We start from the raw sequence: 112703 nt of genomic DNA, 5'->3' as shown, positions 1-112703 counted from the left end.
ATTCCGCGCGCCCGCCGCCCGGATTTGCCCTATCGTTCAATCCTCGCCACTTCCCATAATCGAGATAAAAATGAAGCAGACGATCAAACATACCGCGCTGGTTTCCGCCCTGATGGTGGCATCCCTGGCCAGCGTCGCCGCCCGGGCCGACAGCAAGCAGGACGACACCATCGGCACCGAAACCCGCACCGTAGCGGCCTTCAGCAGCATCGCCATCAGCGGCCCGTTCCGCGTGATCGTCACTTCGCAGCCGGGCAACAGCATCGAACTGTCCGGCCTGCGCCGCAAGTTTGCCGAAATTGAGACGTCGGTCAGCGGCGACACCCTCACCGTGCGCCAGCCGCGCAACAAAACCAAGGGCTGGAACTTCGTCTTCAACTGGGGCAAGGACAGCAAGCCGCCGATGACCATCCGCATCAGCGCGGCCGGCCTGAAGAGCCTGCGCAACTCCGGCAGCGGTGATGTTGATCTGCAACAGTTCCAGGGCCAGCAGCTGTCCTTGACCTCGGAAGGACCGGGCGACGTGCACGCCAGCGGCAGCGTGCGCGACCTGACGGTCACCGCCTCCGGCAGCGGCGACGTCGACCTGCGCACATTGAAAGCAGCCAGCCTGAACCTGGTGATGAGCGGCCCCGGCGACGTCAACGCCGGCGGCATGACGCAGGATGTGAACCTGGCCGTCAGCGGCTCGGGCGACCTCGACATCGACGACCTGCACGCCGGCAAGATCAACGCCGCCGTGCGCGGGCCGGGTTCGGTGTCGCTGCACGGCAGCAGCAAGGAAATCCGCGCCGAAGTATCGGGCTCGGGCGACCTGGAAGCGTGCTCGCTGAACACCGAAGCGGCCAGCGCCATGCTGCGCGGCCCGGGCGAAGCCTGCCTGGCCGGCGCCATCAAGAAATTCGATGCGGAAGTGCACGGCTCGGGCGACCTGACGGTGCGCGGCCTGCAAGCGCCGACCGCGCGCGCCCTGCTCAGCGGGCCGGGCAATATGAATCTGTCCGGCAGCGTGGGCGTGCTCAGCGCGGAAGTCAGTGGTTCGGGGGACCTGGAAGGGCAAGCGCTGCAGGTGGAGCGTGCCGTCACGCGCAGCCGGGGGCCGGGCAACATCTTCCTGAACAAGATCAGCGACGCGCTTGATGCCGAGCTCAGCGGCTCGGGCGATTTGAACGCCACGGCGGCGTGCAAGAACGTCAAGCTGAACATGCACGGCCCTGGCGAGGTCAAGCTCGAAGGCAAGACTGACAGCCTGGTCGCACAGCTGAGCGGATCCGGCAACCTGAACGCGCGCCAGCTGTGGACCAGCCAGGCCGACGTCAAGGTGAGCGGCCCCGGCAACGCCACCGTGAACGTCGCCAACAAAGCCATCACCTACGACCGCAAAGGCATGAACCAGCGCAACTAAGCCGGCGTCCTTCCCGCGCAGGCGGGAATCCATACTTCGCGTCCGTAACCGGCTCGGTATGGGTTCCCGCCTGCGCGGGAACGACAACGTTTAATCGAAGCAGAGGCGCTTCTTGGTGGCGGCGATCAGTTTCTCGTCGTACGGATGCAGGTTTTCGACAAACAGCAATTCCGTCTCATCCGGCTCTTCCAGACACATCGCCAGCATCATCGGACCATCCTCCATCCGCCCGATGAAATGCTTGGGCCAGCGGTTCTTGCGGTTCGCCTTCATCACTTCCATCCCCAGCTTGGCCAGCGGCGCCTTCACGCCGGCAGCCAACGCCTCCTTCTGCCAGTCGTCCCAGTAATCGTTCATCATCTTGCTTTCAAAAGTGCACTAAAGCCATAGTGTACTCCCTCGACCACGTTCCCTACCAAATGCAGACCAAAGTGGCATGCAAATACGACACCCGACCACTTCCCGCAAAATTCATCAATCAGCAATAAAAACAACAACTTACAAATACATTCCAAGTCGACAACGCCAGTCCACTTCAATATTTTATAATACCAGTTAAATACCTGTTGACAAGCTGGTTTGCCAAACATATAGTGCCCCTCAACACGGGGTATCCCGGCACGGAATTCTCAGATAATCATGATCGAATTTTTAATCGGCGTTGACGGCGGCGGCACTGGCACCCGAGTACGCCTGGCCCGCACCGACGGCGTAGAACTGGCCGAAGGCGTCAGCGGCCCATCGGGCCTGATGCACGGCATCGCCAACGCCTGGGCCTCCGTCGAGGACGCCACAGCCATGGCCTTCCGCGCCGCCGACCTGGAACTGCCCGGCAAGGACAAGATCGCCATCGGCCTCGGCCTGGCGGGCGTGCACAACCGCGCCTGGGCGGCCGAATTCGTCGCCGCCAATCCCGGCTACGCCCGCGTGGCGCTGGAAACCGACGGCCACACCACCGTGCTCGGCGCCCATCGCGGCCAGCCGGGCTCCATCATCGCCCTCGGCACCGGCAGCGTCGGCGAAATCAAACGCGCCGACGGCGTCCACGTCGAAGTCGGCGGCTGGGGCTTCCCCGCCGGCGACGAAGCCGGCGGCGCCTGGATCGGCCTGCGCGCCGTCAACCACGTGCAGCAGGTGCTGGACGGCCGCATGCCGGCCTCCCCCTTCAGCGCCGACCTGGCGCAAGCCTGCGGCGGTGGCCGCGACGCGCTGCAGAACTGGCTGGCCAAGGCCACGCAAACGCAATATGCGCAACTGGCGCGCATCGTGCTGCAGCACGGCGAATCGAACGACACCGCGCGCGCCATCCTGCTCGAAGCGGGCCGCCAGGTGGAATTGATGGGCAACGCGCTCGACGCCGGCGGCAAGCTGCCGATCGCGCTGTGCGGCGGACTGGCGGCGCCGTTGCGCCCCTACCTGCCGGTCTCGATGTTGAAGCGGATCGTCACGCCGCAAGGCGATTCCGCAGCTGGTGCCTTGCGGCTGATCCAACAACGTCTGAAGGAGTAAGCCTGTGCTAGCCCAGTTGAGCGATTTCAAGCCGGACGCCGATAGCGACACCCCTCTCTACATGCAGCTGGCGAACAAGCTGTCCGACGGGATCGCCGCCGGCGACTGGCGAGCCAACGAGGCCCTGCCGTCCGAGCGCGTGCTGTCGGACATGCTCAACATCTCGCGCGTCACCGCGCGCAAGGCGATCGACATGCTGTGCGAGCGCGGCATGCTGACCCGCAAGCGCGGCTCCGGCACCTACATCACGCCGAAACTGGAGCAGCCCTTATCCCGCCTGACCAGCTTTTCCGAAGAGCTGCGCGAACGCGGCTTCACCGCCGGCTCGCGCTGGCTGCAGCGCGACATCGGCATCGCCTCGCCGGTCGAGCTGCTGTCGCTCGGCCTGTCGCCCAACATGCCGGTGGCGCGCCTGAAGCGCCTGCGCACCGCCGACGACGTGGTGATGGCGATCGAGACCACCACCATCCCGGCCCAGTACATGCCCAACCCTCACAGCGTGACCGATTCGCTGTACGGCTACCTGGAAGCCAACGGCACCATCCCGATGCGCGCGCTGCAGCACATCCGCGCCGTCAACGCCAGCGTCGAGCAAGCGCGCCTGGCCAACATACCTGCGGGTGCGGCGATGCTACACATCACCCGCGTCAGTTATCTCGACAACGGCGCAGCGGTGGAACTGACCCACTCGTATTGCCGCAGTGATTATTATGAATTCGTAGCGGAGTCGCGCAGATGAGCAGTGCAATCCAAGGCAATATCCTGACATCGGCGGGCTGGGTCCGCGGTGAGATCTCGTTCAGCGACCGCATCGCCGCCATCCACGGCAGCAGCACCGACCCGTCGAAAAACGAAGACGTCTATATCCTGCCTGGCTTTATCGACCTGCACGTGCACGGCGGCGGCGGCAAGGATGTGATGGAAGGCGGCGACGCCGTCCACACCATCGCCGCCATCCACGCGAAGCACGGCACCACCAGCATGCTGGCCACGACGATGACCGCGCCGCCGGAAGACATCGACCTGGCGCTGCAAGGCATAGGCAAGGCCGCCGCCCAGCGCGGCAAAGGCGAAGCACGCGTGCTGGGCGTGCACCTGGAAGGCCCGTTCATCAACTCCGGCAAGCTGGGAGCGCAGCCGCCGTACGCGCGCACCGCCAAGCTGGCCGATGTCGAGCGCCTGGAAGCGATCGCGCCGATCAAACTGATCACCGTGGCGCCGGAAATCGGCGGCCACCTGGAGCTGGTGCGCGAACTGTCGGACGCCGGCATGCGCGTGCAGATCGGCCACACCCTCGGCACCTACGAGGACGGCGTGGCCGCGCTGGAGCACGGCGCGCACGGCTTCACCCATTTGTTCAACGCCATGACCGGCCTGCACCACCGCGAGCCCGGCATGGTCGGCGCCGCGCTGGCCCATGCGCAGTATGCCGAATTCATACCCGACCTGCTGCACGTGCATCCCGGCGCCATCCGCACCGCGCTGCGCTGCATCCCGCATCTGTACTGCGTGACCGATTCGACCGCCGCCACCGGCATGCCGGACGGCGAGTACATGCTGGGCCGCCACACCGTCATGAAGTGCATGGGCGGCGTGCGCCTGCCCGACGGCACGCTGGCCGGCAGCACCCTCACCATGGACCAGGCGCTGCGCAACCTGGTCGGACTCGGCCTCGATCTGGCGGACGCCTCGGCACGGGTCTCAACGTATGCGGCCGACTATCTCGGCCTGCAAGAGCGGGGCCGCCTGGCCCCCGGCGCCTACGCCGACTTTGTAGTGCTCGACCGTGACCTGAATCTCAAAGCCGTCTATATCGAAGGAGAATTGTTGTGACCTCAATGATGTTGAAAGAAGCCCTGTCCGCAGCCGATTGCGTAGCCCTCCAGCTGGCCAGCGATGGTGACCGTTACGCGGAGCTGGGCCGCAAATTGAGGAGCACGTCCTTCTCGACCGCGCTGACCATCGCGCGCGGCAGCTCCGACCACGCCTGCGCCTACGCCGCCTACCTGATCATGGCCCGCCTGGGCCGCGTGGTGGCTTCGCTGCCGATGTCGCTGGTCACGCTGAACAAATCGCCGCTGATCACCCGCGACACGCTGGCGATCTCGATCTCGCAATCGGGCCAGAGCCCGGACGTGGTCGAGCCGATCAAATACTTCCGCGACGGCGGCGCCACCACCATCGCGCTGGTCAACGATATCGACTCGCCGCTTGCGCATGCCGCCGAGTGGTCGATTCCGCTGCGCGCCGGTAAAGAGCAAAGCGTAGCCGCGACCAAGAGCTTCATCACCAGCCTGGTCGCCGGTGCCCGCCTGGTCGCCGCATGGCAGAACGATCCTGAGCTGCTGGCCGGCCTGGAAGCCCTGCCCGACTCGCTGCGCGCAGCGGCCAAGGAAGACTGGTCGCCGGCGCTGGAAGTGCTGGCCCCGGCCCGCAACATCATGGTGGTCGGCCGCGGCATCAGCTTCCCTGTAGCGTTGGAAGCGTCGTTGAAATTCAAGGAAACCTCGGCACTGCAGGCGGAAGCCTTCAGCGGCGCGGAGATCAAGCACGGCCCGATGGCGCTGATCGAAGAAGGCTACCCACTGGTGATCTTCGCCACCCGTGGCCCGACGCAAGCGAGCCTGCTGCAACTGGCGACCGAGATGCGCGGCCGTGGCGCGCGCGTGCTGCTGGCTGCACCGGCCGACGTGGCCGACCGCGACCTGACCTTGCCGGTAGCGGCGACGCCGGATCTCGATCCTATCGTGGCGATCCAGGCCTTCTACGTGATGGCGGCCCAGCTGTCGGCGGCACGCGGCATGGACCCGGACGCCCCGCGCCACCTGAGCAAAGTCACCAAGACCAACTAAGCAATGCTGCCAGTAACCCCGTCATTCCCGCGAAAGCGGGAATCCATACTGAAGCAGCGTTCACGCTCAGCATGGATCCCCGCCTTCGCGGGGATGACGGCGGCGGCGCTGGTTATGTCTGCTGCCCTCGCGGCGCCTGAAAAAATCGAATTCTGGACCTTCAGCATGAAGCCCAAATTCACTCCCTACTTCGAGACGCTGGTGAAGAACTACGAAGCCGGCAATCCGAATGTGAAAGTCGAGTGGGTCGATTTTCCATGGGACGTGATCCAGACCAAACTGGTGACGCGCATCGTCGCCGGCACCCCGCCCGCATTGGTCAACCTGAACGTGCCCTGGGCCGACGAATTCGCCCGCGACGGCCTGCTCGCGCCGGTCGACGCCCTGCTCGGCGAAGCCCGCCCGCGCTACCTGCCCAGCACACTGGAAGACCTGACCTTCGGCGGCAAGACCTACGGCTTCCCGATGTACAGCAACGTCGCCGTCATCGCCTACAACACCCAGATATTCAAAGCCGCCGCCATTCCGCACGCGCCGCGCGATCTCGACGAACAGCTGCTGTTCGCGCGCCAGATCGCCGCCCGCACCGGCAAGGCCGGCCTGTGTCCCGCGCTGTCCAAGATCGACGGCCTGATGATGCAGCAAGGCCTCGCCGTCATCAAGGACGGCAAGGCGGTGTTCAACTCGCCCGCCCACATCGCGCTGATCAAAAAACTCGCCGACACCTACAAGGCCGGCGGCCTGTTGAAAGACGCGCTGTTCGCCGAAGATAACTTCCCCGCCGCAATCGACGCCTACAAGGGCGGCCGCCTCGGCATGCTGCTGGCGCCACCGACGGCCGTCAAGCGCATCCAGAGCGACGCAAAAGACATCTACGCCATCACCGACGTCGCCCCCGCGCCGCTGGGCCCCACCGGCATCGCCGACGGCGGTTGGCTGATCCACTTCGCCGTGCCGAAAAACGTCGACGCCAGGCTGCTGCCTGCGGTCGGCAAGTTCGCCCGCTACCTGACCAACGACGCCAACCAGCTGGCCTTCGCCAAACAGGCCAGCGTGTATCCGGCGATGGCGCAGGCGGCCAACGATCCCTTCTTCATGACCGCCCCGCCGGGCGCCGGTGCGGCCGAGAAGGCTGTATCTGCGGGCGCCGTTTCGATGCCGCACTCGCACACGCTGTACGTGGCCGGCATCACCGACTACGATGAACTGCGCCGCTATCTGGTGAAGGCCGTCGAAGCCGGCGTCACCGGCAAGCAGGACGTCAAGCAGGCGCTGGACCAGGCGGTCGCGATCTGGAACAAAAAACTCGCCGCACAGCGGAGCCACTAAGATGAGCCGCGTGAACCTCTCCGCCTGGCTGTTCCTCGCCCCTGCGCTGGCGCTGCTGGCCGTGTTCTCCTTCTGGCCGGTGGCCTTCGGCTCCTTCCTCGCCTTCACCGACTACAGCCTGATACGCGACACCCACTGGGTAGGCCTGGACAACTTCCGCTACATCTTCGACAACGAGATGTTCGTCACCGGCCTGAAAAACTCGCTGATCTTCCTGCTGATGGTGCCCTTCGTGCAGATCGGCGCGCTCGGCCTCGCGGTACTGGTCAACAACCAGCTGCCCGGCATCCGCTACTTCCGCGCCGCCTTCTACGTCCCGGTCGTCACCACCGTCTCGGTGGTCGGCATCATGTGGGGCTTCATGTTCCACGAACAGGGCGCGCTCAATTACGTGCTGACGACGCTGCGCTTGGTCGGCGCGCCGGTCGGCTGGCTCTCCAACGACAGCCTGGCGCTGTTCGCCATCATGTTCGTCACGCTGTGGCGCGGACTTGGCTGGTACATGGTGATGTACCTGGCCGCGCTGCAAGCCGTCCCCGCCGACATGCAGGAAGCCGCCATCCTCGACGGCGCCAACCGCTGGCAGCGTTTCTGGCGGATCACCGTACCGATGCTGCGCCCGACCATCATGGTCTGCACCATCCTCTCCGTGCTGGCCGCATTGAAGGCCTACCAGGAAGTGGACGTGCTGACCCAGGGCGGCCCGATGAACTCCACCTTCACCGGCTTGTACTACGCCTACGACCAGGGCCTCAAGCACCTGAAGCTGCCGCGCGCATTGGCCGCCAGCTTCGTCATGTCCATCTTCTGCATCGGCATCGCCCTGCTCTGCCTTCGCTACATCAAGCCCAAACACCGATGAAGACGATCGCCCGCCCCCTGCTCCACTACCTGCTGCTCTGCGCGATCGCGGTGGTCTGCGTATTCCCGTTCTGGTGGACGCTGGTGACGGCCATCTCCACCGAAGGGAACATCTTCGCCTTCCCGCCGACCTTCTGGCCGAACCAGCCCTCGTTCGACAACTTCATCGAAGTGTTCAAGGCGATTCCGATCTGGTCCTTCTTCCGCAACTCCGTCTTCATCGCCGCCTGCACCGTGTTCTGGAAGCTGGCCCTGTGCTCGGCCGCCGCCTACCCGCTGGCGCGCATGCACTTCAAGGGACGCAAGCTGGTGTTCGGCCTGATCCTCGCCACGCTGGTACTGCCGTCGGAAGTGAACTTCCTGGTCAACTTCATCACCGTGACGAAACTGAGCTTGGTCGACACCTACACCGGCGTGATCCTGCCGAACGTGGTGACGGCGGTCGCCATCCTGCTGCTCAAGCAGGCCTTCGAGGAAGTGCCGCAGGACCTGATCGACGCCGCCCGCGTCGACGGCGCTTCCGAGTGGACCATCTTCAGCAAGATCATGCTGCCGCTGATCGCGCCGTGGCTCGCCACCGTCGGCATCCTGACGGCGGTCGAAGCCTGGAACGAATACATCTGGCCCTCCATCGTGATGAGCAAGCCTGACGAATTCCCGCTGTCGGTGGGCGTGCTGTATTTGCGCGGCACCTTCGGCAGCAGCACGCGCGTGATCGCCGCCGGCACCATATTGACCATCCTGCCCACGCTGGCAGCCTTCCTCTTTACTCAACGATTCTTCATGCGTGGCATGGACGGAGCTGTGAAATGACGACACCAAATCAAAACGAACTTAGAAAAATCGCCGGCCAGCTGATCATGATCCGCTTCCCCGGCACCGTGCTCGATGCCGCCACCGCCGATTTCATCAAGGCCAACGGCATCCGCGCCGTCTGCCTGTTCCGCGGGAACATGACCGACTCCGAGCAGCTGGGCAAACTGACCGCCGACCTGCGCGCCGTCATGGGCCCCGAGTCGCTGATCGGCATCGACCAGGAAGGCGGCGCCGTGGTGCGCTCCACCTGGGTGCCTGCGCCGCCGGCCGCCATGGGACTGGGCGCCGCCAACGACACCGACCTGTCCTACCGCACCGGCGCCGCCGTCGCGCGCGCCGTCAAGTCGCTGGGTTTCAACTGGAACTTCGCGCCTGTGCTGGACCTGAACAACAACCCGCACAACCCGGTGATCGCCGAACGCTCCTTCGGCGCCGAGCCGCAACGCGCCGCCGAACTGGCGATGGCGTGGATGGCCGGCAGCCACGCGGAAGGCGTGGCCTGCTGCGTCAAGCACTTCCCCGGCCACGGCGACACCAACGTCGATTCGCACCGTGACCTGCCGACCGTGAACAAGCCGGTCGAGGAACTGGACCGCCTGGAACTGGCGCCGTTCCGCATCGCCTCCGGCGCCGCCCCGGCCATGATGACCGCGCACATCGTCTACCCGACCTTGGACCCGGACAATCCAGCCACCATGTCGCGCCGCATCCTCACCGGCCTGCTGCGCGAGGAATGGCAGTACAAAGGCATCGTCATCACCGACGGCATGGACATGCACGCCATCGCGGGCCGCTACGGCGTGGGCAACGCCGCCGTGCGCGCGCTGGTCGCGGGCGCCGACATGGTCATGGCGCTGGGCACCACCGAAACGCAGAACGAAACGCTGGACTCCATCGCCGCCGCCATCGCCTCGGGCGAGCTGCCGATGACCGAAGTCCAGCAACGCCTGGACCGCCTGGCGTCGCTGGCGCTGGCCTATCCATGCAAGCCGCGCTCGTACAAGGAAGACGCCGCCGACCGCGTGGTGATGGCCGAAGGCTGGCGCCGCAGTCTGACCGCCTACGGCGCACCGGCCCGTCCGGCCGCCGGCGCGCAAGTACGCCTGGTGGTGCGCCAGGACGTGGTCAGCGACGGCGTGTCCGAAGCCGGCGTGCCGGCCGAGGTAGTGGCCGCATCGCTGCGCCGCCTGTACGACGTCGAACTGACCACCTTCGCCGACGCCGACACCTTCGACTGGAGCGCCTTACCGCAGGACGGCCGCTTCACGATCCTGGCGTCGACCTCGCGCCTGCGCTACGGCGAGCACGCGCGCAGCACGTGGAAGCCCGACCTGCACCTGGCGCTGTGGAATCCGTATCAGGCGCTGGACATCCAGTCGCCATCGCTGATGACCTACGGCTTCGCCCAGCCGGCGCTGGACGCGGTCAACGGCTGGCTAAGCGGCGAACTGGAAGCCACCGGCAACGCACCGGTGCCCGGCTTCGCATAACAAATCAATCAGGGGGAGGAGGCAATATGGACAACAACAAAATACGCAATCCGAAGTTCTGGGTACCCAGCCTGTATCTGGCGCAGGGCCTGCCGTTCTTCGCGGTGGCCATCGTCGCCAACCAGATGTTGAAGAGCATGGGCGTGCCCAACGACGAGCTCAATCACTGGACCGGCTTGATCGGCTTCGCCTGGGTCTTCAAGCCGCTGTGGAGTCCCTTCCTGGAACTGGCCAGCAGCAAGAAGCTGGTGGTGGTCGGCTTCCAGGTCTTCGGCGGCCTGTGCCTGGGCGGCGTGGCGCTGGCGCTGCATGCGCCGTTCTGGTTCGCGGGCTGCATGGCGATGCTCGCACTGGTCGGCATCTCGGCGGCCACCCACGATATCGCCTGCGACGGCTTGTACATCACCAGTCTCGATGAAAAAGGCCAGGCCAAATACGCCGGCTGGACCGGCACCTTCTTCAACGCCGGCAAGTTCTTCACCACCGGCGGCCTGCTGCTGCTGGCCGGCCACTTCGAGAAGACCATCGGCGTGGTGCCGGCATGGACCATCTGCTTCTGCATCCTGGGCGCCATCATGGTCGCCCTGGGCCTGTACAACGGCTGGGCGCTGCCGCTGGCGAAGAACGAGGTCACGGCCGACACCAACGCCGGCGCCATCGCCCGCACGTTGTGGGAAGTGATCGTCGAATTCTTCAAGAAGCCCGGCATCTGGATCTCGATCGTATTTATCATTCTGTTCCGCGCCGGCGAGGCGCAGGTGCAGTCGATCGGCCCCCTGTTCCTGCGCGAGGCGCGCAACCTCGGCGGCCTTGGCCTGACCACCGCCGAAGTGGGCGCGGTCTACGGCACCGTCGGCACCGTGGCCTTCGTGGTCGGCAGCATCGCCGGCGGCTACTTCACCTCGTGGCTCAGCCTCAAGCGCGCCATCCTGTGGCTGATCCTCGCGGTCAACCTGCCCAACGTCGCGTTCTACCTGCTGTCCGTGTTCCAGCCGACCGACCTGTCGGTGATCGGCGTGGCGCTCAGCGTCGAGATGTTCGGCTACGGCTTCGGCTTCGTCGGCCTGATCCTGTACATGATGCAGGTGGTCGCGCCGGGCAAGTTCCAGACCGCGCACTACGCCTTCTCGACCGGCATCATGCAGCTGGGCTTCGTGCTGTTCAAACTGTTCAGCGGCGACATCCAGATCTCGCTGGGCTACCAGCACTTCTTCATCTGGGTGATGCTGTGCGCGATCCCGGTGGCGGTGCTGTCGCAGATCATTCCGATGGCCGCGCGGCCGCAGGAGCAGGAAGAGCCGGCGCCGCAGGCCGCCGTGCGCGCGGGCTAAGCGGATGGCCAGCGTCAGCCTCCAACAGATCGTCAAGCGCTACGACCAGACGGCCGTGATCCACGGCGTCGACCTCGATATCGCCGACGGCGAATTCATGGTCTTCGTCGGCCCGTCCGGCTGCGGCAAGTCCACCCTGCTGCGCATGATCGCCGGCCTGGAGCCGATCAGCGGCGGCACGCTGCACATCGGCGACGTGCTGGCCAACGACATCGCCCCGGCGCAGCGCAAGCTGGCCATGGTGTTCCAGTCCTACGCGCTGTACCCGCACATGACGGTGTACGAGAACATGGCCTTCGCGCTCAAGCTGGCCGGCCGCAAGCCGGCCGAGGTGGCGGCGGCGGTGGAGCGCGCGGCGGCGATTCTGCAGATCGCGCCGCTGCTCAAGCGCCGGCCCAAGGAGCTGTCCGGCGGCCAGCGCCAGCGCGTGGCCATCGGCCGCGCCATCGTGCGCACGCCGGAAGTGTTCCTGTTCGACGAGCCGCTGTCCAACCTGGACGCCAGCCTGCGCGTGCAGATGCGGGTGGAGATCAGCCGCCTGCACCAGGAACTCAAGACCACCATGATCTACGTCACCCACGACCAGGTCGAGGCGATGACGCTGGGCCAGCGCATCGTGGTGTTCAACGCCGGCCGCATCGAGCAGGTCGGCACGCCGCATGAGCTGTACAACCATCCGGCCAACCTGTTCGTGGCCGGCTTCCTCGGCACGCCGAAGATGAACTTCATCGCCGGCGAGATCATCGCGGTGTCGGCCGGCCATGCCAGCGTGCTGCTGCCGGGCGGCGCCATCGTCGACGTGGCGGTGGCGGGCGGCGCGGATGGCGGCGCGGGCGCGCAGCGCGGCGACCGCGTCACGCTGGGCGTGCGCGCCGAGCACCTGTCCATCGCCGCGCCGCAGCAGGGCAACGCCATCGACGTCGGCGTCGGCCATGTGGAATACCTGGGCGACCAGTCCATCGTCTACACCACGCTGGCCGGCGTGGGCGAAATGATCGCCGTCAAGCAGACCGCCGAGGCGCCGCCGCTGCACGCCGGCAGCCGCACCCGCGTGCATCTGCCGCCGTCGCGTTGCCTGCTATTTAACGCCGAAGGCCAGGCGCTGGCGCGCGCGCCGGCACACGCTTGAATTCGTAATATGACCCGGTTTTATGTAACAATACGCGGGTTTACACTGTCGCGATGGCATGGCGTACCCGCCGGCCCTCTAAATTGTTTGATAGAAGGATAATTCATGTCCCACACTCGTCTCGCTCGTATTAGCCTGATCCTGGCCGCCATCGGCCTGAATGCCGCACCGGCCATGCTGGGCATGTCCCCTGTCTACGCCGCCGAAGCCGCCAAGCCGGCCGAGCCGCCTAAGGATGCCGTGCGTCCCGAGATCTTCAAACTGATCGACCCGGCCCAGACCAAAGATCTGCTGGCAGCGAAGAACTACGCCGAATTCAAGAACCGCATCGACACCGCGGCCGCCATGCCGAACGTGACGCCGTACGAAGAATTCGTGCTGAACCAGATGCGCGTGCAACTGGGCCAGGCCAACGGCGACCATCAAGGCACCGTCAAGGCGCTGAGCGCCATGATCGACTCCGGCCGCCTGAAGCCTGAAGACAAGCTGCGCTTCATCGACGCCGTCGCCGGCATCTACTACAGCAACATCAAGGACTACGACCAGGCCATCACCTGGTTCACCCGCTACGGCACCGAGTCGGGCGACACGCTCAAGCAGCGCCAGTTCATCGTGCGCTCCTACTTCTTCAAGGACGATTTCGCCACCGCCAAGGCCGAAGCGCTGAAGGACATCGCCGCCGCCAAGAAGTCCGGCGCCACGCCGCCCAAGGACGAGTTGAACCTGCTGGGCAACGTCGGCATCAAGACCAAGGACACCGAGCTGTATCTGCAAGCGGTGGAAGAGCTGACCCGCTACTACCCGACCGAAGACTACTGGTTCGACCTGCTGAACCGCACCCGCGGCAAGAAGGCCTACGCGCCGCGCCTGGACCTCGACATCGCCCGCCTGAAAGCGCTGGCAGCACCGTCGAAGATGGAGCCGGAAGACTACGCCGAGATCGCCGAACTGGCGGTGCTGGGCGGCTTCTTCACCGAAGCGAAGATCGCCATGGACAAGGGCTACCCAGGCGCCATCCCGAACGACAAGAACAAGGCCGCTCTGCAGAAGATCCGCGACAGCGCCAACAAGGGCGCCGCCGACGATGCGAAAAACATCGACAAGGGCATCGACTCCGCGCTGAAATCCAAGGACGGCGTCGGCCTGGTCAACCTGGGCTACAACTATGTGACGCTGGGTCAGGCCGACAAGGGCATCGACCTGATGAAACAGGGTATCGCCAAGGGCGTGTCGAAGAATCCTGAAGACGCCAAGCTGCGCCTGGCCTACGCGCTGGCGATCGCCGGCAAGAAGGATGACTCGGTCAAGCTGCTGGAAACCATCAGCGGCAACGACGGCCGCGGCGACCTGGCGCGCTACTGGATCATGTACCAGAACCCGCCGAAAGCAGCACCGGCGGAAGCCAAGTAATCGAGAAAGCCGGCCTAGCGCCGGCTTTTTTATCGCCGCATCGCCGACGACAAGGCGTTCAGCAATTGATGTCCGCCGTCGGCGCTCAGCTCCCAGAACATCGCCCCGCGCAGGCCCTGCGCCTTGATGTAGCGCGCCTTCTCCTTCAGCGACGCCGGATCTTCGTAGGTGATCCAGACCTGCTGCGCCGCGTTGTACAGATACGGCGCCCTGGCCGCCGCGTTCCAGTAGCGCCGGTAGCCACCGCCGCCCTGGCTGCCATCGCGCGCCGGCGTCAGATAGCCCTGCTTGAGCAGATGGCCGTAGCCATACGAATTGCCTCCATCCACGCCGCCCGTGGCGCCGCCGTCGCAGGCCTGGTACTGGCCGTCGCCATCGGCGCCCGGCGGACAGCCTTTCCAGCCGTAGCCGTAGAACGGCACGCCCAGCACCAGCTGCCGCGCCGCCACGCCGGCCTGCAGATAGCGCCGCACCGAACCGGCCGCGTAGAAGCCGTCGTCCGTCACCGGATCGCGGACATCGCCGTACAGCGCCGCATGATGGCCGCTGCGCTGCTCCCACGGCATGTGGTAGTCGTAGGCCATGATGTTGATCCAGTCCAGGCTGGAGGCCAGCTCGCGCAGCCAGCCGCTGGCCGCGCCGCCATCGTTGACGTAGTTGGCGTTGCCGCCCGCGGCGATGGTGATGCTGTAATGCTTGCGGTCTTCCCGCCCGGCCGCGTCGAAGGCGGCGCGCAGCTCGCGCGCCAGCGTGATGAAGTTACGCTTGTCGGCCGGCCGCGCGCACACCTCGCCCGCCACGCATGGCACGCCGGCCTCGCCCGGATATTCCCAGTCGATGTCGACGCCGTCCAGGCCATGGCGCCGCATCGTCTTCACGGCGGAGGCGATGAAGGCGGCGCGCGCGGCCGGCGCATCGGCCACGTTGGAAAAGCGGTTCGACCAGTTCCAGCCGCCCACCGACACCACCACCTTGAAACCCGGGTGGCGCCGCTTCAGCGCCACCAGCGCGCGCAGATTGGCGCCGTCGCTGGCGGCGTCGCGGAACACCAGCGCGCCGTTGGCCGATGCCGCATCGCCGGCCGCGTCCTGGCACGGCGCCACGTCGTTGACCGAGGGATCGGCGTTGCCATGCTTGCCGTCCCAGCAGACATCGACGAAAGCGTACAGCGCCATCGTCAGCTTGCCGGCGCCGACGTTGGCGGCGCTGACGGCGAAGGCGTCCGACTTCCAGCCGGGGTAGTAACCGACGATTTCAGGCGCGGCCATCGATGGCGCGCACACCAGCGCACCGGCCAGCGCCAGCGCCGGGCGTTTCAAACGGTAGCAGTTCATAAGTCCTTGCAAGGTCAGGTGGCGTTCAGTTCCGCCACGAAGTCGTACATATCGCCGCGAAAATAGGAGCGGCAAAACTCCACCGCGCGGCCGTCGCGCAGAAAGCCCAGCCGCTCCACCGCGAGGCCGGCGTCGCCCTCGCGCGCCTGCAGCAGCATGGCCTGCTCCGCATTGAGCAGCAGCGCCGACAGCCGTTGCAGCGCGCGCACCGGCCGGTTGCCGGCCCGCTCCAGCGCGTCGTACATCGAGGTGTCGACCGCCTCCAGCGACGGCAGGCACGAGGCGACGATGGTGGCGTACTCCAGGCACATCGGCTCGTCGTCGGCGTAGCGCATGCGGTGGAAGCGGTAGACCGCGGCGCCGGGACTGAGCCGCAGCCGCATCGCCTCGTCCGGCGTCACCGTGCCTTCCGAGCGCTTGAGCCACACGCTGCGCGGCGTGCGCCCGCGCGCCCGCATGTCCTCGGAAAACGAGGTCAGCTTGGCGAAGTTCTTTTCGATGCGGGTGTTGATGAAGTTGCCGGAGCCGGGCCGGCGCACCAGCACGCCCTCGCCGACCAGGCCGTCGATGGCCTTGCGCACCGTGATGCGCGAGATCGCCAGGTCGGCCGCCAGCTGGCGTTCGGCCGGCAGCGCGTCCTCCGGCTTGAGCAGATGGTGCTCGATCGCCGAGCGCAGCGCCCGCTGCAGGCGCTGGTAAAGGGGAAGGTGACTGGTCTCATTGAGGTGCGCCCGGATGTGTACCAGTGGGCTGATTGGATTGCTTTCCATAACGCTGCACGCATCCTGTCTTGTAGTTGTCAATCGATAATACCAAAAAAAGACCAGCGCACAGCAAGCGGTCCCACCCGCGTCATCAAATATTTTAATCATCACCCCGCAAACCCGCATGGATACTGGGTTTGCGCCTGTTGTAGCGATACAAATCCCGGTTCCATACCACCGCATCGCCGGTAGCTAATAGTTACCAAAGCAACAGTCTGTATGCCGCATACAACATAACAAAAAAGAATTTGAAAGTGGTAGTGATCTGGTATTCAAAGACGGGTATATTGGCGTTGGATTGGTTTTGTAAGTGGTTTGTAAAGAAGTAAATAAGAGACACATCAACAATCAGTAGGCTCGGCGGAGCCTTCATCAACGGGAGGGAACATGTACCACAATTCAAATAACACGAAAATGTCCAAACGCACGCCTATCGCCACCGCGGTCGGTCTGCTGATACTCGGCGCCAGCATCACGGCGCAAGCGCAGGAAGCGGCGGCGCCGGAACAGGTGATCGTCACCGGCATCCGCGCCTCGCTGCAGCAATCGCTGAACCAGAAGCGCAACTCCGACAGCCTGGTCGAAGTGATCACCGCCGAAGACGTCGGCAAGATGCCTGACAAAAACGTCGCCGACTCGCTGCAGCGCCTGCCAGGCGTGAGCGTGGCGGCAGCCGGCGGCGGCGAAGGCTCGTTCGGCGAGAACGACCGCGTCGCCCTGCGCGGCACCCCGTTCGGCCTGACCCTGACCACCCTGAACGGCCACTCGGTATCGAGCGGCGACTGGTTCGCCGACAACATCGTCGGCGGCGGCCGCAGCGTGAGCTTCTCGCTGTTCCCTTCCGAACTGATCGGCCGTGTCACCGTGCACAAAGGCTCGCAGGCGGACCTGCTCGAAGGCGGCGCCGAAGGCGTGGTCGATATCGAGACCCGCAAGCCGCTGGACTTCAAGAAGAAATTCAATGCCCAGTTCAGCCTCGGCGGCGTCAACTCGTCCAACTCCGGCAAGACCGATCCGCAGATCAACGCCCTGATCGCCTGGAAGAACGACAGCAACACCCTCGGCATCCTGGTGCAAGGCTTCCATGAAAAACGCACGCTGAGCCGCGTCGGCCAGGAAAACCAGGTCTGGTACGACCACGTCGACGCGGGCAGCCCGATCGACAAGGCCATCCCGGGCGCGGCCACCGCCATCAAGACCACGCCGGCTGCCGGCGCCATGGCCAACTTCCTGGGCGGCACCGCCTGGTTTGAACAGAAGCGCACCCGCAACGGCGGCCTGATCGACGTGCAGCTCAAGGCCAGCAACGACCTGACGCTGGACCTGACGGCCTTCCATTCGCACCTGGACGCACCGAACATCAACCACAACTTCATGCAGTCGCTGGGCCGCTTCCTGGCGCCGTCGTGGGCCACCACCAACTTCCCGACCGGCGCCGTCAGCGGCACCCTGAGCAACGGCGTGATCACCCAGCTGACCGGCACCGTGCCGGCCAACTGCACCGCCTGCGCCACCATGTCGAGCGCGGTGCAGGAAGAGTTCAGCCGCCCTGTGGCCGAGAGCCAGTCGCAGTTCGTCAACGTCGACGCCAAATGGCGCGTCAATGAAAACCTGACCCTGAACGGCAAGCTCGGCACCACCAAGGGCCTGGGCAACACCGTCAGCGGCGCGCTGGGCGTCTGGATGCCTTGGACCGGCGGCAGCTACACGATCAGCGGTTCCGGTTCGCCGGTGATCTACAACACGCCGGGCGCCGACAAGTTCTCGATCGGCGGCCAGCAGGCCACCCCGTACACCTACGGCTCGCACGTCACCGCGACCGACAAGGAAACCTACGGCCAGGTGGACGGCACGCTGAAAACCGAATGGGGCGCAGTGCACTCGCTGCAGTTCGGCGGCCGCGTTGCGGAACACAAGCGCGACCTGACCTCGATCGGCATCAACGCCCTGCCCGGCCTCGATTCGGTGGGCAACCTGCCGATATCCGGCCTGACCGCCTTCCCGAACGACTTCAACGACCTGGGCGCCAACGGCGCCGGCTACTGGACCTTCTCGCAGGACGCCGTCAACGGCTGGCTGAGCAAGTATGGCAGCTACTCGGGCGACCTCAAGCAGAGCGAGTTCAGCATCAAGGAACCGACCCAGTCGGCCTACCTGATGGCCAACTTCTCCACCGAGAGCCTGTCGGGTAACTTCGGCGTGCGCGTGGTGCACACCACCGAAGAAGTGAACCGCTTCGAGATCGGCCCATCGGGCGGCTTCGAGCCTAAGCGCTACTCGAACAGCTATATCGACTTCCTGCCGAGCGCGAACTTCCGCCTCGATATCAACAAGGATCTGGTCGGCCGCTTCAGCACCAGCCGCACCATGGCCCGTCCTGAGCTGGGCATGATGGCCGGCGTCGATCTGCGCGACGTTCAGGGCACCGGCAACGTCGGCAATCCGAACCTGCGTCCTATCCGCGCCAATAACTTCGACCTGGGCCTGGAGTGGTACTTCGCGCCGAAATCGATGCTGTCGGCCGACGCCTTCTACTCGTCGCTCGATGGCTACGTGACCTACGGTTCCGGCACCGCCACCTTCTACAACCAGCTGCAAAAGCAGAACACCGTGTACCAGGTCAGCACCCCACTGAACACCACGGCGGAAGTGAAAGGTCTGGAGTTCGCCTACGTGCAGGATCTGGCCAAGGGCTTCGGCGTGAACGCCAACTACACCTACACGCTGGGTTCGGAAACCGGCAAGGCGCCAGGTTCGGCCTGCGGCGCGCTGGCCTACGCCGATTGCACCCTGATCGGCACCTCGAAGAACGCCTACAACGTCGGCGCCTTCTACGAGCAGGACAAGTTCAGCGCCCGCATCACCTACAGCTGGCGCTCGGGCTTCCTGAACGGCACCAGCCGCAACAGCGCCGCCTTCCAGGCGCCTATCGGCACGCTGTCGGCATCGATCGCCTATCAGATCAACGAGAACTACAGCCTCACGCTGGACGGCAAGGACTTGAACAATCCGCTGGTGCGTTCGATTACCCACACGCCGGGCGCGATGGACCTGCCAGGCTCGCTGTACAAGAATGGCCGTCAGGTGTACTTCGCTCTGCACGGTAAATACTAAGTCGTGAACGACGGGGCGCGCGAGCGCCCCGTCTTTTTATCCGCACAAACGAACAGCACACCATGAACGCCAATAGCGCCCCACCCAAAAAGATCCTCATCGTCGGCGGCGGTTCGGCCGGCTGGATGACGGCGCTGATGTATGGCGAATCGCTGATCAAGACCGGGGTCGAGATCACCGTGCTGGAATCGCCGACGGTCGGCGTGATCGGCGTGGGCGAAGGCTCGACGCCGGCGCTCAAGCGCTACTTCGACGCGCTGGGCATCGCCGAATCCGAATGGATGGCCGAATGTAACGCCACCTATAAAACCGGCATCGCCTTCGACGGCTGGTCCACCAAGCCCGGTTACGAAAGCTATTTCCATCCGTTCGCCACGATGGTCGACAACCTGACGCTGCCGACCTTCATCGAGAACATCCATGCGCGCCAGCGCGGCGCCCACGTCGACGCGCGGCCCAACCGCTACTTCCTGTCGTCGCGCCTGAGCGACGACGCGCTGGCGCCCAAGGCGTCCGAGAACTTCCCGTTCTTCACCACCTACGGCTACCACTTCGACGCCGCGCTGCTGGGACAATTCCTGCACAAGAAGGCCGCCGCGCTGGGCGTCAAGCACAAGGTCTGCCACGTCACCCACGCCACCCGCGACGCGCAGGGCGACATCGCCGCCGTCGCCACCGAGGAAGGCGAACTGCTGGCGGCCGACTTCTTCATCGACTGCTCCGGCTTCTCCGCCCTGTTGATCGGCAAGGCGCTGGAGACGCCCTTCGTCAGCTACGCCGACAACCTGCTCAACGATTCCGCCATCGCCATGCCGACCGAGATCGGCGCGCGCATCGAACCGAAGACCGTGTCGGCCGCGATGAAGTTCGGCTGGGCGTGGCAGATCCCGCTCACCAACCGCTACGGCAACGGCTATGTGTACAGCTCCGCCTTCGTCTCGGCCGACCAGGCCGAGACCGAACTGCGCGCCAAGATAGGCACGCTGGAATCGGACACGCCGGCGCGCCACCTGAAGATGAAGCTGGGCCGCGTGGCCAAGCACTGGAACCGCAACTGCCTGGCGGTGGGATTGTCGCAGGGCTTCCTGGAGCCGCTGGAGGCGACCGCGCTATACCTGACCCAGATGACGGCCGCGATCTTCCTGCTGTTCCTGGAAAAGGGCGACTTCAGCGAAGCGGCGCAGCAGGCCTACAACCAGCAGATCCACGACTACTTCGACGGCCACCGCGACTACATCGTGGCCCACTACAAGACCAACACCCGCACCGACACCGAATACTGGCGCACCAACGCCGGCAATCTGAACGGCGTGTCGGACTCGCTCAAGCACATCTTCCAGACCTGGATCGAAGGCGGCGACCTGGTGGCGGAACTGCGCCGCCAGGACATCGAACGCTACTACCCCATCCTGTCGTGGCACGCGCTGCTGGCCGGCATGGGCACCTTCCCGGACGTGGCCCCCGCGCCGGCCGGCGCCGCCGACATGCTGGCGCCGATGGACGATTTCATGCGCCGCTGCGCACTCAATTTCCGCGACCACCGCACCGTGCTGGAGAGCATGGGCTGAGGATCGCCAACCGGTTCATTGTGTAGTCTGTTCCCCGCCATGGGCTGTCCCGGCCCTGGCGGGTTTTTTTTTTGCCTATGCGGCGGTGGCCAGCCCGAAGATCAGCGACTGATGCGTGGCGGCGCCGGCCATCGCGCCGTCGGCCACGGCCAGCGCCACATTGCCGAACAGGCGCGCCGCGTCGCCGCATACAAACACGCCGGCCACGCTGGACGCCTTCATCCCATCGACCCGCACATGCGAACCGGTCGCCCCCTGCTCCATCTCGCATCCCAGTTGCTCGGCCAGCGGACTGCCGCTGTGGGTGCGGGTCAGCACGAACAGTCCCGCCATCTCCAGGCTGCGGCCATCCTGCAACTGCACGGCCGCATGGCCGGCTATGGCCTGCACCGGCGTACGCTCGATCGCCACGCCGCGCGCAGCCAACGCCGCCAGCTGCGCCTCGTCCGGCTCGAACGCGCCATTGAGGAAGAACGTCACCTGCCCCCAGTCCGGCAGCATCATCGCATGGTGGATGGACAGCGGGCCGGTCGCCAGCACGCCGATTGCGCCTTCCATCAATTCATAGCCGTGGCAATACGGGCAGTGGAAAGCGCTGCTGCCCCAACGCTCGGCCAGGCCGGCGATCGGTGGCAGCTCGTCGACCACGCCGGTCGCCAGCAGCAGCCTTGCTGCGTTGAACGAACCGCCATCGGTCAGCGTCACGCGGAAGCCTTGCGCCGTCTGGGCCGCCTGCGTGGCCGAAGCTTCGATCCAGCGCACCGTCGGATACTTCATCAACTGCGCGCGGCCGTCGGCGGCGATGGCCGCAGCCTCGCGGCCGTCCTGACCAAGGAAGCCATGTGAATGCTGGGCGTATCGGTTGCGGCGCTGGCCGGCGTCGATCACCAGCACGCGGCGGCGGGCGCGCGCCAGCTGCATCGCGGCAGACAGGCCGGCGTAACTGCCGCCGATGACGATGACGTCGAATTCAGTCGTCGGATGGGGGATGTGCATGGGAAGCTCCTTTGTGATTGGCGTATCCGTCGTTGAAGCGGGCCGACAGGTCGGCCAGCGTCACGTCCTTGAAACGTTCGATCAGCAAAGCCTCGGCTTCATCGAAGGCGCTGGACAGCGCGTCGTTGACGGCGCGCTCCACCAGGCATAGCGGATGCTCGTCACGATTCCCCATCGCGAACACCGTGGGCGAACCGACCGCCTCGTAGATGTCGCGCAGCGTCACCTTGCGCAGGTCGCAGGTGATGCTCCAGCCGCCGCCGTGGCCCTTGCCGGAGCCCACGTAGCCGCGCTCGCGCAGCCCGGCCAGCACGCGCCGCACCAGCACCGGATTGGTGCCGAGGAAGCCCGCCAGTTCGTCGGAGGTAAAAGGCCGCTCGGCATGCGCCATGTGCAGCAGCACGTGCAGGATGGAAGATAGTTTGCTGTCTCGTCTCATGTAACTAATGATAGTACATAATCGGGAAGCGTGCTGGCCGTGGCGCTTTTTACAGCGTCGGCAGAATCCTGAAGTCGCCGGCCACCGCATCCAACGCCGGGCCGTCGTCGACCGTCACCTTGGAAACCTGGGCTGCGGGCGGGCCGCGCCGGGCCCATGCGGTAATGGCCTCGATGGCATGCGCCTCGCCATCGACAGCGGCCTCCACCATCAATCGAATCATGATCGCTCCCAAATTGCCGAAAGAATACAGGGTGGGATTAGTACTGCACGACCCTTAAAGCGTTTATTGATTTATTCAGTTTTACCAAAATAATGAAATATCACAAGCAAGCCTATGGAAACCAACACCGACATCGCATGAAGCTTGCTGTAACTGAAAACACTTTCACTTACCTGAGTAAATTTTCCATGAGATGCGAGAAAAAAGTGGCCATCCTTCTCTTTCCCATTCAAGGCATCGCCGCCAAAATACATGGCGCCAAGGATAAAAGAAAAGAAGTTAATACCTACTGCGTAACCAAAAAATTGCTTCATATTGCCCATTCAAGCCCGATAACCCACATTCATAACATACAACTCCAGACAGAATGCCGCCACGGCCAGCACCATCGGCAAAACCGACAGCAACTGTCCGAAGCGGCCCGCCGGCACACCCTTCGCCCGCCTCGCCTTGTATGCCTTGTATCCGAAGAAGAAAGCCAAAGGAGGCAGCACGAACAGCGGCACCACCAGCCAGAAGGTCAGCACCGACAAGGCGGTAAGAACAAGCGACAGTGCAGCCATGTTTTCCCTATCGATTACTTCGCACTCGCGGCAGGCGCCGCACCTTTGGCCTTGGCCTCATCGCCCGCCGTCACCACCGTCAGCTTGGCCGGATCGATAGCCTTGCGGAAGGCCGCATTCACCTGCACCAGCGTGGCCGCCTTCAGCTTGTCCTCATACTCCTTGCTCCAGCTGTATGTGCGGTTCATATACAGATTGCGCGTCCACCCAGCAGCCAGCACGCTGTCCTTCGAGCGGTTCTGCACGCGCTGCTGCAACAGGCCCGATTTCGCGCCCGCCAGTTCAGCCGCCGTGAAGCCATCCTTCACCGCCCGCTCCAGCTCCTGCCTGATCGCCGCTTCCAGCTTCTTCAGATTCTGCGGCGCTGCGATGGCATCGATACCGAAGCTGCCGGCGCGGTCGATCTCCCCAGGCTGCAAACCCGAACCGCCGCCATAAGACAAGCCATCCTTCTGACGAATGCGATCCATCAGCCGCGACTTCAAGCCGCCCTCACCGAAGATGTAGTTGGCCAGGTCCAGCAGCGGATACTCCGCATCGTTGACGTTCAGGTCCAGGTTCAAGCGCGCGGTGTAGAAACCGTTCTCCTTGTCCGGCGCATTGATCGCCTTGTGCAGCGGCGCCTTGTCCTCATTGGCCGAAGTGATCGGCGCATAAGCCACCTTGCTGTCCCAGCCTCCGAAGCTCTCGGCTATGGTCTTGCCGATCGCCGCCTTGTCGAAATCGCCGACAATCGCCAGCTCGCCATGATTGGCGCCGTAGTACTCGCGATGGAAGGCCACCACGTCCTCCAGCTTCAATGCCTTCACTGCCGCCAGCTGCTCATCGACCGTCATCGGCGCCCGCACATCGCCCTTCGGATAATGGTTGAAATACAGATCCACCTCCGTGCGCGCCAGCGACTGCGGCTCATTGCGCGACGCCTCAATCGCCACCAGCCACTGCTGGCGCAACTGCTCGAACTCCGCCGCCGGGAAGCTGGCCTCCTTCAGCACATGCGCGACCAGCCGCAGCGCCGCATCCAGATTCGGCCCGGTGGTGTCGAAGTGATACAGGCTGCCGGATATCTTCAGCTTGGCGAAAGCATCGGCCAACTGCTCGCGGCTGTACTTGCTGGTACCGCGCATCAGCATCTCGCTGGCGGCGTTCGACACGATGGCCGTGTTGAACAAATTCTTCTCATCGCCCCAATGCAGCTGCAAGTCCACCGACACCGACTCGCCCCGGTTCTTCTTGGTCAGCAGCGCCACCTTCAAGCCGCCGATAGTCTTGATCTCGCTGCGCGCATTGATATTGGCCTGGCTCGGATCGAACACCTCCGACGTCAGCACGCTATCCTTGCCCTTGAAATCCTTCATCACCTCCGCCACCGTCGGCGCAGCCGGAACCTCCGCGCGCAGCGGCGCGTCCTCCGGCACGAAGCTGCCGACCACACGGTTGTCGCGCTTCAGATAACGCCCCGCAGCCGCAGCCACCTGCTCCGGCGTGATACCCGGCAGCTTGTCGCGGCCCTCGAACAGCAAGCGCCAATCGCCCAGCGCGATCTCCTCGGACAGGCTCACGCCCACGCGCTGCGGATCATTGAGCGCCTTCTCGATGCCATTGGCGAAATTGCGCCGCGCGCGCTCCATCTCCTCCGCAGTAGGCGGCGTGCTGGCGAAGCCCTCCACCGTCGCGATCAACGCATCGCGCACCGGCTCCAGCGGCTCGCCCGCCTTCACCACCGCGCCGATGATCTGCAAGCCCGGCGCATAACCGGTCTGGCCGAAGCTGAACACCTGCGCCGCCTTGCCGCTCTCCACCAGCGCCTTGTGCAGACGCCCGGTCGGCGTATCGCCCAGAATCTCGGACATGAAACTCAGCGCATCGCTATCCTGCTGCAGCGCCGACGGAATCTTGTAGCCCAGCGCGATCACCTGCATATCGCCCTTGCGCCGCACCACGAAGCTGCGCTCACCGTCCTGCGTCGGCTCGACCGTCCAGAACGGCGGCAGGCTGCGCTTGGGTTTCGGGATCGCGCCGAACGATTTGCTGATCCACGCCAGCGTCTGCGACGGCTCGAACTTGCCGGCCACCAGCAGCACCGCGTTGTCCGGCTGATAGTAGGTGCGATAGAAAGCCTGCAAGTTCTCGATACGCACGTTCTCGATATCGCTGCGATTGCCGATGGTCGAACGGCCATACGAATGCCAGTCATACGCCACGCTCTGCATGCGCTTCAACAGCACCGAAAACGGATCGTTCTCGCCGCTCTCATACTCGTTGCGCACCACCGTCATCTCGGAATCGAGATCCTTGCGGGCGATGAAGGAATGGACCATGCGATCCGCCTCCATATCCAGCGCCCACTTCAGATTATCCTGGCTGGCCTGGAACACCTCGTAGTAATTGGTGCGGTCGTAGGAAGTGGTGCCGTTGAACTCCATGCCCCGGTTGGCGAATTCCTGCGGAATGCTGCGGTTCTTCGGCGCCCCCTTGAACATCATGTGTTCCAGCAGGTGGGCCATGCCCGTCTCGCCGTAATTCTCGTGGCGCGAGCCGACCAGATAAGTGACGTTGACCGTCACCGTCGGCTTGGACGCATCGGGGAACAGCAGCACCTTCAAGCCGTTCGGCAGCCGGTACTCGCTGATGCCCTCGACCGACGGTCCCTTGACCACGCCGGCCGGCAAGGTCTGCGCCCAGGCGCTGCCGGTGGCGGCAAAGGACAGGCCGCACAGCATCAGGCTGGCGGCGGCGACGTGTTTCAAACGGCTGGTGTTCATGGTCTCTCGCGAAAAAAACTGAAGAACAGGCAGCATACGCCCTACCCCGCCCTCGTGGGTAGACGCTTAAGCAAATTTTAAAACACGGGAAGGGTCAGGCTTTTTCAGGCAGGATGCAGGCATCGACCATCTGCAGGTCGTTGTCCTTGGCGAAGGAGATGACGAAGTGATAGGCCAGCGGTTCCAGCTGGCGCAGCTTGCCGTTGACCACCACCGACTTGACGCCATTGATGACGGTCGGCGTGACATATGGCGAGAACTGCAAATGGGAGTCGCGTCCGCCGCCATAGCCTTCCGGCTTGAAGCAGGACATCACGCCGCACAGGCGCTCGGCCCAGTCGCTGGGACGGAACTGCCTGCCATTGCTGGTCTGGCCGAGGATGAAGAACGAATCCTGCTGTTCTGACGGTTTGTTAGCTGACTCTGCCATAGGCGGCTGCTTAGGAGTAGATACTTGTTGGTAACAAGAATGCGTGGAAGATCCCGGCTTGGTCGGACGGGCGGATATCATTCTGTAAGAATCTTACGTATTATATCTTATAGAAGACCTAAATACGTAAGTCATTGATTTCAATCCAGATTCCAGCGCGATTAACCACTTTGGTGCAGAATAATCATCATTCTGCACCACAGCAATGCCGCTATTGTACCTGCTTATGTGCTGCGTTATGGCGTCGCGCCGAGCCAGACTGCGCCCGACAGCAGCAATAACAACATCATCCACAACAACAAGGCGCGCCACACCAGGCCCACCGTGCTTTGCAGCGCGCGCACATTCGGCTCCTCGCCCGGCAGCACGTCCGGCTCCTCGTCGCTGAGGTCCACCGTGGCCGCATCGGCCGGCAACACCTTGGCGGCGTTTTCCACCGGCGAGCCCAGACGCACGCCCATCGCGCCGCCACCGGCCGACAGAATGATGCCGATCGCCTCGTCCGCCCAGCGGTGGGCGAAGTTGCGCCACGCGTAGATAGCGTCCTCGAAATTGCCGACCACGGCGAAGGCCACCGCCGTCAGCCGCACAGGTATCCAGTCGATCCAGTAGAACGCGCGCGCGGCGAACTGCCCGAAGGCCTCGTTGCGCATGTGTTCAGGTTCGTTCCAGGCGCGCGCCAGATGCTCGGCCACGCGGTACATCACGGCGCAGGCAGGGCCCAGCGGCATCAGGAACCAGAAGAACACACCGAACACATTGCGGTGCGTGGTAATCAGCGACTTCTCGACGGCGATGCGGGCGATCTCGGAGGTTTCCATGCCCACCGTGTCCTGCTTGGTCCACTCGGCCAGCAAGGCGCGCGCGGTGGCGTCGTCGCCGGCGTTGAGCGCCAGCTGGATCGAGGTGAAGTAATGGCTGTAGTGGCGGAAGCCCAGCGTCAGGTAGACGATCAGCACGTTCCATGCGAACGCGGCCAGGAACCAGTTGTAGTGCTTGAGCACCCAGTAAATCAGTGCCGTCGGCACCATCAGGATGGCCATCATCAGGAACCAGCCCATGCGGCCGTGGGTCGAGTGACCGGCATTGAACCAGGTCTCCATCCGCAACGCCAGGCTCTTGATTTCAGCGTAGATCGGATTGTCCGCGCGCAGCGGCTTCATTTGCTCGATCAGCAGCGCACATAGAATGGAAAGAAATGTCATTAAACGTCCTTTGAGTCGACTAAGTTTGCTTAGAAAGGTGCGCAGCGAGGCGCGGCGACGAAGACAGTACAAATTGTACGGCGAGGAGCCGCAACGAAGCTGCGCGCCTTTCTAAGCAAACTTACAGATGCCCGCTACGATAGCGTAGTGTGACTATGCGCGCAAGAAATGGAACAGATTGCGCAGCATGCCCGCAGTTGCACCCCAGATGTAATAGTCGCCGTACGGCATCGCGTAGAAGCTGCGCCGGCCGCCCGGCAGTTGCACCGACAGCCGCTGGTGATTCAGACCGTCCATCAGGAAGGCCAGCGGTACTTCGAAAATCTCCGCCACCTCGGACGGATCGGCGGTCACCTCGAACGGCGGCGCGATCAGGCCCACCACGGGGGTGACGCAATAACCGGTGCCGGTCAGATACTTGGGTAAGGTGCCCAGCACGTCCACGTGGCGGCGCGCCAGCCCGATCTCCTCCTCCGACTCGCGCAGCGCGGTATCGACCGCATCGCTGTCGTAGTCTTCGGCGCGGCCGCCGGGAAAACTGATCTGGCCACCGTGATCGGTCAGGTGCGCGGTGCGCTGGGTCAGCAGGATGGTCAGGCCGGCCTCGCGCTGCACCAGCGGGATCAGCACCGAAGCAGGCGTTGGCGTCGGCCGCTGCGACAGGCTGCCCAGCGATTCCTCGGCGCCCTCGGGCGTCCACAACGGCTGCTCGATGAAGCGGCCGCGCAGCCACGCGGGCGTCAAACGCTCCGGCGCAACAGCGGGCTCGCCGGCGATGGCATCCACAGGCAGTTCTTTCGGGTCGAATAACGGCTTGGCCAAACACTACCTCCATACATGCAAAAAAGGGGCACCAATGGCGCCCCTTCTATCCAAACACAAACGCAGCTATTAAGCGGCGGTTGCTTTCGCCACTGGGCGACGGTTTGGCAGTTTTTCCTTGATACGTGCCGATTTACCGGAACGATCACGCAGGTAGTACAGTTTAGCGCGACGTACGTCACCGCGGCGTTTCACTTCGATCGAAGCGATCAGCGGGGAGTACAGCTGGAAGGTACGCTCTACGCCTTCGCCGGACGAGATCTTACGAACGATGAAGTTCGAGTTCAGGCCACGGTTACGACGGGAGATGACGACGCCTTCGTAAGCCTGGGCGCGCTTGCGGGTGCCTTCGACTACGTTAACGTTGACGATCACGGTATCGCCAGGTGCAAAGTCAGGAATGCTTTTGCCCAGGCGAGCGATTTCTTCTTGCTCGAGTTGTTGAATCAGATTCATTTAGATGACTCCATAAACCATCGTGCTGGCGCGCTATGAGTCGAAACTCGATGCCCAGTAGAGGATGGGGTTAAACAACCATGCGGACGACATGTCCGCCGGCTTCTACGACAACAGGTTTACAAACCTGCCAAAAACTTTTCATCAAGCTTGGTGAGCTGCCCTGCCTCACGCGCCTTGACCAGCAAATCCGGGCGCTTGCGCGCGGTCGCCTCCAGCATGCGCTGACGACGCCATTTCTCGATCTCGGCATGGTTGCCGCCCATCAGAACCGGCGGCACGCCCACACCTTCATACGTTTCCGGCCGTGTGTAGTGCGGCGAATCCAGCAAGCCGTTGACGAAGCTGTCTTCGATCGCCGAGGCATCCGTGTTCAACACGCCAGGAATCTGGCGGATCACAGCATCCATCAAGGCCATCGCCGGCAGTTCGCCGCCGGACAGCACAAAATCGCCAAGGCTGATTTCCTCGTCGATGCAACGGTCCAGCAAACGCTGGTCCACCGCTTCGTAGCGGCCGCACAGGATCACCAGACCGGGCTCCTGCTTCAGCTGCATCACGCGCTCATGCGTCAACTGCTTGCCCTGCGGCGACATGAACACTACGCGGGGCGCGGGCAGACCGGCATCGGTCTGGCGTTGCTTCGCCGCGTTGAGCGTCGCTTCCAGGGGTTTGGCCAGCATCACCATGCCGGGGCCGCCGCCATAGGGGCGGTCATCCACAGTACGGTGATTGTCGGTCGTGAAATCGCGCGGATTCCACAACGACAAGCCACATTTATTCTGTTCAAACGCGCGCCGGGTGACACCCGACTGCGTCAGTGCGGCGAACATTTCAGGGAACAGGGTCACGACATCGAATTGCATGGCGGGCCGCCCTTATGTTCTTTAATAATCAAGGCCCCAGTCGACAGTAATCTTCTTTGCGGCCTTGTCTACCTTGATGACAAACGCGTCCACAAATGGAATCAGGCGCTCCTGCGCCGCAACCTCGGGATCAGCATCGGGCAGAGCGGCTGGCTGGATGCGCAAGATCGACTGTGGACCATTGCTCATCATGTCAGTCACCGTACCGAGGTGCTCACCTTGCAAATTCACTACATCCAGACCGATCAACTCGGCCCAGTAAAACTCATCATCGGACAAGGCCGGGAAACGACTGCGCGGAACCGAAACAGCCGCGCCCTTCAGCGCTTCTGCGACGTTCCGATCGGTCACTCCCACCAGCTGCGCGACCACGTCGCCGCCATGCAGTTTGCACTGCTTGACTTCGACCTCGTGCAAGCTTGGCTTGTCGATCCACCAGGTTTTCACCGAGAGGAGTGCATCCGCATCTTCCGAGAAAGGGCGTACCCTCACCCAGCCAGCGACGCCATAGGCACCAAAGACAAAGCCTACCTGTGCCAGATCGTCGGGGACTTGCACCCCGGATGCATTCTTATCGGTCAAACCAGCAGCCAGACTTAAGCAGCTTTGTTCGAAGCTACCAGGCGAGCCACGGTAGGCGACAGTTGTGCGCCAACCGATTGCCAGTGAGCCAGACGGTCAGCGGTGATGCGCAGTGGCACTTCGCCACCGGATGCCATCGGGTTGTAGAAACCGATGCGCTCGATGAAACGGCCATCGCGACGATTGCGCGAGTCGGTTGCAACGATGTTGAAGAACGGACGCTTCTTGGCGCCTCCACGAGCTAAACGAATAACGACCATAATATTTCCAAAAAGTGTGCTAGGACGGAAAAAGCCGCAAATTATAGCGCGCTTTGCCGCGAAGCAGCAAGCGTTAATGAAATAATCGGGCAGATTGGGGTAATCGAAGATTATCCCCCGATCCGGCGTGCGGGGCAATAGCCTTGTCCATAAAAAAGGTCCGCCGGGGGCCGTATTATGACCGATACTGCATGTTTTCCGCCTACTGCTCAACAACTATGACTGTTTTGCACCACACTTCGCACAAAAACAAGACCTTCGCCACCCTGCTCGCCTTCCTGGCCGGCGGCCTGGGCCTGCAGCGCCTCTACCTGCGCGGCCTGCGCGACCCGTGGCTGTGGGCGCACCTGGCTAGCCTGCCCGCCAGCGCCGCCGTCAGCGCCATCTGGCCCGACGCCGACGGCTTCTATAAACTGCTGCCCATCATGGTCTCCGGCCTGGCCGGCTTCCTGGAAGCGCTGGTGCTCGGCCTGATGTCGGACGAGAAATGGGACGCCCGCTTCAACCCCGGCTCCGGCAAGCAATCGAACACCCACTGGCCGCTGGCCGTGGTGCTGGTCGCCAGCATGATGGTAGGCGCGGGGAGCCTGATCGCCACCATCTCCCGCCTGTTTGACTTGTTGTACACTGGGGGTTCCTACGGTTAATAAGGAGAAAAGCATGAACCGTTCTATCCTCGCGGCCCTGGCCCTGGCCGCCCTCGCCTCCGCCGCCCAGGCACAAACACCCAAAGAACAATACAACGCCGAATCCAAGCGCATCACCACCCGCTACGCCGAAGACAAAAAACTCTGCGCGGAAGAAAGCAACTCGGCCGCCCGCATGCAATGCACGCGCGACGCCAAATCCGAATACGACAAATCGATGGCGCTGGCCAAGGCCCAGCTCAAGGCCTCGCCTGCCAAGCCGGGCGCCAGCTGCATGGAATGCGGCAAAGTGACCTCGGTCGTGGTCAGCGACAAGGCCGGTGAAGGCAGCGCGCTGGGCGTGATCGCCGGCGGCGTGGCGGGCGCCCTGCTGGGCAACCAGGTCGGCAGCGGCCACGGCCGTGAACTCGCCACCGTGGCCGGTGCGGCCGGCGGCGCCTACGCCGGCAAGAAGATCGAAGAAAAAGCCAAGTCCACCAAACAGTGGACCGTGCACGTGCAGTACGACGACGGCAAACAGGTCAGCTTCAACTTCGACCACGACCCGCGCATGATGAGCGGCGATCGCGTTCGAAACGACAACGGCAACCTGGTCCGCAACTAGGCAAAATAAAAGACAGCCTCCGGGCTGTTTTTTTTCGCCCGCATCACCACATCTTGCATATTCGACCACCACAGGAGATCCCGTGCACCATCCCGCCTTCCCCGTCCAATGGCAGCCGCTGGTAGACCAGGCCGCCACCACCCTGCGCGCACTGGCGCTCGACGAGAGCGCCAAGGAAAAATTCTGCAACGATCCGCTGCTGCGTCCCTACATGCACAAGGTATCGCAGCGCTACGTTGCCGGACGCACCGTGGCCGACGCGCTGCAACGGGTCGAGCACATCATCGCCCAGGGCCATGCGGCCTCGGCCGAATACATGGGCGAGAGCGTGCGCGACGAAGCCTTCGCGATGGCTGAAACTGAAGTCTTCATGGAATTGACCAAGGCCATCGGCCAGCGCAACCTGAACTGCTCGGTCTCGCTCGACCTGTCGCACGTGGGGATGACGGTGGATGCCGAACTGGGCTACCGCAACACCCGCCGCATCGCGCTGGCCGCGGCCGAGATCAACCGCGAAGTGATGATCTCGATGGAAGCCGCCGACCGCGCCGACGACATCTACGCCATCTACGCCCGCCTGCACCGGGAAGACGGCTTGCACAACGTCGGCATCACCATGCCGGCCAAGCGCCATCGCACCGAGCAGGATTTGCCGTCGCTGATGAAGATCCCCGGCCGTATCCGCCTGGTGAAAGGCGCCTTCCTCGAATCGGAAGACATCTCCCACCACCGCAACAGCCCCGAACTGGCCGCCGCCTACCGCCGCTACGCGCAGGAACTGCTGCTGAGCGGCCACAAGTGCTCGATCGCCACGCACGACCGCAGCATCCAGGGCGACCTCAGCGCGCTGATCCTGAAAGAGCGCATCGACCCGCGCTGGTTCGAATTCGAATCGCTGATCGGCCTCGGCACCGAGCAGATCGCCGAGCTGCAAGCACGCGGCTTCCCGACCCGCGAATACGCCGTCTTCGGCGACGAGCACTTCCTCTACGTACTGAACCGCATCGCCGAAGAACCGGTGCGCGTCTACCAGGCGATCATCGATGTGATGGGCAGCTAGCCCACAAACGACAGCGAGTGGAATTTCTCCTGCAGGAACTTGCCGTTGACGACCAGCGCATCGGCATCGTCCTTGTAGACGTTCTCGGCGATCTTCGCCAGCTGCGAGTTCAGCAGATCGAGTTGCTCGACCAGCAGCTCCTTGCACGTCTTGCCGCCCTGGATCACATGCAGGTTGGCGAACGCGGTCGGCAGATGCACGTAGTTGCGTACGGTCTCAGGCAGATCGCGCGTGACCGCGTTGATCAGCGAAATCGCATAATCCATCGCCATGCCGCCATCGAACAGCTTGGGCGCCAGCTCAACCACCGTGGATTGGATGCGCTCCAGACGCTCGACCGCCTCGCGCGGCAGCTTGGCGCGGCTGTCCTTGACCAGCACCGCCATGCCCTCGACCAAATCCGCCTGCGTCGCCTCGTTGCGCACCTGTACCTCCAGCTCCCGGTCCGCCGGCACCGCCAGCCAGCCCACCGCATACAGCCCCGCCACGATAGGCAGCCACCAGTCGTCAATGACGCCGGCAAAGAACATCGCCAAGCCCGCCAGCGCCAGCGCGCAGCCCACCAGGTTCTTGCTACCGTACAGGAACAGCAGCACCTTCATCTTGAAAGACACCTGCATTATTGATAGCCCCGGATTTCCTTGAAGATGCTGCGCAGACTGCTCTTGCGGCTATCGAAAGTCCGGCCGCCGCTCAACTCCGCCAAGCGCTGCAACTCGCCTGCATCGGCTTCGCCAAACACCACGGCGAAAATCTTGATCCCCTTGTCCGCCGCCGGCAACTGCTCATACCAGCTGATGAACGCATTCAGATCGCTGCCCGACGTATTCTGGCCGTCGGTCATCAGCACCAGCGAATAGAAACGCGCAGGATCGGCCCGGCGCCGCACCATCGCCTCTTCGTAAGCCCGACGCGTGGAATCGTAAATCGCCGTACCGCCGTTGGTATCGAGCGCACCGACGCGCTGCCGTACCTGCTCCAAAGTGCGCTGGTTGGACCCCGCATCCGATCCCATATCAAAGCGCTCGATAGTCCCCGGCTGCTCCGAAAACGGCAGCAGGAAAATCCGCTCGCGATTACGGAAGCGCGCCAGCCGGCCGCTGATCGACGTATCCGCGCCGGACAGGCCCAGCATCGCCGTCTTCAGCTTGTCCATGCGCTCGCCGCTCATGGAGCCGCTCTGGTCCAGCACGAAGGTCGAATCGGTCGGCAGCCGCAGCTTGTTATCGAACGCGCTAAGAATCGCATCGACCACGTCCAGCTTGGCCGGGAACACCAGCTCCACCAGCGGCTGCGGCGGCACATCGCCGGCCGGGACATCAGGGTTGACCGGACGACGCAGCGTCGCCGTGGCCATCGCCTGCTGGAACTCCTTGCCGCGCAGGTAAGCCACCAGCTTGTCGTAAGCCTCGCGCTTGGCCGGATTGGTCAGCATGATCGGATAATCGGCCGTGACGATGCCATCCTTCGGATAGATCAGCACCAGCTTTTCCTTCAAGCCGCCCTGCCGGTTCAGCGATTGCAGCGTCGATGCATAGTTGATGATGCCATCGACCTTGTCCTGCTCCTTGACATAGGTATCGGCCAGCCAGCCCGAGCTGCCCGCCGTCAGCCGCTGCGCCTGGAAGAACTCGCCCAGCCTGGCCGTATCGATATCCTTCTCTTCCAGCGCATCGCCCTTGCCGGACAGCGCCGCAGCCAAGCCCAGCAATCCAGAGAAGCCCGTATTCGACGACGCCGGACTGGTCATGCCGAAGGTGAACTTCTTCTGATGCGCCGCCTTGGCGATATCCTTCCAGGTGACATTGGCGTTATCGGCCCAGCCCAGTTCCCTGGCCTTGCTGTCCTTGAGGCCCAGCACCACCGGCGTCAGCATGGTGCGCTCGGCAGCGGAGATGCGCGACTTGACCGCCGGGATCAGCATCGCATAGCGGTTGCTGGCCAGCCATGCCGCATCGAACTGCTCGCCCGCCTGCAGGCGCTCGACCGCGTCCAGCGTGCCGGCATACTGCAACACCACGTGGATGCCGGTGGCCTGCTCCACCTGCGGCAGCAAGGGCTCGATATCCTTCAGCTCGGAGCCGGCCAGCACCGTGAAACTGTTGGCCGGGTCCACCGCAGCGTCATCAGCCTTATCCTTGCAAGCGGCCAGCGCCAGCAGCGAAAACAGCATCAGGAACAGTCGCTTCATGACCGCCCCGTTCACAGCGCGACCGGACCGGCGATGGCGGCGGCCGGCTGTATCGCCTCGCGCGCGGCGGCCGAGCGGACCTTGTCGATGTACTGCTCGGAGCGGGCGATCTGCTGCTTCATCAGCTCATTGTTCTTGCCCATGCTGTCGATCGCCTTGCTGCGGAAGGTGTCCATCGCATCCATGGCCTTGAAGGTGTTGTCGAACATCTGCTGCATCTGCTGGATGCCGATCAGCGGATTGGAGGCGAACTCGCCAGTCTTCTCCACATGCGTGCCCAGCTGGCGCGACGATTCCGCCACCAGCTCGCCGATGGTGCCGCTGACGCCACTGAGCATCTCCATCACCTGGATCTGGTTGCCGGTGGCGCGCGCCACCGTCTGCGCCGTCGCCAGCGCCGACATGCCGGTGGTCGCCACGCGGTTGCAGCCGTTGACCATTTCCCGCGCAGTCTTCTTCAACACATCCATCGACAGATAGCCGTTGACCGTCACCGCCATCTGCACCTGCATGTCCTGCAGGTTCTGGCGCGCATAGAACAGCACCTCCTGCTCCAGCGCCTTGGCGCGCAGCGGATCGCTGTCCTTCAGCGCCGCCACGCGCTCAGCGATCAGGCGGTCCAGCTCGGAGGCGAAGTGGATCGCCCCCTTCAGCTTTTGCATCGCATCCCACAGCTTGGCTTTGACCTGCTCGATCTCGGCGGCATCGCGCTGCATATCGTCGCGGGCCGCGTGGATTTGCGCCATCACCGTCTGCAACTGGCTGGCCGCCGACTGGAACTTGCGGAAGTACTGCTGCAGCTTGTTGCCGAAGGGGATAAGGCCAAACAATTTATTCGATTCCAGCAGGTCGCCCTGCTTGCCGGGATTGAGCTCGTCCAGCATGCCGCGCATCGCGCTCAGCGATTTGTAGGCCGTGCTGTCCTCGATGCCGACGAAATTGCGCTCCATGAAGCGCCCGCTCATCATCGACGCCGCGCTGGAGATTTCTTCGCGGCCCAGACGGAAAGCCGAATCGAGCCGCGAACGGAAGGTCTCGCTGTGGATATCCTCGCTCAGCAGCGACTGCACGAAGTCATACACCTGGGTATCGATGCGCTGCACAGTTTCCGGCGGCAGCGGCACCATGTCCGGCGCCTTGGCTTCAGTCACGGGCACCACCACTTCCGGTGGAGTAAGGGTTTGCGTACTAGTGTCCGACATGGCCAACCTTTCAGAAGGAATTACTGGAATTTTTGCTCGATGGATTGAATCATGCGCTCCAGGATTTCATAGCTGGGCGGATCGATGACATCGACCAGCACCGCCGGCGCCTGCAATTTTTTAGCGCTCAGGAAATCGGTGAAGTATTCGGGCGACGAGGTGCGGTAGCCATATTGCGCGGCCAGTTTTTGCAGGGCCGGATCGGAGGCCAGGGCTTGCCCCAGCTTGCGGCCGCCGTCGGTGAACGGCACCAGGATGTGCTTGGTGTACAGCGTAGGCTGCGGATACAGCAGCACCATGTCGGCGTTCGGCTGCGCGCGCCGCGACTGGTATTCGAGGAACTGGCTTTCGTAGATCATCACCAGCGGCGCCTTGCCGACGCCCATCGTCGTGTAATCCTCGAACGGCCCGGCGCTGCTCGATTCCTGCAAGCCCTGACGCTGGAACAGCGCCGTCACCTGCGGCAACACCTTATTGGCTTGGGCGTTATCGTCGACCACATTGCTATCGTTGAGCACATAGCTGGCCAGCGCCAGGTACATCGCGGCCGAGTTCGATTTGCGCACATCGGTGGAATTGATCAGGATGCTTTTGGCGGTCGAGTAGACCGTGTTGTCCTTGAGGTCGCGCCAGCGCGCGCCCTTCTCGATCATGCCGAGCAGGCGCCTCATGTCGACGATGTAGAACGCGTCGTTATTCTTCTTGACGATACCTTCATGCTCCAGCAGCGGCACCAGCTGCTTCCACGAAGCGACCGCCATCGGCGTGAAGAAAGTCGGAAAGGTCTGCGGCGCCCTGGCTTTTTTCTGCAAGGCGATGGCGGCCGGCGCTCCGGCCGGGAAGCCGAAGTCATAACCCTTGAAGTCGCGGCTGGCGATTTCGCGCGAGCCGACTTTTTCGGTCTTGACGCGCAGGCCATACTTGCTCAGCAAAACCTCGGCCACTTGCGGATCGAGGAAAAACGATTCCTTCTCCGAACCGATCATGCCCCGCACTTCCACCACAGCTGCCGCTGCGGCTTCGGCGCTGCGCTGCTCTGCCTTCCGTCCTGCCGACACATAAATCGCCGAGCCTATTCCTGCTGCCAGCGCCAACGCCAGCAGCGGCCCCAAGACGCGTTTGATATTCATGCCATCCCTTGTATGCCGCAATTGATACGCGCATCATACACAATTTACAACCTTAATCGTGTGACATCGACGGCTTTTCACACGGGGATGGCAAGCCCTGGCGGGCGTTCAATGCAGGCGCAACTCCACCAGCGAGCTCATGCTGGATTCAGCCTCGCGCAGCGCGCGGTCGGATGGGCGGGCGCCGGCGGCCACGGCCCAGGCCAGCACCCAATGGCCGGCCCGGATTTCGTCACTGGGCGTCTCGGCATGCAGCAGGCGCTGGGCGGCGATATTCATGCGCTTGACGGCGTAGGCTTTACGATCGCCATCGGCGGCAACAGGGAAAAGAACGATAGATTTCATACGGGACCTCGTGGTTGACATCCTCCTTGTACGCAGCGCGCACAGCGGTGGATTCAACTTTTCGAGGTCTTGGTTCAATCTTCCAGCGTCGCATGGAAGCCGCTGCCGCCGCGCTTCCAGTAAGCGGCGGCGCGGATCTGATGCTTGCCCAGGCCTTTCACGCCGACCAGTTCGTGCCGCACCGCCGCCATCGTCGCCGCCTCGCCCGCGCTCCAGGCGTAGCCGTCGCCGCCCGGCAAATTGAATGCGCGCACTGCCGCGATCATCTCTTCATCGCTGCCCACCCAGCGCAGATCGACCTGGGCGCTGCTGGCCAGCGCGCGGCGGTCGGCCGCATCGCCCACCTTGGCGATCACGATCACGCGCACGCCGGCCGGCAATTCTTCGAGACGGCGGGCGATCGCCGGCAAGGCGCTTTCGTCGCCGACCAGCAGCTGCCAGTCGTAATCGGCCGGAATGATGAACGAGCCACGCGGCCCGCCGACGATCACGCGCTGCCCCGGCGCCGCCTGCGCGGCCCAGCGCGCGGCGGGGCCATCGCCATGCAGCGCGAATTCCAGGCACAGCTCGCCCGCGACCGGATCGAAGCTGCGCGGCGTGTAGTCGCGCTTGACCGCATCCTCGCCCTGCCCCAGGATGAACTTGACGTGATCGTCGAACGAAGCGCTATAAAAATCATGCAGGGCCGGCCCGCGGAACGTAACGCGGCGGAAATGCGTGCCGATGTCGCGCACCTCGGCCACTTCCACCTCACGGATCTTGAGTTCATGGCGAACCCGCTGCACACGGCTGATTGGAGCGTCTATACTCATGTCTTTGCCTACCCAGATAATTGATAATGTCACCCATTATTCCGAAATCAAATGACAAAGTCAACCATTCTCGCGATCCCAACCTGGATGGCGTGCTGGATCTCGTGCATACGATCATGCATCAGTTCCGTTCGCAGCAATTCCAGGCCTTGCGCGAAGGCCAGCATGAGATGACGCCGATGGAAGGCAGAGTATTGGGATTTTTCGCGCGCCACCCGGGCAGCACGCAGAGCGACCTGGCCAAGCGCACCGGCAAGGACAAGGCGCAGTTGACGCGCCTGGTCACAGCGCTGCGCGAACGCGGCCTGCTGCAAGGCGAAGCCGACGCCGCCGACCGCCGCAACACGCGCCTGTCGCTGACCGACGCCGGCCGCGCCATCCAGCAAAAAATCAAACGCCAGGCCGAAGTCTTGAACACGCAAGCCCTACAAGGCCTCAGCCCCGAGCAACAGCAAACCCTGCACAGCCTGCTGCTACAAGTCAAATCCAACCTCGACGACTGCGCATAAAAAAAGCGGCCCGAAGGCCGCTTTCGCTGAGGACGCAAACTCCGCTTAGAACTGGTCTTCGCTCAAGGCCAGCACGCCGGCGCTGCCGTCGATGATGGCGATGCGCAGGCTCGATGCTTGCGACAGGATGTGGTCGGCGAAGAAGCGCGCGGTGGCGATCTTGGCCTTGTAGAAGCTGGCGTCGCCTTCATTGGCGTCCAGCTTCTGCTGCGCGACCAGGGCCGCGCGCGCCATCTGCCAGCCGCCCAGCACCAGGCCGGCCAGCTTCAGGTACAGCACGCTACCCGAGAACACACCCTTGATATCGCTCTTCATGTTGGCGACCACATAATCCACCACCGCTTCCAGATCCTTGCTGCCGGACGACAGCTGCGCCAGGATGGCCTTGAAGTCGGCGCTGTCGACCGCAGCCAGCTGCGCCTCAGTAGCGCGCACCTGGGCGATGATGCTCTTCGCCACGGCGCCACCGTCACGCACAGTCTTGCGGCCAACCAGGTCATTGGCCTGGATCGCGGTAGTGCCTTCGTAGATCGTCAGGATCTTCGAATCGCGATAGTGCTGGGCAGCGCCAGTCTCTTCGATGAAGCCCATGCCGCCATGCACCTGCACGCCATCACGGGTAACGTCTTGCGACATCTCGGTCGACCAGCCCTTAATCACCGGCACCAGATACTCGTACACAGCCAGGTTGGCCTTGCGCACTTCCGCATCGGCATGGCTATGCGCCACATCGCTGATACCGGCACCAACGTAGGCCAGCGCACGCGCCGCCTCGGTCTGCGAACGCATAGCCATCAGCATGCGGCGCACATCCGGATGATGAATGATCGACACCGGACCAGCCGAACCAGCCAGGTCACGCGACTGCACGCGATCCTTGGCGAAGGCCACGGCCTTCTGGTAAGCGCGCTCGGCCAGGCCGATACCCTGCAGGCCGACGCCGAAGCGGGCCGCGTTCATCATGATGAACATGTATTCCAGACCGCGATTCTCTTCGCCCACCAGCGTGCCGATGGCGCCGCCGTGGTCGCCGAATTGCAGCACCGCGGTCGGGCTGGCCTTGATGCCCAGCTTGTGTTCGATCGACACGCAATGCGCATCGTTGCGCGCGCCCAGCGTGCCGTCGGCATTGACCAGGAACTTGGGCACGATGAACAGCGAAATACCCTTCACGCCCGCAGGCGCGTCCGGCGTGCGCGCCAGCACCAGGTGCACGATGTTCTCGGTGAAATCGTGCTCGCCGTAAGTGATGAAGATCTTGGTGCCGAACACCTTGTACGTACCGTCGTCCTGCGGCACAGCGCGGGTGCGCACGGCGGCCAGGTCGGAACCGGCTTGCGGCTCGGTCAGGTTCATGGTGCCGGTCCATTTGCCCGACACCAGGTTTTCCAGATAGGTGGCTTTCTGCGCATCGCTGCCTGCGGTCAGCAGCGCTTCGATCGCACCATCCGACAGCAGCGCGCACAGCGCGAACGAGATGCTGCCCGCGTTGAGCATTTCGATGCATGGCGTCGCCAGCAGCTTAGGCAGGCCCTGGCCGCCGAACTCCACCGGATGCTGCACGCCCTGCCAGCCAGCCTCAGCGAAAGCCTTGAAGGCTTCCTTGAAACCCTTGGAAGTCGTCACCTGGCCATCGTGCCAGAAGCTCGGCTCTTTATCGCTCGGGTTGTTCAGCGGCGCCACCACATTGGCGACAAATTTCGCGTTCTCTTCCAGCACGGCTTCGGCCGTGTCCGGGGTTGCATCTTCATTGCCCGGCAGCGCATTGACGCCGGCCAGGTCGGCCAGTTCGTTCATCACGAACAGCATGTCTTTCAGGGGTGCTTGATATGGCATCTTATCTCTCCAAGAAAAAGGCCACGGCAATCCGGTGTTCCGGATCAGCGTGGCCCTGTATTCACACTGGCTTGCTTAGCCCAGTTCTGCAACCAGTTGCGGCACGATGTCGAACAGATCGCCCACGATGCCGTAGTCGGCAACGGAGAAGATCGGCGCTTCAGGATCTTTGTTGATCGCGACGATGGTTTTCGAATCCTTCATACCGGCCAAGTGCTGGATCGCGCCCGAGATACCGACGGCGATGTACAGCGTAGGCGCAACGATCTTGCCGGTCTGGCCGACTTGCCAATCGTTCGGCACGTAGCCGGCGTCGACTGCTGCGCGCGATGCGCCCATGGCGGCGTTCAGCTTGTCTGCCAGCGGTTCCAGGATCTTGAACGCTTCGCCCGAACCCATGCCGCGGCCACCGGAAACGATGATCTTGGCGGCGGTCAGTTCTGGACGATCCGACTTGGCCAGCTCGCGGCCGACGAAGGCCGATTTGCCGTTGTCGGCAACAGCGGCGACGGTTTCGGTCGCAGCCGAACCGCCGGTGGCGGCAGCGGCGTCGAAGCCGGTCGAACGCACGGTGATGACCTTGATCTTGTCCGACGATTGCACGTAGGCGATCGCGTTACCGGCGTAGATAGGACGCTCGAAGGTGTCCGGCGAATCGACTTTGGTGATTTCCGAAATCTGCGCAACGTCCAGCTTGGCGGCTACGCGTGGCAGGATGTTCTTGCCGTAGGCGGTAGCCGGAGCCAGGATGTGGCTGTACGAACCGGCCAGCGCCAGCACTTGCTCGGCGATGTTCTCGGCCAGGCCGTCGGCGAAGTAAGCGGCGTCGGCCACGATAACTTTCGACACGCCGGCGATTTGCGCGGCAGCGGCAGCGGCAGCGCCGGCGTTCGAGCCAGCGACCAGGACGTGCACGTCGCCACCGCATTGTGCTGCGGCGGTCACGGTGTGGAGGGTGCTGCCTTTCAGGCTAGCGTTGTCGTGTTCTGCGATAACTAATGCGACCATGATTTATCCTTTAGATGACTTTAGCTTCGGTGCGCAGTTTTGCGACCAGGGTGGCGACGTCCGGAACCTTGATGCCGGCCGAGCGTTTTGCAGGCTCGACGACTTTCAGGGTTTTCAGACGCGGGGTCACATCGACGCCCAGGTCTTCTGGCTTGGTCACATCCAGCGGTTTTTTCTTGGCCTTCATGATGTTCGGCAGCGTCACATAGCGCGGCTCGTTCAGGCGCAGGTCGGTGGTGACGATGGCAGGCAGCGTCAGCGCCAGGGTTTCCAGGCCGCCGTCCACTTCGCGGGTCACGGTGACTTTGCCGTCTTCCAGCACCACTTTCGACGCGAAGGTCGCTTGCGGCCAACCCAGCAGGGCAGCCAGCATCTGGCCGGTCTGGTTGGAGTCGTCGTCGATCGCCTGCTTGCCCAGGATAATCAGCTGTGGCTGTTCCTTGTCGGCCAGCGCCTTGAGCAGCTTGGCGACAGCCAGCGGCTCCAGTTCGACGGCGGTTTCCACCAGGATGCCGCGGTCGGCGCCGATGGCCATACCGGTGCGCAGGGTTTCCTGGCACTGGGTCACGCCGCACGATACGGCGACCACTTCGGTGACTTTACCGGCTTCTTTGAGGCGCATCGCTTCTTCCAGAGCGATCTCATCGAATGGGTTCATCGACATTTTGACGTTGGCGATATCTACGCCCGTGCCGTCGGACTTGACGCGCACCTTGACGTTATAGTCGACCACGCGTTTGACGGGTACCAAGACTTTCATAGCTGTGCCTTTGGAAAAATTAAAGAATTCGGGACTAAATTATGTGGGCTAGATTATATGAGAAATTCAGCCCGCACAAGAAAATAAAGCACGATCGTGCGTTTTTTAGCTAGTAGAAATCGTCTAAAAAATAAATCTCTCAGACGATGTTTCTAGGAAAAATACGCAGCAGGATTATTTGCGCTGCATCAAAAAGACGAATTCACGGCCGGTCTGGACATGCGACAACAGGGCGTTGCCCGTCTGTTTGGCGAAAGCCTGGAAGTCGCGCACGGAACCCGGGTCGGTTGCCATGATGCGCAGGACTTCCCCACTTTGCAACTCGGACAAGGCTTTCTTGGCCTTGAGGATCGGCAGCGGACAGTTCAAACCGCGCGCGTCGAGTTCTTTGTGGAATTCCATGATTTCGTTTTCAAGTATCGTGTCGCTCATCAAGAACCCGCATGTTTTGTTAGGACTGTCGTCATACTACTCCAAAACAGATCGAATGACGCGCTGCACCAAAATAGTTCGTAGTGCGTTGCAAGTTTGCAACGGGAACTGGCAAGTATACAACAGCTCGCTCCAGACAACAACGGCCTGCGTAAGATACGCAGGCCGCATAGCTACTGCATTACAAGGCTTTTCAGCAACTTAGGCGCGCTCGCCCACCCATGCAGGAACCGCCGCCAGAGCAGCAGGCAGACCGCTAGGATCGGTACCGCCGGCTTGCGCCATATCGGGGCGTCCGCCGCCTTTTCCGCCCACTTGTTGTGCAACGAAGTTCACCAGCTCGCCTGCCTTGACCTTGGACGTAGCGTCCGCCGTCACGCCAGCGATCAGGCTGACTTTGCCGTCGGCGACGCTGGCCAGCACGATGGCGGCGGTCTTCAGCTTGTCCTTCAGCTTGTCCATGGTTTCACGCAGGCGGGCCACGTCGGCGCCGTCCAGCACGGCAGCCAGCACCTTGATGCCGTTGACGTCGACCGCTTGCGTGACCAGCTCATCGCCCTGGCCCGAAGCCAGTTTCGATTTCAGCGCGGCCAGTTCCTTCTCCAGCGCCTTGACGTGGTCCTGCACCTGGCCGATACGCGCGGTCAGTTCTTCCGGCGTCGCCTTCAGCGCTGCCGAAGCTTCCAGCAGGCGACGGTTCATAGCCTGCACCAGTGCCACGGCGCCTTCGCCGGTCACGGCTTCCACGCGGCGGATGCCGGCCGCAACGCCGCCTTCCGAAATGATCTTGAACAGGCCGATGTCGCCGGTGCGGTGCACGTGCACGCCGCCGCACAGTTCTTTCGAGCTGCCGATGTCCATCACGCGCACTTCATCGCCGTACTTCTCGCCGAACAGCGCCATCGCGCCATGCTTGACGGCGTCGTCGAACGACATGTGGTGCTGTTGGACTGCGGTGTTGGCCAGCACTTCGCGGTTGACGATGGCTTCCACCTGGGCGATCTGCTCGGCGGTCATCGGTGCGTTGTGGCTGAAGTCGAAACGGGCCTTGTCGGGATCGACCAGCGAACCTTTCTGTGCCACGTGCGAACCCAGCACTTCGCGCAGGGCTTTGTGCATCAGGTGGGTGGCCGAGTGGTTGCGGATGGTGCGCGCGCGCTTGGCTTCGTCCACGTTGGCGCTGACGGCGTCGCCCACTTTCAGCGAGCCGGATTCCAGCACGCCGTGGTGGCCGAACACATCGGCTTGAATCTTCAGCGTATCGCTGACGGCGAACTGCGCCGCGCCGGTGGCGATCACGCCCTGGTCGCCGACCTGGCCGCCCGATTCAGCGTAGAACGGCGTGGTGTCCAGCACCACGATGCCGGCCTGGCCAGCCTTCAGTTCCTGCACCGGCGTGCCGGCGGCGTACAGCGCCACGACCTTGCTGTTGTAGGTCAGGTTGTCGTAGCCGACGAATTTGTTTTTCTCGCCGGTGTACTCGACCTTGGCATCCTTGGTCGACTTGCCGCCCTTGCGCGACAGCTCCTGGCTTTCCTTCAGCGCGGCGTCGTAGCCGGCCTGGTCGAACTCGATATCGCGTTCGCGGCAGATGTCGGCCGTCAGGTCCGGCGGGAAGCCGTAGGTTTCGTACAGCGTGAAGGCGGTGGCGCCGTCGATGCCCTTGCCGTCCTTGGTCAGCTGGGCTTCCAGCACTTTCATGCCGGTTTCCAGCGTCTCGCCGAAACGCTCTTCCTCGGCCTTCAGCATCTGGGCCACGCGGTCCTTGGCTTCTTCCAGCTCAGGATAGGCGGCACCCATCTCGATCGCCAGGTCGGCCACCAGCTTGTAGAAGAACGGTTTGGTCTGACCCAGCTTGTGGCCGTGACGCAGCGCGCGGCGGATGATGCGGCGCAGGACGTAGGCACGGCCTTCGCTGCCAGGGATCACGCCGTCGACGATCATGAACGCCGAAGCGCGGATGTGGTCGGCGATCACGCGCAGCGATTTGTTTTCCAGGTCGGTGGCGCCGGTTTCGCGCGCGGCGGCCTTGATCAGGGCCTGGAACAGGTCGATCTCGTAGTTCGAATGCACGTGCTGCAGCACGGCGGCCAGGCGCTCCATGCCCATGCCGGTGTCGACGCACGGCTTCGGCAGCTTGTGCATCACGCCCGCTTCGTCGCGGTTGAACTGCATGAACACCAGGTTCCAGATTTCGATGAAGCGGTCGCCGTCTTCGTCAGGCGAGCCTGGAGGGCCGCCTGGAATGTCGGCGCCGTGGTCGTAGAAGATCTCGGTGCACGGGCCGCATGGGCCGGTGTCGGCCATCTGCCAGAAGTTGTCCGACGCGTAGCGCGCGCCCTTGTTGTCGCCGATGCGGATGATGCGCTCTTTCGGCACGCCCACTTCGTTGGCCCAGATATCGTAGGCTTCGTCGTCTTCCATGTAGACGGTCACGGTCAGCTTGTCGACCGGCAGGGCGTAGACCTTGGTCAGCAGTTCCCATGCGTAGTTGATGGCGTCGCGCTTGAAGTAGTCGCCGAAGCTGAAGTTACCCAGCATCTCGAAGAACGTATGGTGACGCGCGGTGTAGCCGACGTTTTCCAGATCGTTGTGCTTGCCGCCGGCGCGCACGCAGCGCTGCACGGAGGTGGCGCGGGTGTACGGACGGCTGTCGGTACCGGTGAACACGTCCTTGAACTGCACCATGCCGCTGTTGGTCAGCAGCAGGGTCGGGTCGTTGCCAGGCACCAGTGAGCTGGAACGGACAATCGAATGACCCTTGGATTCAAAAAACTTGAGGAATTTGTCGCGGATTTCAGATGATTTCATGTCGTAAGCAGTGGTAGCTGGCAAATGCAAAGGGTTGATTATATATGACCGTGAGAGCCATAGGGTCTTAGGCGAAGCTTGGCCCGATCAAATCGATACGGTCGGTACAGAAGCCGTCCACGCCCCATGACAGGATCGCCCTGCCCCGCTCGGGATCGTTGACCGTGTAGCAAAACAGCCCGTAGCCGGCCGCCTTGATCTGCGCCGCCAGCTCGGGCGTCAGGTGCTTCTGGTTGGTGTGGATGGCCACCGCGCCCAGCTCGCGCGCCTGCGCCTGCCAGTCGGCGGGAACGCGGTCCAGCAGGTAGCCGCGCGGCAGGTCGGGCGCGGCGTCGCGGGCGGCGGCCAGCGCCTCGAAGCTGAACGAGGACAGCAGCGGCAAGGCGGCCGGGTCGCCGGCGGCGATTTCATCGGCAAAGGACTCGCGTGTCACTTTTGCAACCCAGCTGCCGGTCTCGCGCTCGAAGCCGTCGGCCGGCTTGATTTCCACATTCATCCAGATGCGCTGCTGCTTGCAATAATCGATAAACTGGGTGAAGAATGGCACAGGCTCATCGCGGAACTGCGGCCCCAGCCAGCTGCCGGCATCCATGCCCGACAGCTCGATGGCGTCGGTGGTGGCCACGCTGCCCTGCCCCGCCACCGTGCGGCCGAAGTCGGGATCGTGCATCACCATGCCGATGCCGTCGCGTGACAGCATCACGTCGAACTCGACCGCGCGGAAGCCGTAGGCCAGCCCGGCGCGCAGGCCGGCGATGGTGTTTTCCGGCGCCAGCGTGCCGCCGCCGCGGTGTGCAACGATTCTTGGGTAAGGCCACATGGTGGATGCCTCGAAAGATGGAAACGATGTCAACATTATCACGAATGCGGCGGGCGTCAAATAGGCTGCGCTGGGCCGGTCTGCTGACGCTCGCGCTGCTGGCCGCCTCACCGCAGGCCGCCGAGCTGACCCAGCAACTGGTGGAAGCCCGCGCCGCCAAGCTGTACGCCGAGCGCCTGAACGACCACGTGCTCGACGCCGACGCCCGCTTCACCACCCGCGTGACGACCATCGCCGCGAGCCTGATCGCCCGCGCCAGGCGCGACTACCCGGAAACAGCAGGCTGGAACTGGGAAGTCCACACCACCGACGATCCCGACCAGAACGCCGATTGCATGGCCGGCGGCAAAATCCTGGTCAGCAAGGCCTACGTGCAGCGGCTGGAGCTGGTCGACGCCGAACTGGCCATGCTGCTGGCGCACGAGATCGAACACGCCGCCCTGCACCACAACCTGAAGGAATACCAGCAGGCGCTGCGGCTGGATCCGCGCTGGGCCGAGCGCCCCTTCCTCGAACTGGAACACGCGGTCGACCACGACGACGCCCTGATCGACCAGCTGGCCGCCACCAACTACGAGCAGGAAGTCGAAGCCGACCGCGAAGGCATGCAGCTGGCCTGGCGCGCCGGCTGGCCGCCGGAGCGGCTGGCCGGCTATTTCAGGAAGATGTTCCGGGAGAGCGCCTCCCCGCGCCGCAGCAAGCCCGACTACCCATCACCGCTGATGCGCTGGCAGGCCGCGCGCACATTGGCCGCCGCCTTGCAAAAAAATCAGGTGCAAGCGCCGGACTGAGCCACTACACTAGCGGCCTGATTGGATTACTCAAAAGGTTACACACATCATGACAGTACCAAAAGCGCTAGGCCATATCCGCGTCCTCGACCTGAGCCGGGTGTTGGCGGGACCGTGGTGCTCGCAGAATCTGGCCGACCTCGGCGCCGACGTCATCAAGATCGAGCGTCCCGGCAGCGGTGACGACACCCGCGCCTGGGGTCCGCCGTACGCCAAGGATGCCGAAGGCCACGACACCACCGAAGCGGCCTACTACCTGGCCGCCAACCGCGGCAAGCGCTCCGTCACGATCGACATCGCCAGCGCCGACGGCCAGGCGCTGATACGCGAGCTGGCCAGCCATTGCGACGTGGTGCTGGAAAACTTCAAGGTCGGCCAGCTCAAGCGCTACGGCCTCGATTATGAATCGCTGAAAGCCATCAAGCCCGATCTGGTCTACTGCTCCGTGACCGGCTTCGGCCAGGATGGCCCGTACGCGCACCGCGCCGGCTACGACTTCCTGATCCAGGGCATGGGCGGCCTGATGTCCGTCACCGGCGAGCGCGACGACCTGCCCGGCGGCGGCCCGCAGAAAGCCGGCGTGGCGCTGACCGACCTGATGACCGGCATGTACGCCACCATCGCCATCCTCGCCGCGCTGACCCACCGCGACCGCAGCGGCGAAGGCCAGTACATCGACATGGCGTTGCTGGACGTGCAGGTGGCGATGCTGGCCAATATGGGCAGCAACTACCTCAACAGCGGCAAGCCGCCCAAGCGCTGGGGCAACGCACATCCGAACATCGTGCCTTACCAGACCTTCCAGTGCGCGGACGGCTACATCATCGTCGCCACCGGCAACGACGGCCAGTATCAGAAGTTCGTCGAAGTGGGCGGCCGCAGCGACCTCGCCACGCACGAGCGCTACGCCACCAATCCGCTGCGCGTGAAGCACCGCGACGAGCTGGTGCCGCTGCTGGCCGAGATGGTGTTGGCGCAGCCGCGTGATTTCTGGATCGACCAATTGGAAGCGGTCGGCGTACCATGCGGCCCGATCAACAACCTCGACGACGTCTACAAAAACCCGCAAGTGCTGGCGCGCGAGCTGGTGATGAACGTGCCGCATCCAACCGCCGGCACCACCAGGCTGGTGCGCAGTCCGATGAAGATGTCGCTGACGCCGACCGACAACGCCGTCGCGCCGCCGCTGCTGGGCCAGCACACCGACGAAATCCTGCGCGACATGCTGGGCCAGAGCGACGAAGACATCGCCGCCCTGCGCGCACAGGGAGTGCTGTAATGATGGAAAAACTGATCGCGGAATTAAAGCGGCTGTACCTGCTGGAAGACCAGGAATGCTTCCCAGCGGGCGAGCTCACGCCTGAGATGCTGGCGCAGCACCTGAGCGGCGACAAGACCATCGCCCTCAACCTGGTCTCCGACAACGGCCTGGTGCGGACGATGATCGTCGACTTCAACCGCATGGGCGACGCGCCGGCCTTGCAGCACTGGGACCGCCTGTGCGGCGTGGCCAATGCGCTGCAAGACCAGCTGGGTTTGCCTGCGCCGGCGGTCAGCATCAACGGCGGCAACGGCTATGCGCTGTGGCTGTCGCTGGAGACGCCGGTGCCGCTGAACCAGGCGCAGCATTTCCTGCACCTGCTGCGCAAGACCTACTTCCCCGACATCCCGAACGAAGAGATCGGCCTGCGTCCCGACACGCTGACCAGCACCACGGCCGAACTGCCGCCCTGCCTGCACATGGGCAGCGGCACCTGGGCCGCGTTCATCAATCCCGGCATGGGCGCATCGTTTGCGGATGACACCGGCTTGGAGATGATGCCGCCGTATGCGGCGCAGGCCGCCTTCCTGGAAGGACTGCAAGGCATCAGCGACAAGCAGTTCACGCAAGCCATCACTGTCATGCACCCGCCGCACGGCAAGGAACGCACGCACAAGACGCCAACACCAGCGCCGCATTCGGCGCCAGCCGGCCTGCTGCTGAAGGACGCGACGCTGGAAGACATCATCCAGCACCTGCACGAGAAAAACATCGAGCCGACCTTCAGGCACGTGATTCCCAAAGACTCGTTCTCTTGAACGTTTCCGTTCAGGCCGCCACGAAGGCGGCCTGCCTCCTTGTGGTTACGAACTGATGCGCAAGTCCCGCTTGAGCTCCATGACCTGCCCGTGCATGTAATTGACCGCGCTGCGCATGTGGGCCGACAGTCGCGGCACGTTGATGCACACCTGCCGGGCCCGCTCCGCTAGCCGCTCCATTTCGCGCACCAGTTTATGGATGCGCAACTGATCCTGCGACAGCAACACCTCCCTGGCCGTATCGGACTGCCGGTCCAGGCGCTGTATGCTGTCGCGCAGTTCGCCCGGGATGTAGGGTTCGGCCGAACAGGCTTGCGCCGCCTGCCCTATCGCTTGCTCCAATAAATGAAACCGATGCTGGATGTCGTTCGTTTGCAGCATGATGAACTCCTCCTCTGTTTGCTCAGGCACAGGCGTGCCCGTGCAGATTCGACAGTGGAGGCTGCCGCCAGTTTCGACGCACCGAACGCCGATCGCGGCGGCACTGATGCAGATCAGCGCGTCCTCAAATTTAGCCGCCGCAAACCGGCAGAGCCAACGCCTGCAACACCTCGCCCTTGTCCGTCTGCACAAAGGCCGCGATGCCCAGCCTGCCCGCCACCGCGCCCGCCGGCAGCGGCAAAGTCCGGCTGACCACGGCCCCGCCCGACGACAACGGCACCGGCGCCAGCCACTCCCGCACGACGAAATCATGCCGCAGCAAACGGCCGCGATTCTCGCCCGCCCTCACCTGACTGGCCACACCGTTCTCGACCAGCGCAACAAACAACTTCCCCTCGCGCCCGGACTTGGCCGTGACGGCAACCGGCAGCCCACCGGCAGCGGCCGCGCCCAGTGTGATGGCGATGTCCGCCTGCGCCGCCAAACCGTTGATGCGCTTGACCGTATCCACCACGCCGCGCGGCCAACCACGCTGCTCCTTGCCGCCCACAAAAATCTCGGGCGTGTAGATGGTGCGCGAACCGGCCAGATCGCTCAGCCAGCGCTGGCGTTCGGTAAAGGTCTTGCTGGAGAACGGATCTTTCCAGCCGATGTAATTCCAGTAGTCGACATGCTCGGACAGCAGCACCGCCTGCTGCGCCGCCACGCCCTCGCCGCGCAAGCCGCTGACATACTGATCGGCCGGCGGACAGCTGCTGCATCCCTCGGACGTGTACAACTCCAGCAACGCGATGCGGTAGGCCGGACTCTGCGCGCTGCAACCGGCGGCCAGCGCAGGCGGAATGTTCAGCGCGGCCGCAGCGGCCAGGCTCAGGATTAAATGCTTCACGGCGTCTCCAGGTCTCAGTACGATCCACCTTGGTCGCGCCGCCGGCCCTGGCCTTACAGCCTTTGTAAGAAGATGTTAAAAGATGGACAAATATCTATTTTGCAAGCTATCCTCCCGGCATGATCAAACCTCGAAGAAGCTACCTGCCGGGACTGCTTGTCACCGGACTGCTGCACATAGCGATCATCTATGCATTCATGCAGCGCCAGCACATGGCCGATGCGCCGCGCGCGCACCGAGAAGAGATCCAGTGGCTGCTGCCGATGGCCCGCCCCGTCCTCAAGCCGCCGCGCCAACCGCAAAGCAAACCGCAAAGCAAACCGCAGAGCAAACCCGCACCGCAGCCCATCGCCACGCCGGCACTGCAAGCCATCCCGCCCCCAAAGGCCCCCGACACGCCGGCCGCACAGCCGGATCCGCAGCCGCCGGCAACCACTTTGCCTGCCGATCCATTCGCCCAGGCGCCAGCCCCGCCGCGCCCGCAGAGCGCCAGCGACATCCTGAACCAGGCCAAACTGGACGTGGGAAAAATCGACAAGGAATTGCGCGCAAGCTATCGGCAGCGCCCGCCGGAGCCGCCGCCGGACAGCAAGCAAGCCCGCCTGGAACGCGGCATCAACGCCGCGCACGACGCGGTGCCGCCGAAGTGGTACCAGGGCGCCAGGATCGTCGAACTGACCAGACCAGACGGCGAGGACAAAACACGCGTCTACAAGATCATCACCGCCGTCGGCGCCTACTGCATCCATGTCCACCCGGACGGCCGCAAGAGCTACACCCTCTGCCCAAAATGATCAGCGCTCGGCCTGTCCCAGCGGCGCCAGCCGGCGCAGACGCAGCGCCACCAGCATCGCCAGCGTCAGCGTACAGCCCAGCACCAGCACCACGCCCGGCCAGCCGCCGCGTCCCCACATCACGCCCGTCGCCGAACCGACCACGCTGGACCCGAGATAGTAAAAGAACAGATACAAGGCCGACGCCAGCGCCTTGTTGCTGGTCGCCCGCCGCCCTACCCAGCTGCTGGCGATCGAGTGCGAAGCGAAGAAACCGTAAGTGAACAGCGCCACGCCAACCACAATCAGCGGCAGCCAGTTCGACAAGGTCAGCAGCAGGCCAGTGAACATGATGGTCATCACCGCCCACAGCACATGGCGGCGTCCGTACCGATCCGCCAGCCGCCCCGCCCACACCGAACCGTAAATCCCCAGCAGATACATGAACGACACGGCCCCCACCAGGCTCTGGCTAAAGTGAAACGGCGCGGCCAGCAAACGATAGGCGATGTAGTTGTACAGGCTGATAAAACTCCCCATCAACAGGAAGGACAGCACAAACAACCAGGGCAGTCCCGCATCGGACAGATGCAAGCGGAAGCCGCTCGGCAATGCGCGCCAGCCACTAAGCACCGGCACGAAATGCCGCGACGCCGGCAAGGACCGCCAGAACTCCCAGGCCGCCAGCAGGCCGGCCACACCCACCGCCGCCAGCGCCAGCCGCCATGAGAAATGGTCGCTCAGCACCGACGAGATCACCCGTCCCGCCATGCCGCCGAACGCGCTGCCGCTGATGTACAGCCCCATCGACACCCCCAGCGAAGCCGGCTCCATCTCCTCGCCCAGATAGGCCATGGCGATCGCCGGCATGCCGCCCAGCGCCACGCCCAGCGTCGCCCGCATCACCAGCAGCTGCGAGTAGCTCTGCGCAAACGCGCACAAGATCGTCAGCAGCGCCGCGATCACCATCGCCGCCACCATCAGCGGCTTGCGGCCCACCCGTTCCGACACCGCGCTCGACGCCACCAGCGACACCGCCAGCGCCCCGGTCGACACCGACAGCACCATGCTGCTCTGCGCCGCGCTCAGCGCAAACTCATGTGACAGCACCGGCATCAGCGGCTGCACGCTGTACAGCAAGGCGAACGCCGAAAAGCCGCCGAAGAACAGCGCGCGGCTGCTGCGCTTGAATTCGGGGCTGCCCACGGTGATGTGCGGCACGGCTCGGGTTGCAGATGGCGCGGAAGAAGCAGGCAGTGCGGCGGCGCTCGGGGACATGGTGGAGCTCTCTTCAGAGGTACGATGTCTGCATCTTAGGATTGCACCGAACCACTGTCCAATATATATTTAAGCCGTTACTCATACTTTAAAAAGATAACAAAGATGGAATTACGCCACCTGCGCTACTTCGTCGCCGTCGCCGAGGAGCTCAGCTTCACGCGCGCGGCCGAGCGTCTGCACATCGGCCAGCCGCCGCTGAGCCACCAGATCCAGATGCTGGAAGCGGAAGTGGGCGCGCTGCTGCTGGAGCGCAGCAAGCGCTGGGTGCGGCTGACGGAAGCGGGCAAGCTATTCCTCGACGACGCCCGCCGCGTGCTGTCGCTGTCCGAGCAGGCGGTGCAGACCGCGCGCCGCGCCGAGCGCGGCGAGGCCGGCGAACTGCGCGTGGGCTTCACCTTCTCCACGCCGCTGACGCCGCTGTTCGCCACCATCGTCAACCGCTACCGCCAGCGCTACCCGGGCGTGACGCTGACGCTGCTGGAAATGTCGACCGTGCCGCAATTCGAAGCCATCGCCGGCCGCACGCTGGACCTGGGCCTGGTGCGCCCGCCCGAGGTGGCCGTGTCCGACGCCGTCAGCATGACGGTGCTGCGCCACGATCCGCTGACGCTGGTGCTGCCGCTGGACCATCCGCTGGCCAAAAAGAAAAAGGTCGCCATCAGCGACCTTCAGGGACAAGCATTCGTCATGTATCCGAAAACGGCCGGCACCGGGATTTACTATCAGATTTTCCGGCTGTGCCGCGCCGCCGGCTTCCTGCCGACCATCGCCATGGAAGCGAACGAAGCATCGACCATCATCGGCCTGGTGGCGGCGGGTTGCGGCATTTCGGTGCTGCCCAGCTCCTTCGACATCATCCGCATGGGCGGCGTCTGCTACCGCCCGCTGGCGGACCCGGAGGCCAACACCACACTGCTGCTGGCGCAGCGCAAGGATGAGGTATCGCCGCTGGTGGCGGCCTTCGTCGCGATTGCAACGGAGGCCGCCGGCGAGGGACGCCCCGGCCAAGCCAACAGTCAGGTCAGAAAAAGTGCAACACGACCGGCACGTTAGTCACGTGCTTTTGCTTGTCGGCGGTGGTTGTACCGATTAATACATTGGCCCGGAACGTCCCATTGCGCAGGCAATTGGGCGACGCCGCATTGGGAGCGTTACCTGTCGTGACATTAAGGTTCAGCACATAGCCGCCGGCGGCGTCGCGCGTCACCGATTTGAGCGGTCCGTCGGCTGTCAAATCCGACGCCACCGAAGGCGTCAACCAGTCCAACGGCTTGCCAAGTATGTCACGGTTGATGCCAGCGTCGTATGTAATTGCCAGCTTATCCACCTGAACCCCGGCATCGAGCGCAAACTTAACGATCATCGCGCTATCCTCCGTGCAATATCCGACGTGCTCCATGCGTACATCGGAAGTCTCCAGCACCATTCCCGATGCGGGGACGGCCACCTTCCACTCCACCGGCAAGATCCGCTTCTTGTAGCCAGTTGCGCTAAACTCGATCGAGCCTTTGTAATTGCCAGGCTTCAGCCGCTTCGCATACTCCGTAGGGGTGATCGTCACATTGCTGCCGCTTTGGCTAAGCAGCGCATATTGACTCAAGCGATCCTGCGACGAACCGTCGGTGCCGAACCCCAAGCCAAACTCCGCAGCATAAACGACCCCAGCCGGTGGCTGGATAGCCATCGTAACCGGCGCGGCAGGCTCAAGGTATACGCTGCTCAGCTGCAGCACCGAACTTGGGAGCTTCAGGCCGGCAATCTGAATCGACTTGTTGATCCGTATCGGCGAACCTCCATACTCGACAGTGCAAGATGAGTCCTTGCATACATGGACGGTGATCGGGCTCGTGTAGGAACCCGGTCGCATCTCGGATGCGAGGTAAAACCTCAGCGTGGCGGTACTGCTCGACAGATCGGGGAGCTCGGCAACGTCAACCACCCGGTCAGGATCATCAATCACAACATAGGGGTTCGGCCAGCCTGCAGTGGCTGTGTAGGCGACGTTGAAGGAAAGTGCTGTCTCGGCAACGCCCTGGCCATCTTTGTAGCTCTTATTGATGGAAGTAGGAGAAAACGACGTAATCGTCAACTCAGGCGCGGTCTGCGCCGCAGGGCTATTCCCACCACCACCGCCGCCACCGCCACCGCAAGCTTGCAGCACGAGGGCCAGACCTGCAAGCACACACGCGGCCGACGAGCGCGGCCACTTCATAGATTGTTTTTGCATTAAATTTAATATTGTATCAAGAGTAGTCCGCGTCCAGCTCGGAGCCGGCGTAGTTCTCCAGCTCCGCGAACAGCGTCTTCATCGCCGTGCGGCCCTTGATATTCTGGATCACCGTGCAGCTGCTGCGATAGCTGGCGATACGGTCCAGCAGCACCGGATGATGCTGCACCGGCACCTTGGCCACCAGCGCCGCCCAGCCTTCCTCGTAATCCGGCTTGGCCTTGCGCACCGACTTGACGAAGCGCTCGAACTCCTTCTGCCCGGTGCGCGCCACCACGCGCCCACCGCCTTCGATGGCGAAGATGATGGACAGCGCAATCACACCCTCGGCGTTCAGATCGGTATCGCTGACCGGGCCTTCGCTGTTGTGGCGGCGCAGCCAGCCGGCCAGGCGCACCACGGCCTGCACTTCCTTGCGCTGCTTGAGCATGACCTCGTATCGCTCCAGGCCGTTCCAGTTTTCATTCGGATCGGTCTGGCACAAATCGATGAACAGGTCGCGCAGGCGGCGGGCCGAGTACACCGGATCGGTATCGTACTCGCCGACCAGCGCATCCTCCGGCAAGGCCGACAGCTCCTTGATCAGGCGGAAGCCGATCTGGAACGCATGCTCGGCGCCGTGCTCGATCAGGAAGTCCAGCGCCGCCAGATCGCCCTCGTGCATCAGCGCGTGGTCCAGGCCCAGCGACACGCCGCCCACCGTCAGCTGCAGTGCTTTCTGGATGCCGTCGGCGGTGCGGTCGTTGGTGAACTTCTCGGCCACCATGGCAGTGATGCCGGTCAGTTCATCGGCCAGCGCGTAGGCGGCGTCATCGTCCGGATGGGCCGCCAGTTGCTGGATGGCGCGGGTCAGGCGCGGTAAATTTTCTACGACGATTGCTGGCAGCATGTATCAGACACCCATCACGAGAAAATGCCGGTGCCCAGGCTGCGGCGCGAACCAGGCTTGGCGGCGCTGCGCGTGGACGGCACCTGCTTGCGCAAGCGGTACAGCAATTCCTTGGTGGAGCGCTGCAGGAAGGTCGGCTCATCGTCCGGGTCGTCGCTGAATTCGGCGTCGGCCAGGTCGGCGCTGTGGCGGAACTCCGGGAACAGCTCGAACAGCGCGCGGTCCCAGCCGTCTTCCGACGCCTGCGCCAGCGCGATCGCCAGCGGAACCACGTCGTTGTCGGACGAAGTCTGGCCGGTCAGGTAAGGGCCTTTCGAGATGATCTCGCCGGCCACTTCCAGGATTTCCTTCGGCGCCATCGAGAACAGAATCGCGAACGCGGTCGAACCATGGTCGGTCGCCGAGGCGGCGGCCAGCAACTCGTGGCGGCGCTCTTCGTCGTCGGTGGAAAACACCACGCCGTGGATGTGGGCGAACAGCGATTCGGCGATGCGCTCCGGGTCGTCCTCGATCAGGTCGTCCGGCCAGGTCGCGGCGAAGAAGGCCAGGCTGTCGGCCCAGGCCTTGGGCGGCACCAGCAAGGTCGCCAGCGACATCTTGCCGCCGTCAAAACCCGCCATGTGCAGCGCCGTCACCTGCGGTGGAATGTTGTTGAGCACTTCCACCACCGCCAGGTCGCCGAACTGGTCGGCCGCCTCGGCAAAGGCTTGCTCGGCGTGGCTCAGCGAACCGGCCAGCACCAGCTCGGTCACTTGCTTGCTCAGCGCCGGCAGATTACTTTTCTCGGTCATGGTTAGTCTCCATCCTGATCGAACATTTGGGCGAAGTCGTCGGTCGCCTGGCCTTCGTCGTCGACATCGTCGCCGTCGTCGTTGGCCGACAGCTGGTCCAGCGACTGGTCGTCGTCGTCCCACTTGCGCGGATTCTTGTACAGGAAAGCGGTGATGATGGCCTGGCGCGCCAGGTCCGGCAGGTTCTCTTCCAGCGCCGCGTACATGCGCGCCGCTTCCTCGCCCTTGCACGAGGCCATCGCGAACACGCGCGCGGCGTCGCCGAACTCGTAGTCTTCGGCCTCGGCCAGCAAGCCTTTCGGGTTGTTGAACTCCAGGTGGTCGACCAGCGCGAAGGCCAGCATGTTGACGTCCTCGATGCCGCCGCCGCTGGCGTACTCGGACACCAGCGCGTCGATCATGCGCTGGTAGTTCTTGCGGTCGGGCGGATCGCCGAGGATGCCCTCGATCTGGCCTTCCAGCTCGCGCGATTGATAGGCGAACTCAGGGTGTACTTTTCTAGACATTGCAAACTTTCGTTATTTTTCTGTTGTGTGGCCGGCTCAGGCCGGTGGCAGCACGGTGCCATGCAGGTTGAACACCGAACGCCACAACTGGTACGCTTCCGCCTCCGCATCGATGATGATGCGGTGGTTCACGCTCTGGTTGTATTCCTCGCGCTTGACCGGGTCGGACAGGATTTCATAAGCCTTGGTGATGGCCTTGAAGCGCGCTTCCGCGCCGGGCGCCTGGTTGCGGTCCGGGTGGAAACGCATCGCCAGCGAGCGGTAGACCTTCTTGATCTCGTCGTCGGTGGCGTTAGGCGCGATACCCAGTGTGTTGTAGTAATTTTCCATTTTGGAAACTCCGGGCCGTGATGCCGAACAATTAAAGACGAATTATACCCGTGTGGACGGCATGGATTCCGCCTCAGGCCGCCGCAACGCAGCATTTCCACCGCCGCCATAGGGGGGATACGGTAAAATGCCCTTTACTCGAACTTTTGCAAAGCCAACTTTTCAGATGAGCAACGACAAAAACAGCCCAGCGCCCGTCCTGACCTCCAACTTCCTGCGCGCCATCGTCGAATCCGACCTGGCGGCCGGCACCCACGTCCGCGAGGGCATGCCGAGCGTAATCACCCGCTTCCCGCCAGAGCCGAACGGCTATCTGCACGTGGGCCACGCCAAATCGATCTGCCTGAACTTCGGCCTGGCGCGCGACTACCAGGGCCGCTGCAACCTGCGCTTCGACGACACCAACCCGGCCAAGGAAGAACAGGAATACGTCGACACCATCATCGACAGCGTCAAATGGCTGGGCTTTGACTACGACTATCCGCAAGCGGACGGCGGCGTCGAGCACCATCTGCACTACGCATCGGACTACTTCGACCAGCTGTACGCGATGGCCGAGTACCTGATCGAACAAGGCTATGCCTACGTCGACAGCCAGTCAGCCGACGAGATGGCGGCCAACCGCGGCAATTTCAACACCCCCGGCAAGAACTCGCCGTTCCGCGACCGTCCGGCCGCCGAATCGCTGCAAATCTTCCGCGACATGAAGGCCGGCAAATACGCCGACGGCGAGCACATCCTGCGCGCCAAGACCAGCGCCGACGCCATGGCCTCGCCGAACATGAACCTGCGCGACCCGGCCATCTACCGCATCCGCCACGCCCACCACGTGCGCACCGGCGACGCCTGGTGCATCTACCCGATGTACGACTACACGCACCCGATCTCGGACGCGCTGGAAAACATCACCCACTCGATCTGCACGCTGGAATTCCAGGACCACCGCCCGTTCTACGACTGGCTGCTGGAAACCCTGTCGGCCGGCGGCTTCTTCAAGCTGCCGGTGCCGCGCCAGTACGAGTTCTCGCGCCTGAACCTGACCTACGTCGTCACCTCCAAGCGCAAGCTGCGCCAGCTGGTCGAAGAAAACATCGTCGACGGCTGGGACGACCCGCGCATGCCGACCATCGTCGGCCTGCGCCGCCGCGGCTACACGCCGGAAGCGATCCGCCTGTTCTGCGAGCGCATCGGCGTCACCAAGGCCGACGGCTGGATCGACATGAGCACGCTGGAAGGCTGCATCCGCGAAGACCTGGATCCGAAAGCGCCACGCGCCACCGCCGTGCTGCGCCCGCTGAAACTGATCATCGACAACTATCCTGAAGGCCTGACCGAAGAGTGCACCTCGCCGGTCCACCCGCACCACCCGGAAATGGGCGTGCGTACCTTCCCGATCACGCGCGAGCTGTGGATCGAGGAAGAGGACTTCATGGAAGTGCCGAGCAAGGGCTATTTCCGCTACTACCCGCCGATCGACGACAAGCCGGGCAGCCGCGTGCGCCTGCGCCACGGCTATGTGACCGAATGCACCGGCTACGACAAGGACGAGAACGGCAAAGTCATCGCCGTCCACGTCAACTACTTCGCCGACTCCAAGTCGGGCACGCCGGGTTCGGACAATTACAAGGTCAAGGGCAACATCCACTGGGTCTCCGCCGCCACCGCGCTGGAAGCCGAAGTGCGCCTGTACGACCGCCTGTTCACCGACGCCAACCCTGACGCCGGCGGCAAGGACTTCATCTCGCTGCTGAACCCGAACGCCAAGGAAGTCGTCACCGCCTACCTGGAGCCGGGCATGAGCGCGGCCCAGCCGGACCAGCGCTTCCAGTTCGAGCGCCACGGCTACTTCGTCGCCGACCGCGTCGATTCCACGCCAGGCAAGCCGGTGTTCAACCGCATCGTCACGCTGAAAGACAGCTGGGTCGCCAAGTAAGCGCAGGCGGACAGCCAGCGATCACGCCAGAGGCCGGCGCTCTCCCCCACGGGAGGCGCCGGCCTTTTTCATTGGTAAATACACCACAACGTCCAGGACAAATATCAAATTTGCAAATTTACTTGACTAGCATTGCCAAAGTTTCCTATATTCAGCCTACGTCCCCGCTACCAGGAGGTGCTTCAGGCAATTCATATGGCAACGTTCCTCGCGCAAAAACAATTGTTCTCGCCGACTAAACCCGTCTGGTGGGCTGGCGTCCTGTTATCGCTGGGCGTGGGCGCCTTGTTTTATGTGACTGTTTTCAAGACCATCGAATACGACGCCGCCGGCCGCTTCAACCAGCAGGCCCGCAACGCCCAGTACAACATCAGCTCGCGCATCAACGCCTACACCGACGTGCTGCGCGGCACCGCCAGCTTCTTCGACGCCAGCGACCATGTCGACCGCGCCAGCTTCCACCGCTACGTCGGCGGGCTGGACCTGGAGCGCCATTTCCCCGCGCTCGACAACATCAACTTCACGCAGCACGTCACCGACGCCCGGCGCGACGCCTTCGAGCGCGAGGCGGCCCACAGCGGCGACGGCCGGCCGGACGGCTATCCGGACTTCGCCATCAAGCCGCCCGGCCGCCGCGCCGAGTACTCGGTGCTGACCATGATCGAGCCGGTCGCGCCTTTCCGCCACCGGCTCGGGGTCGACATCAACGCCCGCGAGCAGGCGGCGCGCGCGATCGCCCAGGCGCGCGACACCGGCCATCTGATCACCTCCGGCATGCCGATCGAAAACACCCGCAACGCCCAGGGCTGGGCGCTGGCGATGCGCCTGCCGCTGTACCGCAAGGACTTGCCGCTGGCCGACGTGGCGCAGCGCCGCGCGGCCTACATCGGCTCGGTCGGCATAGGCTTCAGCGTGCCGCGCCTGGTGCAGGCGGCGATGGAGCAGATGCAGGTGCGCGATGTGCACCTGATGCTGTACGACGATGGCAAGAACGCCGACGGCAGCGTCTCGCCGCAAACCCTGCTGTACGACAACCGCGGCAGCACGCCGCACACGGCCCGCATGTCCGACCAGTTCGCCATCGTGCTGCCGGTGGATTTCAACGGACGGCAATGGTCCGCGCATTTCAGCGCGCCCAAGTCGGTCTGGTACAGCCGCTTCGACGCCTTCCTGCCGTGGCTGGCGATGGCCTGCGGCTTCGTCGGCTCCATGCTGTTCTACCTGCTGTTCCACACGCTGTCGTCGTCGCGCCTGCGCGCCATCAAGATGGCCAAGGCCATGACCAAGGAATTGCGCGACAGCCAGGCCAAGCTGCAGCAGTCGCACCACAAGCTGCGCCAGCTGGCCGCCCATGCCGACCAGATCAAGGAACAGGAACGCAAGCGCATCGCCCGCGAAATCCACGACGACCTGGGCCAGAACCTGCTGGTGCTGCGCATCGAGGCCGACCTGCTGGCCAGCCGCACCCGCCAGCGCCATCCGCGCCTGCACGCGCGCGCGCGCAGCACGCTGATCCAGATCGACAGCACCATCAAGAGCGTGCGCCACATCATCAACGACCTGCGCCCGACGGTGCTGGACCTGGGCTTGAACGCGGCGGTGGAATGGCAGATCGCGCAATTCCGCCAGCGCTCCGGCATGGTCTGCGAACTGATCGAGCACCAGAGCGACATCCGCATCGACGACCGCTGCGCCACCGCCTTCTTCCGCGTGCTGCAGGAATCGCTGAGCAACATCGCCCAGCATGCGCGCGCCAGCCTGGTGCGGGTCGAGCTCAAGCAGGCCGGCGGCATGCTGACCATGACCATCAGCGATAACGGCGTCGGCCTGCGCGAGAGCAGCCGCAACAAGGTGGGTTCCTTCGGCCTGGTCGGCATCGAAGAGCGCGTCAGCCTGCTCGGCGGCCATTGCGCCATCACCGGCGGCCACAACGCCGGCACCACGGTATCGATTTCGGTGCCGGTCGACTACCTGCCGCCGCACGGACCCGACGATTTCAACGCCGGCGCCCAGTTGGCGGCCGACGCAACCACCTAATACTCAGTATTTTCCGCCGATGTTAGGACATTCCTGACAAACATTGAGAAAAATCAACAAGTGTGCTTTCTCGCCGGACAAAAATTACATTTGTTCCACTTTTTTCAACCCGCATCATCACAGCAAAGGAAATGCCATGAACGTCATCAACGCACTGGACCTGGAACCTATCAAAGTCAAGCTGATGCACAAAGAGTCCGGCGAGGGCTGGTCGCTGGAACGCGCCAACGCCATCGAAACCGAGTACCGCCGTTTCCTGTTCCTGATGAAGCAGTTCCCGAATGAGCAGACCGCGCCGCTGGTCGATGTGGATACTTTCTGGCACTACCATATCCTGGACACGATGAAATACGCCGTCGACTGCGACGCCGTGTTCGGCTATTTCCTGCACCACTTCCCATACATCGGCCTGCGTGGCGAGGACGACCTGGAAGCGCACGAGCGCCTGGGCCATCGCATGCAGGAATTGTATGAAGAGACTTTCGGCGAATCCTACCTGCGCGGCGCGGCGCACCAGGACGTGGCCTACTCGGCGGCCCCTGGCCAGAGCGCCACCGCGTATTCGGCAGCGCCGGGCAATGCCGCCAAGACCGCCTACTCGGCAGCGCCGGGCGCGACCGCCTATTCGGCCGCCCCTGGCAAGATGGCGCAAACCGCCTACTCGGCCGCACCTGGACAGATGGCCAAGACCGCCTATTCGGCCGCTCCGGGCCAGACGGCGAAAACGGCTTACTCGGCCGCGCCAGGCCAGATGGCCAAGACCGCCTACTCGGCAGCCCCGGGCCAGACCGCCAAGACCGCCTATTCGGCAGCGCCAGGCGTGACCGCCTACTCGGCGGCCCCCGGCCAAGTGGCGGAAGGCCTGCAAACCGCAGCCGACGCCGGTGCAGCCGTCGAGAAAGCACGTCTGGCCAGCTTCTACAGCGACCGTCCGCGTCTCGCGCCGGCCGCCTGAGCACTGGCGTTTGCGCCACAAACGGCGACGCGAACAGGCAGGCTGCTCAAATAAGTGGCATACTCTGGGGATATTTATCGATGACGGGAGTGCATCATGGCTGTCAATACCCTAGCTTCCAGTACCGCCACAGTACAAGCGACACCGCCACGCCAGCCTGAGCCGGTGAAGGCAGTGGACAAACCCGCCGAACGCGTCGCGCCGCCGGCACCACCTGCGCCGCCGCAAGCGGCGTCTGCGCCGACCGTCAACACCAGCGGCCAGCGCATCGGCACCACCATCAGTACGTCGGCCTGATTCCTGGCCGCCCCCGCCACATAAGACAACGGCGCGTGACCGAGAGGTCCGCGCCGTTTTCTTTGCGACTAGGCCGTCATCAGGCCGCCATCAATTCGCGCAGTTCGCGAATGCTGAAATCGCTGATCTCGTGCATGCGGATCAGGATGGTTGCGCCGATAGGCAGCGTGTTGTGACGGATTTTGCTGATGACCGGTGGCGCTACTTCCAGTGCACGCGACAGGGCGGCATCATTTTTCAGTTGCAGCTTTTCAATGATGGCGTCCAACACGCGATTTGGGTTGTAGGTCGGCGATGCGGTGATTTCTTTGATAGACATAATGTTTTTAAGTAGGTTTCTGGCCGTCTTAGACAAAAAACGACACATGGGTAAAAAAAATTTTTAGCTCTATTACCAATGAAGCACTACAAAACACAGTCATTTATGCCGGTTTTTAGTGCTTAGCCGAGATAATACACGTTTACGTTAACGAACGGCTAACTCATCAGACATTTCTGTGAGATTTAGAGAGATTTTACCCCTATTTCTTATGCTAGGAAGATATTTGTTGTAAGAAAAGGTATAAATCTTTGTAAATTCAGTTGGAACGGCTAAGGCCGGCGGCACGAAAACACCATTCAACGGCCATCAGGGCGGCCAGTTGGGCGATAGTGCCTGGGAAGAGCAAGGAGGATGCGGCGGGAAAATCTGCGCCGTCTGGATACTGGTGCCAGCCTAGCTGGCGGCGTATCTCGTCGGGAGTTGGCGGGGGGCGGTGATCGCACTCACGCTGATGCATGTAAGCACGAACCTGTTCCTTGGTAGGATGGGAAGTGGCTGTCATGCGCATGGCTCCTTCGTAAGATAGCTAACAATATCGTATCATGTGATGACTTGATTGATATAGATCAGCCGAAACGCGTTGCCATTTTGGCACAAACCCCACCAAAGCGGCTTGCACTAGTGTAATTTCCGCCCCTTCTTTACTTGTTTTTACATTTCCCATGACCTACGAAGAATTCCTCGACGAAGTAACAACCCTGCTCCACGAAATCTACGATCTGGACGACGCCGCCGCCATCAAGCTGGTGGTCGACGCCCAGGACGCCGAATATTTCGTCAAGCACGACGACCAGCCCGAGCTGCGCACCCCGGAACAGGCCCGCACGGACGCGGTCGCCCTGTACGAAGCCAAGCAGAACAAGGTACAGACCCAGAAGAAGCAGCAGCAACGCGTGCAGCAGAAGAAGCGCCCGCCGCGCGCCTGATCAGCGCTTGGCCAGCATTTGCGCCACGGTGGCGTAGCGCAGCCGCACGCCCAGCTCGCGCTTGATGCGGCCGTTGCTCAGCCGCCGCGACTCGGACATGAAGGACAGCAGCGCCGGCGTCACCACCTGTTGCAACTCCGCACGAGGCAGGCGCGGCGGCCTCGGCAGCTCGAACGCATCGGCCACCGCATCGAAATACGCCGCCATTTTCATATCGCTGTCGTCCACCGCGTGATACACCCGGTTGGCTCCGCCCCGGAACAGGGCCCTGACGATGATGGCCGCCAGATCGTCGGCATGGATGTGGTTGGTGTAGACATCATCCGCCTCGATCAGCGCCGGCGTCCCCGCCTGCAGGCGCTTGAGCGGCAGGCGCTCGCCGGCATAAATCCCCGGCACCCGCAGGATGGACAACTGCGCGCCGGCGCGCCGCGCCCAGCCGCGCAGCACCCGCTCGGCATCCACCCGCCGCAAGGCCCGCGCATTGCGCGGCGCCACCGGACGGCTCTCGTCAAACAACGCTCCACCACAATCTCCATAGACGCCCGTGGTGCTGACATACACCATACGGGCATGCCCGGGCAACACGGCGGTCAGATGACGCGTGCGACTGTCCAGCACGCCCTCGGCGGGCGGCGGCGCCAGATGCACGACATAGGTCGCCAACCCGGCCAGGCGCCGCAGCGTGGCAGGCTGATCCAGGTCGGCCACCAGCGGCACCGCGCCCAGCGCGCGCAGCTCGGCGCAGCGCGACGGCTGGCTGGTGACGGCAAAAATGCGGAACTGCTTGCGCAGCAAGGGCAACAGCCGCATGCCGACGTCGCCGCAGCCGAGAATTAACAGACGTGGCCGCTTCATTGCTTGCCCCCGGTACGTTCGATAGTGCCGCGATAAATTCCAACCACCTGCTCAAGAAAGGCGCCAACGACGGCGCGCTCCGGCGCCGCCAGCGAGGACACCAGCGCCTGCAGGCTGGCCAGCATCGGCGTCAGCTCGCGCATGGTCAACGCCACCGACTCGGCCGCCGGCACCACCATCACCTTGCGGCGGTCGGTCTCATGCCGCACCCGGCCGACGTGGCCGGCCTTCTCCAGACGGTCGACGATCTGGGTCGCCGCCGCCGTCGTCACTTGCAGGCGCGCCGCCAGATCGCCCGGCGTCAGCGCGCCGCTGCCCACCAGCTGCTCCATCGCGGCCAGATCGGTCGCATTGACCTTCAAGGTCTCCGCCAGCCGTTTTTCGATTTCCCGCGTCAGGATCGAGATATTTTGCAGGTTCCGGCAAATCGGGTCGTCGGCCACGTCGGCCACTTGCCCTACAGCTTGCTGCGTCATGATAGTTTTTTCCTCTACCGCTAAGTCATTTAGTAAGCAATTTTCTTAACCACATACTAACTTAGCGACGCCGAGCACGTCAAAAAACCACCAGTGCTTGACCCGAAGGAAGTTTCACGCCATAATCGCTAATTTACTTAGATATAAATTTACTTTACTAAATACCTGCTTAGGAAATTCTTGCCGAGCAGTCCACACCCGCTCACAGGAGCCTCATATGAAAATTCGTACCGTGCTGATTATCGGCTCCGGCATTGCCGGGCCGGTGCTGGCGCATTTCCTCCATCGTAAAAACATCCAGGTCACCATCGTCGAGCGTGCGCCGCAGCTGCGCAGCTACGGCCAAACCATCGATCTGCGCGGCGCCGGGCGCGAAGTGGCGCGGCGCATGGGCATCGACGCCGAAGTGCGCAGCCGCATCACCCGCGAAGCCGGGCTGGCCTTTGTCGACGCCGCCGGCCATGCCAAGGCTTCCTTCACCGCCGACAGCTTCGGCGGCCAGGGCCTGGTCTGCGACACCGAAATCCTGCGCGGCGAACTGGTCGACCTGCTCTACGAGCACAGCCGCCACGACGCCGAGTACCTGTTCGGCGACCATCCGCTCACCGTCACCGACCTGGGCGACCAGGTGCGCGTGGTCTTTGCCAGCGGCGCCGAGCGCAGTTTCGACCTGGTCATCGGCGCCGACGGCATCCGCTCGCGCACCCGCCGCCTGGTCTGCCCCGACACGCCGGCCATCCACTACCTGGACATGTACACCGCCTACTTCACCATTCCCTACCAGCCCGGCGACGGCCAGTGGGCGCGCTGGTACAACGCCGGGCGCGGCCGCACCCTGCTGCTGCGTCCGGACAATCAAGGCACCACCCGCGCCTTCCTGTCCTTCCGCAGCAGCCGCCGCGGCCATGAAGAGCTCAGCCGTGCCGAACAGCAGTCGCTGCTGCACGAAGTCTTTGCCGACGCCGGCTTCGACACCGCGCGCGTCTTGCGCGACATGGCGCAGTCACCCGACTTTTATTTCGAAGCCATCGGCCAGGTCAAGCTGCCGCGATGGTCGAACGGCCGGGTCGCGCTGGTGGGCGACGCCGCCTACTGCGCGTCGCCGATCAGCGGCATGGGCACCAGCCTGGCGCTGGTGGGCGCCTACATCCTGGCAGGCGAACTGGGCAGCCAGCAGGACCATACGCAAGCCTTCCAGCGCTACCAGGCGCTGATGCGGCCCTACGTGCGCAATGCGCAGCGCATCGCGCCGGGCGCCCTGCGCTTCGCCTCGCCCCACAGCCGCGCCGGGGTCAGGCTGTCCAACGCCGTGCTGGGCGTGCTGGCCAAACCCGCCGTCTCCACCCTGATCGGCAAACTGAACAAGCCCAAGGCCGACGCCATCGCCCTGCCCGACTACTCAACCAAGGCCTGACATGCATCCTCACCAAAAACCCTGGCCAGTGTTCTGGACACTGGTGATCGGCACCTTCATGGTGCTGATCGACGCCACCATCGTCTCCGTCGCCAATCCCGCCATCATGGCCGGCCTCGACACCTCCATCGGCGCCGTGATGTGGGTGACCAGCGCCTACCTGCTGGCCTACGCCGCGCCGCTGCTGCTGACCGGCCGGCTGGGCGACCGCTACGGTCCCAAGCCCATCTACCTGACCGGCCTGGCGGTCTTCGCGCTGGCCTCGCTGGCCTGCGGCCTGTCGCAGACGGCCGGCCAGTTGATCGCCGCGCGCGTGGTGCAGGGCATAGGCGCCGCCTGCATGGTGCCGCAGACCATGGCCGTCATCACCCGCATCTTCCCGGCCGCGCAGCGCGGCCAGGCCATGGGCCTGCTCGGCGCCGTGGCCGGCATCTCCACCCTGATCGGTCCCATGCTCGGCGGCGCCATCGTCAACACCCTGGGCTGGCAGTGGATCTTCTTCGTCAACGTGCCGGTCGGCCTGACCGCCTTCGTGCTGGCCCGCAAGCTGCTGCCCGAATTCGGCCAGCAACCGCACCGCCTGGACATTCCGGGCGCCATACTCAGCGGCGCCGGCCTGTTGCTGATCGCGCTCGGCATCCAGGACGGCGAACGCTACCACTGGGGCGTGATCGCCTGGCAAATCCCGGTCTGGGCGCTGATCGTGGGCGGCGTGCTGCTGTTCGCGCTGTTCCTGCTCTGGCAGCGCGGCAACAAGCACGAACCCTTGCTGCCGCTGGAGCTGTTCCGCGACCGCAATTTCACGGTCGGCAACCTGGCCATCTCGATAGTCGGCTTCACCACGGCCGGCATGCTGTTGCCGCTGATCTTCTACTTCCAGATCGTCATGCAACTGAGCCCGCTGGCCTGCGCGCTGATGCTGGCGCCGATGGCGCTGGTGCTGGCCGCGCTGGCCCCGTTCACCGGCAAGCTGGCCGACAGGATCGACCCGCGCTACATGGCGTGCTTCGGCCTGGCCTGCCTGGCCGGCGGCCTGCTGTGGTACGCGCTCTGGCTGCCGGACGCGGCACAGTCGCGCTGGCTGTTGCTGCTGCCGTCCGCCCTGCTCGGCGTGGCCAACGCCTGCATCTGGGCGCCGATCTCGGCCAGCACGATGCGCAACCTGCCCCCTGCGCGGGCCGGCGCCGGCTCCGGCATCTTCAACACCACGCGCCAGATCGGCTCGGTGCTGGGCGCCGCCTCGATTGCCGCGCTGGTCCAGGCGCAACTGGCGCGCCAGCTGCCCGCCGACCAGTATGCGGCGGGCGCCTTCCACCCGGGCGCGCTCGACCCGGCCAACCTGGCCCTGTTCCATGCCGGTTTTGCCCGGGCCATGGCGCACACCATGTTGCTGCCGGCCGCCGCCGCGCTGCTTGGCGCCTGCGTCGTGCTGTTTTTCGCCAAAAACCGCACCGCCTAGCACGGCGCCGTGGGGCAGGCGCCCGCCCAACCGGGCCGGGGTGATAAAATCGCGGAAACTAATGCTGATCAAGTTTCCATCCATTCACCCCGGTTGCCCTGCGGCGGCCCTAACTACCCCTGATATCGCATGACCTTCCAAATTACTGTACAGCCCAGCGGCCATCAATTCAGCTGCGAGGAAGACGAAACCGTACTGGCCGCGGCCATGCGCGCAGGCGTCGGCCTGCCCTACGGCTGCAAGAATGGCGCATGCAGCTCCTGCAAAGGCAAAGTGATCTCCGGTTCGGTCACGCACAAGGCGCACCAGGAACGCGCGCTGAGCAAGGACGAGGAAGCGGCCGGCCAGGCGCTGTTCTGCTGCGCCACCGCCCACTCGGACCTGACCATCGAAGCCCGCGAAGTGGCCGGCAGCGACGACTATCCGATCCGCAAGATGCCGTCCCGCGTGGCGACGATGGAAAAAATGGCGCCGGACGTGGTCGTCATGACGCTGCAACTGCCGGCCAACGAAACGCTGAAATTCCGCGCCGGCCAGTACATCGAATTCATGCTGCGCGACGGCAAGCGCCGCAGCTACAGCCTGGCCTCGCCGCCGGACCAGGACCAGCCTCTGAGCCTGCACATCCGCCACATGCCGGGCGGCCTGTTCACCGACCAGGTGTTCAGCACGATGAAGGAACGCGACATCCTGCGCTTCGAAGGCCCGATGGGCACCTTCTTCGTGCGCGAGGACAGCGACAAGCCGATGGTGCTGCTGGCCTCCGGCACCGGCTTCGCGCCGATCAAGGCCATCATCGAACACCTGCGCGCGCAGGATTCGCAGCGCCAGATGGTGCTGTACTGGGGCGGCCGCCGCCCGCAGGACTTGTACATGGACGCCCTGTGCCGCCAGTGGGAAGCGATCCTGCCGAACTTCAAGTATGTGCCGGTGATCTCGGCCGCGCAGCCGGAAGACCACTGGACCGGCCGCACCGGCTTCGTGCACGCCGCCGTCATGGCCGACCTGCCCGACCTGTCCGGCCACCAGGTGTATGCCTGTGGCGCGCCTATCGTCGTCGACTCCGCCAAGCGCGATTTTGTCGCGCAATGCCGCCTGCCGGAGGAGGAGTTCTACGCCGATGCCTTCACCACCGAAGCCGACATCAACAAGCCTTAAATAAGCATCCATCCCCACCGGGAGCAGACAGGGATGCAGAGTCCCCAGGCTCTGCTCCCTGAAAGCGCCAATGTCCGACAGTCCGACCTCCTCCAACGGTTTCAGCGTCCTGCGCCACCGTAACTTCACCCTCTACCTTTCCGCCCGCACCCTCGCCACCGTGGCGGTCCAGATGCAGAACGTCGCCATCGGCTGGCAAGTCTATGCGCTGACCCACAACCTGTTCGACCTCGGCCTGATCGGCCTGGCGCAGTTCGCGCCCTTCCTGCTGCTGATCCTGATCGCCGGCCACGCCGCCGACCGCTACGACCGCCGCAACCTGATCGCGCTGGCGCTGGGCGCGCAGCTGCTGTGCGGCCTGATGCTGCTGGCCTTCACCGTCGCCGGGCTCAGCGCCGTGTGGCCGGTGTTTGCCGTGCTGGTGCTGTTCGGCAGCGCGCGCGCCTTCATGGGGCCGGCCACGCAAGCCATCCTGGTCAACCTGGTGCCGCCTGAGAGCTTCAGCAAGGCCGTCGCGCTCAGCTCGTCGAGCTTCCACGTCGCCGTCATCCTCGGCCCGACGCTGGGCGGCCTGTTCTACCTGGCTGGGCCGAAAACGGTTTATATGATTTCCTCGGCGCTGCTGGTGGCCTCGGTGGTGATGATGAGTCTGGTCAAATCGGTCAAGCAGCCGAGCAACCGCGAGCCCGCCACCTGGCACACCGTGCTCGAAGGCTTGCGCTTCGTCTGGTCCAAACCGGTGGTACTGGGCGCCATCTCGCTCGACCTGTTTGCCGTGCTGTTCGGCGGCGCCACCGCGCTGCTGCCGGCGCTGGCGCACGACGTGCTGCACGTCGGCCCGACCGGCCTCGGCATGCTGCGCACCGCGCCCGGCGCTGGCGCCGCCATCTGTTCGATCGCGCTGGCCTTCTTCCCCATCACGCGCCGGGTCGGCCTGTGGATGCTGGGCGGCGTCGGCGTGTTCGGCGTCGGCACGCTGGTGCTGGGCGCCACCTCCACCTTCATCGTCGCGCTGGTCGCGCTGTTCCTGATGGGCGCAGGCGACATGATCAGCGTCTACGTGCGCCACCTGCTGGTGCAGTACGAAACGCCGGACGCGATACGCGGCCGCGTCAGCGCCGTCAACTCGGTGTTCATCGGCGCTTCCAACGAACTGGGCGAATTCGAATCCGGCCTGACCGCCGGCTGGATGGGCCTGACGCGCGCGGTGCTGTTCGGCGGCGCCGCCACACTGGCCGTGACCGGCGCCTGGGCCGTGCTGTTCCCTGTACTGTCGCGCATGGACCGTTTCCCTCATGAGGACAAGCAATGACATTACGCATACGACTGCCCGGCATCATCCACAGCCGCCCCCACCTGAGCCTGGCCGTCGCGCTGGGCGTCGTGATCGGCCCGCTGCTGCCGCAAGCCTGGCCGCTGCTGGCCCGCCTGCTGACGGCGTGGAATATCGTGGTCTGGTCCTATCTGCTGATGATGGGCTGGATGATGATGCGCGCCGACCAGCACGACATCAAGCGCGCCGCCTGCCGCCAGGATGAAAAGGGGCCTGTGATCCTGGCCACGCTGTCGCTGGCGATCATGATCAGCCTGGCCGCCATCATCTCGCAGCTGTCGACGCTGAAGGATCTGAAGACGGCCGACATGGCGCTGCACTACGGCTTCGTGGTGCTGACGCTGACCGGCTCGTGGTTCATGATAGGCACCATGTTCTGCTCGCACTACGCCCATCTGTACTACATCAAGAACGACGGCGAGAAGCCGCTGCAGTTCCCCGACCACGACCTGACGCCGAACTACTGGGACTTCCTGTATTTCGCGCTGACGATCTCGGTCGCCGTGCAGACCTCGGACGTGGCCGTGCGCAGCCGCGCCATGCGCCAGGTGGTGCTGGGGCAATCGGTGCTGTGCTTCTTCTACAACCTGGCCATCCTCGGTTTGTCGATCAATATTGCCGCTTCGCTCATCAATGGCTAGCTCAACGTTAGCGACTTAACGCGAACCTAAGGAGAAAAGGAGTAATATTGTTTTGCAGTTCAACAAACAGGAGCAAGCGTATGCAAATCAATATCAATGCCGACAAAACCATCGACCGCCACGCCGGTCTGGATGAACATGTACAAACGGTCGTGAGCAATGCCCTCCACCGCTTCGGCGAGCAGATCACCCGCGTCGAAGTCCATTTGAGCGACAACCTGGGCCAGAAGTCAGCCGACGGCGACAACCGCTGCCTGATGGAAGCCCGCGTCACCGGGTATCAACCGATCGCCGTCAGCGATCACGCCGCCACGCTGCACCAGGCCATAGGCGGCTCGGCGGAAAAACTCAAACGCGCCATCGACAGCGCCCTGGGCCGCCTGCATGACAAGGACAAGCGCCACGCCAACGGCGCCGTGCCGGCCGAAGCCGACATCGACGACAGCGAATAATTTCATGGGGAGGGAGCTAGCGCCGTGCCAGCTCCCTCAAGTACGTCAAGCCCTGCAGCGACCGGCTGCCATACCACGACATCATCTCCCCATCAACCAGCAACACCGGCTTGCCCAGCTGCTTTTCCAGCGCATCGGCATGCGCCTCGGTGAAGCGATACGGTTCGCTCGACAGCAACACCCCATCCACGCCATCCATCAACTCGGCCGACCATTCGAAGCGCGGATAACGCTGCTCGCCCAGGTCCGGCACGCTCCAGCCGATTTCCTCCAGCATGCGCGCGATGTAGGTGTCGCGCGACACCGTCATCCACGGGTCTTGCCAGATGCAGTACAACATGGTCTGCGGCCGCGACGGCGGCAGCGCGCGCAGCAGCGCATACTCCGCCTCGAACGCCGCACACCAGTCGGCAGCAGCCTGCTCGCGGCAGAACACGCCGCCCATCAGGCGCGCCAGCTCCAGGTTGTCGCGCGGACGCAGCGGATGCGTGACGACAATGTGCGGAATGAATTCCGCCAGCAGCTCGACGGTCGGCTTTTCGTTCTCGTCGATATTGACCACCAGATGGGTGGGCGCCAGCTTGCGGATCTTCTCGATATTCACATCCTTGGTGCCGCCCACCTTGGGTATCGCCGGCACCACATCGGCCGGATGGATGCAGAAGCCGGTGCGGCCCACCAGTTGCCCGGCCAGGCCCAGGTCGCACAGCAGCTCGGTAATCGACGGCACCAGCGACACGATGCGCGCGTGCGGATCGGCCAGGTGCTTGTTGCCGATCGCGTCGGTATATTCCATGTTCTCATCCAGTGTGGGCAATGGCGGTATTGAAGCATCTGCGGATACATCGCGCAACAACTGCGGGGACAAAATTTACACAGCGTACAGGGCAGTTCAGCTATGATTAGTCAGCTTGCCCATCAGCACCTCGAAAGACGACTTTGAAACAAATCAGCACATTCGGCAGCTCCGGCTACCAGATCAGCGACTTGCAACTGTTGCGCAATTCGGACGATGACGCCGCGCTCGCCAAGCTGTTGGCGCACTGTCCCGTGATGCTGCTGGAAAGCGGCCAGGCGGTGGCCGAATCGAACCGCGCCCGGCTCTACATCGTGCTGCGCGGCGCGCTGTCGGTGGCGACCGATACCCGCACCGGCATGGCCGACGGCACCGTCAGCAAGATACTGCCGGGCGAAAGCGTGGGCGAGCAATCGGTGCTGGACGAGGAAGCCAACCTGTCCAGCATCACCGCGCTGGAGCAGAGCGAAGTGCTGGTCATCGAAGCCGATCTGGTGTGGAAGCTGATCGACGAATCGAATGTGCTGGCGCGCAATCTGCTGCGGCTGCTGTCCTTCCGCATCCGCGCCGCCAACGCGCAGCTGCGCCGGCGCCAGAAACTGGGCGAGTTCTACCGCCAGCTATCGATGATCGACGGCCTCACCGGCCTGTACAACCGCGCCTGGCTCAACGACCTGCTGCCGACCATGGTGGCCACCGCGCAGGGCTCGCACGCGCCGCTGGCGCTGATCATGATCGACCTCGACCACTTCAAGAAATTCAACGACAGCCACGGCCACCTGGCCGGCGACCAGGCCTTGCGCGCGGCCGCCCACGTGCTCAGCAGCGCGCTGCGGCCCACCGATTTTGCCGTGCGCTACGGCGGCGAGGAAATGATGGTGCTGCTGCCCGACACCAGCGACAAGGTCGCGGTGGCGGTGGCCGAGCGCCTGTGCGAGCGCATGCAGCAAGCGGTGGTGTTTGGCGACATGCGCCTGCCGTTGCCGCACGTGACAGCCTCGTTCGGCGTGGCGACGCTGCAGGCGGAGCAGGATGAATCGGCGCTGATCGCCGCCGCCGACGGCGCGCTCTACCGCGCCAAGGAACTGGGCCGCAACCGCGTGGCCCATCACGAACCTACTGCCCCGGACCAGCCTTGATCGGCGCCGTGCCGGCGCCGCTATCCGTCTCGGCGGCCGGCTGCGCCTTGTGCGCGGCCGCGAAGTCGGCGTAGCCCTTCTGCACCAGCTCATAGGTCTTGTCGATATTGCTGGCGACATCGCCATTGAGCACCTTCAACCCGTCGAGCACGCCGCGCGCTTCCTTGAAGCCCTGGTCCACGCCTTTTTTCAGCGTATCCATGAACTTGTTCAGCACCGCATCGCCGTCTTCGCCGGGATGTTGCTGCTTATAGGCTTCGTAAAACGCCGTCGACAGCGATACAATGCGGCTCGCCGTGCCTTCCGGCGTATTATCCTGCGAGACGGCGTTCTGGATGGCGTTGTCGCCGAAATCGTCCTTGAGCGCCTCGTTGATGCCGGTGAGCGCCGTTTTCAGCAGCACCGACAGCGGTTCGTTGGAAGAATTCAACGATACCGTCAAGGAAGCTTGTACGATGGACACGTTCAACTGCGCCTTGGCCTTGGCGGCGACCGACACATTGCTGTCGTCCTTGGCCTGGACCGGTGCGCTGGACGTGGCAGCCGTACTGCCCGATGTTGCCGATACTGGAGTCGCCATGATGTTGCTCCTGATGGAATATCCTGTAATTATCGGCAGAATTAAGAATAACTGTAGCCCCCTTGACCGCACCCTATGACCACACAGACCTTTCTCTGGCACGACTACGAAACCTTTGGCGCCCAGGCGCGCCGCGACCGCCCGGCGCAATTCGCCGCGATCCGCACCGATGCCGAGCTGAACGAGATCGGCACGCCCATCATGCTGTATTGCAAGCCGGCCAATGATTTCCTGCCGGACCCGCAGTCCTGCCTGATCACCGGCATCACGCCGCAGCAATGCCTGGAATGGGGCGTGCCCGAACACCAGTTCGCCGCCACCATCGAGCAAGCCTTCTCCAAGCCGGGCACCATCGGCGTCGGCTACAACACCATCCGCTTCGACGACGAGATCACCCGCTTCATGTTCTGGCGCAACCTGATCGATCCGTACGCGCGCGAATGGCAAAACCAGTGCGGCCGCTGGGATTTGCTGGACGTGGTGCGCATGACCTATGCGCTGCGCCCGGAAGGGATTGAATGGCCGATGCGCGAGGACGGCAAGCCCAGCTTCAAGCTGGAGCACCTGGCCAAGGCCAACGGCCTGCTGCACGAGGCGGCGCACGATGCGCTGTCCGACGTGCGCGCCACCATCGCGCTGGCCCGCCTGATCCGCGCTAAGCAGCCCAAGCTGTTCGACTTCTGCCTGGCGCTGCACAAGAAAGACCGCGTGGCCGACGAGATCGGCATGCACCTGGCGCCGGCGCTGCGCGCGCCGTTCCTGCACGTGTCGGGCATGTTCCCGGCCGAGCGCGGCTGCATCGCGCTGGTGTGGCCGCTGGCCACGCATCCGACCAACAAGAATGAAGTGATCGTCTGGGACTGCACCTACGATCCGACCGAACTGTTCACGCTGGATGCCGACACCATCCGCACCCGCATCTTCAGCCGCGCCGACGCGCTGCCGGAAGGCGTGACGCGCTTGCCGGTCAAGAGCATCCACCTGAACAAATCGCCGATGCTGGTGTCCAACCTGAAGACGCTGTCGCCGGCGATGGCGGCCAAATGGGGCATCGACCTGGAGCAAGGCAAGGCTCACGCCGCGCTGGCCGCGGCCGGCCGCAATATGGATATCGAGTGGGAACAGGTGTTTTACCGCCCGGCGGGCGCCGAGCTGGATGTGGACGAGGATCTGTACAACGGCTTCGTCGGCAAGGAGGACCGCCGCATGCTCGACACGCTGCGCAAGGAAACCCCGGCCCGTCTGGCGACGGCGTCGCCATCGTTCAGCGATCCGCGCCTGCTGGAACTGCTGTTCCGCTACCGCGCACGCAACTTCCCCGAGACTTTATCGGAAGGCGAGTTGGAGCATTGGGAGCAGCACCGCGCAGCGCGCTTCTACGAGGGCGCCGGCGGTGCGCGCAGCATCGACCAGTTCTTCGGCGAGATCGACCATCTGCAACAGGATGCCGATGAGCGTGCCGAACAAATCCTGGCCGAGCTGTACGAGTACGTGGAGCTCATCGCTCCAGCGCACTAAGCGGATTTAAGCGCGATGCTGGTTGATGGCGTCGCGCGTTTCCAGCGCCACGCGGCGGGCGGCGGCGGCGAAGTCTTCACCGGCCTGCGGCGCCGCGTACAGGATCGCGCGCGAGGAGTTAATCATCATGCCAGCGCCAGCGGCGGTCTTGCCCGACTTGACGGTGGCCGCGATATCGCCGCCCTGCGCGCCGATGCCAGGCACCAGCAGCGGCATATCGCCGACAATCGCCCGTACCTGCGCCAGTTCTTCCGGGAAGGTCGCACCGACCACCAGCGCGCACTGGCCGTTGGCGTTCCACTTCTGCGCCACCAGGCGCGCCACGTGCTGATACAGCGGCTGGCCGTCGACATTCAGGAACTGCAGATCCGAACCGCCGGCGTTCGAGGTGCGGCACAGGATGATGACGCCGCGCTCGCTCCACTCCATGTAGGGCTCCACCGAATCCGAGCCCATGTACGGGTTGACGGTGACGGCGTCCGCGCCGTAGCGGTCGTACGCTTCACGCGCATACTGGCGCGCGGTGGCGCCGATGTCGCCGCGCTTGGCGTCCAGGATCAGCGGAATATGCGGATAATTGTCGCGCACGTAGTGGCAGATTTTTTCCAGCTGGGCTTCCGCGCTCAGCGCCGCGAAGTAAGCGATCTGCGGCTTGAACGAACACGCCAGGTCGGCGGTCGCATCGATGATTTCGCGGCAGAAGTGGTAGATGCCTTGCGGGTCGTTCTGGAACTGCGCCGGCAGTTTGTCCATGTCCGGATCCAGGCCCACGCACAGCAGCGAGTCGTTGGCCGTCCAGGCGGCAGATAATTTGTTGATGAAAGTCACGACGCACCCTTAGCTTTTGTTGCAAACCCTCTATTGTAACGCGCCCGCATCGGGCTGTTAAAATTTGCCCTCTCTCCTTAGAAAGCACATCCCATGAAACTCTCGAATAAAGTCGCGATCGTCACCGGCGCCACCCAGGGCATCGGCCTGGCCTGCGCGCAGCGCCTGGTGGCCGAGGGCGCCAAGGTCATGCTGGTCGACATCAAGCCGGAAGGCGCGGCCGCCGCCGCCACGCTGGGCGAGGCGGCCCGCTTCTTCGCCGCCGACGTCAGCCAGAAATGCGATGTCGACGCGCTGGTGGCCGCCACCCTCGCCGAATTCGGCCGCATCGATATCCTGATCAACAACGCCGGCGTCACCCACGCCGCCGACTTCCTCGACCTCACGGAAGACGATTTCGACCGCGTGCTGCGCATCAACCTCAAGTCCATGTTCCTGTGCGGCCAGGCCGTGGCGCGCCAGATGGTCAAGCAGCAGAGCGGCTGCATCATCAACATGTCCAGCGTGAACGCCGAGTTGGCCATCCCCAACCAGGTGCCTTACGTGGTGTCCAAGGGCGCGATCAACCAGCTGACCAAGGTGATGTCGCTGAACCTGGTCACGCACGGCATCCGCGTCAACGGCATCGGCCCCGGCACCATCCTGACCGAACTGGCCAAGCAAGCCGTGATGGCCAGTCCGGAAGCGCGCAACACCATCCTGTCGCGCACGCCGATGGGCCGCTGCGGCGAGCCGGAGGAAGTGGCCTCCATCGCCGCCTTCCTGGCCAGCGACGACGCCAGCTACATGACCGGCCAGACCCTGTACGTGGACGGCGGCCGCCTGGCCCTGAACTACACGGTGCCGGTCAAATAAAGAGTTATACGCATTATTGATGTCTGGTATCTAAAACAACAATTAGACACATATCTCGGACACGCCCATAATTACACCTGTCTCCACTATTCTCCTCCAAGAAAATAGTTTTAAGCCCGCTTTAACCAGCGGGCTTTTTTTTTACCCGTCGTCATGACGGCGTCATATTCGCTCCCCATACTTGCTACATCTTCAGTACATGCAACCGATAGGCATGACGGAAGAAAGGTGCACCGGGGCTCCGGTGCACCACTCCCCCCCTTCCCGCACTCCATGGTATTGTCTGGTTCATGATCAAACAATTCCTTCTGACCAATTCCCACGCCCGACTACGCTACTGGACCGCCATCGTCCTGTACCTGCTGATATTGATACTGGGCTCGCTGCCCGGCGCCCGCCAGGACATCGGCCAGGTCGCTTCGGGGCTGATACTGCATTCGCTGGCTTATGCAGGACTGACGTTTTTGATTTTCACCGGCGGCACCGGCAATCTGAGGCTACGGGCCGGCAAGGCCGTGCTGACCATCGCCCTGATGGGCGCGCTTGACGAATACGTGCAAAGCTTCTTTCCGTACCGCCATGGGGCCGTGTCCGACTGGCTGGTCGACTGCAATGCTGCGGTGCTGACGGCCTTGTTCATGTACTGCTTGTGGACCCGTTATCGCATCCAGCCGTCAAACTGACATTCCCGGCACGCTCCCCGGGCCTGCCTACTGCCAACTCCACATCCAGACGCATTTGCTGTAATTGCTCGGCTTTGGCCACGCGTACCAACTCGTGCAATGAATGTGTCAATAAATGCCGGCTACGCGGGTCCGGCGCTTCTCCATAGGTTGAGTTAATTAATTCTTCGATAATAGTGTCTGTCACGCGTGTCAACATATCGATATCCTTAAAAGTGATACCCAACAATTATTGCGTGCGAGTAGCACGCCGCAATTGATGTATATCAACTGCCCCGGGATGTGAAGGGAACAAAACCGCGCGCTTGTCCTCTGAATCAAAAGGCTAGCCTTTTTGATGAGTGACTACGGGAGAATGAGATGAACACAAGCAGAAATAGCATGATCGCGTTGACCATCCTGGTATTGGCCGGCTGCGCGTCGGAGCGCAGCGGCGAGCCCAACGCGAACAGCACGACCAGCAGCACCGGCAACCAGAGCAGCACCACCGGCACCATGACCAGCGGCATGACCGGCAGCGCATCCGCCAGCACCACGGCGCAGACCAGCTACGGCGTCGTGCAAGCCATCGACCAGATGCAGCGGCAGGACGTGGGCGCCGGCCTCGCGGGCGCGGCGGCGGCAGGCGGCAGCGTTGGCTTACCGACGGACAAAGTCTATCGCGTCACCGTGCGCCTGGACGACGGCACCACGCAGATGGCGGTGGCCGATTCCCTGCCCAGCTACAAGATCGGCGACCGCGTGCGCTACAACAACGGCATGGTGAGCAGCTACTAGTACAGCTGTTCAACCTGGTAGCCGCGCCGCTTCAGCAGCTGCGGCAAGCCATCCTCGCCCACCAGATGCAGCAGGCCGACGCCCACAAAAGCGACCTGGTCCTGCTGCAGGATGCGCTCGATACTGCTGGCCATTTCGGGATTGCGCTTGCCCAGCAACACCCGGTTCATGAAGCCGGCGGAGATCGTATCGCCGCTGGTGGCGGACTGCCACGCCGCATGGATACCCGGCGCGTCGGCGGCGCTCCAGGCGTCGATCAGCGCGGTGGATTTTTTCAGCGAGGCGCCATCGGCCAGGTCGGCCAAATTCTCCAGCAGATACTGCTCCTGCTGCCGCTCGTCCAGCGTATCGAACAGGCTGAGCTGATAATCGGCACTCTCCAGTTCGCGCACGGTCTTGTCCTGGTTCTTGGCCGCCGCCAGCAGCGCATACTCCACCGCCTGGCTGCGCTGGAAACCGTGCACCTCCATCTCCGCACCGATCAGCAGATTGGCGATCAGCCACGGCTTGTACTGCTGCACCGATTGCAGCGACATGCCGGCCCGCGCCAGCGCCTGCACCATCAGGCCCAGCGCGGCAGGCGACAGATGATGCTGGACCATGTCGCCCTCCGGATAGCGGCCATGGCGCGCCAGCGCCAGCTGGAACGGCGCATCCTGGCGGATGTCCAGCTCGATGACCAGCGCCCGGGCGTCACGCAGCGCGCGCGACACCACCGGATCCAGCGGATAGACACCATCCCTGCCGACATGAATGGTGCCGAACAGATAACCGGTCTTGCCATCGTGCGTGATCCGATACAACTGGCCGCGATGCACAGCCGCTGCAGGCTCGACCAACCCGGCCGCGAACGCCGCCTGGCAGCAGTACATCAGCGCGATAAATAAAATAACAATTTTCTTAGGCATGAGTTTCCCCGCGATAGCAGGGCATGCCATCGAACGAATAAAAAAGGAATATGGGAGGAGTAAAGCGAGGCGCGTTACTGTTTCCAATGGTAAATCAGGACCACGCCTGGGGAAATATCTTTTTAAAATTCGCCGTGAATATCGGCAAAATAAACACAGTTAAATAGCAGCTCAATAATAAAAATACTGTTTAAATGGTTATTAATTATCGGATTATCACGAATTAAGGCGCCGCCAGCGCGACTCGCCCATTCTGTGTATGCTTGCTGGTCCATATAGGCAGGACAAGCACCATGATTCCATTTTCCATCCTCGATCTTTCCCCGATCGCAGAAGGCAGCACCCCTTCCGCATCGTTCCGCAACACGCTGGACCTGGCGCAGCACGGCGAACGCTGGGGCTACCAGCGCTACTGGCTGGCCGAGCACCACGGCATGCCCGGCATCGCCAGCGCCGCCACCGCCGTCGTCATGGCCCACGTGGCCGGCGGCACCTCGACCATCCGGGTCGGCGCCGGCGGCATCATGCTACCCAATCACGCACCGCTGGTGATCGCCGAACAGTTCGGCACGCTGGAAGCGCTCTACCCCGGCCGCATCGACCTCGGCCTGGGCCGCGCGCCCGGTTCCGACCAGACCACCGCGCGCGCCCTGCGCCGCAACCTCGACAGCGACGCCGACGCCTTCCCGCAAGACGTGCTGGAACTGCAAGACTATCTGTCCGACACGCCGCGCCAGCGCGTGCTGGCCGTGCCCGGCAAAGGCGCCAAAGTGCCGCTGTGGATTTTGGGCTCCAGCACCTTCGGCGCGCAGCTGGCCGCGCACATGGGCCTGCCGTTCGCCTTCGCCTCGCACTTCGCGCCGCAGATGATGCAGCAGGCCATCGCCCTGTACCGCAGCAATTTCCAGCCGTCGGCGCAGCTGGCCAGGCCGCACGTCATGCTCGGCTTTAATGTGTTCGCCGCCGACAGCGATGAGGAAGCGCACTACCGCGCCACCTCGATGCAGCAAGCCTTCGTCAACCTGCGCACCGGCAAGCCGTCGCAGCTACCGCCGCCCAAGGCCGGCTATCTGCAATCGCTGGGGCCGCAGGAACGGGCGATGCTGGACGCCGTGCTGTCCTGCACAGCTATCGGCGCGCCGGACACCGTCAGCCGCCAGCTGCAGGAATTCATCGCCCGCACCGGCGCCGACGAGCTGATGATTACCTCGCAGATCTTCGACCACGACCAGCGGCTGCGCTCCTACGAAATCGCCGCCGAAGCACGAAAGACGCTGGTGAACCCGTGAGCCCGTCGCACGCCCAGCGCGACATTTCCTCCGGCATGGTCTGGCTGTTCGCCACCGCGACCGGCCTGATCGTCGCCAACCTGTACTACGCGCAAACGCTGATCGGTCCGATCAGCCGCGCCACCGGCCTCGACCCTGGCGCGGCCGGCCTGATCGTCACGCTGACGCAGATCGGCTACTGCCTCGGCCTGCTGTTCATCGTGCCGCTGGGCGACCTGCTGGAAAACCGCCGCCTGATCTTCATCGCCCTGCTGACCACGGCGCTGGCCTTGCTGGCGGCCTCGCTGACCAGCAGCGCCGCGCTATTCCTGCTGGCGGCCTTCTGCATCGGACTGGGTTCGGTGGCGGCGCAGATCGTGGTGCCGTTCGCCGCCCACCTGTCGCGTCCCGAAACGCGCGGCCAGACCGTGGGCAAGGTGATGAGCGGCCTGCTGATGGGCATCATGCTGGCGCGTCCCGTGGCCAGCCTGGTGGCCGACGCGCTGAGCTGGCATGCGATCTTCGTCATCTCGGCAGTCAGCACCACCGCGCTGGCCTTCCTGCTACGCGCGCGCCTGCCGCAGCGGCAACCGGATTCGGGCCTGCACTATTTCGCGTTGCTGGGATCGATGTGGCACCTGCTGAAGACCACGCCCATCCTGCGCCGCCGCGCCGCCTACCAGGCTTGCATGTTCGGCGCCTTCAGCCTGTTCTGGACCAGCGTATCGCTGGAGCTGACCGGTCCGCGTTTCCAGCTGAGCCAGACCGGCGTCGCCATCTTCGCGCTGGTGGGCGTGGCGGGCGCGATCGCCTCGCCCATCGCCGGCCGCCGCGCCGACCATGGCAAGAGCCGCTCCACCACCGCCGTCGCGCTGACGCTGGGCGCGCTGGCCTTCGCCCTGCCGCTGCTGATCCACTCCAGCCGCCTGGTCGACCTGGGCGTGCTGGTGCTGACCTCCATCGTGCTGGACATGGGCGTCTCGGCCAATCTGGTCACGGGACAGCGGGCGATCTTCGCCCTGCCGGCGGACATCCGCAGCCGCTTGAACGGGCTCTACATGGCCTTGTTCTTCATGGGAGGAGCGCTGGGATCATCGCTGGGCGGCTGGATGTTTGCCGCACACGGCTGGAACGGCGTGCTGTGGGCAGGCCTGGCCTTCCCCGTCACCGCCTTGTGCGTGTTCGCCACCGAATAACCTTGGGGTCAAGTCTGACATTTGGACACGAACTCTGCCGCAGCGTCAGTTAAGGCAGAGCCCGTGTCCAAATGTCAGACTTGACCCCAGATTGTTAGTGCGACCAGAGACGGACCTGGCCTTGCAGCGATACGGTGCCGTTGATATTGAGGCTGCCCAGGTTGCCGGTGACCGGCGCGTTCGGATCGCTCTGCACGCTCAGCGATTCGAAGCCGAAGTTGGTGTAGCGCACATAACCCGGCAAGCCGATGGCGATGTAGTCGCCGCCGCCATCGGTACGCGTCTGCACGCCCAGGCTGACGGCAAACATGTCCACCGCGCCGCGCACATTCTTGAACACGATGTAGCGGCTCTGCCCGTCGCCCTTGAAGCCCAGCGATAAACGGCTGTCGCTGACCGCCCCCACCAGCGTCGGATCGTTCAGCGAAATATGGGCCGCGAAGCTGATGCCGTCCTGCCCGCTGACCTTGGACAGCTCGCCGTCATCGAGCGCCTGCAACGGCCCCGCCTGCGACACGCCCGCCGCCAGCATCATCCACAGGAACAGGGCGCGCGCCATCAGTGCTTGAACTTTATGTCGAGATACTGGATCTGGATCGAGCCTATGCGCGAGGAGCCAAGATCCACCGTCGGCTGCCCCGGGCTCACGAAAGAAATATTGTCGACCACCACGCCGCCGGCCGGCGCCACACCGCTGCCGTAACGCGAATCCGGCCAGTCGATGCCGATGTGCAGGCGCGGCCCGGTCTCGTCGTTCAGCGCATTGATCACCGCCGGCTGCGACGCCACATTGGCCAGCATCCACGGCGTATTGTTGAACACGCCATTGCCATCGACGCCGCCGATGTGCACGCCACTCAGCACCATCGCCTCGGTGGGGTCGTTGCGGCCGCGCGGCTGGAACGACAGCTTGCCGATATCCATGCGCAGCGCCGCCCCGAAGGCCACGCCGTCATTGACCTGCGGCGTGGAGAATTGCAAGCCGCCGCCGGAAAACACCAGGTCCTTGATGACCACGCTGCCCTGCTCGCGCGTGACGCCGTCGGCCGTCACGCCCCAATCGTAGGCGGCCTGCCAGCGCTGGTCGGCATTCACGTTCAGCGGAAAGGCGATGTTGATGACATCGGCCAGGCCGGGCGCGCCGGCCACGATGTCGAGCTTGTAGGGATCGGAAAACGGCAAAGGATTGTCGCTGCGCGAGGCGCTGAATTTTTCCACGTACAGACTGGAGCCGACCGGCGTGGTGTAGCTGACGCGCGCATCGCCGCTCATGGCGAAACCGTTCAGATCGAAGCTGACGCCATCGCGCCCGCGCACCGTCGACAGCGCCGCGTCGTTCAAGGGCTCCATCGCCGGCGCCGGCGCGCACACGGCGGCCAGCAGCATCAGCAAGGAAGCGCGCGCGACCGTCATCAACGGCCCTTCGGCAGATTCGGCGGCACCAGGCCGGACGTGTTCAAGGCTTGCAGCTTGTCGCGCCAGTTCATCCAGATGCCGGCCTGCGCCGCATCGGTAGCCGGCACGCCGGCGGCCGTCGGGAACTGCACGCCGGTCTTCAAGACGGAGATCCAGAAATCCCGGCTCGGCCCGGCGGCATCGCCGGCCGTCACGCCGCCCAGCTGCGCCAGCGACAGGCAAGGCGCGGTGCAGCCGCCATCCCAGCGCTTGCCGCCGAGCGTGTCGGTGCGCGAGTCGAGCACCACGGCGGTGCCGTCGGCCGCCTGGCCCGTCACCCGCATCGAGCCCGACAGGCTGTTGATCTTCATGCCGATATCGCCGCTGATGCCCTCGAAGCCGAAGCGCATGCCGACCGCTTCGCGCGAGGCGCCATCGGCCGCGTTCTTGTAGACGAATTCGAAATAGGGATTGCTGATGTGGACCAGGCGCTGCGCCTCGGTGCCATCGCTGCGGCCGAATTGCAGCAGGCCGATGTCGAGATCGGCGCCGGTGCCGTTGCGCGCGGCGTAGTTGTATTCGCCCAGGCGCACATTGCGCAGGTTGGCGCTCAGTGTGATGTCGGCGTCCAGCGCGACCTTGCTGAAATCGAAGCCGCCCAGGCTGGTGTTGGTGAGCGCGACCAGACCTTGTCCACGCGTGTTGGACAGTTCCTCTTCACTCAGCGGTTGCATTTGCGCCGAAGCCGTCAGCGTGCAGCAGGCCAAAGCCGCGCACAGCCACAGCGAACGCAGGGAATAGAAGGAGCTCATGATGTGGGAAACAACAGCCGCGAGCGCGGCTGTTGTTGCTCAGCTGATTAGTGAGCGAAGATCCAGACGGTGGTGCCGCGCATGTCGATCTGGTTCATGGCAACCGAACCGAACGATGCTGCGCTGTTGCCCATCTTGATCGCGTCGACCGACACGTTCAGGTAGTGGCCGTCAGCAACCACGCTCGCTGGGATAGCGATCTGCACGACGTCGCCGCCGGTAGCTGGGTTGTAGAAGGTGCCTGGGTTGGTCACGCCAGCGGCGCCGGCAGCGGCCAGGAAGGAGTTTTTCGACAGGATGTCGATGTTAGCGGCGATCAGGCCGTTCACTTTGATGCCGTTGAAGCTGACCGAACCGCCACCCATGCCGTTGGCATCCAGTGCGTCGGTGTCGGTGTAGGTGAACGAAGCGATCTTGATGTTCAGATTGGCAGCGATCGACACGCCGTCCTGGCCGCTGACAGTGCTCAGCTCTGCGTCTTGGATTGGGGTCATGGCCGATGCCGAGAAAGCCAGGGTTGCCAGGGCTGCTGCTACTGCGGTTTTGATGAATTGCATGTGATCGTCTCCGTGAGGTTTTGGTCTAGGTATTTGTGTTTTTTTCAATGCTACGTAACCATCTTAGGGCTACGCTGTTGCAAGCGTCCAGCGTGCCGCGCTGACTTTTCAGGCCAAGCAACAGACCCTGCGAGCCAGCGCGGACGGGTCTGGATTAGTGCGCGAAGATCCAGACGGTGGTGCCGCGCATGTCGATCTGGTTCATGGCAACCGAACCGAACGAAGCTGCGCTGTTGCCCATCTTGATCGCGTCGACCGACACGTTCAGGTAGTGGCCGTCAGCAACCACGCTCGCTGGGATAGCGATCTGTACGACGTCGCCGCCGGTAGCTGGGTTGTAGAAGGTGCCTGGGTTGGTCACGCCAGCGGCGCCGGCAGCGGCCAGGAAGGAGTTTTTCGACAGGATGTCGATGTTAGCGGCGATCAGGCCGTTCACTTTGATGCCGTTGAAGCTGACCGAACCGCCACCCAGGCCGTTGGCATCCAGTGCGTCGGTGTCGGTGTAGACGAAGGAGTCAATCTTGATGTTCAGATTGGCAGCGATCGACACGCCGTCCTGGCCGCTGACGGTGCTCAGTTCTGCGTCCTGGATCGGGGTCATGGCCGATGCCGAGAAGGCCAGGGTTGCCAGGGCTGCTGCGATTGCGGTTTTAACGATTTGCATTTTTTATCTCCGAGTTGTGTATGAATTTTTTTGTCCGGGCTCACGTTCGGCAGGCTGCTCCTGGGCTCCGGGTAGGAGCCGCGGCGCCCTGTCCGGTGCCGTGAAAATCTTAATATTTGACTATTAATTGAGTCCATCATATGAGTCGCCGCCGACGCCGGTCCAGCGCGGCGCGCTGACTTGGAAAGCCAACAACGTGGCCTTGGGAGCCATACAGAGTGGGGATGCGGCGTGTGGCAGTTATGTCACGCATGTTGTCAAAAGGTTGCGCCGATTCGTCGCCAAAGCGCCGTCCCATTAGCATAAGTTCGCCAAAAAGATTTAGAGTCACATTTCTAAAAAAACAGATGCTCGGTTTTGCCAAACCATGCGTTAATTAATTACAAGAAAAGAAAGACGTGTTGTCGCCTTAATAAAGCACGACCGTTCTAATTAAGAATACTGGAGACAAGATGACCATCACGATGGGGCGCCCGACGCCTCTGGGCGCAGCCTACGCCCGCAGTTTGTGCCCGCAGTCCCGCCGGCATTTTTATCGCGCGCGCCCAGGCGCGCCCTCACGCGCGACGCGCGAGGGATGACGCCATGCTGATGATCCTGCTCGGCATCATCGCCGCCGCGATCGGCGGCGCCGGGGCCATGTCCCGCCACGAACCGCTGGACCGTCCCAAGGGCCAGTTCGAAATGCCGCAGACCCTGCTGGGCGGCGGCGCCTACACGCAATCGGTGACGATGGAGCCGTTCTCCGAGCTCAAGTACAAACACATCGTGCGCCAGGCCTTCGACTTCAGCTGCGGCTCGGCCGCGCTGGTGACCATCCTCAACTACCACCTGGGCGTGATGGTCAACGAACAGCAAGCCATGGAAGGCATGCTGGACAAGGGCGAAAAGGAAAAGATCATCGAGCGGCGCGGCTTCTCGCTGCTGGACATGAAGCGCTACGTCGGCTCGCTGGGCCTGTCGGGCGCCGGCTTCAAGGCCGAGATCAAGGACTTGATGACGCTGGAAGAACCGGCCATCGTGCCGATCGACTACGCCGGTTCCAAGCACTTCGTGGTGTTGCGCGGCATCCGCGGCGGCGTGGTCTACATCGCCGACCCGTCGGCCGGCAACATCGCCTTCTCGGTCGAAGAATTCGCGCGCTGGTGGGACAAGAACACCCTATTCATCATCTCCCCGGCCAAGGGCCAGACCCCGGTGGCGCAACTGGCGCTGAACGACCAGGAGCTGGCCGTGGCCGACATGGACCGCGTCACAGGCAAGGGCCGGCAGGACGGCCTTTCCAATGCGGCCCAGCTGTTGCTGCGCGCCGTCAACACGGGCGCCGCAGGCACCTGGATGCATCGCAATTAACCCCCGCGCCTTTCCCACTCTCGCGCCTACTCTCTCAAGGATGACCAAGATGATTTTCCGTACCCTGCCTATCGCCGCAGCCATTGCCGCCACCCTGCTGGCGCTGCCCGCTTCGGCGCAACAGACCGCCGCCCCCGCCAGCGCCGACGCCGCGCGCGACGCGCTGGCCAAGAAGGAAGGCGAAGGCGACCAGAGCGCCCTGCTGAAGCAAACCCTGACCGCGGTCGACAAGCAGTACAGCCTGATCCGCCGCAACCAGCTGGCCGTCACCTACGACGTCAACTACTCCTACGTCGGCGAAGAGCGCATCGTCACCGACCTGGCCAACGGCAGCACCACGCTGTTCAACATCGAGAACACCAGCTCGCACAGCATCACCAACACCTTCTCGGCCGACTACGGCCTGCTCGACAACCTGACCGGCAACGTCACCCTGCCCTTCATCTCGCGCTACTCCGACAACAACCTGTCCAACGGCGCCTCCAACTCGCTGGGCGACATGTTGCTGGGCGCGCGCTGGCAGCCGTTCGAAGCGCGCCGCGACACGCCCAACCTGACCGTCACCAGCAACATCCGCCTGCCGACCGGCCGCAGCCCGTTCAAGATCATCGCCGGCAGCGGCGAAGCCACCGGCAGCGGCGTCGGCGCCTTCACGGCCGGCATCAACGTCAACAAGATCGTCGACCCGGTCGCGCTGTTCGGCTCGCTGAACTACACGGCCAGCCTGCCGGCCAAGCATCTGTACCAGGTCAACGGCACCCGCATCCTGACCCGCGTCCAGCCGGGCGGCACGGTCGGCTTCGGCATGGGCTTCGCGTGGGCGCTGTCGTACGGCATCTCCACCACCATCTCCTTCCAGGAAGCGATCTCGGCCGGTTCGAAGCTGCGCTTTGCCGACGGCCTGGAAGCCAAGACCCATATGCAGACTTCCAGCATCCTCAACATGGGCATCGGCTACCGCATCTCGCCCAAGACCACCGTCAACGTCTCGGTCGGCATCGGCTTGACACCGGACTCGCCCAACCTGACGCTGGGCATGAACATCCCGCTGAACTTCTGACATGCGTAGCCATCCATGAGCCAGCACAGCCCAGTCCCGGCGCGCCGCCGCGCCATCGCCGCCGCCGTCGCGTGCGCGTGCGCAGCGCTCGCGCTCTGCCCGCTGGCGGCGCACGCGGCGCTGACCGAGAACCTGACCACCAGCGTGGTCGCGATGGCGCTCGGCAACGCGGTCACGGCCGACCCGCCCGGCGTCGCCTCGATCCACTTCAACCCCGCCGGCCTGGCGCGGCTGACCGGCGATGGCGAAAGCATCCACAACTTCGTGGCCTCGATCCGCACGGCGGCCAGCTTCACGCCCGGCCCCAACTTCGACATCGGCGGCTGGAAGGATGACCCGATCTCCAACACCCGCACCGGCCCGGTGCGCCAGGTGATGTACGTGCCCGGCTACGGCATGCCCGGCTGGCGTCTGCCGGCCGTGGCCGTGCCCGGCGTCGGCATGTACTGGAACAAGGCCGGCTCGCCATGGACCTTCGCCACCGACAGCTATATGTCGCAGGCGATGAGCCTGGACCGCACCACCGATCCCAACGACCCCGGCCAGTACCAGGGCCGGCAGGAGCAGATCCAGCGCCTGGTCTACCTGTCGCCGTCGGTCGGCTACAAGTATTCGGACACGCTGCGCTTCGGCGTCTCGATTCCGATCGCCCACGCCGCCTTCGTGGTCGACACCAATATGCGCTTCCCCAACGAGCTGCTGGGCGTGTTCGGCCAGCTGCAAAAAGGCTGGTGCCCTGAAGACGGCGGCAACATCATCGACGTGCTGGGCTTCGGCGTCTGCGGCGGCGGCAAGGATGGCATGGTCAGCCCGTTCAAAAAGGCCGCGAATATGCGGCTGGAACTGACGGCGCCGTTCGATCCCACCATCAACCTGGGCGTGCTGTGGGAGCCCAGGCCGTGGATCGCGCTGGGCGCGGTCTACCAGGGCGGCTCCAAGACCCACTACACCGGCACCTATGTGTTCGACACCGAGCCCATGCTGCGCAACTTCGTGCGCGGCATGAACGCCTCGCTGCTGGGTCCGATCGCCGGCGCCGTGCTGGGTTTCCCGACCTCGATCCCGGCCACGCAGAAGGGCAATATGAGCGCCATCATTCCCTTCCCTTCGCACCTGCAGGTGGGGATCAAGCTGCGGCCGATACGCTTTGCCCAGCTCAACGTCGACGCCAGCTACGCCCGCTGGAGCGAGTGGGATGCGCTGCGCTTCCAGTTCGACCAGAGCGTCAAGCTGCTGGAGGTGGCGCGGCTGTACGGCATCCCCGATTCGAGCAAGCTGATTATCCCGCGCGGCTACAAGAGCGTGGTCAACCTGGCCTACGGCGTGCAGCTGTTCCCGATGGAAAAGCTGGCGCTGCGCTTCGGCTACGAGCCGCGCAAGACGTCGGTGCCGAACAACAAGATCGACTTGCTGGCGCCGCTGCCCAACACCAAGCTGCTGAGCGCCGGCCTGAGCTACAAGATCAGCAACAACATGGAGGTCAGCGTCACCGGTTCCTACATGACCGGCAAGTTCGACGTGCCGGCCAACACCGACTGCAATCTGAACTGCAGCAACTTCCTCAACATCATCTACAACCCCTACGCCGGACAAAACGTCAAGGGCGACATCCATGTGCGCTATTTTGGTTTTGAAATCAACAAGCGTTTCTGATTTTTTAAGGAGCACAATATGACGACATCCATCCCTACCCAATGCAAGCGCGGCCTGGTGCTGCTGGCCATGGCCGCAGCCTGCGCCGCCGTCCACGCCGCCCCGGTGCCGCCGGCCAAGCAGGCGCTGGTCGACAAGGTGCTGAAGCTGTGGAACCCGGACAACATCGGCCAGCAAATGCTGCAGGCGCCGGTGGCGGACGCGGTCCAGCAGGCGCGCGCCATGCTGCAGGGCCGCGCCGTGCCGGAGAAGCGCGATGCGGCGATGAACGACATCGTCGGCGAAGCCAAGCAGTTCATGGCCGACGCCACGCCGATCACCAAGGGCAGCGCCGACAAGCTGATCCCGACCACCATCGCCCCGCTGCTGGCCGAACGCTACACCGAGGAAGAACTGAAGCAGCTGATCGCCATCCTCGAATCGCCGGTCAAGAAAAAATTCGAAGCGATGCTGCCGGAAATGCAGAAGACGCTGGGCGAAGGCGTGGCCGCCGACACCCGCGCCGTCATCGATCCCAAACTGCAAGGCCTGAAGGAAAAAATCGGCCTGCGTCTGCGCGCTGCGGTCACGCCATGACTTACTCCTCCGCCCTGCATCTGGTGCGCGGCGTCAAATCGCGCCTGACCCATTCCGGCGTGGAAGCGGAAGCGCTGTTCGCGCAAGCCGGACTGGACGAAGGGGACGGCCTCGCCTGCGACGCCCTCACGCTGTCCGACAAACTCAGCCACCTGTGGGAACTGGTGGTGGAAAAATCCGGCGATCCGCTGATCGGCCTGAAAATCTCCTCGCCGCACCGGCTCGGCTGGCTGGGCGTGATGGGCCACATCATGCTGGTGTCGCCGACGGTGCAGAGTTCGATCGAGCGCTGCCATGGCCACACCCGCGTCGGCCTGCTGCTGCCCGGCGCGCGCCGCGACGTGCCGCAGCAACGCTACGACTTTGTCTGGTGCGTGCTGCTGCGTTCGCTGCGCTGCGCCGCCGGCCGCGACGACATCGCGCCGGTGGTGGTCGAATACACCTTCCCGGAACCGGCCAACGCCCACGTGTACGCGGAAACCTTCGGCTGCCCGGTCAAGTTTTCGATGCCGCACAACGTGATGGAATTTTCCGACACCGACCTGGTCATGGCGCTGCCGGCCAATCCGCCGCTGGTGCCCGGCAGCGGCGAACGCGTGCTGGCCACGCTGGCGCGCGCCGAGCCGCCGACCTTCAGCGCCAAGGTGCAGGGCCTGCTGGCCAGCCTGCTGCCCAAGGGGCCGCCGCACCGCGACGACGTCGCCGCCCAGCTGATGATGAGCGAGCGCACCTTGCAGCGCCGGCTGGCCGAGGAAGGCACCAGCTTCACCAACCTGGTCGACGACACCCGGCGCGAGCTGGCGCGGCAATCGCTCAGTTGCGGCGAACTGTCGCTGAAGATGCTCAGCTTCCAGCTGGGCTTCTCCGAACCGAGCGCGTTCTACCGGGCCTGCAAGCGCTGGTTCGGCATGGCGCCGTCGGACATCGTACACATGGCGCATCAGCCGGGCCCCGAGCCCGAATCGATGCACGCCGGCACGCCGCGCAAGACGGCATAACAACAACAAAAAGGAGTCGGGGCGATGGGATGGTTATCGAATAATCAAAGCAAGTCGATGCTGGGTCAGCTGCTGGTCAAGCAGAAGCTGATTACCGAAGAACAGCTGGCCGCGGCCATCGAACTGCAACGCACGACGGGCCAGCGGCTCGGTGATATTTTCGCCGAGCTGAACCTGATTACGCAGCAGCACATCGAAGAAGCGCTGCGCAAACAGCGCCGTCTGCGGATGGCGGCGGCCATCGCCACCTCGCTGCTGGCGCCGATGGAAACCTATGCGGCGCAAGCCCTGCCGTCATTGGCGGTGGGCACGCCGGTGGTGCTCAGCAAGGACCAGCGCGGCATGCAGATCAAGGAACGCGCCGGCCTGCAGGCGCTGAGCGAAGAGGAACTGGGAGAGACCTCGGCGCAAGGCCTCAGCGACGAGCTGATCCACGCCGTCAAGTCGGCCAAGGGCAACGGCCTGGAAGTGGTGGGCGACATGGCCAAGCTGCTCAACCCGGTGCTGGGTTTCCTCGAAGCGGACACCAGCATGAAGAACGTGGTCTACGACCCCAGCAAGGCCACCGCGACCATCAACAAGGATGGCTCGCTGACCCTGAGCCTGCCGTCATCGATCGGCGAGCTCAACTTCAACAACATCCGCGTGCGCGGCACCGAGGGATCGAGCTTCGGCAGCATCTCGATCAAGGGCATCGACCTGACGGGCACCTCGATCACGCTGGCCTTCCATCACTGAACCAGGGCGCTGGCCTTGAGCTGGGCCAGCGTGGCGTCGGCCAGTTCGCGCGCCACCGATTCGCCGGTGGCGAAGCGGCTGGCCTGGATGTGGACGATACGCGACCAGCCCGGCTTCTCGTTGCCGCGCGCGCCATACGACAGCGTCACGACGATATCGGCCGAGCCGTCGGTATCGGCCATGATGCGGTTGATTTCCACCGTCAGCACGTTGCGGTAGTCGCGCTCGCTGGCCGACAGGTAGGGCGCCAGCTGGGACTTTGTCATCGGCCGCAGATGCTGGACGATGCCGTTGCCGATTTCCTTGCAGCGCACGCTGGCCAGTTGCTGTTCCTGCTCGGTGGCGGTCGGCTTGGTCTGCACGGCGCTGCGTTCGTGCTTGGTCCAGCCGGTGCTGGTCTTGCCGCTGAAAACAATCTGCAGCGAATGCTGCTCGATGGCGGACTGCGCTCCCGTGCCTTGCACCGCGACGATCTGCGGCCCGCTGCATCCCGCCAGCGCCAGAACAACTGACAACACCACCAATCGAAAACGCATCATGCGCACAGCCTCTAAAGAAATGAAAGATGCCATCATGACAGGAAAAATTAGAGGGCGGTGTCGGCAATTCTTACAAGCCGGCCTGGGCAAGCCCGGAGCGGTTTGACATGCGCCTGATCTGGCGCAAAAAATTACTTGGGCATGGAATTCGCTCGGCAGCAGGGGCGGCACCGTTGACCACTTCTCCCTCCAGCAAGGAAACTGCCATGAAAGCTATACGATTGATGCGGCCATGCTGGCTACTTGCCATCGCCGCAGGATTTGCCCTCGCCGGCCCGGCGTCGGCCTGCACTCGACCGGCGTACTGGAGAACGTCGATGCCGGCTTGGCAACGCCGGCGAAGCCTTCGCCATGCCGGCGCCCGACACGCTGCTGCTGGCGGGCACGGGCCTGATGCTGCTGGGACTGTTCGTCCGGCGCAGCAAGGCATCGCAAGGGCAATAAAAAAAATCCCGAAAGCCGCCATTGGCTTTCGGGGTATCCACTCGGTGGCCACATATCATCAACGCGCCATCGCCGCCCGCAGCGCAAACATCATCACTTCCTTCTCAGTTGAAAACTGTATAAATCGTTCCCACCGGCCATGCAGTTGATAGTAGAGATCAGGCACCTGTGCCCGTCAACGATCCGCCCTGAAAGAATAAAAATTAACGACTATGCGCTCTGGAATTACGAAATTACGTCGGGTGAAACGTAGCGTCTTATCATCGATATGGACAGGCTGACCAGGAAAGCATAATGAAACGATCTGTTCTGGCGTCTGCTTGACGATATCCAATACAAAATCCGCCACCGGCGCCTGCGCCTGCGCCTGCGCCTGCGCCTGCGCCTGCGATTTTGCTCCGGTAAGGTATTCAATGTCTTGCAACTGCACGAACACCTCTTTAGCTCCTTGCCTCAACAAGCCCCGTATGCGCGAGGACACAGCCTGACGGCCCCCTTCGTCCAAGCACGCCTCGTCTGTGGTCCCGACCGAGGATACTGGTATGCGCTCAGAATCAAGACTATCGTCCATCGCGATGTAATTGTAAGCAAATCCCCGAAATGGTTGGTATGCAAGTTCGATGATGTTCTGTCGTGTAGCGGGGACGGTTTGCCTCCACTCGGCATGCTCGTAGACTGACCATTGCGGTAACATGTCTGAAAGCGCTCCCAGCCGCTGTAGCGATCCAACCTGCTCCGAAGGCAACTCGACACCCAGAGTCGTTCTGGCATCGCCAAAACTGCGAAAAATCTGATCATCGCTTAACTTGGCCAGCCGAAGTTGGTGAGTGATGTCGCGGCCGCGCAGCAACGCTTTTTTCTCTATGTTTAAAAGCACTGGCTGCCCGTTCGCGGTAATGCTTAAAGACTTGACGGGTCCAACGTTCCAATACTCTGCGGTCTGTTCTGGATTCCAAGGAAACGTCGGCATGGGAAACGCCATGGCCGCTACGACTGGAGCGGCGCCGTTGTTTTGGAATACGTAGCGTGTGGCCACGCGCGTTACAGACAGCGTGAGCTTCTCGCCTACGAGACGCAGCGCATTAGGCTGGGCCAGCACGATCCCGCCGACACCTACTCGTGGAACAATATCATTGGCATGCACCAGTCCACTGAGTAAGGCAAGCATTGAAGTCATAGCAAGAGAGAAAATAGTCATGGAGGTGGCTCTATGAATTTTCGGAGCAGACAATACGATTGTGTGCAGCATCAAGCGCCGGGTCGCTGACCCGGCGCTAAACAACACTATTACTTGGCGTTGCGCGGCTTGGCGAATGCGTCGCCGGCTTTCCATTCCGGCAGCTTGGCGCCGTTGGCGATCAGGCGGCCCAGGTTCAGCGTGTATTGCGCCGTCTGCACCATGCCCGACAAATCCCAGCTCGCATCGTACTCATCGCTCACCTGATGGTAGCGCTTGCCGTACGCATCCGCCTTGGCTTTCGCACCAGCCGGATCCTTGATGTACTCGCGGCCCGATTCGATCGAGAACGCCGGCACGCCATTCTTGGCGAAGTTGAAGTGGTCGCTGCGGAAATAGCCGCCGGCCAGGTCAGGCTCGGCTTCCGCGATATGCATGCCCATGGCCTTGGCCGCCGTCTCGGCCAGCTTGCCCAGCTCGGTACGCTCGCTGCCCTGGGTGCCGATGTCGCGCGTGGCGCCGACGAAGTTCAGGCTGTCCAGATTCAGGTTGGCGGCGGTCTTGGCCAGCGGCCACAGCGGCGATGCGGCGTACGCAGCGCTGCCCAGCAGACCCTGCTCTTCAGCAGCCACCCACAGGAACATCTGGCTGCGCTTGGCCGGTGCGCGCACCGCTTCCTGCGCCATCGCCAGCAAGGCCGCCGAACCGGAGGCATTGTCTACCGCGCCGTTGAAGATGGTGTCGCCACTATCGCCCTGCTTGCCCAGATGGTCCCAGTGCGCGCTGTAGATCACCACTTCATCCTTCAGCTTGGGATCGGTGCCCGGCACCACGGCCGACACGTTGAATTGTTCAACCTTGCGCACGGCCGCCTTCATCTCGCCGTTCAGCTTGGCCGCCAGCGGCACCGGCTTGAAGTCCTTGCTTTCCGCAGCGGTGCGCAGCGCATCGATATCCTGACCCGCAGCCTTGAACAGCGCACGCGCCGTGTCGTCGGTCATCCAGCCTTGCAACTGCGTGCCCAGCGTGCCTGCCGCCAGCTGGAAGCGCTCCACGCCCGACCAGCTGTTCTGGATCACGCTCCAGCCATACGAAGCGGTCGGCGTGGTGTGTATCAGCAGCACGCCGGCCGCGCCCTGGCGGCGGGCTTCTTCAAATTTGTAGGTCCAGCGGCCGTAGTAGGTCAGGCCCTTGCCGTTGAAACGGTTAGGCTGCTCGGCGGTCGGCTGCGGATCGTTGACCATCATGACCAGGATCTTGCCTTTGACATCCACGCCCTTGTAATCGTTCCACTGCTCGTCCGGCGCGGTGATGCCGTAGCCGACGAACACCAGGTCCGCATTGAAGCTGTGCGACGCGGTCGCATCGCCCGGCGCGAACACCCAGTCCTTGCCAAAGCTGATCGGCAGCGCCTGGCCGCCCGCTTCCAGTTTCAGCGTGCTCTCGGCCGGCTGCGTCTTCACGCCGGCGATCTGCACCGACTGGCGATAGCTGTCGCCATTGCCGGGTTTCAGGCCCAAGGCCAGCGCTTGCGTTTCCAGATAAGCAACGGTCAGATCGGCGCCGCGCTGGCCGGTGCCGCGGCCTTCCAGCACATCGCTGGCGAGAAAGGCCAGGTGGGCGCGCAACGGAGCTTCCTTCACAACGGCGGCGTTTTTGGCGCTGTCGGCATGGGCTGGGAATGCCAGCGCCAGGCTGATGGCCAGGGCGGAGGCAACAAAGGAGGGGGTCATTTTATGCATGATTTCCTGGAGACGTAAAAGATGGTCGCGGTCCATTGAATTTGCCGCGCGTACATTGTATGCGATCGTCACGCTAAAATGGCGGGATGACTCAGCGCACTCAATACATCGGCCGTTTCGCCCCCTCGCCCACCGGCCCCTTGCACATCGGCTCGCTGGTGGCCGCCATGGCCAGCTACCTGGACGCCAAAGTCCACCACGGCCAGTGGCTGGTCCGCATCGAAGACGTCGACGGCGACCGCAACGTGGCCGGCGCGGATCAGCACATCCTGGCCTCGCTGCAACGCTGCGGCATGCACTGGGATGGCGAGGTCACCTGGCAAAGCCGGCGCACCGGCCTGTATGAGCAAGCCTTGCAGCAACTGGGCGAGCTGATCTATCCCTGCGGCTGCTCGCGCAAGGAAATCGCCGATTCGCAACTGAGCCTGACCGGCCGCCAGGCCCAGGCGCTGATCTACCCCGGCACCTGCCGCCACGGCCTGGCGCCCGGCAAGAGCGCCCGCGCGCTGCGCCTCAAAGTGCCGCAATCGCCCCACTGCGTGCTGCACTTCGACGACCGCTGGGCCGGCCACGTCAGCCAGGATCTGACCGACGACGTCGGCGACTTCGTCGTCAAGCGCGCCGACGGCTTCTGGGCCTACCAGCTGGCCGTGGTGGTGGACGACGGCGACCAGGGCATCACCGACATCGTGCGCGGCGCCGACCTGCTCGACTCCACGCCGCGCCAGCTCTACCTGCAACAGGTATTAAACCTGCCGCGCCCGGCCTACCTGCACGTGCCGGTGGTGGTCAACGAACTGGGTGAGAAACTGTCCAAGCAGACCGGCGCGCAAGCCTTCGACCACGGCGCCGAGCCGCAGCAGTTGTTGCAGGACGCCTTGCAGCCGGCCGCCCGCTTCCTCGGCATGGACGTGCGCGCCGACAGCATCGCCGCGTTCTGGCAGGTCGCCGTGCCCGCGTGGGAACAAGTTCTACGGAATCTGCCGAATCCCGGCTAACTTCGACATCGATCAACACCGGCCATCGCGTGCGCTGCGCGCCCCGGCTTTTCCTCTACACTGAATCCATGGAAGTCGAACTCAAACTCCTGCTCTCGCCCGCCGACAACGACAAGCTGCTCCAGCACCCGCTGATCGCCGCCCATGCGCGCGCGCCGGTGCGTACGCAGCAACTGTCGGCCCGCTACTTCGATACGCCGGACCTGCACCTGCTGCGCCACGGCGCCGGCCTGCGCGTGCGCAAGATCGACGGCGCCTGGATGCAAACCATGAAGGCCGGCGGCAGCGTGCAGAGCGGCCTGCACCGCCGCAACGAATGGGAAGGCCCGGTCGACCGTCCATGGCCGCGCTTGGGCAAGCTGCGCAAGCTGATCGGCGACCAGCAGCAATGGCTGGACGTGCTGGCCGCCGACGACCTGAAGGCGCGGCTGGAGCCGCTGTTCGTGGTGGCGGTGGAACGCCACACCTGGGATCTCGATGTCGACGGCAACCACATCGAACTGGTGCTGGACCACGGCCACATCGAACGCCATGGCCGCCACTTGCCCGTCAACGAAATCGAACTGGAATTGAAGGACGGCGACCCGGCCAGCCTGTTCGCCTTCGCGCTGCGGTTGCAGGAGCAAGTTCCCCTACGCCTCAGCAACACCAACAAGGCCGAGCGCGGCTACATGCTGTGCCGCCAGACCGGCACCGTCCCCTGCCGCGCGCAAAGCCTGCAACTGGCGCCGGACGCCACAGCGGCCGAAGCGCGGCTGGCTATCCTCAACAACTGCCTGCAACACATCCAGCGCAACGAAACCGCCGTCATCGAAGGCGACGACGCGGAGACATTGCACCAGATGCGCGTGGGCGTGCGCCGCCTGCGCTCGGCGCTGAAGCTGTTCGAAGCGGCCGCGCCCTGCCCGCCCGCGCTGCTGGAAGACATCAGTTGGCTGGGAACGGAACTGGGCGCCGCGCGCGACTGGGATGTGCTGCTGGCGTCGACGCTGTCCCACATCCAGGCCACGCCCGGTGGCCGCAGCGGCGTGCTGGACTTGCAGGCGCTGGCGTTGAAGGCAGCCCATGCCAAGCGGAGCGAGGCGGCGCAAGCCCTGCTCTCGCAGCGCTACACGCGCCTGTTGCTGACGATGGGTTGTTGGATGCAGCAGCCGGCGCCGGAAGGCTTGGAAGAACCGGCGCAGGACTTCGCCAACCGCATCATGAAGCGCCTGCACAAGAAGCTGCTGAAACGCGCACAGCGCATGGACGAGAGCGAACCGGCCAGCATCCACCGCACGCGCATCGCCGCCAAGCGGGCCCGCTACGCATTGGAATTCTTCCATTCGCTGTATGGCGGCAAGGCATTGCGCACCTATTTGAAAACCCTGTCCTCCACGCAGGAGCAACTGGGCAGCCACAACGACCTGGTGGTCGCCGACCGGCTATTGCGGGAACTGGGCCAGCAGCACGACGCCGCCACGGCCACCATCCAGTTCGCGCGCGGCTATCTGCAAGCGCTGCAAACCTCGCGCACGCCCGATCTGGGCGCGATCCGCGCGACGCTGCACGCGCTGCGGCTGCCGTAATCGACTGGGGTTAGCGCGCCTGCTGCGGACGGTATTTGGATTCCACCGTCCAGGTCAGCGAGGCGGGGCAATTGGCATGCATTACCGCTGCCAACGCCTCATCGGCGTCCACATCGGCCTGCTCATACTGCTTGGTGCCGGCTATCTTGAAGTGCAACGACGGCGAGGCCGAACTGGCCGTCTTGGACAGCATCGGAGAAAAACCGCGCTCCGCCAGTATCTTGCGGCAAGGCTCGATATCCTTCATCTGGTCCGACTCCAGCTCGATCTTGAGCAGCCAGTTGACGGCATATCCTTGCACCGCCTGCTCCACCACCGGATGCATCAGGTCCGACGGCACGGTGGCGGCAACAGCCATCAACGGGGCACTCAGCAACAAGGCAGAAGTAATGTGACGCAACATCGTAAATCCTAATGGTTTGCTAAAACGTCATGATATCAGGATAGGGTAAAGCGTGGCGACCAGCAGCAGCGCCATCGCCACGTTGAAGATCCGCACCGAGCGCGCATCCTGCAACACGCGCCGCATCGCCACGCCGAACAGCGCCCACGAACCAACGCAGAATATGCCGATCACGCCAAACACGCCGGCCAGCGCCGCCACGTCCAGCACCTTGAAGCCCGGCGGCAGATAGGTGGTCAGCGCGCCGATCGCCATCACCCAGGCCTTGGGATTGATCCACTGGAAGCCCGCCGCGCCGATAAAACCCATCGGCTTGGAAGCGCTGGCCTGCTCGGCGCTCATCGGCGCCGCATGCGCCAGCTTCCACGCCAGCCACAGCAGGTACAAGGCGCCCGCGTACTTGAGGATGATCTGCAGCATAGGCACCTGCTCGAACACCGCATGCAAACCGAGGCCGGTGGCGAAGATCATGAACGTGAAGCCGCAGCAGATGCCGAACAGATGCGGCAGCGAGCGCGCAAAGCCGTAGTTCAGGCCCGAGGCCAGCATCATGGTGTTGTTGGGGCCGGGCGTGATGGTGGTGACGGCGGCAAAGGTACAAAGCGGGAACAGTAGATCGGGCGACATGGGCTTATCCGGTGGCAGGAATGAACCCTCATTGTAGGGAAAGTGTACTTTACTGTACCGGTACACTTATCCAAACAGTGAGCATCAGTGTACTGGTCATGTCGCCGATACGAATCAGCCCCGCTTGCGCTGCCGGCCCAGCAGCTTGTAGAAGCTTTCCAGCTCGCGCCCGATCAGATCCTGGCCGTTCTCGATGACGAAATCCTGGAACGCCGCCGCCACCTTCGGAATAGGCTGCCCGGTCAGGTGCATGATGTGCCAGTCCGCTTCGACCGGATTTTCCTGCATCGGCAGAATGGCCAGCAGGCCGGATTCGAATTCCAGTCCGCAGGCGTGCACCGACAAAAAGCCCAGCCCCAGCCCCGCCGACACCATGCGCTTGATAGCCTCGTTGCTCGATACCTCGGAACCGAATTCCAGTGGATGCCCTGCCTCGCGCAGCAAGCGCTCCACCGCCGTGCGCGTACCCGAGCCGCGTTCGCGCACCATCAGGTTGGCCGCCGTCACATCGTTGAGCGTGATCTTTTTCTTCTTCATCAGCGGATGCGCGGGACTGGCGACAAACGCCATCGGGTGCCGCGCAAACTTGGCGGCATTGGTGCGCAACTCGCGCGGCGGCGTGCCCATGATGGCCAGCTCGATCTCGTGCCGCGCCAGCATCTGCACGATCTCCGCCCGGTTGCCCACCTGTAGCTTGAGCCGCACGTCCGGGCGCTCCAGCGTGAACGGCACCAGCAACGGCGGCAGCAAATGCTCCGCCGTCGTCACCGCGCCGATGCGCAAGGTACCGCTGGTGACGCCCTGCAGTGCCGCCAGCTCGTCGCCTGCCTGCTCCCACAGGCGCAGGATGCGCTCGGAGAATTCCACCATCACCTCGCCGGCCGCCGTCAGCTGGATATTGCGGCCGACCTTGCGAGTCAACGGAATGCCGGCGATTTCCTCCAGTGTGCGGATTTGCAACGACACCGCAGGCTGCGTCACGTGCAGCGCGTCCGCCGCGCGCGACACGCTCTCATGGCGCGCTACCAATACCAGCGACTGTAGCTGGCGAAAGCTGGCGTGATACATAAGTTATTCCTTATCGATTATCGAATATGTTTAATTTTTCTTTTGTTCATTGTACCCGTATATTCATAATTATCTGACATCTATTCGCGAGACCGACATGAGCATAGACGTGATCTTCCTGGGCCTGGACGGTGTGCTGTTCGACACCGAAGCACTGCACCTTGCAGCCTGCAACGCAGCGTTCTGCAACGCCGGCCTGTCGGTGCGCTGGACGCTGCCGGCGCTGCGCGCCGCAGCCGCCACCCATGGATATGCACGCGCCATCGGTTCCGCCATCGCCTGCGAGCTGCTCTCACGCGACAAGGCCCGCGTGGCCGAACTGTTCGCCGACAAGCATCGCCAGTTCCATCAGGCGATCAGCGCTCATCCACCGAAAGCGCTGCCCGCCGCGCTGGCCCTGATCGACGACGCGCTCAACGCCGGCTGCAAGATCTGCGTGCTGACCGACCTGCCTGCGCCTGCCACATCGGCGCTGCTGTCCGGCTGCTTCGGCGCCGATTTCAACAGCCTGTTCACCGTCGTCACCGGCGGCGCCAATTTCGACGGGCCTGCAGGCACCGGCCCTTATGCCCGCGCACTGAACGCCATGGGCGTCGCACCGCAGGACGCCATCGCCATCGACACCGCCGTGCCAGGCCTGCGCGCCGCCGGCGATACCGGCTTGTGGACCGTCTCCGTCGCCCCGTATGGCAACGACGTGGTGCGTCCACGCCAGTTCATCACCTTCGACGCACTGCGCGAACTGCATTCCAGTCCCTACACGCCGGACCAGCGCGCGAAGCACGAGCTGGCGGCGTAACCGGCGCCGTCATTCCCGCGAAAGCGGGAATCCATGCATTGCCTGGATTCCCTCCATAGAACGCGTCTGAGAAAACTCAGCATGGATTCCCGCGTGCGCGGGAATGACGGACACAGATTTTTTTACTTATCTGGAGGCGCAATATGGAAACCATCGTCATCTTAGGAGGCGGTGCGGGTGGACTCGAACTCGCAACCCGTCTTGGCGACACACTCGGCGCCGGCAAGCGCGCCCGCGTGCTGCTGGTGGACCGCTACCCAGGACACTTCTGGAAGCCCCTGCTGCACACCGTCGCATCCGGCAAATGCGATCCCCGCGTGGAGGAGCTGTCCTTCCCCGCGCAGGCCGTGGAGCACGACTTCGAATTCATCCAGGGCGAAGTACTGTGCCTGGACCGCGCACACCAGACCATCACGCTGGCGCCGCGCAACCGCAGCGGCATCGATGGCGTCTGCCGCACCATCGCCTACGACAAGCTGGTGCTGGCACTGGGCGCCGTCACCAACTTCTACAGCGTTCCCGGCGCCGCCGACCACGCGCTCACACTCGACAGCGTGGACGACGCCGAAATCTTCCGCCGCCGCTTCATCGACGCCTGCATCAAGGCCGGCGAACAGAAAACGCAAGTGGACGTGGTCATCGTCGGCGGCGGCGCCACCGGCGTCGAGCTGGCGGCGGAGTTGAGCAACAGCGCCCGCGCATTGGCCGCCTACCGCGTGCACACGCTGAACCCGGAAACCGACATCCGCATCAGCGTCATCGAACGCGGCCAGCACCTGCTGCCGCAACTGCATCCGCAGCAGGCCAACCGCGCAGCGCGCCAACTGCGCTCGCTCGGCATCGACGTGCTGACCGGTACCGCCGTCGCCCAGGTGACAGCGGACGCCGTGATCGACGCCGCCGGCATCGCCCACCGCGCCGACCTGACCTTGTGGGCGGCCGGCGTCGAAGCGCCGCAGCTGTGCGCGACGTTTGGACTCGCAGTCAACAATCTGCGCCAGATTGTTGTGGACTCCAGCCTGTGCTCGACCAACGACAGCCAGATCTACGCGCTCGGCGATTGCGCCAGTTATGTGTGCCCGATCAAGGGCGCTGCGCCGCCACGCGCACAGGTCGCGCATCAGCAGGCGATGTTCCTGGCCGATCTGCTGTCGCGCCGCAGCGGCACGCCGCGTCCGGACTTCCGCTATCACGACTACGGCTCGCTGGTTTCACTGGGGCCGCAGACCGCGGTGGGCGTACTGACGGGCGCCGTTACAGGCAAGAGCATCCGCGTGGGCGGTGCGACGGCGAGCCTGCTGTACCAGCTTCTATACCAGAAGCACCTGCTCAATCTGCACGGCACCGCACGCGTCATTACGCAGGCGCTGGTGGACTGGCTGCGAGCGAAAATTGTGCCGCCCGTGAAGCTGTATTGAGAGCTTATCGCCGTATAATATGGCGATGACAACCTTAACCTCGTTGAGCAAAAACAGCCCGGCAACGTCTCCTTCCGCAACAATGGAGACGGCCGGCATTTCACCCGTCAACAGTGCCGTCATCGACAGCGCGCCGGCCACCTCGCCATCCTCGGTGGTGAAGCTCGGCGCCGTCGGAACGCGAGCCGTGGACGGCGCATCGCGCGCACCGCTGGTGTGGGAACGCAGCGGCAAGGACGCCGTGTCCGCACTGGTCGCGCGCAACTACAACTACCTGCCCTCCGCTAACCGCTTCAAGGATCTGGGCGCGGCCCTGCTGGAGCGCTTCAAGACCGACGGCTCGGACTACTCGCAATCGCTACAGCAAGCGCCGGAGGATACGGACACCAACACCTACGACACGCTGCTGTACTCGCAGCTGGCGCCGTTCCATCACCTGGGCGACAACCAGACCGGCCTGACCATCACGACCAAAAGCGGCACCACGGTCACGCTCGCGCTAGACAGCTCCGAGCAAGGCGTCGGCGTGCAGGTGAAAAGCAGCGGCAAGCTCACTGACGACGAACGCGCAGCGCTGGCCGGACTGTCGGCCGCCTTTCAAAAGGCTATCGACGGCCTCGCCGCCGTGCCGCCGAAAGTTGACCTCTCCGGTCTGATCAAATTCGACGCCAGCGTGCTGTCGTCGGTGGATCTGCACTCGGAGCTCAAGCTGAACGAAACCGACACGCAGCGGCTGGACTTCCACGCCGACGCCAAACAACGCTCGGTGCATTTCAGCGGCCCGGCCGGCGAAGCGAAGATCGCCGTCGACCTGAGCCAGCCCACAAGCTGGGGCAGCAAGGAGCAGCAAGCCAAGGCGCTGACCACCTATCTGCGCCAGTTCGACCAGGCCGCCATGCGCGGCCACGGCGACGCCGAACTAACAGGCCTGTTCAAGGACGCCTTCACCGAAATGCACAGCGACTACGGCCCGCAGCCGCCCGCGCCATGGCAGCAGATCAAGCTGACCGACCAGGACCACGCCATCCTCACCGGCCTGGCCGATTTCAGCGCCTCGATCACGCAAGCCGAAAAATCGCCCAACCCGCTGCGCACCAGCGAGAACGACACCTTCGCCTACCAGACCTCGCAAAGCACCAGCGTGCAAGGCCGCACTCAGCTCGACCGCGCCATCTCGCAGCAGCAGCAATCGCAGCTCAAGGCCAGCTATCACGAACCAAGCCGGCCGGGCGCAAAACTGGACCTGACGGAGGATCCGGCCTCGCAGAACTACAACTTCGTGCTGATCGACGACAGCGCCAGCAGCAGCGCCGCGCTGGCCTACGACGAGGGCGCGCTGGCCAAGGCCACGCTCGAACAGTCGGCCAGCCACTCGACGCGCACTCTCAAGTACCTGATGGACAAGCTGGTCGACGACACCACCATCCCGTCCAGCGCCCAGCACATCCGCGACCTGCTCGACACGCTGGCGCCACGAAAAAAACCCGACGAAGATCAACGCCGCAGGACGCTGGAGACCGTCAACCAGCAGATCTTCCTGAAGCCTGAACCAGGCGACATACCGCAATGAGCACACCAGAATCCATCGTCCTGATGGCGGCCTACAACGCATCGATGAACCAGAAGCTGTATGCCGCCGCCGCGCAATTGCCGCATGCCGAACTGGCCGCCGACCGCAAGGCCTTCTTCGGCTCCATCCTCGGCACGCTGAACCACCTGCTGGCCGCAGACAGCATCTGGTTGCGCCGCTTCGCCACGCATCCGGCCGGGTTCCGCGCGCTGGCGCCGCTGCTGGAGCTGCCGATGCCGTCCGGCCTGACGCAAAGCTTCGGCGACGACCTGCCGTCGCTGCTGGCCCACCGCCAGCGGCTCGACGCCATCATCACGCAATGGGCGCCGCAAGTCAGCGCGGCCGACCTGGTGCACGCCTTCGAATACCAAAGCATGAAAGGCGACCGGTATCGCAAGCAGTTCGGCAGCGTGGTGCTGCACTTCTTCAACCACCAGACCCACCATCGCGGCCAGGCCAGCACGCTGCTGTCGCAGGCCGGCATCGACATCGGCGTCACCGACCTGCTGGCGATGGTGCCGGAAATCGAAGTGTAATGAAGATCGCCGTCTACAGCGCCCAGCCCTACGACCGCCGCTTCCTCGACGAAGCGCGCCTTCAGCAGAGCGCGGGCGCTGTCGAAGCGCTCTACTTCTCCGACCCGCTGACGCTGGACACCGTGCCGCTGGCGCAAGGCTGCGCCGCCGTCTGCGTCTTCGTCAACGACCAGCTGGACGCCGTCGTGCTGCAAGCGCTGCACGCACTGGGCGTACGCGCCGTGCTGCTGCGCTGCGCTGGCTTCAACAACGTCGACTTGCAAGCGGGCCAGCGTCTCGGCCTGTTCATGGCGCGCGTGCCGGCCTACGCGCCGGAAGCGGTGGCCGAACACGCGCTGGCGCTGGCGATGACATTGAACCGCCACACCCACCGCGCCTACGCGCGCGTCCGCGAAGGCAACTTCGCGCTGGACGGCCTGCTGGGCATGACGCTGCACGGAAAAACCGTCGGCATCGTCGGCGCCGGCCAGATCGGCACGGCGGCGGCGCGCATCTTCAAGGGACTGGGTTGCACGGTGCTGGTCAGCGATCCGGCGCCGGCGCCGCAGCTGGACGGCCTGGCCACGCGGGTCAGCCTGGACGAGCTGCTGGCGGCGTCGGACATCGTCTCCCTGCATTGCCCGCTGATGGACGCGACGCGCCACATGATTAACGCCGCCAGCCTGGCGCGCATGAAGCCCGGCGCCATGCTGGTCAACACCTCGCGCGGCGCGCTGATCGACACCGCCGCCGTGATCGAAGCGCTCAAGTCGCGCCAGCTGGGCGCACTGGCGATCGACGTCTACGAGCAGGAGGCCAGCCTGTTCTTCCACGACCATTCCAGCGACATCATCGCCGACGACGTGTTCCAGCGCCTGATGACCTTCCCCAACGTGCTGGTGACGGGCCACCAGGGCTTCTTCACCATCGAAGCGATGCGCGAGAGCGCCGCCGTCACCTTCGCCAACCTGGCCTGCCACATGCACGGCGCGCCGTGCGCCAACCTGCTGCCGGTCAGCTCGTAAGCGGCAGCGTGAGGACGAAGCGGGTGCCGATGCCAAGCTCGCTCTCGACATCGATCTTGCCGCGCAAGACGCCGTAGACGATGTTGTAGACGATGTTCAGCCCCAGTCCCGATCCGCCCTTACCCAGCTTGGTGGTGAAGAAGGGATCGTAGATGCGGCCCATGTTCTCCGGCGCGATGCCGGAGCCGTTGTCGCGGATGATGACCTGCACCCGCTCGGCATCGATGGCGATGGCCGAGATCAGGATCTCCCCTTCTGCGCGGCCTTCGAAGGCGTGCGTCAGGCCGTTGTTGACCAGGTTAATCAGCACCTGTCCGAACGGCCCCGGATAGCTCTTCATCATGATCGTCGGCGGGATATCCTGGCGCACCGTGATGCCGCTCTTTTTAAACGTCGGCATCAGCAACAGCAGGATCTCGTTGGCCAGGTCGCACAGCAGGAACTCGCGGCACTGCGAGGTGGTGCGGTCGACGGCCACCTGCTTGAAGCTGGCCACCAGGTCCACCGCGCGATGCAGGTTGCGCAGCACGATCTCGCCGCCGCTGGCCACGTCGTCGACAAAGGCCTGCAGCGTCGAGCGCTTCATGCCGTCGGCGGTCAGGCGGGTGAATTCGCGGGTCTGGTCGATCATCGTGCTGACCGCCAGCAGGCTGTTGCCGATCGGCGTATTGAGTTCATGCGCCACGCCCGCCACCAGCGATCCCAGCGCCGCCAGCTTCTCGCTGCGCACCAGTTCATCCTGCGCGCGCCGCAGCGTCTCCAGCGATTCCGCCAGGTCCTTGTTCACCTCGACCATCTGGCCTGTGCGCAGCTGCACCAGCTCCTCCAGCTTGTCGCGGTACTGTATCAGTTCGACCTCGCTCTTCTTGCGGTCGGTGATGTCGGTCGAGATGCCGCCCATTGCCCACACCTTGCCATGCTCGTCGCGCAGGCAGAATTTTTCCGAGATATAGGTGCGTATCACGCCCAGCGCATCCGGCACGCCCTCCTCGTAGATGTACGAATGTTCGGACAGCAGCGCGCGGCGGTCGCCCTCGCGTATCACCTTCACGGTGTCCTCGTCGAACATGTCGGCGTCGCGGTGGCCGATCGGATCGGGCGAACCTGGCGGCAGCACCTGCCGCAGGCGCTCGTTGACCATCAGGTAGCGCCCCTCCAAATCCTTGACGTAGATGACGGCCGAGGACTTGTCGGCGATATTGGTCAGCAGCGACTGGCTCACGCGCAGCGCCGCATCGCGCGCGGCGACGGTCGCCAGCATGGTGTTGAAGGCCAGCGACAGCTTGCCCACTTCATCGTTGGAGAAGTGCGGCGCCCGCAGGTCGTAGCGCTCCTCGCGCGTGACCTGGTCCGCCACGCGGGACAAGGCCAGCAGCGGTTGCGTCACCAGCCGCCGCAGGCCAACCGCCTGCAGCATGCCGCAGATCAGGAGCGTCATCAGCACCACCGCCAGCACCAGCCCATACTTACTGAGGCGTTCGGCCAGCGGCTGCAAGGCATACTCCACTTGCAGGTAGCCGAGCACCTCGTGCTGGAAGCGCACCGGCGCCACCATCGTCAGGTGGTCGCCGTGGAAGCGGTGGCCGGATGGCGCCATCCCCTCCGGCCAGGCGCAGCTCGCGCCGCCGCTGCGCGCATAGCTGGCGAATACCTGCTGCCGCACGTCGAACAGGCAGGCGCTGTGGATGTCGGCCGTGCCGCGCAACGCAGACAGCGTGCGGGTGGCGGCGCGGCGGTCGCCGAAATTCATGTCGACATCGAGGTTCAGCGACACCAGGTCCATGCGGCTGGCCAGGTCCTGCACCAGCCGCACCCGCACCACGCTGAAGTCGTAGGTGATGAGCACCATCAGCGCCACCAGCATCGCCGTCAATGCCGTCAACAGCGAGACGATCAGCAGCTTGCGCTGCAAGGCCAGGTCGTTCCAGCGTTTGGGCAGGCCGCTCACTTGGCGTCCCCGCCGACCACGCGTTCAGCCAGCGCCAGCATGCGCGGATTGAGGCTGACGCCGGAATGCTTGGCCGCCGTCAGATTGACTTCGAAACGGATGCTGCCGTCGACCAGCATCATGTTAATCATGCCGCCGTCGGCCAGGAAGTTGGCGGAGTCGCCGATGGTGAGGATGGCTTGCTCGCGCATGCGCGTCAGCCACGCGCTCTGGCGGCTGCGTTCGGGCAGCGCCAGGTAGACCGCGTGGCATGGCTCGGTCTCTTCGACGCGGCTGACGATGCGCAGTTCCAGCGGATGGCTGCCCGCCGCGCGGTGCTGCAACTGGCGCGCCATGTCGGCCGCGCCGGGCCCCACCAGGCACACCACCAGCGGCGCGTGCGGCTCGACCAGCGCCGGCGCCGGCCAGTTGGCGTAGCGGGTAAAGTTCAGGATGTAGGCGGCCTTGACCTGCTGCTCCGGGATGGCTTGCTCGGCGCGCACGGAGATGCCTGCACCGGCCAGTACCGCCAGCGCACCGGCGGCCGTCAAGGCCAGCATCATCCTCCCTACAGCGCCCAGTCGTCCCATCACGCACGCCCCTCCCGATAGCGTAGCCGCATGTTTCCACGTTTCCAGTGCGTACTGATTCTATCCGAATCGCCCGTCCCACCCGCTTTTTTCGCATGGCGGCAAAGACTTGTTCTTGAAACACAACGCCCTGTGCAGGCGATCAACTTGCAGCTTGTGATCGTGTCGGAATTGGTGAATACTTTGTTAAATCGCGCAGCATGGGAGCATACTCGTGGGCGAACGCACACCGCATCGTAATACCTTCGCCCAGGCTGGCACCGCGCGGCCGTGCCGCACCTGCATGCAGGCGGCGCTGCTGCTCTTGCTGCCGCTGCTGCCGCTGGCCAACGCCCACGCCAGCACCACCGCCGAGGACGACAACCTGTTCGACCTCAGTCTCGACCAGCTGCGCAACGTCAAGGTACTCACCGCCACCAAGACCGCCACTCCGCTGTACGCCACGCCCGCCGTGGTGACGCTGGTGACGGCCGACGACATCGCCCGCTACGGCTACCAGAGCCTGGCCGAGGCGCTGTCCCACGTGGCCGGTTTTGTCGAGAGCGACGACCGCCTCAATCACAACTTCGGCGTGCGCGGCATCAACGCCGGCGCGCAGTCGGCCAGCCGCGCCATCAAGATCCTGTTGGACGGCCAGCCCATCGCCTTCCGCAGCACGCAGCAGCAGTTGATCGGGCTGGAGTTCATCCCGCTCAACATGGTCGAGCGCATCGAGATCGTGCGCGGGCCGGTGTCGGTGCTGTACGGCGCCGATGCCCTGCTGGGCGCGGTCAACGTCATCACCCGGCACGACGGCACCGAACAGCGCGTGGCCCTGAGCCACGAATGGTCGGGCGGCGGCCGCAGCGTCAACCTGCTGTCGGCCAGCGGCAGCGCCCAGTTCGGCGCGGCCGGCCAGGCCGACACGCCGTCGCCGTACTGGCTGGCGTGGGGCATACAGGCGGCCGGCGCCGACCGCAGCGGCCTGGCGCTGCCGCGCATCTCCCCCGACTACAAGCGCTATGCCGCGCTCAGCCCGGCGCCGGTGGACGACGCCGACCCGCGCAGCCTCTACCTGCGCGGCGGCTGGCGCGGCGCCAGCGACGAGCTGCAGGCCAGCGTGTTCTGGCAGCGGCAGGACAGCGACAATGTCTTCGCCAGCCTCAATCCGCTGCTGCGCCCGCCCAGCCACGTCGAACTGGAGCAAGGTTATCTGCACCTGGGCGCCAGCCACCGCTTCAGCGACGCCCACACGCTGCGGGCCAGCCTCAACTACGGCCAGGGCGAACCGGGCAGCGCCGACCGCGTGCGCACCGGCGCCGCCGACTACTATCTGCTGCGCGACTTCGGCTACAAGGCCATCGACGGCAGCGTCGAATGGCTGTGGCAGATGGGACCGCAATCGAGCTTGCTGCTGGGCGCCGACGTGTTGCGCGACCGCGAGACGCTGGAATCGTTCCGCCGCCGCAGCATCGCCGACGGCAGCGATTTCCAGCTCAGCCAGCCCGGCGAAAAAACGCTGCGCAACACCGGCTTCTACGCGCAATGGCAATTCCCGCTGTATGGCAAATGGCAGGCCATCCTCGGCGGCCGCCAGGACCGGCACTCGGTCTACGGCACGCAGGAATCGCTGCGCGCCGGCGTGGTCGGCACCCTGCCCGGCGACTGGGGTTTGAAAGTCCTCAGCGGCACCGCCTTCCAGGCGCCGTCGGCCGAGCTGCTGTACCGCACCGCCGTGCAGCCGGGCGACATCAAGGGCAACCCCGACCTGGCGCCGCAAAAAACGCGCACCATCGAACTGCAACTGAGCACGCCGCCCGCGCCGCACTGGAACGGCGCGCTGACCGTCTACCACACCAAGGTCAGCGAACTGGTCACGCTGGAGCAGGCCTTCTTCAACCTGGTGGCCCTCAACACCAGCGACAGCAAGGTCAACGGCGTGGAGCTGGAACTGCGCTACCAGCGCGACTGGTTCAACGCCTACGCCAACCTGAGCCGCGCCAACGGCAGCCGCAGCCTCAACCGCTACACGCTGACGCCGCTGGCCCAGCGCAGCGACAGCGAGCTATTCCCCACCAACAGCGCCAACGCCGGCGCAAGCGCCAGCCTGATGGGACAGAAGCTGCTGCTCAGCGTGGACAACCGCTACGTCGGCGCGCGTCCGGCCGCCACCGCCAACGTGCTGCTGGCCAACCAGGCTTACCAGCTGTCGCGCTACGTCGACACCACGCTGGGCGCGCGCTGGAACCTCAGCGCCCGCAGCGCCATCCGCGTGCAGGTGCGCGACCTGTGGAACAGCCGCTACGTCGATCCCGGCGTCGGCGGCATCGACTACCCATCGCTGGGCCGCCGTTATGGAGTGCAATATGAATACCGCTACTAGGCGCCTGCTGGCCATGGCCATGGCCATGGCCGCTGCGCTGGCGCTGCTGGCGTCCTGCGGCGGCGGTGGCGGCGGCACCGGCGACGCCACCACGCCGCTGCCCGCCAATCCGATCAAGGCGATGATCGATCCCAACGCCATCAACATCGCCTCGGTCGGCTGGCGCACTTCGACGCGCGACGCCTTCCTGCTGGCGGCCAGGCAGATCAACGACGCCGGCGGCGTGCTGGGCAAGCGCCTCAACGCCATCGCCCTGGTCGCCCGCGACAACGCCGAAGCCCAGGACATGGGCCAGCAATTGCTCGACGCGGGCGTGGTCGCGCTCAACGTCTCCACCTCCACCCGCGTGCTGAACCTGCTGCCGCAGGCGCTGGCCAAGGGCGTGCCCATCCTGACCGAATCGAGCTCGTCGCCGGCGCTGAGCACGGTGGCCGACGGCGACCTGATCTTCCGCATCGGCGTCTCCGATGTCGACGCCACACCGGTGCTGGCCAACGTCGCCTTCGACGCCGGCAAGCGCCGCGCCGTGGTGCTGATCAACGAAGGCGACGCTTTCGGCGCCGGCCTGGCCCAGCTGTTCTCGCCGGCCTTCCAGAAGCTGGGCGGGCAAGTGGTGGCCACCGTCACCATCCCCTTCGGCCTGAAGAACGGCTTCGCCGGCTATCTGCAAAAAGTCTACGACGCCAAGCCGGACGTGATCCTGAACGGCATCCTGGCGGCCGACATCTCGGCCAATGTGCTGAACGAATCGCTGCCATTCCAGAGCGGCGCCATGTGGCTGCTGCCCGGCACCGCCGCCGGCAACCAGACTTTCCTCGACAACCTCGCCGATCCGTCACGCCTGACGGGCGGCGCGCGCGGCGCCGCCGCCACCATCGGCGCCTATGGCAACAGCTCCTACCAGAGCTTCCGCACCGGCTACATCGCCCAGTACGGCAGCGAGCCGCAAGACTTCACCGCGCCCACCTACGACATCGCCATGGTGATGGCGCTGGCCATCGAACGCGCCGGCCTGGTCAACAACAGCAAGAGCCCCACCGGCCTGATGGTGCGCGACAGCCTGCGCTTCGTGATGAACGCGCCGGGCGAGAAGGTGAAGCCGGAAAACATCGGCGCGGCGCTGGCGCTGGTCAAGGCCGGCAAGGAAGTCGACTATGCCGGCGCCTATGCCGACATCGACTGGGATGGCGTCGGCGACATCGTCGGCCAGGTGCCGTTCACCGTGTTCCGCCTCGACACGGCGGCCCGCAGCTGGGACGCCAGCCAGCAGCTGATTATCGCCCTGCCCCGTTGAACGGCATCGCCGCCGTTCAAAAAGTGATCGCTCACACCCGCGTTCCCCGGTAACATCAGCGTTCCGCATGACTGGTATGCGGAATGCGCGGTTGTGCCGTGGCCGCAGGCTGGCTATACTGCACTGCAACAATCCGCGTTCTTGCAGGTCCGATCGCAGTACTTTTCCCGGGGAAGGTCATGTCTCTCGCTTACCGCGCCAATGCCGATTTCGCCAAGTTGAACCATCCGATGCGGGTGCCGCTGTCGGCGGAAATCCACTCACGCCCCTTCCTGCAGCTGCAAGCGCCGGAAAGCCTGACCCATTTCGCGCTGTACGTGCAGCAGGACCAGCCGTCCCAGAAACTCCACCGCAGCACCCAGCACCAGGTGCTCGAACAGCTGTGCATGCACTACGGCG

Annotated in this window: 113 protein-coding genes (1 of these 113 only partly in view); 57 read left to right on the top strand and 56 right to left on the bottom strand. The window is 63.9% G+C overall.

Annotated elements, in window-relative coordinates; genetic code table 11:
* Positions 1–70 precede the first annotated feature (70 nt).
* Entirely contained in the window at positions 71–1405 is a 1335-nt protein-coding gene (locus GEV02_RS06535) for a head GIN domain-containing protein (protein ID WP_152837261.1), read from the top strand.
* Positions 1406–1495: 90 nt separating this feature from the next.
* Here GEV02_RS06535 and GEV02_RS06530 read toward each other — a convergent pair whose 3' ends face one another.
* Positions 1496–1765 carry a hypothetical protein gene (locus GEV02_RS06530; protein WP_008446060.1) on the bottom strand — a complete coding sequence of 90 codons (270 nt, stop codon included), beginning with the start codon at positions 1763–1765 and terminating at the stop codon, positions 1496–1498.
* Positions 1766–2044: 279 nt separating this feature from the next.
* On the opposite strand from GEV02_RS06530, the gene GEV02_RS06525 reads away from it, so the two are divergent.
* The 11 genes from GEV02_RS06525 to GEV02_RS06475 all read left to right on the top strand — a co-directional run bounded on the left by GEV02_RS06525 (position 2045) and on the right by GEV02_RS06475 (position 14132).
* Entirely contained in the window at positions 2045–2914 is an 870-nt protein-coding gene (locus GEV02_RS06525) for a BadF/BadG/BcrA/BcrD ATPase family protein (protein WP_152837259.1), read from the top strand.
* A gap of 4 nt (positions 2915–2918) precedes the next feature.
* Positions 2919–3653, top strand: coding sequence for a GntR family transcriptional regulator (locus GEV02_RS06520; RefSeq protein WP_328595741.1), 735 nt, complete (start codon positions 2919–2921; stop codon positions 3651–3653).
* Positions 3650–4747, top strand: a complete 1098-nt coding sequence (gene nagA / locus GEV02_RS06515; protein WP_152837257.1) for an N-acetylglucosamine-6-phosphate deacetylase — start codon at positions 3650–3652, stop codon at positions 4745–4747. Before GEV02_RS06520 ends, nagA begins: the two co-directional genes overlap by 4 nt.
* A gap of 5 nt (positions 4748–4752) precedes the next feature.
* The gene (locus GEV02_RS06510; protein ID WP_152837537.1) at positions 4753–5766 is read left to right on the top strand and encodes an SIS domain-containing protein; all 1014 of its coding nucleotides are present in this window, start codon (positions 4753–4755) and stop codon (positions 5764–5766) included.
* 114 nt (positions 5767–5880) lie between these two features.
* Positions 5881–7095: an ABC transporter substrate-binding protein gene (locus GEV02_RS06505; protein WP_235922682.1), complete on the top strand. Its 1215-nt coding sequence runs from the start codon at positions 5881–5883 to the stop codon at positions 7093–7095.
* Position 7096: 1 nt separating this feature from the next.
* Positions 7097–7957 (top strand): carbohydrate ABC transporter permease, encoded by an 861-nt coding sequence (locus tag GEV02_RS06500; protein ID WP_152837253.1) that lies wholly within the window; start codon positions 7097–7099, stop codon positions 7955–7957.
* Positions 7954–8769, top strand: a complete 816-nt coding sequence (locus tag GEV02_RS06495) for a carbohydrate ABC transporter permease (RefSeq protein WP_152837251.1) — start codon at positions 7954–7956, stop codon at positions 8767–8769. Before GEV02_RS06500 ends, GEV02_RS06495 begins: the two co-directional genes overlap by 4 nt.
* On the top strand, positions 8766–10262 hold the full coding sequence (locus GEV02_RS06490) for a glycoside hydrolase family 3 protein (protein WP_152837249.1): 1497 nt from the start codon (positions 8766–8768) through the stop codon (positions 10260–10262). The genes GEV02_RS06495 and GEV02_RS06490 overlap by 4 nt, the downstream gene beginning before the upstream one ends.
* 26 nt (positions 10263–10288) lie before the next feature.
* Complete coding sequence (locus tag GEV02_RS06485) at positions 10289–11593, top strand: MFS transporter (protein WP_152837247.1); 1305 nt, start codon at positions 10289–10291, stop codon at positions 11591–11593.
* A 4-nt stretch (positions 11594–11597) separates the two neighbouring features.
* On the top strand, positions 11598–12722 hold the full coding sequence (locus tag GEV02_RS06480; protein WP_152837246.1) for an ABC transporter ATP-binding protein: 1125 nt from the start codon (positions 11598–11600) through the stop codon (positions 12720–12722).
* Between the two features lie 105 nt (positions 12723–12827).
* Positions 12828–14132 carry a hypothetical protein gene (locus GEV02_RS06475; protein WP_152837245.1) on the top strand — a complete coding sequence of 435 codons (1305 nt, stop codon included), beginning with the start codon at positions 12828–12830 and terminating at the stop codon, positions 14130–14132.
* A gap of 29 nt (positions 14133–14161) precedes the next feature.
* Here GEV02_RS06475 and GEV02_RS06470 read toward each other — a convergent pair whose 3' ends face one another.
* Both GEV02_RS06470 and GEV02_RS06465 read right to left on the bottom strand, forming a co-directional pair.
* A complete protein-coding gene (locus GEV02_RS06470; RefSeq protein WP_152837244.1) occupies positions 14162–15466 on the bottom strand; it encodes a glycoside hydrolase family 18 protein in 1305 nt (434 codons plus the stop codon).
* A gap of 14 nt (positions 15467–15480) precedes the next feature.
* Entirely contained in the window at positions 15481–16236 is a 756-nt protein-coding gene (locus GEV02_RS06465; RefSeq protein WP_152837243.1) for a GntR family transcriptional regulator, read from the bottom strand.
* Positions 16237–16644: 408 nt separating this feature from the next.
* Here GEV02_RS06465 and GEV02_RS06460 point away from each other — a divergent pair, with 408 nt between their 5' ends.
* Positions 16645–19344 carry a TonB-dependent receptor gene (locus GEV02_RS06460; RefSeq protein WP_174998998.1) on the top strand — a complete coding sequence of 900 codons (2700 nt, stop codon included), beginning with the start codon at positions 16645–16647 and terminating at the stop codon, positions 19342–19344.
* 62 nt (positions 19345–19406) lie between these two features.
* Positions 19407–20912, top strand: coding sequence for a tryptophan halogenase family protein (locus GEV02_RS06455; RefSeq protein ID WP_152837241.1), 1506 nt, complete (start codon positions 19407–19409; stop codon positions 20910–20912).
* Positions 20913–20987: 75 nt separating this feature from the next.
* On the opposite strand, the gene GEV02_RS06450 is transcribed toward GEV02_RS06455, so the two are convergent.
* The 13 genes from GEV02_RS06450 to rpsP form a co-directional block, all read right to left on the bottom strand.
* Positions 20988–21908, bottom strand: a complete 921-nt coding sequence (locus tag GEV02_RS06450) for an NAD(P)/FAD-dependent oxidoreductase (protein WP_152837240.1) — start codon at positions 21906–21908, stop codon at positions 20988–20990.
* Positions 21883–22347: an Rrf2 family transcriptional regulator gene (locus GEV02_RS06445; RefSeq protein ID WP_152804531.1), complete on the bottom strand. Its 465-nt coding sequence runs from the start codon at positions 22345–22347 to the stop codon at positions 21883–21885. The genes GEV02_RS06450 and GEV02_RS06445 overlap by 26 nt, the downstream gene beginning before the upstream one ends.
* Before the next feature lie 49 nt (positions 22348–22396).
* On the bottom strand, positions 22397–22570 hold the full coding sequence (locus tag GEV02_RS06440) for an acylphosphatase (protein WP_174998996.1): 174 nt from the start codon (positions 22568–22570) through the stop codon (positions 22397–22399).
* A 71-nt stretch (positions 22571–22641) separates the two neighbouring features.
* Positions 22642–22884 (bottom strand): hypothetical protein, encoded by a 243-nt coding sequence (locus GEV02_RS06435; RefSeq protein WP_152837238.1) that lies wholly within the window; start codon positions 22882–22884, stop codon positions 22642–22644.
* Between the two features lie 9 nt (positions 22885–22893).
* A complete protein-coding gene (locus tag GEV02_RS06430; protein WP_152837236.1) occupies positions 22894–23133 on the bottom strand; it encodes a hypothetical protein in 240 nt (79 codons plus the stop codon).
* Between the two features lie 14 nt (positions 23134–23147).
* A complete protein-coding gene (locus tag GEV02_RS06425; protein ID WP_152837234.1) occupies positions 23148–25898 on the bottom strand; it encodes a M16 family metallopeptidase in 2751 nt (916 codons plus the stop codon).
* A gap of 94 nt (positions 25899–25992) precedes the next feature.
* Positions 25993–26328, bottom strand: coding sequence for a DUF3579 domain-containing protein (locus GEV02_RS06420; protein ID WP_070267610.1), 336 nt, complete (start codon positions 26326–26328; stop codon positions 25993–25995).
* Between the two features lie 236 nt (positions 26329–26564).
* The gene (locus GEV02_RS06415; RefSeq protein WP_152837232.1) at positions 26565–27533 is read right to left on the bottom strand and encodes a CobD/CbiB family protein; all 969 of its coding nucleotides are present in this window, start codon (positions 27531–27533) and stop codon (positions 26565–26567) included.
* A 153-nt stretch (positions 27534–27686) separates the two neighbouring features.
* Positions 27687–28355: a CoA pyrophosphatase gene (locus GEV02_RS06410; protein ID WP_152837230.1), complete on the bottom strand. Its 669-nt coding sequence runs from the start codon at positions 28353–28355 to the stop codon at positions 27687–27689.
* A gap of 69 nt (positions 28356–28424) precedes the next feature.
* Positions 28425–28811, bottom strand: a complete 387-nt coding sequence (gene rplS, locus GEV02_RS06405) for a 50S ribosomal protein L19 (RefSeq protein ID WP_008446022.1) — start codon at positions 28809–28811, stop codon at positions 28425–28427.
* A gap of 119 nt (positions 28812–28930) precedes the next feature.
* The gene (trmD, locus tag GEV02_RS06400) at positions 28931–29677 is read right to left on the bottom strand and encodes a tRNA (guanosine(37)-N1)-methyltransferase TrmD (protein WP_070358876.1); all 747 of its coding nucleotides are present in this window, start codon (positions 29675–29677) and stop codon (positions 28931–28933) included.
* Positions 29678–29698: 21 nt separating this feature from the next.
* Positions 29699–30259, bottom strand: a complete 561-nt coding sequence (rimM, locus tag GEV02_RS06395; protein WP_152837228.1) for a ribosome maturation factor RimM — start codon at positions 30257–30259, stop codon at positions 29699–29701.
* 14 nt (positions 30260–30273) lie between these two features.
* Positions 30274–30519, bottom strand: a complete 246-nt coding sequence (gene rpsP / locus GEV02_RS06390) for a 30S ribosomal protein S16 (RefSeq protein WP_008446017.1) — start codon at positions 30517–30519, stop codon at positions 30274–30276.
* 218 nt (positions 30520–30737) lie between these two features.
* Here rpsP and GEV02_RS06385 point away from each other — a divergent pair, with 218 nt between their 5' ends.
* The 3 genes from GEV02_RS06385 to GEV02_RS06375 all read left to right on the top strand — a co-directional run bounded on the left by GEV02_RS06385 (position 30738) and on the right by GEV02_RS06375 (position 32830).
* On the top strand, positions 30738–31166 hold the full coding sequence (locus GEV02_RS06385) for a TM2 domain-containing protein (protein WP_152837226.1): 429 nt from the start codon (positions 30738–30740) through the stop codon (positions 31164–31166).
* Positions 31167–31179: 13 nt separating this feature from the next.
* Complete coding sequence (locus GEV02_RS06380) at positions 31180–31770, top strand: outer membrane lipoprotein (protein ID WP_152837224.1); 591 nt, start codon at positions 31180–31182, stop codon at positions 31768–31770.
* Positions 31771–31852: 82 nt separating this feature from the next.
* The gene (locus tag GEV02_RS06375; protein ID WP_328595740.1) at positions 31853–32830 is read left to right on the top strand and encodes a proline dehydrogenase family protein; all 978 of its coding nucleotides are present in this window, start codon (positions 31853–31855) and stop codon (positions 32828–32830) included.
* Here the strand turns inward: GEV02_RS06375 and GEV02_RS06370 are convergent.
* The 6 genes from GEV02_RS06370 to GEV02_RS06345 all read right to left on the bottom strand — a co-directional run bounded on the left by GEV02_RS06370 (position 32827) and on the right by GEV02_RS06345 (position 38510).
* Complete coding sequence (locus GEV02_RS06370; RefSeq protein ID WP_152837222.1) at positions 32827–33450, bottom strand: hypothetical protein; 624 nt, start codon at positions 33448–33450, stop codon at positions 32827–32829. The two genes, GEV02_RS06375 and GEV02_RS06370, sit on opposite strands and share 4 nt — an antisense overlap.
* Positions 33450–35021: a substrate-binding and vWA domain-containing protein gene (locus GEV02_RS06365; RefSeq protein ID WP_152837220.1), complete on the bottom strand. Its 1572-nt coding sequence runs from the start codon at positions 35019–35021 to the stop codon at positions 33450–33452. The genes GEV02_RS06370 and GEV02_RS06365 overlap by 1 nt, the downstream gene beginning before the upstream one ends.
* 11 nt (positions 35022–35032) lie before the next feature.
* Complete coding sequence (locus GEV02_RS06360; RefSeq protein WP_152837218.1) at positions 35033–36223, bottom strand: toxic anion resistance protein; 1191 nt, start codon at positions 36221–36223, stop codon at positions 35033–35035.
* 20 nt (positions 36224–36243) lie between these two features.
* Positions 36244–37353, bottom strand: coding sequence for a hypothetical protein (locus tag GEV02_RS06355; protein WP_152837216.1), 1110 nt, complete (start codon positions 37351–37353; stop codon positions 36244–36246).
* Between the two features lie 108 nt (positions 37354–37461).
* Positions 37462–37698: a hypothetical protein gene (locus GEV02_RS06350; RefSeq protein WP_152837214.1), complete on the bottom strand. Its 237-nt coding sequence runs from the start codon at positions 37696–37698 to the stop codon at positions 37462–37464.
* A 74-nt stretch (positions 37699–37772) separates the two neighbouring features.
* On the bottom strand, positions 37773–38510 hold the full coding sequence (locus GEV02_RS06345) for a siderophore-interacting protein (RefSeq protein WP_152837212.1): 738 nt from the start codon (positions 38508–38510) through the stop codon (positions 37773–37775).
* 116 nt (positions 38511–38626) lie between these two features.
* Here GEV02_RS06345 and GEV02_RS06340 point away from each other — a divergent pair, with 116 nt between their 5' ends.
* Entirely contained in the window at positions 38627–39019 is a 393-nt protein-coding gene (locus GEV02_RS06340) for a MarR family winged helix-turn-helix transcriptional regulator (protein ID WP_235914370.1), read from the top strand.
* A gap of 45 nt (positions 39020–39064) precedes the next feature.
* Here GEV02_RS06340 and GEV02_RS06335 read toward each other — a convergent pair whose 3' ends face one another.
* The 6 genes from GEV02_RS06335 to ugpQ form a co-directional block, all read right to left on the bottom strand.
* Positions 39065–40855 (bottom strand): acyl-CoA dehydrogenase, encoded by a 1791-nt coding sequence (locus GEV02_RS06335; RefSeq protein ID WP_152837210.1) that lies wholly within the window; start codon positions 40853–40855, stop codon positions 39065–39067.
* A gap of 75 nt (positions 40856–40930) precedes the next feature.
* Positions 40931–41863 (bottom strand): electron transfer flavoprotein subunit alpha/FixB family protein, encoded by a 933-nt coding sequence (locus GEV02_RS06330; protein ID WP_070358884.1) that lies wholly within the window; start codon positions 41861–41863, stop codon positions 40931–40933.
* 10 nt (positions 41864–41873) lie between these two features.
* Positions 41874–42623 (bottom strand): electron transfer flavoprotein subunit beta/FixA family protein, encoded by a 750-nt coding sequence (locus tag GEV02_RS06325; RefSeq protein WP_008445986.1) that lies wholly within the window; start codon positions 42621–42623, stop codon positions 41874–41876.
* Positions 42624–42797: 174 nt separating this feature from the next.
* A complete protein-coding gene (locus GEV02_RS06320) occupies positions 42798–43055 on the bottom strand; it encodes a sulfurtransferase TusA family protein (protein WP_008445984.1) in 258 nt (85 codons plus the stop codon).
* Between the two features lie 201 nt (positions 43056–43256).
* Positions 43257–45866: an alanine--tRNA ligase gene (gene alaS, locus GEV02_RS06315; protein WP_152837208.1), complete on the bottom strand. Its 2610-nt coding sequence runs from the start codon at positions 45864–45866 to the stop codon at positions 43257–43259.
* 67 nt (positions 45867–45933) lie between these two features.
* Positions 45934–46686 carry a glycerophosphodiester phosphodiesterase gene (gene ugpQ / locus GEV02_RS06310; RefSeq protein ID WP_152837206.1) on the bottom strand — a complete coding sequence of 251 codons (753 nt, stop codon included), beginning with the start codon at positions 46684–46686 and terminating at the stop codon, positions 45934–45936.
* 26 nt (positions 46687–46712) lie between these two features.
* Here ugpQ and GEV02_RS06305 point away from each other — a divergent pair, with 26 nt between their 5' ends.
* The 3 genes from GEV02_RS06305 to GEV02_RS06295 are packed head-to-tail and all read left to right on the top strand — an operon-like array spanning position 46713 to position 49556.
* Positions 46713–47477, top strand: a complete 765-nt coding sequence (locus GEV02_RS06305) for a M48 family metalloprotease (RefSeq protein ID WP_174998994.1) — start codon at positions 46713–46715, stop codon at positions 47475–47477.
* A gap of 49 nt (positions 47478–47526) precedes the next feature.
* Positions 47527–48756, top strand: coding sequence for a CaiB/BaiF CoA transferase family protein (locus GEV02_RS06300; protein WP_152837184.1), 1230 nt, complete (start codon positions 47527–47529; stop codon positions 48754–48756).
* Entirely contained in the window at positions 48756–49556 is an 801-nt protein-coding gene (locus tag GEV02_RS06295; protein WP_152837182.1) for a TOTE conflict system archaeo-eukaryotic primase domain-containing protein, read from the top strand. The genes GEV02_RS06300 and GEV02_RS06295 overlap by 1 nt, the downstream gene beginning before the upstream one ends.
* A gap of 45 nt (positions 49557–49601) precedes the next feature.
* Here the strand turns inward: GEV02_RS06295 and GEV02_RS06290 are convergent, their stop codons facing one another.
* Positions 49602–49937 (bottom strand): hypothetical protein, encoded by a 336-nt coding sequence (locus GEV02_RS06290; protein WP_152837181.1) that lies wholly within the window; start codon positions 49935–49937, stop codon positions 49602–49604.
* Between the two features lie 130 nt (positions 49938–50067).
* Positions 50068–50826, bottom strand: coding sequence for a DUF1223 domain-containing protein (locus GEV02_RS06285; RefSeq protein WP_328595739.1), 759 nt, complete (start codon positions 50824–50826; stop codon positions 50068–50070).
* Between the two features lie 119 nt (positions 50827–50945).
* Here GEV02_RS06285 and GEV02_RS06280 point away from each other — a divergent pair, with 119 nt between their 5' ends.
* A complete protein-coding gene (locus GEV02_RS06280; RefSeq protein ID WP_152837177.1) occupies positions 50946–51620 on the top strand; it encodes a hypothetical protein in 675 nt (224 codons plus the stop codon).
* Here GEV02_RS06280 and GEV02_RS06275 read toward each other — a convergent pair whose 3' ends face one another.
* Entirely contained in the window at positions 51621–52877 is a 1257-nt protein-coding gene (locus GEV02_RS06275; protein ID WP_152837175.1) for an MFS transporter, read from the bottom strand. It lies immediately after the preceding gene.
* A 105-nt stretch (positions 52878–52982) separates the two neighbouring features.
* Between GEV02_RS06275 and GEV02_RS06270 the strand changes: the two genes are divergently transcribed.
* Positions 52983–53933: a LysR family transcriptional regulator gene (locus tag GEV02_RS06270; protein ID WP_152837173.1), complete on the top strand. Its 951-nt coding sequence runs from the start codon at positions 52983–52985 to the stop codon at positions 53931–53933.
* Here GEV02_RS06270 and GEV02_RS06265 read toward each other — a convergent pair.
* The 5 genes from GEV02_RS06265 to GEV02_RS06245 are packed head-to-tail and all read right to left on the bottom strand — an operon-like array spanning position 53902 to position 57623.
* Complete coding sequence (locus GEV02_RS06265) at positions 53902–55107, bottom strand: hypothetical protein (protein WP_152837171.1); 1206 nt, start codon at positions 55105–55107, stop codon at positions 53902–53904. The genes GEV02_RS06270 and GEV02_RS06265 overlap by 32 nt on opposite strands.
* Positions 55108–55123: 16 nt before the next feature.
* A complete protein-coding gene (locus tag GEV02_RS06260) occupies positions 55124–55996 on the bottom strand; it encodes a hypothetical protein (RefSeq protein ID WP_152837169.1) in 873 nt (290 codons plus the stop codon).
* Between the two features lie 14 nt (positions 55997–56010).
* Positions 56011–56787 carry a hypothetical protein gene (locus tag GEV02_RS06255; RefSeq protein ID WP_008445963.1) on the bottom strand — a complete coding sequence of 259 codons (777 nt, stop codon included), beginning with the start codon at positions 56785–56787 and terminating at the stop codon, positions 56011–56013.
* A 2-nt stretch (positions 56788–56789) separates the two neighbouring features.
* The gene (locus tag GEV02_RS06250) at positions 56790–57293 is read right to left on the bottom strand and encodes a hypothetical protein (RefSeq protein WP_152837167.1); all 504 of its coding nucleotides are present in this window, start codon (positions 57291–57293) and stop codon (positions 56790–56792) included.
* A gap of 36 nt (positions 57294–57329) precedes the next feature.
* Complete coding sequence (locus GEV02_RS06245) at positions 57330–57623, bottom strand: DnaJ domain-containing protein (RefSeq protein ID WP_008445958.1); 294 nt, start codon at positions 57621–57623, stop codon at positions 57330–57332.
* 166 nt (positions 57624–57789) lie between these two features.
* Between GEV02_RS06245 and GEV02_RS06240 the strand changes: the two genes are divergently transcribed.
* The 4 genes from GEV02_RS06240 to GEV02_RS06225 all read left to right on the top strand — a co-directional run bounded on the left by GEV02_RS06240 (position 57790) and on the right by GEV02_RS06225 (position 62845).
* Complete coding sequence (locus GEV02_RS06240) at positions 57790–59556, top strand: glutamine--tRNA ligase/YqeY domain fusion protein (protein WP_152837165.1); 1767 nt, start codon at positions 57790–57792, stop codon at positions 59554–59556.
* Between the two features lie 195 nt (positions 59557–59751).
* Positions 59752–61593, top strand: a complete 1842-nt coding sequence (locus GEV02_RS06235) for a CHASE domain-containing protein (RefSeq protein WP_152837163.1) — start codon at positions 59752–59754, stop codon at positions 61591–61593.
* 136 nt (positions 61594–61729) lie between these two features.
* Positions 61730–62548: a glycine-rich domain-containing protein gene (locus GEV02_RS06230; protein WP_152837161.1), complete on the top strand. Its 819-nt coding sequence runs from the start codon at positions 61730–61732 to the stop codon at positions 62546–62548.
* A gap of 96 nt (positions 62549–62644) precedes the next feature.
* Positions 62645–62845, top strand: coding sequence for a hypothetical protein (locus tag GEV02_RS06225; protein WP_152837159.1), 201 nt, complete (start codon positions 62645–62647; stop codon positions 62843–62845).
* 79 nt (positions 62846–62924) lie between these two features.
* Here the strand turns inward: GEV02_RS06225 and GEV02_RS06220 are convergent, their stop codons facing one another.
* Positions 62925–63164, bottom strand: coding sequence for a hypothetical protein (locus tag GEV02_RS06220; RefSeq protein WP_008445950.1), 240 nt, complete (start codon positions 63162–63164; stop codon positions 62925–62927).
* Positions 63165–63829: 665 nt separating this feature from the next.
* Here GEV02_RS06220 and GEV02_RS06210 point away from each other — a divergent pair.
* Entirely contained in the window at positions 63830–64093 is a 264-nt protein-coding gene (locus tag GEV02_RS06210; RefSeq protein ID WP_152837155.1) for a hypothetical protein, read from the top strand.
* On the opposite strand, the gene GEV02_RS06205 is transcribed toward GEV02_RS06210, so the two are convergent.
* Both GEV02_RS06205 and GEV02_RS06200 read right to left on the bottom strand, forming a co-directional pair.
* Positions 64094–64951: an SDR family oxidoreductase gene (locus GEV02_RS06205; RefSeq protein WP_152837153.1), complete on the bottom strand. Its 858-nt coding sequence runs from the start codon at positions 64949–64951 to the stop codon at positions 64094–64096.
* Positions 64948–65427 (bottom strand): MarR family winged helix-turn-helix transcriptional regulator, encoded by a 480-nt coding sequence (locus GEV02_RS06200; protein WP_152837151.1) that lies wholly within the window; start codon positions 65425–65427, stop codon positions 64948–64950. The genes GEV02_RS06205 and GEV02_RS06200 overlap by 4 nt, the downstream gene beginning before the upstream one ends.
* Positions 65428–65644: 217 nt before the next feature.
* Here GEV02_RS06200 and GEV02_RS06195 point away from each other — a divergent pair, with 217 nt between their 5' ends.
* The 6 genes from GEV02_RS06195 (at position 65645) to GEV02_RS06170 (ending at position 71884) form a co-directional block, all read left to right on the top strand.
* Positions 65645–66841: an FAD-dependent monooxygenase gene (locus GEV02_RS06195; protein ID WP_152837149.1), complete on the top strand. Its 1197-nt coding sequence runs from the start codon at positions 65645–65647 to the stop codon at positions 66839–66841.
* 1 nt (position 66842) lies between these two features.
* Entirely contained in the window at positions 66843–68300 is a 1458-nt protein-coding gene (locus tag GEV02_RS06190) for an MFS transporter (protein WP_152837147.1), read from the top strand.
* 129 nt (positions 68301–68429) lie between these two features.
* Complete coding sequence (locus GEV02_RS06185; RefSeq protein ID WP_152837145.1) at positions 68430–69458, top strand: CDP-6-deoxy-delta-3,4-glucoseen reductase; 1029 nt, start codon at positions 68430–68432, stop codon at positions 69456–69458.
* Between the two features lie 70 nt (positions 69459–69528).
* Positions 69529–70770: an MFS transporter gene (locus GEV02_RS06180; RefSeq protein ID WP_152837143.1), complete on the top strand. Its 1242-nt coding sequence runs from the start codon at positions 69529–69531 to the stop codon at positions 70768–70770.
* Positions 70767–71432, top strand: a complete 666-nt coding sequence (locus GEV02_RS06175) for a DUF1345 domain-containing protein (RefSeq protein ID WP_152837142.1) — start codon at positions 70767–70769, stop codon at positions 71430–71432. Before GEV02_RS06180 ends, GEV02_RS06175 begins: the two co-directional genes overlap by 4 nt.
* Before the next feature lie 80 nt (positions 71433–71512).
* A complete protein-coding gene (locus tag GEV02_RS06170) occupies positions 71513–71884 on the top strand; it encodes an HPF/RaiA family ribosome-associated protein (protein ID WP_152837140.1) in 372 nt (123 codons plus the stop codon).
* A gap of 16 nt (positions 71885–71900) precedes the next feature.
* Here GEV02_RS06170 and GEV02_RS06165 read toward each other — a convergent pair whose 3' ends face one another.
* Entirely contained in the window at positions 71901–72680 is a 780-nt protein-coding gene (locus tag GEV02_RS06165; protein ID WP_152837138.1) for a helical backbone metal receptor, read from the bottom strand.
* A gap of 143 nt (positions 72681–72823) precedes the next feature.
* Between GEV02_RS06165 and GEV02_RS06160 the strand changes: the two genes are divergently transcribed.
* Entirely contained in the window at positions 72824–73819 is a 996-nt protein-coding gene (locus GEV02_RS06160) for a GGDEF domain-containing protein (RefSeq protein WP_152837136.1), read from the top strand.
* Here GEV02_RS06160 and GEV02_RS06155 read toward each other — a convergent pair.
* Positions 73797–74399, bottom strand: a complete 603-nt coding sequence (locus GEV02_RS06155; protein WP_152837134.1) for a DUF5610 domain-containing protein — start codon at positions 74397–74399, stop codon at positions 73797–73799. The two genes, GEV02_RS06160 and GEV02_RS06155, sit on opposite strands and share 23 nt — an antisense overlap.
* A 75-nt stretch (positions 74400–74474) precedes the next feature.
* On the opposite strand from GEV02_RS06155, the gene sbcB reads away from it, so the two are divergent.
* Positions 74475–75917, top strand: coding sequence for an exodeoxyribonuclease I (gene sbcB, locus GEV02_RS06150; RefSeq protein WP_152837132.1), 1443 nt, complete (start codon positions 74475–74477; stop codon positions 75915–75917).
* Positions 75918–75923: 6 nt separating this feature from the next.
* On the opposite strand, the gene pyrF is transcribed toward sbcB, so the two are convergent.
* Positions 75924–76745 (bottom strand): orotidine-5'-phosphate decarboxylase, encoded by an 822-nt coding sequence (gene pyrF / locus GEV02_RS06145; protein ID WP_328595738.1) that lies wholly within the window; start codon positions 76743–76745, stop codon positions 75924–75926.
* A 93-nt stretch (positions 76746–76838) separates the two neighbouring features.
* Here pyrF and GEV02_RS06140 point away from each other — a divergent pair, with 93 nt between their 5' ends.
* The 3 genes from GEV02_RS06140 to GEV02_RS06130 all read left to right on the top strand — a co-directional run bounded on the left by GEV02_RS06140 (position 76839) and on the right by GEV02_RS06130 (position 79060).
* Positions 76839–77600: an SDR family NAD(P)-dependent oxidoreductase gene (locus tag GEV02_RS06140; protein WP_152837130.1), complete on the top strand. Its 762-nt coding sequence runs from the start codon at positions 76839–76841 to the stop codon at positions 77598–77600.
* Positions 77601–77890: 290 nt separating this feature from the next.
* Entirely contained in the window at positions 77891–78283 is a 393-nt protein-coding gene (locus tag GEV02_RS06135; protein ID WP_152837128.1) for a VanZ family protein, read from the top strand.
* Between the two features lie 360 nt (positions 78284–78643).
* A complete protein-coding gene (locus GEV02_RS06130) occupies positions 78644–79060 on the top strand; it encodes a hypothetical protein (protein ID WP_152837125.1) in 417 nt (138 codons plus the stop codon).
* Here GEV02_RS06130 and GEV02_RS06125 read toward each other — a convergent pair.
* Positions 79057–79968: a TraB/GumN family protein gene (locus GEV02_RS06125; RefSeq protein WP_152837123.1), complete on the bottom strand. Its 912-nt coding sequence runs from the start codon at positions 79966–79968 to the stop codon at positions 79057–79059. The genes GEV02_RS06130 and GEV02_RS06125 overlap by 4 nt on opposite strands.
* Before the next feature lie 293 nt (positions 79969–80261).
* Here GEV02_RS06125 and GEV02_RS06120 point away from each other — a divergent pair, with 293 nt between their 5' ends.
* On the top strand, positions 80262–81257 hold the full coding sequence (locus GEV02_RS06120) for an LLM class flavin-dependent oxidoreductase (RefSeq protein WP_152837121.1): 996 nt from the start codon (positions 80262–80264) through the stop codon (positions 81255–81257).
* 35 nt (positions 81258–81292) lie between these two features.
* Entirely contained in the window at positions 81293–82432 is a 1140-nt protein-coding gene (locus GEV02_RS06115; protein ID WP_152837534.1) for an MFS transporter, read from the top strand.
* 94 nt (positions 82433–82526) lie between these two features.
* Here GEV02_RS06115 and GEV02_RS06110 read toward each other — a convergent pair whose 3' ends face one another.
* The 5 genes from GEV02_RS06110 to GEV02_RS06090 all read right to left on the bottom strand — a co-directional run bounded on the left by GEV02_RS06110 (position 82527) and on the right by GEV02_RS06090 (position 85860).
* Positions 82527–82991, bottom strand: coding sequence for a hypothetical protein (locus tag GEV02_RS06110; RefSeq protein ID WP_152837119.1), 465 nt, complete (start codon positions 82989–82991; stop codon positions 82527–82529).
* On the bottom strand, positions 82991–83845 hold the full coding sequence (locus GEV02_RS06105) for a DUF6160 family protein (protein WP_152837117.1): 855 nt from the start codon (positions 83843–83845) through the stop codon (positions 82991–82993). Before GEV02_RS06105 ends, GEV02_RS06110 begins: the two co-directional genes overlap by 1 nt.
* Positions 83845–84639 carry a hypothetical protein gene (locus GEV02_RS06100; RefSeq protein ID WP_152837115.1) on the bottom strand — a complete coding sequence of 265 codons (795 nt, stop codon included), beginning with the start codon at positions 84637–84639 and terminating at the stop codon, positions 83845–83847. Before GEV02_RS06100 ends, GEV02_RS06105 begins: the two co-directional genes overlap by 1 nt.
* Positions 84640–84686: 47 nt before the next feature.
* Positions 84687–85196, bottom strand: coding sequence for a DUF6160 family protein (locus tag GEV02_RS06095; protein WP_152804633.1), 510 nt, complete (start codon positions 85194–85196; stop codon positions 84687–84689).
* Positions 85197–85350: 154 nt separating this feature from the next.
* Positions 85351–85860, bottom strand: coding sequence for a DUF6160 family protein (locus tag GEV02_RS06090; RefSeq protein WP_152837113.1), 510 nt, complete (start codon positions 85858–85860; stop codon positions 85351–85353).
* Positions 85861–86445: 585 nt separating this feature from the next.
* Here GEV02_RS06090 and GEV02_RS06085 point away from each other — a divergent pair.
* The 6 genes from GEV02_RS06085 to GEV02_RS06060 are packed head-to-tail and all read left to right on the top strand — an operon-like array spanning position 86446 to position 92238.
* Positions 86446–87213: a C39 family peptidase gene (locus GEV02_RS06085; protein ID WP_008445899.1), complete on the top strand. Its 768-nt coding sequence runs from the start codon at positions 86446–86448 to the stop codon at positions 87211–87213.
* 49 nt (positions 87214–87262) lie between these two features.
* Positions 87263–88273 (top strand): transporter, encoded by a 1011-nt coding sequence (locus GEV02_RS06080; RefSeq protein ID WP_152837111.1) that lies wholly within the window; start codon positions 87263–87265, stop codon positions 88271–88273.
* A gap of 15 nt (positions 88274–88288) precedes the next feature.
* A complete protein-coding gene (locus GEV02_RS06075; protein ID WP_152837109.1) occupies positions 88289–89926 on the top strand; it encodes an OmpP1/FadL family transporter in 1638 nt (545 codons plus the stop codon).
* 18 nt (positions 89927–89944) lie between these two features.
* The gene (locus GEV02_RS06070; protein WP_152837107.1) at positions 89945–90502 is read left to right on the top strand and encodes a DUF2059 domain-containing protein; all 558 of its coding nucleotides are present in this window, start codon (positions 89945–89947) and stop codon (positions 90500–90502) included.
* Positions 90499–91500, top strand: a complete 1002-nt coding sequence (locus tag GEV02_RS06065; protein ID WP_152837105.1) for an AraC family transcriptional regulator — start codon at positions 90499–90501, stop codon at positions 91498–91500. The genes GEV02_RS06070 and GEV02_RS06065 overlap by 4 nt, the downstream gene beginning before the upstream one ends.
* A gap of 24 nt (positions 91501–91524) precedes the next feature.
* The gene (locus GEV02_RS06060) at positions 91525–92238 is read left to right on the top strand and encodes a hypothetical protein (protein WP_152837103.1); all 714 of its coding nucleotides are present in this window, start codon (positions 91525–91527) and stop codon (positions 92236–92238) included.
* Here GEV02_RS06060 and GEV02_RS06055 read toward each other — a convergent pair.
* The 3 genes from GEV02_RS06055 to GEV02_RS06045 all read right to left on the bottom strand — a co-directional run bounded on the left by GEV02_RS06055 (position 92232) and on the right by GEV02_RS06045 (position 96140).
* Entirely contained in the window at positions 92232–92777 is a 546-nt protein-coding gene (locus GEV02_RS06055) for a hypothetical protein (protein ID WP_152837101.1), read from the bottom strand. The genes GEV02_RS06060 and GEV02_RS06055 overlap by 7 nt on opposite strands.
* A gap of 619 nt (positions 92778–93396) precedes the next feature.
* Positions 93397–94419 (bottom strand): DUF4424 family protein, encoded by a 1023-nt coding sequence (locus GEV02_RS06050; RefSeq protein ID WP_174998992.1) that lies wholly within the window; start codon positions 94417–94419, stop codon positions 93397–93399.
* Positions 94420–94508: 89 nt separating this feature from the next.
* Entirely contained in the window at positions 94509–96140 is a 1632-nt protein-coding gene (locus GEV02_RS06045; RefSeq protein ID WP_152837097.1) for a M28 family peptidase, read from the bottom strand.
* A gap of 86 nt (positions 96141–96226) precedes the next feature.
* On the opposite strand from GEV02_RS06045, the gene gluQRS reads away from it, so the two are divergent.
* Both gluQRS and GEV02_RS06035 read left to right on the top strand, forming a co-directional pair.
* A complete protein-coding gene (gene gluQRS, locus GEV02_RS06040) occupies positions 96227–97138 on the top strand; it encodes a tRNA glutamyl-Q(34) synthetase GluQRS (protein ID WP_152837095.1) in 912 nt (303 codons plus the stop codon).
* Positions 97139–97206: 68 nt separating this feature from the next.
* Entirely contained in the window at positions 97207–98706 is a 1500-nt protein-coding gene (locus GEV02_RS06035; protein WP_152837093.1) for a CYTH and CHAD domain-containing protein, read from the top strand.
* 10 nt (positions 98707–98716) lie between these two features.
* On the opposite strand, the gene GEV02_RS06030 is transcribed toward GEV02_RS06035, so the two are convergent.
* The 3 genes from GEV02_RS06030 to GEV02_RS06020 form a co-directional block, all read right to left on the bottom strand.
* On the bottom strand, positions 98717–99109 hold the full coding sequence (locus tag GEV02_RS06030) for a hypothetical protein (protein ID WP_152837091.1): 393 nt from the start codon (positions 99107–99109) through the stop codon (positions 98717–98719).
* A gap of 27 nt (positions 99110–99136) precedes the next feature.
* Positions 99137–99736, bottom strand: a complete 600-nt coding sequence (locus GEV02_RS06025) for a LysE family translocator (RefSeq protein WP_152804655.1) — start codon at positions 99734–99736, stop codon at positions 99137–99139.
* Between the two features lie 114 nt (positions 99737–99850).
* Complete coding sequence (locus GEV02_RS06020; RefSeq protein WP_008445874.1) at positions 99851–100804, bottom strand: LysR family transcriptional regulator; 954 nt, start codon at positions 100802–100804, stop codon at positions 99851–99853.
* A gap of 97 nt (positions 100805–100901) precedes the next feature.
* Here GEV02_RS06020 and GEV02_RS06015 point away from each other — a divergent pair, with 97 nt between their 5' ends.
* The 5 genes from GEV02_RS06015 to GEV02_RS05995 all read left to right on the top strand — a co-directional run bounded on the left by GEV02_RS06015 (position 100902) and on the right by GEV02_RS05995 (position 106131).
* Positions 100902–101603 (top strand): HAD family hydrolase, encoded by a 702-nt coding sequence (locus tag GEV02_RS06015; protein WP_152837089.1) that lies wholly within the window; start codon positions 100902–100904, stop codon positions 101601–101603.
* A gap of 143 nt (positions 101604–101746) precedes the next feature.
* On the top strand, positions 101747–103021 hold the full coding sequence (locus tag GEV02_RS06010) for an NAD(P)/FAD-dependent oxidoreductase (RefSeq protein WP_152837087.1): 1275 nt from the start codon (positions 101747–101749) through the stop codon (positions 103019–103021).
* A 25-nt stretch (positions 103022–103046) separates the two neighbouring features.
* A complete protein-coding gene (locus GEV02_RS06005; protein WP_235922681.1) occupies positions 103047–104591 on the top strand; it encodes a hypothetical protein in 1545 nt (514 codons plus the stop codon).
* Positions 104588–105127: a DinB family protein gene (locus GEV02_RS06000; RefSeq protein WP_152837085.1), complete on the top strand. Its 540-nt coding sequence runs from the start codon at positions 104588–104590 to the stop codon at positions 105125–105127. Before GEV02_RS06005 ends, GEV02_RS06000 begins: the two co-directional genes overlap by 4 nt.
* Positions 105127–106131 carry a 2-hydroxyacid dehydrogenase gene (locus tag GEV02_RS05995; protein WP_152837083.1) on the top strand — a complete coding sequence of 335 codons (1005 nt, stop codon included), beginning with the start codon at positions 105127–105129 and terminating at the stop codon, positions 106129–106131. The genes GEV02_RS06000 and GEV02_RS05995 overlap by 1 nt, the downstream gene beginning before the upstream one ends.
* Here GEV02_RS05995 and GEV02_RS05990 read toward each other — a convergent pair.
* Both GEV02_RS05990 and GEV02_RS05985 read right to left on the bottom strand, forming a co-directional pair.
* Positions 106121–108079: an ATP-binding protein gene (locus tag GEV02_RS05990; RefSeq protein WP_328595737.1), complete on the bottom strand. Its 1959-nt coding sequence runs from the start codon at positions 108077–108079 to the stop codon at positions 106121–106123. The genes GEV02_RS05995 and GEV02_RS05990 overlap by 11 nt on opposite strands.
* Positions 108076–108648: a YfiR family protein gene (locus tag GEV02_RS05985; RefSeq protein WP_235922701.1), complete on the bottom strand. Its 573-nt coding sequence runs from the start codon at positions 108646–108648 to the stop codon at positions 108076–108078. The genes GEV02_RS05990 and GEV02_RS05985 overlap by 4 nt, the downstream gene beginning before the upstream one ends.
* A 214-nt stretch (positions 108649–108862) precedes the next feature.
* On the opposite strand from GEV02_RS05985, the gene GEV02_RS05980 reads away from it, so the two are divergent.
* The 3 genes from GEV02_RS05980 to GEV02_RS05970 form a co-directional block, all read left to right on the top strand.
* The gene (locus GEV02_RS05980; protein ID WP_328595736.1) at positions 108863–111010 is read left to right on the top strand and encodes a TonB-dependent receptor plug domain-containing protein; all 2148 of its coding nucleotides are present in this window, start codon (positions 108863–108865) and stop codon (positions 111008–111010) included.
* Positions 110994–112304 (top strand): ABC transporter substrate-binding protein, encoded by a 1311-nt coding sequence (locus tag GEV02_RS05975; RefSeq protein ID WP_152837081.1) that lies wholly within the window; start codon positions 110994–110996, stop codon positions 112302–112304. Before GEV02_RS05980 ends, GEV02_RS05975 begins: the two co-directional genes overlap by 17 nt.
* A 179-nt stretch (positions 112305–112483) precedes the next feature.
* Positions 112484–112703: the 5' portion of a DUF3422 family protein gene (locus GEV02_RS05970; RefSeq protein ID WP_152837079.1), read on the top strand. It continues 1160 nt past the right edge of the window; only the first 220 of its 1380 coding nucleotides appear in the window; it begins with the start codon at positions 112484–112486; its stop codon lies beyond the right edge, outside the window.

The organism is Rugamonas aquatica, assembly GCF_009380215.1.
GTDB classification, from domain to species: Bacteria; Pseudomonadota; Gammaproteobacteria; order Burkholderiales; family Burkholderiaceae_D; genus Rugamonas; species Rugamonas aquatica_B.
Note: the sequence above shows the minus strand (reverse complement) of the source record. Positions and strands in the feature narration are given on the sequence as shown.

Coding starts and splice junctions, on each gene's coding strand:
- GEV02_RS06535 (WP_152837261.1), top strand. CDS start 71: ATGAAGCAGACGATCAAACATACCGCGCTGGTTTCCGCCCTGATGGTG.
- GEV02_RS06530 (WP_008446060.1), bottom strand. CDS start 1,765: ATGATGAACGATTACTGGGACGACTGGCAGAAGGAGGCGTTGGCTGCC.
- GEV02_RS06525 (WP_152837259.1), top strand. CDS start 2,045: ATGATCGAATTTTTAATCGGCGTTGACGGCGGCGGCACTGGCACCCGA.
- nagA (WP_152837257.1), top strand. CDS start 3,650: ATGAGCAGTGCAATCCAAGGCAATATCCTGACATCGGCGGGCTGGGTC.
- GEV02_RS06510 (WP_152837537.1), top strand. CDS start 4,753: ATGATGTTGAAAGAAGCCCTGTCCGCAGCCGATTGCGTAGCCCTCCAG.
- GEV02_RS06505 (WP_235922682.1), top strand. CDS start 5,881: ATGTCTGCTGCCCTCGCGGCGCCTGAAAAAATCGAATTCTGGACCTTC.
- GEV02_RS06500 (WP_152837253.1), top strand. CDS start 7,097: ATGAGCCGCGTGAACCTCTCCGCCTGGCTGTTCCTCGCCCCTGCGCTG.
- GEV02_RS06495 (WP_152837251.1), top strand. CDS start 7,954: ATGAAGACGATCGCCCGCCCCCTGCTCCACTACCTGCTGCTCTGCGCG.
- GEV02_RS06490 (WP_152837249.1), top strand. CDS start 8,766: ATGACGACACCAAATCAAAACGAACTTAGAAAAATCGCCGGCCAGCTG.
- GEV02_RS06485 (WP_152837247.1), top strand. CDS start 10,289: ATGGACAACAACAAAATACGCAATCCGAAGTTCTGGGTACCCAGCCTG.
- GEV02_RS06480 (WP_152837246.1), top strand. CDS start 11,598: ATGGCCAGCGTCAGCCTCCAACAGATCGTCAAGCGCTACGACCAGACG.
- GEV02_RS06475 (WP_152837245.1), top strand. CDS start 12,828: ATGTCCCACACTCGTCTCGCTCGTATTAGCCTGATCCTGGCCGCCATC.
- GEV02_RS06470 (WP_152837244.1), bottom strand. CDS start 15,466: ATGAACTGCTACCGTTTGAAACGCCCGGCGCTGGCGCTGGCCGGTGCG.
- GEV02_RS06465 (WP_152837243.1), bottom strand. CDS start 16,236: ATGGAAAGCAATCCAATCAGCCCACTGGTACACATCCGGGCGCACCTC.
- GEV02_RS06460 (WP_174998998.1), top strand. CDS start 16,645: ATGTCCAAACGCACGCCTATCGCCACCGCGGTCGGTCTGCTGATACTC.
- GEV02_RS06455 (WP_152837241.1), top strand. CDS start 19,407: ATGAACGCCAATAGCGCCCCACCCAAAAAGATCCTCATCGTCGGCGGC.
- GEV02_RS06450 (WP_152837240.1), bottom strand. CDS start 21,908: ATGCACATCCCCCATCCGACGACTGAATTCGACGTCATCGTCATCGGC.
- GEV02_RS06445 (WP_152804531.1), bottom strand. CDS start 22,347: ATGAGACGAGACAGCAAACTATCTTCCATCCTGCACGTGCTGCTGCAC.
- GEV02_RS06440 (WP_174998996.1), bottom strand. CDS start 22,570: ATGATTCGATTGATGGTGGAGGCCGCTGTCGATGGCGAGGCGCATGCC.
- GEV02_RS06435 (WP_152837238.1), bottom strand. CDS start 22,884: ATGAAGCAATTTTTTGGTTACGCAGTAGGTATTAACTTCTTTTCTTTT.
- GEV02_RS06430 (WP_152837236.1), bottom strand. CDS start 23,133: ATGGCTGCACTGTCGCTTGTTCTTACCGCCTTGTCGGTGCTGACCTTC.
- GEV02_RS06425 (WP_152837234.1), bottom strand. CDS start 25,898: ATGAACACCAGCCGTTTGAAACACGTCGCCGCCGCCAGCCTGATGCTG.
- GEV02_RS06420 (WP_070267610.1), bottom strand. CDS start 26,328: ATGGCAGAGTCAGCTAACAAACCGTCAGAACAGCAGGATTCGTTCTTC.
- GEV02_RS06415 (WP_152837232.1), bottom strand. CDS start 27,533: ATGACATTTCTTTCCATTCTATGTGCGCTGCTGATCGAGCAAATGAAG.
- rplS (WP_008446022.1), bottom strand. CDS start 28,811: ATGAATCTGATTCAACAACTCGAGCAAGAAGAAATCGCTCGCCTGGGC.
- trmD (WP_070358876.1), bottom strand. CDS start 29,677: ATGCAATTCGATGTCGTGACCCTGTTCCCTGAAATGTTCGCCGCACTG.
- rpsP (WP_008446017.1), bottom strand. CDS start 30,519: ATGGTCGTTATTCGTTTAGCTCGTGGAGGCGCCAAGAAGCGTCCGTTC.
- GEV02_RS06385 (WP_152837226.1), top strand. CDS start 30,738: ATGACTGTTTTGCACCACACTTCGCACAAAAACAAGACCTTCGCCACC.
- GEV02_RS06380 (WP_152837224.1), top strand. CDS start 31,180: ATGAACCGTTCTATCCTCGCGGCCCTGGCCCTGGCCGCCCTCGCCTCC.
- GEV02_RS06370 (WP_152837222.1), bottom strand. CDS start 33,450: ATGCAGGTGTCTTTCAAGATGAAGGTGCTGCTGTTCCTGTACGGTAGC.
- GEV02_RS06365 (WP_152837220.1), bottom strand. CDS start 35,021: ATGAAGCGACTGTTCCTGATGCTGTTTTCGCTGCTGGCGCTGGCCGCT.
- GEV02_RS06360 (WP_152837218.1), bottom strand. CDS start 36,223: ATGTCGGACACTAGTACGCAAACCCTTACTCCACCGGAAGTGGTGGTG.
- GEV02_RS06355 (WP_152837216.1), bottom strand. CDS start 37,353: ATGAATATCAAACGCGTCTTGGGGCCGCTGCTGGCGTTGGCGCTGGCA.
- GEV02_RS06350 (WP_152837214.1), bottom strand. CDS start 37,698: ATGAAATCTATCGTTCTTTTCCCTGTTGCCGCCGATGGCGATCGTAAA.
- GEV02_RS06345 (WP_152837212.1), bottom strand. CDS start 38,510: ATGAGTATAGACGCTCCAATCAGCCGTGTGCAGCGGGTTCGCCATGAA.
- GEV02_RS06340 (WP_235914370.1), top strand. CDS start 38,627: ATGCATCAGTTCCGTTCGCAGCAATTCCAGGCCTTGCGCGAAGGCCAG.
- GEV02_RS06335 (WP_152837210.1), bottom strand. CDS start 40,855: ATGCCATATCAAGCACCCCTGAAAGACATGCTGTTCGTGATGAACGAA.
- GEV02_RS06330 (WP_070358884.1), bottom strand. CDS start 41,863: ATGGTCGCATTAGTTATCGCAGAACACGACAACGCTAGCCTGAAAGGC.
- GEV02_RS06325 (WP_008445986.1), bottom strand. CDS start 42,623: ATGAAAGTCTTGGTACCCGTCAAACGCGTGGTCGACTATAACGTCAAG.
- GEV02_RS06320 (WP_008445984.1), bottom strand. CDS start 43,055: ATGAGCGACACGATACTTGAAAACGAAATCATGGAATTCCACAAAGAA.
- alaS (WP_152837208.1), bottom strand. CDS start 45,866: ATGAAATCATCTGAAATCCGCGACAAATTCCTCAAGTTTTTTGAATCC.
- ugpQ (WP_152837206.1), bottom strand. CDS start 46,686: ATGTGGCCTTACCCAAGAATCGTTGCACACCGCGGCGGCGGCACGCTG.
- GEV02_RS06305 (WP_174998994.1), top strand. CDS start 46,713: ATGTCAACATTATCACGAATGCGGCGGGCGTCAAATAGGCTGCGCTGG.
- GEV02_RS06300 (WP_152837184.1), top strand. CDS start 47,527: ATGACAGTACCAAAAGCGCTAGGCCATATCCGCGTCCTCGACCTGAGC.
- GEV02_RS06295 (WP_152837182.1), top strand. CDS start 48,756: ATGATGGAAAAACTGATCGCGGAATTAAAGCGGCTGTACCTGCTGGAA.
- GEV02_RS06290 (WP_152837181.1), bottom strand. CDS start 49,937: ATGCTGCAAACGAACGACATCCAGCATCGGTTTCATTTATTGGAGCAA.
- GEV02_RS06280 (WP_152837177.1), top strand. CDS start 50,946: ATGATCAAACCTCGAAGAAGCTACCTGCCGGGACTGCTTGTCACCGGA.
- GEV02_RS06275 (WP_152837175.1), bottom strand. CDS start 52,877: ATGTCCCCGAGCGCCGCCGCACTGCCTGCTTCTTCCGCGCCATCTGCA.
- GEV02_RS06270 (WP_152837173.1), top strand. CDS start 52,983: ATGGAATTACGCCACCTGCGCTACTTCGTCGCCGTCGCCGAGGAGCTC.
- GEV02_RS06265 (WP_152837171.1), bottom strand. CDS start 55,107: ATGCAAAAACAATCTATGAAGTGGCCGCGCTCGTCGGCCGCGTGTGTG.
- GEV02_RS06260 (WP_152837169.1), bottom strand. CDS start 55,996: ATGCTGCCAGCAATCGTCGTAGAAAATTTACCGCGCCTGACCCGCGCC.
- GEV02_RS06255 (WP_008445963.1), bottom strand. CDS start 56,787: ATGACCGAGAAAAGTAATCTGCCGGCGCTGAGCAAGCAAGTGACCGAG.
- GEV02_RS06250 (WP_152837167.1), bottom strand. CDS start 57,293: ATGTCTAGAAAAGTACACCCTGAGTTCGCCTATCAATCGCGCGAGCTG.
- GEV02_RS06245 (WP_008445958.1), bottom strand. CDS start 57,623: ATGGAAAATTACTACAACACACTGGGTATCGCGCCTAACGCCACCGAC.
- GEV02_RS06240 (WP_152837165.1), top strand. CDS start 57,790: ATGAGCAACGACAAAAACAGCCCAGCGCCCGTCCTGACCTCCAACTTC.
- GEV02_RS06235 (WP_152837163.1), top strand. CDS start 59,752: ATGGCAACGTTCCTCGCGCAAAAACAATTGTTCTCGCCGACTAAACCC.
- GEV02_RS06230 (WP_152837161.1), top strand. CDS start 61,730: ATGAACGTCATCAACGCACTGGACCTGGAACCTATCAAAGTCAAGCTG.
- GEV02_RS06225 (WP_152837159.1), top strand. CDS start 62,645: ATGGCTGTCAATACCCTAGCTTCCAGTACCGCCACAGTACAAGCGACA.
- GEV02_RS06220 (WP_008445950.1), bottom strand. CDS start 63,164: ATGTCTATCAAAGAAATCACCGCATCGCCGACCTACAACCCAAATCGC.
- GEV02_RS06210 (WP_152837155.1), top strand. CDS start 63,830: ATGACCTACGAAGAATTCCTCGACGAAGTAACAACCCTGCTCCACGAA.
- GEV02_RS06205 (WP_152837153.1), bottom strand. CDS start 64,951: ATGAAGCGGCCACGTCTGTTAATTCTCGGCTGCGGCGACGTCGGCATG.
- GEV02_RS06200 (WP_152837151.1), bottom strand. CDS start 65,427: ATGACGCAGCAAGCTGTAGGGCAAGTGGCCGACGTGGCCGACGACCCG.
- GEV02_RS06195 (WP_152837149.1), top strand. CDS start 65,645: ATGAAAATTCGTACCGTGCTGATTATCGGCTCCGGCATTGCCGGGCCG.
- GEV02_RS06190 (WP_152837147.1), top strand. CDS start 66,843: ATGCATCCTCACCAAAAACCCTGGCCAGTGTTCTGGACACTGGTGATC.
- GEV02_RS06185 (WP_152837145.1), top strand. CDS start 68,430: ATGACCTTCCAAATTACTGTACAGCCCAGCGGCCATCAATTCAGCTGC.
- GEV02_RS06180 (WP_152837143.1), top strand. CDS start 69,529: ATGTCCGACAGTCCGACCTCCTCCAACGGTTTCAGCGTCCTGCGCCAC.
- GEV02_RS06175 (WP_152837142.1), top strand. CDS start 70,767: ATGACATTACGCATACGACTGCCCGGCATCATCCACAGCCGCCCCCAC.
- GEV02_RS06170 (WP_152837140.1), top strand. CDS start 71,513: ATGCAAATCAATATCAATGCCGACAAAACCATCGACCGCCACGCCGGT.
- GEV02_RS06165 (WP_152837138.1), bottom strand. CDS start 72,680: ATGGAATATACCGACGCGATCGGCAACAAGCACCTGGCCGATCCGCAC.
- GEV02_RS06155 (WP_152837134.1), bottom strand. CDS start 74,399: ATGGCGACTCCAGTATCGGCAACATCGGGCAGTACGGCTGCCACGTCC.
- sbcB (WP_152837132.1), top strand. CDS start 74,475: ATGACCACACAGACCTTTCTCTGGCACGACTACGAAACCTTTGGCGCC.
- GEV02_RS06140 (WP_152837130.1), top strand. CDS start 76,839: ATGAAACTCTCGAATAAAGTCGCGATCGTCACCGGCGCCACCCAGGGC.
- GEV02_RS06135 (WP_152837128.1), top strand. CDS start 77,891: ATGATCAAACAATTCCTTCTGACCAATTCCCACGCCCGACTACGCTAC.
- GEV02_RS06130 (WP_152837125.1), top strand. CDS start 78,644: ATGAACACAAGCAGAAATAGCATGATCGCGTTGACCATCCTGGTATTG.
- GEV02_RS06125 (WP_152837123.1), bottom strand. CDS start 79,968: ATGCCTAAGAAAATTGTTATTTTATTTATCGCGCTGATGTACTGCTGC.
- GEV02_RS06120 (WP_152837121.1), top strand. CDS start 80,262: ATGATTCCATTTTCCATCCTCGATCTTTCCCCGATCGCAGAAGGCAGC.
- GEV02_RS06115 (WP_152837534.1), top strand. CDS start 81,293: ATGGTCTGGCTGTTCGCCACCGCGACCGGCCTGATCGTCGCCAACCTG.
- GEV02_RS06110 (WP_152837119.1), bottom strand. CDS start 82,991: ATGGCGCGCGCCCTGTTCCTGTGGATGATGCTGGCGGCGGGCGTGTCG.
- GEV02_RS06105 (WP_152837117.1), bottom strand. CDS start 83,845: ATGACGGTCGCGCGCGCTTCCTTGCTGATGCTGCTGGCCGCCGTGTGC.
- GEV02_RS06100 (WP_152837115.1), bottom strand. CDS start 84,639: ATGAGCTCCTTCTATTCCCTGCGTTCGCTGTGGCTGTGCGCGGCTTTG.
- GEV02_RS06095 (WP_152804633.1), bottom strand. CDS start 85,196: ATGCAATTCATCAAAACCGCAGTAGCAGCAGCCCTGGCAACCCTGGCT.
- GEV02_RS06090 (WP_152837113.1), bottom strand. CDS start 85,860: ATGCAAATCGTTAAAACCGCAATCGCAGCAGCCCTGGCAACCCTGGCC.
- GEV02_RS06085 (WP_008445899.1), top strand. CDS start 86,446: ATGCTGATGATCCTGCTCGGCATCATCGCCGCCGCGATCGGCGGCGCC.
- GEV02_RS06080 (WP_152837111.1), top strand. CDS start 87,263: ATGATTTTCCGTACCCTGCCTATCGCCGCAGCCATTGCCGCCACCCTG.
- GEV02_RS06075 (WP_152837109.1), top strand. CDS start 88,289: ATGAGCCAGCACAGCCCAGTCCCGGCGCGCCGCCGCGCCATCGCCGCC.
- GEV02_RS06070 (WP_152837107.1), top strand. CDS start 89,945: ATGACGACATCCATCCCTACCCAATGCAAGCGCGGCCTGGTGCTGCTG.
- GEV02_RS06065 (WP_152837105.1), top strand. CDS start 90,499: ATGACTTACTCCTCCGCCCTGCATCTGGTGCGCGGCGTCAAATCGCGC.
- GEV02_RS06060 (WP_152837103.1), top strand. CDS start 91,525: ATGGGATGGTTATCGAATAATCAAAGCAAGTCGATGCTGGGTCAGCTG.
- GEV02_RS06055 (WP_152837101.1), bottom strand. CDS start 92,777: ATGATGCGTTTTCGATTGGTGGTGTTGTCAGTTGTTCTGGCGCTGGCG.
- GEV02_RS06050 (WP_174998992.1), bottom strand. CDS start 94,419: ATGACTATTTTCTCTCTTGCTATGACTTCAATGCTTGCCTTACTCAGT.
- GEV02_RS06045 (WP_152837097.1), bottom strand. CDS start 96,140: ATGCATAAAATGACCCCCTCCTTTGTTGCCTCCGCCCTGGCCATCAGC.
- gluQRS (WP_152837095.1), top strand. CDS start 96,227: ATGACTCAGCGCACTCAATACATCGGCCGTTTCGCCCCCTCGCCCACC.
- GEV02_RS06035 (WP_152837093.1), top strand. CDS start 97,207: ATGGAAGTCGAACTCAAACTCCTGCTCTCGCCCGCCGACAACGACAAG.
- GEV02_RS06030 (WP_152837091.1), bottom strand. CDS start 99,109: ATGTTGCGTCACATTACTTCTGCCTTGTTGCTGAGTGCCCCGTTGATG.
- GEV02_RS06025 (WP_152804655.1), bottom strand. CDS start 99,736: ATGTCGCCCGATCTACTGTTCCCGCTTTGTACCTTTGCCGCCGTCACC.
- GEV02_RS06020 (WP_008445874.1), bottom strand. CDS start 100,804: ATGTATCACGCCAGCTTTCGCCAGCTACAGTCGCTGGTATTGGTAGCG.
- GEV02_RS06015 (WP_152837089.1), top strand. CDS start 100,902: ATGAGCATAGACGTGATCTTCCTGGGCCTGGACGGTGTGCTGTTCGAC.
- GEV02_RS06010 (WP_152837087.1), top strand. CDS start 101,747: ATGGAAACCATCGTCATCTTAGGAGGCGGTGCGGGTGGACTCGAACTC.
- GEV02_RS06005 (WP_235922681.1), top strand. CDS start 103,047: ATGACAACCTTAACCTCGTTGAGCAAAAACAGCCCGGCAACGTCTCCT.
- GEV02_RS06000 (WP_152837085.1), top strand. CDS start 104,588: ATGAGCACACCAGAATCCATCGTCCTGATGGCGGCCTACAACGCATCG.
- GEV02_RS05995 (WP_152837083.1), top strand. CDS start 105,127: ATGAAGATCGCCGTCTACAGCGCCCAGCCCTACGACCGCCGCTTCCTC.
- GEV02_RS05985 (WP_235922701.1), bottom strand. CDS start 108,648: ATGGGACGACTGGGCGCTGTAGGGAGGATGATGCTGGCCTTGACGGCC.
- GEV02_RS05975 (WP_152837081.1), top strand. CDS start 110,994: ATGAATACCGCTACTAGGCGCCTGCTGGCCATGGCCATGGCCATGGCC.